The sequence below is a fragment of the Stenotrophomonas sp. SKA14 genome, from assembly GCF_000158575.1.
GTDB classification, from domain to species: domain Bacteria; phylum Pseudomonadota; class Gammaproteobacteria; order Xanthomonadales; family Xanthomonadaceae; genus Stenotrophomonas; species Stenotrophomonas forensis.
In genome coordinates, this window is the sequence record NZ_DS999412.1 from 3,185,683 (window position 1) to 3,301,025 (window position 115,343).

General features: G+C 65.4%; 90 protein-coding genes, 1 tRNA gene and 1 pseudogene (1 of these 92 running past the window's edge). 32 read left to right on the forward strand and 60 right to left on the reverse strand.

The genetic code is table 11. The features are described 5' to 3' along the window. Nucleotides 1–63: 63 nt before the first annotated feature. The 3 genes from thrC to thrA are packed head-to-tail and all read right to left on the reverse strand — an operon-like array spanning nucleotide 64 to nucleotide 4,795. Nucleotides 64–1,350 carry a threonine synthase gene (thrC, locus tag SSKA14_RS14335; protein ID WP_008265294.1) on the reverse strand — a complete coding sequence of 429 codons (1,287 nt, stop codon included), beginning with the start codon at nucleotides 1,348–1,350 and terminating at the stop codon, nucleotides 64–66. A 29-nt stretch (nucleotides 1,351–1,379) separates the two neighbouring features. Further along, nucleotides 1,380–2,294, reverse strand: coding sequence for a homoserine kinase (locus SSKA14_RS14340; protein WP_040007875.1), 915 nt, complete (start codon nucleotides 2,292–2,294; stop codon nucleotides 1,380–1,382). After that, entirely contained in the window at nucleotides 2,291–4,795 is a 2,505-nt protein-coding gene (gene thrA / locus SSKA14_RS14345) for a bifunctional aspartate kinase/homoserine dehydrogenase I (protein ID WP_008267386.1), read from the reverse strand. The genes SSKA14_RS14340 and thrA overlap by 4 nt, the downstream gene beginning before the upstream one ends. A gap of 27 nt (nucleotides 4,796–4,822) precedes the next feature. Here thrA and SSKA14_RS24005 point away from each other — a divergent pair, with 27 nt between their 5' ends. Next, a complete protein-coding gene (locus SSKA14_RS24005; protein WP_198283610.1) occupies nucleotides 4,823–5,143 on the forward strand; it encodes a hypothetical protein in 321 nt (106 codons plus the stop codon). A 9-nt stretch (nucleotides 5,144–5,152) separates the two neighbouring features. Here SSKA14_RS24005 and SSKA14_RS14350 read toward each other — a convergent pair whose 3' ends face one another. Next, nucleotides 5,153–6,103: a DMT family transporter gene (locus tag SSKA14_RS14350; RefSeq protein ID WP_008265270.1), complete on the reverse strand. Its 951-nt coding sequence runs from the start codon at nucleotides 6,101–6,103 to the stop codon at nucleotides 5,153–5,155. Between the two features lie 159 nt (nucleotides 6,104–6,262). Further along, a complete protein-coding gene (locus SSKA14_RS14355) occupies nucleotides 6,263–6,961 on the reverse strand; it encodes an AraC family transcriptional regulator (protein WP_008264644.1) in 699 nt (232 codons plus the stop codon). Nucleotides 6,962–7,042: 81 nt separating this feature from the next. Here SSKA14_RS14355 and SSKA14_RS14360 point away from each other — a divergent pair, with 81 nt between their 5' ends. Next, entirely contained in the window at nucleotides 7,043–7,822 is a 780-nt protein-coding gene (locus SSKA14_RS14360; protein ID WP_040007878.1) for a DUF6491 family protein, read from the forward strand. Here the strand turns inward: SSKA14_RS14360 and SSKA14_RS14365 are convergent. The 3 genes from SSKA14_RS14365 to SSKA14_RS14375 form a co-directional block, all read right to left on the reverse strand. Beyond that, nucleotides 7,819–8,871: a linear amide C-N hydrolase gene (locus tag SSKA14_RS14365; RefSeq protein WP_008265611.1), complete on the reverse strand. Its 1,053-nt coding sequence runs from the start codon at nucleotides 8,869–8,871 to the stop codon at nucleotides 7,819–7,821. The genes SSKA14_RS14360 and SSKA14_RS14365 overlap by 4 nt on opposite strands. Before the next feature lie 67 nt (nucleotides 8,872–8,938). Continuing rightward, complete coding sequence (locus SSKA14_RS14370; protein WP_040007881.1) at nucleotides 8,939–9,352, reverse strand: DUF6691 family protein; 414 nt, start codon at nucleotides 9,350–9,352, stop codon at nucleotides 8,939–8,941. Continuing rightward, the gene (locus SSKA14_RS14375) at nucleotides 9,349–9,786 is read right to left on the reverse strand and encodes a YeeE/YedE family protein (protein ID WP_008268704.1); all 438 of its coding nucleotides are present in this window, start codon (nucleotides 9,784–9,786) and stop codon (nucleotides 9,349–9,351) included. The genes SSKA14_RS14370 and SSKA14_RS14375 overlap by 4 nt, the downstream gene beginning before the upstream one ends. Nucleotides 9,787–9,872: 86 nt before the next feature. Between SSKA14_RS14375 and SSKA14_RS14380 the strand changes: the two genes are divergently transcribed. After that, on the forward strand, nucleotides 9,873–10,193 hold the full coding sequence (locus SSKA14_RS14380) for a metalloregulator ArsR/SmtB family transcription factor (protein ID WP_008264658.1): 321 nt from the start codon (nucleotides 9,873–9,875) through the stop codon (nucleotides 10,191–10,193). A 2-nt stretch (nucleotides 10,194–10,195) separates the two neighbouring features. Here SSKA14_RS14380 and SSKA14_RS14385 read toward each other — a convergent pair whose 3' ends face one another. From SSKA14_RS14385 to SSKA14_RS14405, 5 genes are all read right to left on the reverse strand, one after another. Then, on the reverse strand, nucleotides 10,196–10,624 hold the full coding sequence (locus tag SSKA14_RS14385; RefSeq protein ID WP_008268182.1) for a BLUF domain-containing protein: 429 nt from the start codon (nucleotides 10,622–10,624) through the stop codon (nucleotides 10,196–10,198). A gap of 83 nt (nucleotides 10,625–10,707) precedes the next feature. Then, nucleotides 10,708–11,841, reverse strand: coding sequence for a hybrid sensor histidine kinase/response regulator (locus tag SSKA14_RS14390; protein ID WP_008266895.1), 1,134 nt, complete (start codon nucleotides 11,839–11,841; stop codon nucleotides 10,708–10,710). Continuing rightward, nucleotides 11,838–12,413, reverse strand: coding sequence for a chemotaxis protein CheB (locus SSKA14_RS14395; protein ID WP_008266456.1), 576 nt, complete (start codon nucleotides 12,411–12,413; stop codon nucleotides 11,838–11,840). The genes SSKA14_RS14390 and SSKA14_RS14395 overlap by 4 nt, the downstream gene beginning before the upstream one ends. Beyond that, nucleotides 12,413–13,237 carry a CheR family methyltransferase gene (locus SSKA14_RS14400; RefSeq protein ID WP_006436197.1) on the reverse strand — a complete coding sequence of 275 codons (825 nt, stop codon included), beginning with the start codon at nucleotides 13,235–13,237 and terminating at the stop codon, nucleotides 12,413–12,415. The genes SSKA14_RS14395 and SSKA14_RS14400 overlap by 1 nt, the downstream gene beginning before the upstream one ends. Then, nucleotides 13,234–16,347, reverse strand: coding sequence for a response regulator (locus SSKA14_RS14405; RefSeq protein ID WP_040007887.1), 3,114 nt, complete (start codon nucleotides 16,345–16,347; stop codon nucleotides 13,234–13,236). The genes SSKA14_RS14400 and SSKA14_RS14405 overlap by 4 nt, the downstream gene beginning before the upstream one ends. Nucleotides 16,348–16,498: 151 nt before the next feature. Between SSKA14_RS14405 and SSKA14_RS14410 the strand changes: the two genes are divergently transcribed. Next, the gene (locus tag SSKA14_RS14410; RefSeq protein ID WP_008265284.1) at nucleotides 16,499–17,662 is read left to right on the forward strand and encodes a PAS domain-containing sensor histidine kinase; all 1,164 of its coding nucleotides are present in this window, start codon (nucleotides 16,499–16,501) and stop codon (nucleotides 17,660–17,662) included. Then, nucleotides 17,652–18,011 carry a response regulator gene (locus SSKA14_RS14415; RefSeq protein WP_006436191.1) on the forward strand — a complete coding sequence of 120 codons (360 nt, stop codon included), beginning with the start codon at nucleotides 17,652–17,654 and terminating at the stop codon, nucleotides 18,009–18,011. Before SSKA14_RS14410 ends, SSKA14_RS14415 begins: the two co-directional genes overlap by 11 nt. Before the next feature lie 66 nt (nucleotides 18,012–18,077). On the opposite strand, the gene SSKA14_RS14420 is transcribed toward SSKA14_RS14415, so the two are convergent. From SSKA14_RS14420 to SSKA14_RS14430, 3 genes are all read right to left on the reverse strand, one after another. Beyond that, nucleotides 18,078–21,767 (reverse strand): hypothetical protein, encoded by a 3,690-nt coding sequence (locus SSKA14_RS14420; RefSeq protein ID WP_008265606.1) that lies wholly within the window; start codon nucleotides 21,765–21,767, stop codon nucleotides 18,078–18,080. Then, nucleotides 21,764–27,823, reverse strand: a complete 6,060-nt coding sequence (locus tag SSKA14_RS14425; RefSeq protein ID WP_232281399.1) for a CshA/CshB family fibrillar adhesin-related protein — start codon at nucleotides 27,821–27,823, stop codon at nucleotides 21,764–21,766. Before SSKA14_RS14425 ends, SSKA14_RS14420 begins: the two co-directional genes overlap by 4 nt. A 453-nt stretch (nucleotides 27,824–28,276) precedes the next feature. After that, the gene (locus SSKA14_RS14430; protein ID WP_008268455.1) at nucleotides 28,277–28,840 is read right to left on the reverse strand and encodes a TetR/AcrR family transcriptional regulator; all 564 of its coding nucleotides are present in this window, start codon (nucleotides 28,838–28,840) and stop codon (nucleotides 28,277–28,279) included. A 168-nt stretch (nucleotides 28,841–29,008) separates the two neighbouring features. On the opposite strand from SSKA14_RS14430, the gene SSKA14_RS14435 reads away from it, so the two are divergent. Then, nucleotides 29,009–29,839 (forward strand): universal stress protein, encoded by an 831-nt coding sequence (locus tag SSKA14_RS14435; RefSeq protein ID WP_040007893.1) that lies wholly within the window; start codon nucleotides 29,009–29,011, stop codon nucleotides 29,837–29,839. Here SSKA14_RS14435 and SSKA14_RS14440 read toward each other — a convergent pair. Continuing rightward, nucleotides 29,787–30,680, reverse strand: coding sequence for a helix-turn-helix domain-containing protein (locus tag SSKA14_RS14440; RefSeq protein WP_040009703.1), 894 nt, complete (start codon nucleotides 30,678–30,680; stop codon nucleotides 29,787–29,789). The two genes, SSKA14_RS14435 and SSKA14_RS14440, sit on opposite strands and share 53 nt — an antisense overlap. A 97-nt stretch (nucleotides 30,681–30,777) precedes the next feature. After that, complete coding sequence (locus tag SSKA14_RS14445; RefSeq protein WP_198283632.1) at nucleotides 30,778–31,242, reverse strand: GNAT family N-acetyltransferase; 465 nt, start codon at nucleotides 31,240–31,242, stop codon at nucleotides 30,778–30,780. Between the two features lie 163 nt (nucleotides 31,243–31,405). Here SSKA14_RS14445 and SSKA14_RS14450 point away from each other — a divergent pair, with 163 nt between their 5' ends. Both SSKA14_RS14450 and SSKA14_RS24010 read left to right on the forward strand, forming a co-directional pair. Further along, the gene (locus tag SSKA14_RS14450) at nucleotides 31,406–32,296 is read left to right on the forward strand and encodes a dihydrodipicolinate synthase family protein (protein ID WP_008265172.1); all 891 of its coding nucleotides are present in this window, start codon (nucleotides 31,406–31,408) and stop codon (nucleotides 32,294–32,296) included. Between the two features lie 726 nt (nucleotides 32,297–33,022). Continuing rightward, complete coding sequence (locus SSKA14_RS24010) at nucleotides 33,023–34,693, forward strand: hypothetical protein (protein WP_198283611.1); 1,671 nt, start codon at nucleotides 33,023–33,025, stop codon at nucleotides 34,691–34,693. Between the two features lie 357 nt (nucleotides 34,694–35,050). Here SSKA14_RS24010 and SSKA14_RS14460 read toward each other — a convergent pair. Further along, nucleotides 35,051–35,296, reverse strand: a pseudogene (locus SSKA14_RS14460) (hypothetical protein); the annotation flags it as partial. A gap of 257 nt (nucleotides 35,297–35,553) precedes the next feature. Beyond that, on the reverse strand, nucleotides 35,554–35,796 hold the full coding sequence (locus SSKA14_RS14465) for a hypothetical protein (RefSeq protein ID WP_040007896.1): 243 nt from the start codon (nucleotides 35,794–35,796) through the stop codon (nucleotides 35,554–35,556). Between the two features lie 52 nt (nucleotides 35,797–35,848). Between SSKA14_RS14465 and SSKA14_RS23475 the strand changes: the two genes are divergently transcribed. Further along, nucleotides 35,849–36,445 (forward strand): DUF4145 domain-containing protein, encoded by a 597-nt coding sequence (locus SSKA14_RS23475; protein ID WP_157635954.1) that lies wholly within the window; start codon nucleotides 35,849–35,851, stop codon nucleotides 36,443–36,445. A 481-nt stretch (nucleotides 36,446–36,926) separates the two neighbouring features. Further along, nucleotides 36,927–37,916 (forward strand): tyrosine-type recombinase/integrase, encoded by a 990-nt coding sequence (locus SSKA14_RS14475; protein ID WP_008266547.1) that lies wholly within the window; start codon nucleotides 36,927–36,929, stop codon nucleotides 37,914–37,916. Nucleotides 37,917–38,009: 93 nt separating this feature from the next. On the opposite strand, the gene SSKA14_RS14480 is transcribed toward SSKA14_RS14475, so the two are convergent. After that, a tRNA-Arg gene (locus tag SSKA14_RS14480) sits at nucleotides 38,010–38,086 on the reverse strand. A gap of 185 nt (nucleotides 38,087–38,271) precedes the next feature. Here SSKA14_RS14480 and SSKA14_RS14485 point away from each other — a divergent pair. The 7 genes from SSKA14_RS14485 to SSKA14_RS14515 all read left to right on the forward strand — a co-directional run bounded on the left by SSKA14_RS14485 (nucleotide 38,272) and on the right by SSKA14_RS14515 (nucleotide 44,900). Next, the gene (locus tag SSKA14_RS14485) at nucleotides 38,272–39,804 is read left to right on the forward strand and encodes an aldehyde dehydrogenase family protein (protein ID WP_008268655.1); all 1,533 of its coding nucleotides are present in this window, start codon (nucleotides 38,272–38,274) and stop codon (nucleotides 39,802–39,804) included. After that, nucleotides 39,804–40,607, forward strand: a complete 804-nt coding sequence (locus SSKA14_RS14490; protein ID WP_008266842.1) for an SDR family oxidoreductase — start codon at nucleotides 39,804–39,806, stop codon at nucleotides 40,605–40,607. Before SSKA14_RS14485 ends, SSKA14_RS14490 begins: the two co-directional genes overlap by 1 nt. Before the next feature lie 178 nt (nucleotides 40,608–40,785). Next, nucleotides 40,786–41,070 carry a DUF4190 domain-containing protein gene (locus tag SSKA14_RS14495; protein ID WP_006435840.1) on the forward strand — a complete coding sequence of 95 codons (285 nt, stop codon included), beginning with the start codon at nucleotides 40,786–40,788 and terminating at the stop codon, nucleotides 41,068–41,070. A 5-nt stretch (nucleotides 41,071–41,075) separates the two neighbouring features. Beyond that, nucleotides 41,076–41,846, forward strand: coding sequence for a class I SAM-dependent methyltransferase (locus SSKA14_RS14500; protein WP_008268733.1), 771 nt, complete (start codon nucleotides 41,076–41,078; stop codon nucleotides 41,844–41,846). Between the two features lie 8 nt (nucleotides 41,847–41,854). Then, nucleotides 41,855–42,910, forward strand: a complete 1,056-nt coding sequence (locus SSKA14_RS14505) for a quinone-dependent dihydroorotate dehydrogenase (protein WP_008266670.1) — start codon at nucleotides 41,855–41,857, stop codon at nucleotides 42,908–42,910. Between the two features lie 8 nt (nucleotides 42,911–42,918). Next, the gene (murB, locus tag SSKA14_RS14510) at nucleotides 42,919–43,980 is read left to right on the forward strand and encodes a UDP-N-acetylmuramate dehydrogenase (RefSeq protein ID WP_008267034.1); all 1,062 of its coding nucleotides are present in this window, start codon (nucleotides 42,919–42,921) and stop codon (nucleotides 43,978–43,980) included. A 32-nt stretch (nucleotides 43,981–44,012) separates the two neighbouring features. Continuing rightward, complete coding sequence (locus tag SSKA14_RS14515; RefSeq protein WP_008267064.1) at nucleotides 44,013–44,900, forward strand: DMT family transporter; 888 nt, start codon at nucleotides 44,013–44,015, stop codon at nucleotides 44,898–44,900. Nucleotides 44,901–44,966: 66 nt separating this feature from the next. Here the strand turns inward: SSKA14_RS14515 and SSKA14_RS14520 are convergent, their stop codons facing one another. The 4 genes from SSKA14_RS14520 to SSKA14_RS14535 all read right to left on the reverse strand — a co-directional run bounded on the left by SSKA14_RS14520 (nucleotide 44,967) and on the right by SSKA14_RS14535 (nucleotide 48,576). Beyond that, entirely contained in the window at nucleotides 44,967–45,971 is a 1,005-nt protein-coding gene (locus SSKA14_RS14520; RefSeq protein ID WP_008268462.1) for an aminoglycoside phosphotransferase family protein, read from the reverse strand. Between the two features lie 98 nt (nucleotides 45,972–46,069). Then, complete coding sequence (locus SSKA14_RS14525; RefSeq protein ID WP_008266418.1) at nucleotides 46,070–47,104, reverse strand: heparan-alpha-glucosaminide N-acetyltransferase domain-containing protein; 1,035 nt, start codon at nucleotides 47,102–47,104, stop codon at nucleotides 46,070–46,072. Then, the gene (locus SSKA14_RS14530; protein ID WP_008267391.1) at nucleotides 47,101–47,691 is read right to left on the reverse strand and encodes a TetR/AcrR family transcriptional regulator; all 591 of its coding nucleotides are present in this window, start codon (nucleotides 47,689–47,691) and stop codon (nucleotides 47,101–47,103) included. The genes SSKA14_RS14525 and SSKA14_RS14530 overlap by 4 nt, the downstream gene beginning before the upstream one ends. 81 nt (nucleotides 47,692–47,772) lie before the next feature. Continuing rightward, a complete protein-coding gene (locus SSKA14_RS14535; protein ID WP_040009711.1) occupies nucleotides 47,773–48,576 on the reverse strand; it encodes an APH(3')-II family aminoglycoside O-phosphotransferase in 804 nt (267 codons plus the stop codon). A 184-nt stretch (nucleotides 48,577–48,760) separates the two neighbouring features. Between SSKA14_RS14535 and SSKA14_RS14540 the strand changes: the two genes are divergently transcribed. Together SSKA14_RS14540 and SSKA14_RS14545 are read left to right on the forward strand one after the other, a co-directional pair. Next, the gene (locus SSKA14_RS14540; protein WP_008266135.1) at nucleotides 48,761–49,477 is read left to right on the forward strand and encodes an SDR family NAD(P)-dependent oxidoreductase; all 717 of its coding nucleotides are present in this window, start codon (nucleotides 48,761–48,763) and stop codon (nucleotides 49,475–49,477) included. 95 nt (nucleotides 49,478–49,572) lie between these two features. Then, nucleotides 49,573–51,519: an EAL domain-containing protein gene (locus SSKA14_RS14545; RefSeq protein ID WP_008268270.1), complete on the forward strand. Its 1,947-nt coding sequence runs from the start codon at nucleotides 49,573–49,575 to the stop codon at nucleotides 51,517–51,519. Here the strand turns inward: SSKA14_RS14545 and SSKA14_RS14550 are convergent. Continuing rightward, nucleotides 51,516–52,127 carry a TetR/AcrR family transcriptional regulator gene (locus tag SSKA14_RS14550; RefSeq protein WP_008264847.1) on the reverse strand — a complete coding sequence of 204 codons (612 nt, stop codon included), beginning with the start codon at nucleotides 52,125–52,127 and terminating at the stop codon, nucleotides 51,516–51,518. The two genes, SSKA14_RS14545 and SSKA14_RS14550, sit on opposite strands and share 4 nt — an antisense overlap. Before the next feature lie 104 nt (nucleotides 52,128–52,231). Between SSKA14_RS14550 and SSKA14_RS14555 the strand changes: the two genes are divergently transcribed. The 4 genes from SSKA14_RS14555 to SSKA14_RS14570 all read left to right on the forward strand — a co-directional run bounded on the left by SSKA14_RS14555 (nucleotide 52,232) and on the right by SSKA14_RS14570 (nucleotide 55,706). Further along, entirely contained in the window at nucleotides 52,232–53,308 is a 1,077-nt protein-coding gene (locus tag SSKA14_RS14555; protein ID WP_008267543.1) for an MBL fold metallo-hydrolase, read from the forward strand. Nucleotides 53,309–53,531: 223 nt separating this feature from the next. Next, a complete protein-coding gene (locus SSKA14_RS14560; RefSeq protein WP_008265100.1) occupies nucleotides 53,532–54,275 on the forward strand; it encodes an SDR family oxidoreductase in 744 nt (247 codons plus the stop codon). Between the two features lie 16 nt (nucleotides 54,276–54,291). Further along, nucleotides 54,292–54,789 carry a DUF1097 domain-containing protein gene (locus SSKA14_RS14565; protein WP_040007904.1) on the forward strand — a complete coding sequence of 166 codons (498 nt, stop codon included), beginning with the start codon at nucleotides 54,292–54,294 and terminating at the stop codon, nucleotides 54,787–54,789. A gap of 23 nt (nucleotides 54,790–54,812) precedes the next feature. Further along, complete coding sequence (locus SSKA14_RS14570) at nucleotides 54,813–55,706, forward strand: SDR family oxidoreductase (RefSeq protein WP_040007906.1); 894 nt, start codon at nucleotides 54,813–54,815, stop codon at nucleotides 55,704–55,706. Between the two features lie 93 nt (nucleotides 55,707–55,799). Here SSKA14_RS14570 and SSKA14_RS14575 read toward each other — a convergent pair whose 3' ends face one another. Together SSKA14_RS14575 and SSKA14_RS24295 are read right to left on the reverse strand one after the other, a co-directional pair. Continuing rightward, nucleotides 55,800–56,297: a DNA-binding protein gene (locus tag SSKA14_RS14575; RefSeq protein ID WP_040009712.1), complete on the reverse strand. Its 498-nt coding sequence runs from the start codon at nucleotides 56,295–56,297 to the stop codon at nucleotides 55,800–55,802. Nucleotides 56,298–56,330: 33 nt separating this feature from the next. Beyond that, a complete protein-coding gene (locus tag SSKA14_RS24295; protein WP_083797380.1) occupies nucleotides 56,331–56,573 on the reverse strand; it encodes a hypothetical protein in 243 nt (80 codons plus the stop codon). A gap of 222 nt (nucleotides 56,574–56,795) precedes the next feature. On the opposite strand from SSKA14_RS24295, the gene SSKA14_RS14580 reads away from it, so the two are divergent. Further along, the gene (locus SSKA14_RS14580; protein WP_008268466.1) at nucleotides 56,796–59,912 is read left to right on the forward strand and encodes a discoidin domain-containing protein; all 3,117 of its coding nucleotides are present in this window, start codon (nucleotides 56,796–56,798) and stop codon (nucleotides 59,910–59,912) included. An 87-nt stretch (nucleotides 59,913–59,999) separates the two neighbouring features. Here the strand turns inward: SSKA14_RS14580 and SSKA14_RS14585 are convergent, their stop codons facing one another. The 9 genes from SSKA14_RS14585 to SSKA14_RS14630 all read right to left on the reverse strand — a co-directional run bounded on the left by SSKA14_RS14585 (nucleotide 60,000) and on the right by SSKA14_RS14630 (nucleotide 70,624). Continuing rightward, a complete protein-coding gene (locus SSKA14_RS14585; protein WP_008268438.1) occupies nucleotides 60,000–60,974 on the reverse strand; it encodes an ABC transporter substrate-binding protein in 975 nt (324 codons plus the stop codon). Between the two features lie 16 nt (nucleotides 60,975–60,990). Further along, entirely contained in the window at nucleotides 60,991–62,736 is a 1,746-nt protein-coding gene (locus tag SSKA14_RS24300) for an amino acid ABC transporter permease/ATP-binding protein (RefSeq protein ID WP_008267173.1), read from the reverse strand. Continuing rightward, nucleotides 62,733–63,284, reverse strand: a complete 552-nt coding sequence (locus SSKA14_RS14600) for a GNAT family N-acetyltransferase (protein WP_008265912.1) — start codon at nucleotides 63,282–63,284, stop codon at nucleotides 62,733–62,735. Before SSKA14_RS14600 ends, SSKA14_RS24300 begins: the two co-directional genes overlap by 4 nt. Next, on the reverse strand, nucleotides 63,281–64,501 hold the full coding sequence (locus SSKA14_RS14605) for a M20 aminoacylase family protein (protein WP_040007909.1): 1,221 nt from the start codon (nucleotides 64,499–64,501) through the stop codon (nucleotides 63,281–63,283). The genes SSKA14_RS14600 and SSKA14_RS14605 overlap by 4 nt, the downstream gene beginning before the upstream one ends. Before the next feature lie 4 nt (nucleotides 64,502–64,505). Next, entirely contained in the window at nucleotides 64,506–65,849 is a 1,344-nt protein-coding gene (locus tag SSKA14_RS14610) for an LLM class flavin-dependent oxidoreductase (protein ID WP_008267756.1), read from the reverse strand. Between the two features lie 18 nt (nucleotides 65,850–65,867). Then, nucleotides 65,868–66,845, reverse strand: a complete 978-nt coding sequence (locus SSKA14_RS14615) for an MsnO8 family LLM class oxidoreductase (protein WP_008268197.1) — start codon at nucleotides 66,843–66,845, stop codon at nucleotides 65,868–65,870. A gap of 14 nt (nucleotides 66,846–66,859) precedes the next feature. Next, complete coding sequence (locus SSKA14_RS14620) at nucleotides 66,860–67,222, reverse strand: DUF3088 family protein (RefSeq protein ID WP_008268044.1); 363 nt, start codon at nucleotides 67,220–67,222, stop codon at nucleotides 66,860–66,862. A 156-nt stretch (nucleotides 67,223–67,378) separates the two neighbouring features. Further along, nucleotides 67,379–67,960, reverse strand: coding sequence for an FMN reductase (msuE, locus tag SSKA14_RS14625; protein ID WP_008267273.1), 582 nt, complete (start codon nucleotides 67,958–67,960; stop codon nucleotides 67,379–67,381). A gap of 87 nt (nucleotides 67,961–68,047) precedes the next feature. Next, entirely contained in the window at nucleotides 68,048–70,624 is a 2,577-nt protein-coding gene (locus tag SSKA14_RS14630; protein ID WP_008267325.1) for a TonB-dependent receptor, read from the reverse strand. A gap of 223 nt (nucleotides 70,625–70,847) precedes the next feature. On the opposite strand from SSKA14_RS14630, the gene SSKA14_RS14635 reads away from it, so the two are divergent. Further along, on the forward strand, nucleotides 70,848–71,849 hold the full coding sequence (locus tag SSKA14_RS14635) for a helix-turn-helix domain-containing protein (protein WP_008265330.1): 1,002 nt from the start codon (nucleotides 70,848–70,850) through the stop codon (nucleotides 71,847–71,849). A 5-nt stretch (nucleotides 71,850–71,854) separates the two neighbouring features. On the opposite strand, the gene SSKA14_RS14640 is transcribed toward SSKA14_RS14635, so the two are convergent. The 4 genes from SSKA14_RS14640 to SSKA14_RS14655 form a co-directional block, all read right to left on the reverse strand. Further along, a complete protein-coding gene (locus tag SSKA14_RS14640) occupies nucleotides 71,855–74,755 on the reverse strand; it encodes a PAS domain S-box protein (protein ID WP_050413382.1) in 2,901 nt (966 codons plus the stop codon). Nucleotides 74,756–74,863: 108 nt separating this feature from the next. Further along, the gene (locus SSKA14_RS14645; protein WP_008267584.1) at nucleotides 74,864–75,367 is read right to left on the reverse strand and encodes a hypothetical protein; all 504 of its coding nucleotides are present in this window, start codon (nucleotides 75,365–75,367) and stop codon (nucleotides 74,864–74,866) included. A gap of 93 nt (nucleotides 75,368–75,460) precedes the next feature. Further along, nucleotides 75,461–76,048, reverse strand: a complete 588-nt coding sequence (locus SSKA14_RS14650) for a TetR/AcrR family transcriptional regulator (protein ID WP_008265334.1) — start codon at nucleotides 76,046–76,048, stop codon at nucleotides 75,461–75,463. Between the two features lie 104 nt (nucleotides 76,049–76,152). Beyond that, entirely contained in the window at nucleotides 76,153–77,103 is a 951-nt protein-coding gene (locus tag SSKA14_RS14655) for an AraC family transcriptional regulator (RefSeq protein ID WP_232281402.1), read from the reverse strand. Between the two features lie 102 nt (nucleotides 77,104–77,205). Between SSKA14_RS14655 and SSKA14_RS14660 the strand changes: the two genes are divergently transcribed. Continuing rightward, complete coding sequence (locus tag SSKA14_RS14660; RefSeq protein WP_008267604.1) at nucleotides 77,206–78,045, forward strand: oxidoreductase; 840 nt, start codon at nucleotides 77,206–77,208, stop codon at nucleotides 78,043–78,045. Between the two features lie 48 nt (nucleotides 78,046–78,093). On the opposite strand, the gene SSKA14_RS14665 is transcribed toward SSKA14_RS14660, so the two are convergent. Continuing rightward, on the reverse strand, nucleotides 78,094–79,863 hold the full coding sequence (locus tag SSKA14_RS14665) for an oleate hydratase (protein ID WP_008267431.1): 1,770 nt from the start codon (nucleotides 79,861–79,863) through the stop codon (nucleotides 78,094–78,096). Nucleotides 79,864–80,078: 215 nt separating this feature from the next. Here SSKA14_RS14665 and SSKA14_RS14670 point away from each other — a divergent pair, with 215 nt between their 5' ends. From SSKA14_RS14670 to SSKA14_RS14680, 3 genes are read left to right on the forward strand one after another with little or no spacing between them, the layout of a single operon-like run. After that, the gene (locus tag SSKA14_RS14670) at nucleotides 80,079–80,534 is read left to right on the forward strand and encodes an SRPBCC domain-containing protein (RefSeq protein ID WP_008267964.1); all 456 of its coding nucleotides are present in this window, start codon (nucleotides 80,079–80,081) and stop codon (nucleotides 80,532–80,534) included. A gap of 11 nt (nucleotides 80,535–80,545) precedes the next feature. Then, a complete protein-coding gene (locus SSKA14_RS14675; protein WP_008268743.1) occupies nucleotides 80,546–80,860 on the forward strand; it encodes a metalloregulator ArsR/SmtB family transcription factor in 315 nt (104 codons plus the stop codon). Between the two features lie 2 nt (nucleotides 80,861–80,862). Further along, nucleotides 80,863–81,321, forward strand: a complete 459-nt coding sequence (locus SSKA14_RS14680; RefSeq protein WP_040007913.1) for an SRPBCC family protein — start codon at nucleotides 80,863–80,865, stop codon at nucleotides 81,319–81,321. A 34-nt stretch (nucleotides 81,322–81,355) separates the two neighbouring features. Here SSKA14_RS14680 and SSKA14_RS14685 read toward each other — a convergent pair whose 3' ends face one another. Next, entirely contained in the window at nucleotides 81,356–81,775 is a 420-nt protein-coding gene (locus SSKA14_RS14685; protein ID WP_008267666.1) for a hypothetical protein, read from the reverse strand. A gap of 151 nt (nucleotides 81,776–81,926) precedes the next feature. On the opposite strand from SSKA14_RS14685, the gene SSKA14_RS14690 reads away from it, so the two are divergent. Next, nucleotides 81,927–82,691: a membrane protein gene (locus SSKA14_RS14690; protein ID WP_008265058.1), complete on the forward strand. Its 765-nt coding sequence runs from the start codon at nucleotides 81,927–81,929 to the stop codon at nucleotides 82,689–82,691. On the opposite strand, the gene SSKA14_RS14695 is transcribed toward SSKA14_RS14690, so the two are convergent. Together SSKA14_RS14695 and SSKA14_RS14700 are read right to left on the reverse strand one after the other, a co-directional pair. Beyond that, nucleotides 82,688–83,470, reverse strand: a complete 783-nt coding sequence (locus tag SSKA14_RS14695; protein ID WP_008265996.1) for a 3-hydroxybutyrate dehydrogenase — start codon at nucleotides 83,468–83,470, stop codon at nucleotides 82,688–82,690. The two genes, SSKA14_RS14690 and SSKA14_RS14695, sit on opposite strands and share 4 nt — an antisense overlap. A gap of 169 nt (nucleotides 83,471–83,639) precedes the next feature. Continuing rightward, nucleotides 83,640–84,479, reverse strand: coding sequence for a type 1 glutamine amidotransferase domain-containing protein (locus SSKA14_RS14700; protein ID WP_040007915.1), 840 nt, complete (start codon nucleotides 84,477–84,479; stop codon nucleotides 83,640–83,642). Nucleotides 84,480–84,575: 96 nt separating this feature from the next. Here SSKA14_RS14700 and SSKA14_RS14705 point away from each other — a divergent pair, with 96 nt between their 5' ends. Together SSKA14_RS14705 and SSKA14_RS14710 are read left to right on the forward strand one after the other, a co-directional pair. Further along, a complete protein-coding gene (locus SSKA14_RS14705; protein ID WP_008266787.1) occupies nucleotides 84,576–85,499 on the forward strand; it encodes a LysR family transcriptional regulator in 924 nt (307 codons plus the stop codon). Between the two features lie 554 nt (nucleotides 85,500–86,053). Then, nucleotides 86,054–86,410 (forward strand): hypothetical protein, encoded by a 357-nt coding sequence (locus SSKA14_RS14710; protein ID WP_008266254.1) that lies wholly within the window; start codon nucleotides 86,054–86,056, stop codon nucleotides 86,408–86,410. Between the two features lie 279 nt (nucleotides 86,411–86,689). Here SSKA14_RS14710 and SSKA14_RS24180 read toward each other — a convergent pair whose 3' ends face one another. The 15 genes from SSKA14_RS24180 to SSKA14_RS14785 all read right to left on the reverse strand — a co-directional run. After that, a complete protein-coding gene (locus SSKA14_RS24180; RefSeq protein WP_008266317.1) occupies nucleotides 86,690–86,962 on the reverse strand; it encodes a hypothetical protein in 273 nt (90 codons plus the stop codon). Nucleotides 86,963–86,968: 6 nt separating this feature from the next. Continuing rightward, the gene (locus SSKA14_RS14715; RefSeq protein WP_232281403.1) at nucleotides 86,969–88,339 is read right to left on the reverse strand and encodes a DUF262 domain-containing protein; all 1,371 of its coding nucleotides are present in this window, start codon (nucleotides 88,337–88,339) and stop codon (nucleotides 86,969–86,971) included. 52 nt (nucleotides 88,340–88,391) lie between these two features. Further along, nucleotides 88,392–89,159, reverse strand: a complete 768-nt coding sequence (locus tag SSKA14_RS14720; protein ID WP_008268386.1) for an HNH endonuclease — start codon at nucleotides 89,157–89,159, stop codon at nucleotides 88,392–88,394. A gap of 49 nt (nucleotides 89,160–89,208) precedes the next feature. Continuing rightward, nucleotides 89,209–91,140, reverse strand: coding sequence for a chromosome segregation protein SMC (locus SSKA14_RS14725; protein WP_198283612.1), 1,932 nt, complete (start codon nucleotides 91,138–91,140; stop codon nucleotides 89,209–89,211). Between the two features lies 1 nt (nucleotide 91,141). Next, entirely contained in the window at nucleotides 91,142–95,596 is a 4,455-nt protein-coding gene (locus tag SSKA14_RS14730) for an N-6 DNA methylase (RefSeq protein ID WP_008266286.1), read from the reverse strand. A gap of 24 nt (nucleotides 95,597–95,620) precedes the next feature. Next, a complete protein-coding gene (locus SSKA14_RS14735) occupies nucleotides 95,621–98,410 on the reverse strand; it encodes a helicase-related protein (protein ID WP_008267771.1) in 2,790 nt (929 codons plus the stop codon). A 6-nt stretch (nucleotides 98,411–98,416) separates the two neighbouring features. Next, entirely contained in the window at nucleotides 98,417–103,690 is a 5,274-nt protein-coding gene (locus tag SSKA14_RS14740) for a DEAD/DEAH box helicase (protein WP_008268372.1), read from the reverse strand. 405 nt (nucleotides 103,691–104,095) lie between these two features. Further along, nucleotides 104,096–105,661, reverse strand: a complete 1,566-nt coding sequence (gene guaA / locus SSKA14_RS14745; RefSeq protein ID WP_008265287.1) for a glutamine-hydrolyzing GMP synthase — start codon at nucleotides 105,659–105,661, stop codon at nucleotides 104,096–104,098. Nucleotides 105,662–105,765: 104 nt separating this feature from the next. Next, nucleotides 105,766–107,223 carry an IMP dehydrogenase gene (gene guaB / locus SSKA14_RS14750; RefSeq protein WP_005409308.1) on the reverse strand — a complete coding sequence of 486 codons (1,458 nt, stop codon included), beginning with the start codon at nucleotides 107,221–107,223 and terminating at the stop codon, nucleotides 105,766–105,768. A gap of 201 nt (nucleotides 107,224–107,424) precedes the next feature. Then, nucleotides 107,425–108,303 carry a bifunctional methylenetetrahydrofolate dehydrogenase/methenyltetrahydrofolate cyclohydrolase FolD gene (folD, locus tag SSKA14_RS14755; RefSeq protein ID WP_008267526.1) on the reverse strand — a complete coding sequence of 293 codons (879 nt, stop codon included), beginning with the start codon at nucleotides 108,301–108,303 and terminating at the stop codon, nucleotides 107,425–107,427. Nucleotides 108,304–108,525: 222 nt separating this feature from the next. Continuing rightward, nucleotides 108,526–110,358 (reverse strand): monovalent cation:proton antiporter-2 (CPA2) family protein, encoded by a 1,833-nt coding sequence (locus SSKA14_RS14760; RefSeq protein WP_008268587.1) that lies wholly within the window; start codon nucleotides 110,356–110,358, stop codon nucleotides 108,526–108,528. 470 nt (nucleotides 110,359–110,828) lie between these two features. Next, on the reverse strand, nucleotides 110,829–111,983 hold the full coding sequence (gene moeB, locus SSKA14_RS14770; protein ID WP_269724185.1) for a molybdopterin-synthase adenylyltransferase MoeB: 1,155 nt from the start codon (nucleotides 111,981–111,983) through the stop codon (nucleotides 110,829–110,831). A gap of 123 nt (nucleotides 111,984–112,106) precedes the next feature. Continuing rightward, on the reverse strand, nucleotides 112,107–113,504 hold the full coding sequence (gene der, locus SSKA14_RS14775; RefSeq protein WP_008264979.1) for a ribosome biogenesis GTPase Der: 1,398 nt from the start codon (nucleotides 113,502–113,504) through the stop codon (nucleotides 112,107–112,109). Nucleotides 113,505–113,521: 17 nt separating this feature from the next. Beyond that, on the reverse strand, nucleotides 113,522–114,730 hold the full coding sequence (gene bamB, locus SSKA14_RS14780; protein WP_040007922.1) for an outer membrane protein assembly factor BamB: 1,209 nt from the start codon (nucleotides 114,728–114,730) through the stop codon (nucleotides 113,522–113,524). Further along, nucleotides 114,730–115,343 carry the 3' portion of a tetratricopeptide repeat protein gene (locus SSKA14_RS14785; protein WP_008267058.1) on the reverse strand. 25 nt of this gene lie beyond the right edge of the window, so only the last 614 of its 639 coding nucleotides appear in the window; its start codon lies off the right edge, out of view — the gene reads right to left on this strand; the stop codon is at nucleotides 114,730–114,732. The genes bamB and SSKA14_RS14785 overlap by 1 nt, the downstream gene beginning before the upstream one ends.

Below are 115,343 nucleotides of genomic sequence, written 5' to 3' on the forward strand. Positions count from 1 at the left end.
CCAATCCGCGCCGCATCCCTCCGGTAGTGCCGGCCGCTGGCCGGCAACCGCGCCCCGCTTCGGTCAGCGCAACAGCACTTCGCGCAGTGCGGCATAGTCAGCCGCGAGCGGTTCAGCGTGCGCTGGCCGTTGCAACAGCGCCTCCAGTGCCGGCGGCATCGCCACCGCGGCGCCGATCAACGGCTCCACCACCGCCTCGAACTTGGCCGGATGCGCGGTGGCCACCACCGCCCAGTCGCCCTTGGCGCCGCGTGCACGCAGGTCCTGCAGGACCTTGACCGCCGTGGCCGTATGCGGGCAGAACAGCTCGCCGCTGCTGGCGCGCGCTGCAGCGATGGTGGCGCGGATGGTGACGTCGTCCACCGCGAACGCACGGAAGGCTGCGCGCAATTCGGCATCGTCGCCGTGGTAGAGCCAGCGCAGGCGCTCGAAGTTGCTGGGCGCGCCTACGTCCATCGCATTGGCTACCGTCGCCACGCTGGATTGCGGCTGGTAGTCACCGCCATTGAAGTACGCCGGCAGTACCGCATTTGCATTGGTGGCCAGCACGATCTGCCCGATCGGTACACCCAGCGCGCGCGCCAGCACCGCGGCCATCGCGTTGCCGAGATTGCCGGTCGGCACGACCAGGTTGAGCCTGCGACGCGTTTCAGCGTGATGGGTGAGTGCCGCATGCGCGTAGTAGCTCATCTGCGGCAGCAGGCGGCCCAGGCTGATGCTGTTGGCCGAGCTCAACGGTACCTTCGCCTGCAATTCGCGGTCGGCCAGCGCCTGCTTGACCATCGCCTGGCAATCGTCGAATGCGCCGGCCACCCGCAAGGCCTGGATGTTGTCGCCGAAACAGCCGAGCTGGTGCGCCTGCCGTGGCGACACGCGGCCATCCGGATACAGCACCACCACGCGCACGCCGGGCTGGCGATGGAACGCCGCCGCCACCGCGGCACCGGTATCGCCCGAAGTGGCAACGACAATCGTCAGGTCGCGGCCCTTGCCGGCCTGCAGCCGCGACAGCGTACCGGCGAGGAAGCGCGCACCGATGTCCTTGAACGCCGCCGTCGGCCCATGGAACAGCTCCAGCACATGGTCACCGCCGCCGAGCGGACGCAGCGGCACCGGGAAGTCGAAGGCCTCGCGGCAGATCGACGGCAGCGCGGATTCCAGCGCATCACCCGCGAAGAACGGCGCCAGCAGATCAGCAGCCGTCTCGGCCAGGCTGGCACCGGCCTGCAGTTCGCGCGTCGCCGGCAGGTTCTCTGGCACGTACAGCCCGCCATCGGGCGCCAATCCTGCGGCGATCGCCGCGCTGAGGCCAACGGCCGGGGACTGGCCGCGGGTCGAAACAAAGTGCATGGGTTCGATATCCAGTAGAGGGGAGGAATTCAGCACAGGCGGGCTCCCGGCGCATCCAGCGGCGACACCCAGGCATCACTGTCGAATCCGGCAGCGGCGAATGCGGCCTGCACGGGTGCCACGGCGGCGCGGGCCTGGTCAGCATCCTCGAACCAGGCGAACACGCTGGGGCCGGCACCGGAGATGCCCGCGCCCATTGCATTGGCCGACAGCGCTGCATCGCGGGCGGCCTCGAAACCGGCAATCAGGCCCGCCCGTCGCGGCTCCACCAGCACATCGCGCAGCCCGGCGCGGACCAGCCCGGCATCGCTGCGATGGCAACCACTGAGGACGAGTGCGAGGTTCGCGCTCTGCGCGACGAATTCGCCCAGTGCATAACTGCCCTGCAATGCCTGGCGCGCGCGCCGCGTTTCCAGCACTGCGTGCGGATGCACCAGCAGGCTGTGCCAGCTGGCAGGCACCGGGATCGGCAGCAGACGATCAGCCGTGCACAATGCCAGTCCCCCCAGCAGCAGCGGACCGACGTTGTCACCGTGGCGGCCACCACTGGCCACCGCCTCGCCATCCAGCGCATGCGGGTACAACGCTTCGCGTGGCAACGGCACATCCAGCAGCGCATTGGCCGCCACCAGCGCCGCAACACTCGACGCCGCCGAGCCGCCCATGCCGGAGCCGAACGGAATGCCCTTGTCGATCTCGACGGCGAAACCGAAGTCCAGGCCCTGCCCTTCGCGCATCGACATCAACGCAGCACCCGCAGTGTTTCCAGCCGCGTCCATCGGCAGTTCGACCGCGCTGCCACGGATCGCCTCGATGCGCACCACCGGTTCGTCGATCCGACGCACGCTTACGGTATCGCCGACCCCGGCAATGGCATGGCCGAGAATGTCGAAGCCCACTGCCACGTTGGCTACCGAGGCGGGCGCGTACGCACGTGCGATCACAGGCGCGCTCCTTCACCAGCGGCCACGCGCAGCAGATCGGCGAACACGCCGGCCGCGGTGACTTCCGGGCCAGCCCCCGGCCCCTGCACCACCAGCGGGTTGTCGCAGTAGCGGCGGGTGCGGAACTGCACCACGTTGTCGGTCAGCCGCAGATTGGCGAAGGCGTGGTCGGCCGGCAGCTCCTGCAGGCCCACCGAGGCACCGTCGGCGCCGAGCTTGGCGACATAGCGCAGCACGGCGCCACGCGCGCGCGCCTCCTGCAGCCGCTGCAGCAGACTGGCATCGGACTCGCCCAGCCTGGCCATGAACGCATCCACGCTGCCGTCGCGCAGCAGGGCCGGCACCAGGCTTTCCACCTGCACCTGCTCCAGGCTGAGCGCGTGGCCGGCCTCGCGGGCGAGGATCACCAGCTTGCGTGCCACGTCCACGCCGGACAGATCATCGCGCGGGTCCGGTTCGGTGTAACCCATCGACCGTGCCTGCGCGACCAGCGCCGAGAACGGCTGGCTGCCATCGAAGCGGTTGAACAACCAGGCCAGCGTGCCGGAGAAGATGCCCTCGATCGCCAGCACCTCGTCACCGGTATCCACCAGGTCGCGCAGCGTGGTGATGACTGGCAGTCCGGCGCCGACCGTGGCCTCGTAGCGGAAGCGTGCGCCGCTGGCAGCAGCGGCCGCACGGATGCGCTGGTAGCGCGGCAGCGGCCCGGCACCGGCCTGCTTGTTCGGCGTGACCACATGGATGCCGGCGGCCAGCCAGCCCTCGTAGCGCTCGGCCACCTCGGCACTGCCACTGCAGTCGATCACCACCGCATGCGGCAGGTGCGCAGCCAGCAGGTGCTCGGTGAAGCGATCCAGGTCGCTGGACTCGCCGGCTTCCTGCAATGCCTGGCGCCAATCGGCATGCAGGCCATCCACTTCCAGGCGCATGCGCGAACGCGAGGCCAGCGCACGCAGGCGCAGGTCGACATTGGCCTTGGCCAGCAACTGCGGGCGCGCGGCCAGCAGCTGATCCAGCAGCGCGGCACCGACATTGCCCGGCCCGATCATACCCACCGCGAAGGTCTGCGGCGACAGCCAGAAGCCCGCATGTGCGGCGCGCAGCGCGCGGGTGGCATCGGCACTGTCCACCGCCACCGAGATGTTGCGTTCGGACGAGCCCTGTGCGATCGCCAGGATGTTCACCTGTGCACGGCCCAGTGCCTCGAACAGGCGCGCCGCCACACCCGGCTGGCCGGCCATGCCGTCGCCGACCGCCGCCAGCACGCTGACGCCGTCGCTGACCTGTACGCGCTGCACCTGGCCCACCGAAAGCTCATGGGCGAACGCATGCAGCAGCGCCTCCCTACCGCGTGCGGCTTCGGCGGCACGCACCACGCAGCAGATCGAATGTTCCGACGAACCCTGCGAGATCATCACCACCGACACCTGCGCCTGGCGCAGGGCGGCGAACACGCGCTCGGCGGTACCCGGCACGCCGATCAGGCCGGTGCCTTCCAGGTTCAGCAGGGCCAGCCCGGGGCTGAGGGTCAGGCCCTTCACCGGCCCGCGCGGCGAGCGCTCGGCGCTGATGCGCGTGCCCGGATGCGCCGGCTGGAAGGTGTTGCGGATGAAGATCGGCAGCCCGAGGCGGATGGCCGGTGACATCGTCTGCGGGTGCACCACCTTGGCGCCGAAGTAGGCCAGTTCGCAGGCCTCGTCATAGCTCAGCGATTCCAGCTGCACCGCCTCGGGCACCAGCCGTGGATCTGCCGACAGCACGCCATCGACGTCGGTCCAGATGTGCAGTTCATCGGCGTTGAACAGCGCGGCGAAGATCGCGCCGGAATAGTCACTGCCGTTGCGGCCAAGCGTGGTGATGCGGTCATGGCGGTCACGCGCCACGAAACCGGTGGCGACCAGGCGCAGTTGTGGATGCTGCAGGCGCCACTTGGCCAGGCGGTCCGCGCTGGCCTCCCAGTCGACATCGACGCCCAGTTCGCCATGCCCGACCACCAGCACGTCGCGCGCGTCGAGCACCGCGCAGTCTTCGCCGCGTGCACGCAGGTGCGTGCCAAGCAGTTGCGCGGAAAACACTTCACCCAGGCCCTGCACGCGATCGAGCACTTCACGGGGCAGCTCGCCGATCACTGCCAGCGCGGCCAGCACCTCGGCCAGCTGCTCGAAGCGCGCGTCGATCCATTCCACGGTCTCGCCCACCTGCTCGCCCAACAGCGCCACCGCAGCGCCACGATGGCGCGCGCGCAGCGCATGCCAGGCCTCACGCCAGCCTTCGTCACCCTTGGCGGCCAGCTGGGCCAGCTCGATCAGCGCATCAGTGACACCCTTCATCGCTGAAACAACAGTGACCTGCAGCGATTCGGGACGGGCCAGCAGCAGGCCGGCAACATGGCGGTAGCGTTCGGCGTCGGCCACCGAGGTGCCACCGAACTTGTGCACGACAGTGGACGGCGCAGCCAGATCGGCCGGGGCAACGGGATGGGCGGGGGCGTGGGAAGACATGCAGACCTCGGTAGGAGGCCCCGTCGCATGCAGGTGTCGAGTTTCCCCGCCACCTGGATGGTGCGGGGCCGTGGTTTTCGGGAGTTACACGAAGACGACGGGCCGCACCAGGGCAGTGGTGACGGTGGTGGTGGTAATGGTGGTGGTGGCGACCGGCGCAGTCGAACGGCCCGCGGTGGCGGGGGCGTTCAGGTTGGCGTGGGCGGCATCAAGGACCATGGCGAACAGAAAACACCGCGCGCCCTGCCGCTGTCAAGTGCTGCGATGCAAAAACACGCTGCCGCGATCATCGGCCAACGTGCCGGCATTTGGTTGCATCTGAGACAAAGCAGCCATCAGCACGCTTGACGGTCGCATTCAGCCGGCATGTTCGGCGATCGCCCGCGGTGCACGGTGGGCATGCGCGCACAGCATCACCCCGGCCACCAGGAACACGATCGCCAGGGCTTCCAGAAGGGTGGGCCAACGCCCCTGCCAGGCAAACGCGTACAGCAGTGCGAACAAGGTCTCGAACACGATCATCTGCCCGGTGAGGGTCAGCGGCAGCAGGCGGCTGGCGCGGTTCCAGAACGCGTTGCCCAGAATCGAGGCGATCACCGCCACACCGGCACTGATCGCCCAGAACCCGCCCCACTGCGCTGGCGTGTGGCTGCCGGTGTGGCCGATGAAGGCCATCGGCACCAGCAGCAGGGCCAGGCCACCGGTGGTAACGCCCGTCAGCAGCGACCAGTCATGGCTGGACAGATCCGGCCGCCGCGCCAGCCAGCGACTGTTGCCGATCGAGTACAGCGCCCACGAAAACAGCGCACCAAACGCGCACAACAGTCCGATCAGGCGCTGCCGCCAGGGCGTCGCCAGGTGTTCGGACATCAGCGCCTCCCAACCGACCAGCGCTACACCGAGTACGCACAGGCCCAGTGCCGGCAACAGCTGCTTCAGCGGCACCGCGCCCTTCTCGCGCACGCCCACCAGGGTCACCACCACCGGGATCAGGCCGACGATGAGCGAGGCCGCCGCGCCGCCTGCCCACTGTACGGCGGTCGCCAGCAGCAGGAAGTAGACCAGGTTGCCGGCAAGGCTCAGCCACAGCAGACCGGTCCATTCAGCACGCCCCAACTGTGGCGCCAGCCGCTTCCAGCGCGGCAGCAACAGCGCAACCGCGATCAGGCCATAGACCAGGTAGCGACCGGCGGACAGTTGCAGGGCATTGAACGACTGCAGCACGGCGGGGGCGAGGAAGACCACGCCCCATAGCGCGCCAGCGGCAACGCCATTGGCGATGCCCAGGGCCATCGGGTTGTTGCGCATTGGGATTCTTCGGGGGGAGAAGAGGCCGCGCAGTGTAGTCGGTGGGCGGCGGAGCCCTCTTGACCCAGGCTACTGCCCTCCGGCCGTTGTAGCGTCGAGCCATGCTCGACTGCTTCTGCACCGGCTATCGCGCGAACGGCAGTCGCGCATGGCTCGACGCTACAGATCGGTGCCCCTGCGCCACGCGGCCGGGGTCTGCCCACACTCGCGGCGCAGCGCGCGGGTCAGTGCGCTCTGCTCGGAATAGCCTGCAGACAGCGCGATGTCACTGATCGGCGCGGCGCTGGTGCGCAGCTGGTGCTTGGCCCAGCGCAGCCGGCAGGCACTGAGCCAGGCCTGCGGGCTGAGGCCGAATTCCCGCTGGAACAGCGCGTGCAGCCGGCTCTCGCTGACCCCAACGAACGCCGCCATGCGCGCCACTGGCCATGCCTGGCCCGGGTCGGCCTGCACCGCCGCACAAAGCCCCTGCATGCGTGCACCGCTGCCGGCCGGTGCAAACGTCTGCAGCAACCGCGGAAGCAGGGCCGGCATCGGCTGGCCGGCCTGCACATCGGCCAGGCACCGGCGCAGCGCCAGCGGCAGGTGCAGCCAGCGCTGGCGGCACAGATGCTCCTGGGTGCCGTCATCGAGCACGCCCGGCGCACAGTCGACGATCACGAAACCGTTCGGACCGTCGGCCATCTGGTCATGAGCTTCGCCGGCAGCCACGAAAGCGCCCTGCAGCAGGTCCAGGCGGCCGCCACGCCCCTCCATCTCGAACTGCAGCTCGCCCTGTAATGGCAACACCCACTGCGCGTAGGCATGGCGGTCCAGGCCGGTGGCCTGGCCATAGTGCCGTAGATGGAAGATCGCGCCCATCCGGGCAGTGTGCGCGTGTAACACGGGCCGTGCAAACCGTTGCTATAGTCGAGGTGTCAACCCACGCAAGGAGTGCAGGTCATGACCCATCAGCACATGTATTTGCTGCTCGCCGCCAGCCTCGGCCTGGCGCTTGCTGTTCCGGCCCTGGCACAGGAACGTACCCCGCCCGCTCCGCACTGCATGGACGCCGTTGGCGTGCAGGAAGTGGAACAGGCCTCACCTCGCTCGATCGCACTGCGCGCGGCCTCCGGCCAGGCGTATCGCATCGATTTCAGCCAGGATTGCCCCGGCGTCCGCACTGCCACAACGCTGAAGCTGGAAGCACCCGCCGGATGGGCCTGCGGTCGTCCCAGCGAGCGCGTGGTGGTCGATGGCCGCAGCTGCGCCGTCAGTGCGGTCACCCCGGTTCAGAACCGGGACTTCGCCAGCGTCGCCCGCGACAGTGACCGCCTGCGCACGGCCACCCTGCCCGCGGTGACCATCCGCGAGCGCAAGGAAATCCGTCGCGGCTTCGGCGGCTCGCCGTCGTACTGTTTCGCCACCCGCAACGTCCGCGCGTGGTCTTCCGACCCGCAGGGCATGCTGGTGGAGACCAATCCGCGCCGCAATGGTGGCCATCGCTACTACCGTGTCGAGCTCGGCAGCCACTGCCGCCAGCTCGATCGTGCACCGCAGCTCAGCTTCCGCTCCGGCATGCAGAACGGGCTGATCTGCGGCAATCCCGGTGACCGCGTCCTCACCGCGGGATTCGAGAATGGTGACCTGCGCAGTGATTCGCTGGCTCCGCTGCCGCAGTACACCCGCGGCGCCTGCACCATCCAGGCGGTGTACCCGGCCTCCAGCCAGGCGTCGAACTAACCGTCGACGCCGAGGAAGGTGAACGGCGCGCTGGGCACGAAGTGGCCCAGCGCATCGCCGGCGAAGGTGTTGCGCTGGTCCTTGCCAAGGTCGAGCTTGAGCACCGGGCCACCGAAATCGACCTTGTTCAGATCGACCCAGAACGTGTTCGGGGTCAACGCCGACTCGAAGAAGTACAGCCGCCGTTTGTGGTCGGCCACGGTCCGCCAGCGCGTCGAGGAGATGTTCGGCTCGCCCGGCGTGGTGATGCCGTATGGCACCGAGGCGTTGCGGATCACACTGAACACACTGGCCAGTGCCTCCACCGGATCTTCAGCCTTGGGAATGGCGTTGATGTAGAACGAGGCGCGCGCGAAGCGATCGGAAGAGCGGTTGGTGCCCGGCAACATCACCGTGCCGCCGATCTGCTGCCAGTAGGTGTTGAGCGCCAGCTGCTGATCGAACACCGGCGAGTTGGTCATCACCTGGTAGCGCCGATCATGATGGATGACCTGGCGCCCACCGATGTACTCGACGATGGCACTGTCACCCGTGGCATCGGACAACGACAGATGCAGCGTCGCCTGGCGGTCCTCGCCGGGCACCTTGTCGGTGACGATCGAGAACGGCTCACGCTTCAGGGCGGCCACCGCCTCGTCCACCGTCGCAAAATTGTCGAGCACGTACTGCGCCCACAGCGAGATCGCCAGGCCCGGCTTGTTGCCGCGCTGCTGCGGGTATTCCGATTCGACCAGCCACAGCAGGTTCGCGACCAGGCCTTTTTCGTTCATGCCGTCGGTGGTCGACACGTCGTAGCCGGTGGCCACCACGCTGCCGTAGCGGGCAGTCCAGGCCAGCGACTTCGGGCCGGCCTGCCCGGTGCGTGCGATGCCACGTGGCAGCACGTAGAGATTGGTGGCGACATCCACCTTCCAGTCCATCGAACGCGCGGTGATCACATCACCGTTGTCGCCCAGGTACACCGCGCGCGTGCAGGCCAGCCCCGGTGCGATCGCCGACGCCAGCGCCATGGCCAGCATCGCCCTTCCCTTCCACTTCATCCGTGCCATGTCACTGCGCTCCGTTCCCCGTGGTCCATGGATCTGACCCGATCCATCGTGACACAGGGGTGAAACCTCAATGCACGAGGCGATCGTGCAGCCAGAAGCCCAGCACCATCGCCGGCACGAACCACAACGCTTCACGCGATGCCACCGCGAGTCCGGCGATGGCCGGCCCCGGGCAATAGCCGGCCCATCCCCAGCCGATGCCGAACAACGCCGCACCCAGCAGCAGGCGAGCGTCCACATCACGTGCGGTGGGCAGCTGGAAGCGGAGGGCAAACCAAGGCTGCGTCCGGCGTAGCACCCTGCGCTGTCCGATCGCACTGACCAGCAGCGCCGAGCCCAGCACCCAGATCAAGGTGGGATCGAACTCGCCACGGATGTCGAGGAAGCCGAGCACGCGCCGGGCATCGGTCATTCCGGAGAGCGCCAGCCCGGCGCCGAACAACGCGCCCGCCACAGCGGCAGCCCAGACGGCGCGGCTCACAACGGGGCTCCGCCGTGACGAACCACGAACGTGGTCAGCATCGCGCAGGCCATGAACACCAGCACCGCCAGCAGCGACCGTTTCGAACCGCGAGCCATGCCGCATACGCCGTGGCCACTGGTGCATCCGCTGCCCAGGCGGGTACCGAAACCGACCAGCAGGCCGGCGCCGATCAGCTGCCAGGCGGGCAAGGTATCGCGCAGCAGTACGCGCGGAGTGCTGCCGGGCACCGACTGCCACCACAGCACCAGCCCTGCAGCTGCCATCAGGCCCATGAGGAATGCCCAACGCCAGCCGCGCTCGCCTCTATCGGCGTGCAGGCTGCCCGCAGCGATGCCGCTGATGCCGGCAACGCGACCGGTGGCAGACAGCAGGCACACGGCAGCGATACCGATCAACGCGCCGCCCGCCAGCGCGCTCCATGGCGGGTTCATGCCCTACCCTCTCTGATGCCATGCATGGGATTGCCTGATTATTTAGATTTCTCTAAATTAGATCTTTCTAAACAAAAAGGTCAACCATGGCCCGCACGCCGCTCGACAGTGCCACGATGGCCGATCACGCCACGCAGGCGGCCGCGCTGCTCAAGAGCCTGGCCCACCCTGCCCGGCTGCAGGTGCTGTGCCGGCTGGTCGAGGGTGAGGCGCCGGTGCCGGAACTGCAGGCGCTGACCGGTTTGAGCGCGTCGGCGCTGTCCCAGCACCTGGCGGTGCTGCGCGGAATGCAGATCGTGGCGACCCGGCGCGAGGCGCAGGCAATCCACTACCGCATGCAGGAAGGCCCGGCGCTGGGGGTGCTGCAGGCGCTGCACGCCACCTATTGCGGCGGCGCTGCGCGCTGATCTCAACCCGCGTGCAGTGCCGGTTGCACTACCGCATCCAGCAGGTCGACCGGGGTCGGTGCCGAACGATCTCCTTCCAGGGTCCGGCTGAAACCGGACCAGTCGCTGCTCGAAAGCTGGCGCAGCAAGCCTGCCTCCACCGGCAAGGCACGCATCGACCAGTACGGAAACTGGCGCTGGCCAAGGCGGCCGCGCGCCAGCTCGATGATGTCGATGTGGCTGCCCGCCTGCAGGATGCGCTCATACACCGAATCGATGCCGTCCGGCGGTCCCTCGATGTACTGCAGGAAGCGATCGCCATCATGCAGCAGCACGCCGGTCACGCCCGCCATCTTGTTGAAACGTGCGGCATCTTCGACCAGCGCCTGCAGCCGCTCAACGGAAAGCTCCGGCAGCGCCCGGCTGACGTAGGCGATGGCGCGCAATGGCATGGTGCGTCCTTGGCAGGGTGTGAATGCACGGTAGCAGTTGCGGACGAGTCCGTCTCAATGCGGGTGCACCCAGCCTGAAGAGTTCAGCTTGCGGTGCCGCCGGCTGCGTCCCACCGCCGCGGGAGCTTCGCTTCGAATACGACCTGCCCTGCCTCGTTGCGCGCGCCGATACGCCCACCATGTGCGCGCACGAACTGATCGACGATATACAGGCCAAGGCCCAGGCCTTTGCTCTGGTGGAAGCTGGCCTTGAACGGCTCGAACAGGCGCGGCAACAGCGCGTCATCGATGTGGCCGGTGTTGCTGACCCGCATCACCACCGTGCGCGCATCGCGCCCATCCAGCTGCACCAGGGCCTCGCTGCCATGCGTCAACGCGTTGCCGACCAGGTTGGCGGCGATCTGCCCCAGCCGATCCATGTCACCCTGCAGGCGGGTATCTCCGATGGCATCGAAACGGATGCGCTCATGACCGTGCGCGCTGCCCGCTTCTGCAATCACTGCATGGGTGACCTCGGCCAGGTCGCAGGCACTGGTCTCAAGCCGCAGGCCACCACTGCGGATACGCGAGAAGTCCAGCAGCTGCTCCACCATCCGCGCCATGCGCAGCGTGCTGGCCTCCAGGTGCTGCAGCGTCTGCTGTGCCCCCGCGTTGTCCTCGGGAAGCTCCAGCGCCAGCTTGTCGGCACAGAGCAGGATCGCCGACAGCGGCGTGCGCAGGTCGTGGGTCAGCACCGCGGCCATCGTCTCATTGAGCTTGAGCGCACGCTCCAGCGCTTCATTGCGCGCCTTCAGCAGCTGCCGCTGCTGGTACAGCTCGATGAAGACGTTGACCTTGCTCAGGATCACCTGCGGTGCCACCGGCTTGTGCAGGAAGTCCACCGCACCGGTTTCGTAGCCCTTGAACGCGCGCACCGGATCGTCCGGCGAGGCGGTCAGGAAGATGATCGGCACCGTGCGGCTGCGGTGCGAACCACGCATCAGCTCGGCCAGGGTAAAGCCATCGATCTCCGGCATGTGCACGTCCAGCAGGGCCAGCGCGACCTCGTGCTCGAGCAGCAGCTCCAGGGCCTGCGCACCCGAGCCCGCCAGCAACAGGTTCACACCCTCGCGCTGCAGCAGGGCCTGCATGGCTACCAGGTTCTGCGGCACGTCATCGACGATCAGCAGGTTGACCGGGGTCTGCGACTGCGCAGGGTCCGGTGGCAGCAGGTTCATGCAAACAACTCCTTCAGGCGACGACACATCAATTCAAGGGGCAGCACGGCGTCGGCGCCGGCGTGCTGCAGAGCGGAGGCCGGCATCATCGATGCTTCGGCTTCCTCGGGGCATTGCAGCCAGGCACGGCCGCCCGCGGCGCGCACCGCGGCAACACCTTCGCTGCCGTCGCTGCTGGCACCGGTCAGCAAAAGCGCCAGTACCTGCGCACCGAACACCGCAGCCGCTGATTCAAACAGGGGATCGATGGCCGGACGCGAGAACAGCACCGGCGCATCGACCGACAACGCTACGGCTTCGGAATCTTCCACCAGCAGGTGGTAGTCCGGCGGTGCGAAGGTCACGGTGCCCGGCTGCAGCGGCTGCTTGTCCTCCGCTTCGCGCACCGGCAGTGCGCAGTACGGCGCCAGCACCTCGGCAATACGGCTGGAGCGATCGCGTGGCAGGTGCAGCACGGCCAGCACCGGCGCGGGCAGCCTTGGCGGCAGTGCGCCAAGCACGGCCTGCAGCGCGGCAACGCCTCCCGCCGACGCTCCCACCACCACCACCGCAGGGCGAGCCTGCACCACCATCAGGCCACCTTCCGGTACAGGCGGTGTTCGCGCGAGCAGACGTCGAAGGCATCGTGGTGATGCCCGAACTGCAGCGATTCCTTGCTGCCCAGGCCAAGGAAGCCGCGGTGCACCAGCGCCTCGCGGAACAGCCCGACCGCCCGGTCCTGCAGGTCGCGGTTGAAGTAGATCAGCACGTTCCGGCACGACACCAGATGCACTTCGGAAAACACGGTGTCGGTGGCCAGGCTGTGGTCTGCGAACACCACGTTGCGGCGCAACTGGCGGTCGAACACCGCGCCATCGTAGGCGGTGGCGTAATAGTCCGACAGTGATGCCGTGCCGCCCGCCGCCAGATAGTTGCGGCTGAACTGCGCCATGCGGTCGATGCCATACGCACCGGCTTCGGCGGTGGCCAGTGCCGCCGGATTGATGTCGGTGGCATAGACGATGCTGCGCTCGAGCAGGCCTTCCTCGTGCAGCAGGATCGCCAGCGACCACACTTCCTCGCCGGTACTGCACCCGGCCACCCACAGCTTCACCGAGGGATAGGTGCGCAGCACCGGCACCACCTGTTCGCGCAGCTCGCGGAAATAGGCCGGGTCACGGAACATTTCCGAGACCTGCACGGTGAAGAACTGCATGGCCTGGGCGAACAGCTCCGGCTCGTGCAACAGGCGGTGCTGCAGATCGACCAGGCGATCGCACTCGTAACGCTGCATGGCCTGGCGCATGCGACGCCGCAGCGACGACACCGCGTAGCTGCGGAAATCGTAGTGGTAGCGCTGGTACAGCGCCTCCAGCAGGATTTTCAGCTCCAGGTCGAACAGCGCCTGCTCGTTCATTGCCGCGAACACCAGACGCGGCACAGCGAGACCAGCTTGTCGACGTCAATGGGCTTGGCGATGTAATCGTTGGCGCCGGCCTGCAGGCAGCGCTCGCGGTCGTCCGGCATCGCCTTGGCGGTCAGCGCGATGATCGGCAGGTCCTGCAGGTGGCGCTGCGCACGGATCTCGCGCATCGCCGCCAGGCCGTCCTTCTCCGGCATCATGATGTCCATCAGCACCAGATCGACCTCGCGCTCGGCCAGGCGATCCACCGCCTCCTGGCCATTGCGCGCGATCTCCAGGGTCACGCCCAGCGGTTCAAGCACGCTGGACAGGGCAAAGATGTTGCGCACATCGTCCTCGGCCAGCAGCACGGTGCGACCATCGAGCACGGTATCGCGGCGCCGTGCTTCGCGCAGCAGGCGCTGCTGGTCGGTCGGCAGGCTGGCTTCGACGCTGTGCAGGAACAGGGTCACTTCGTCCAGCAGGCGTTCGGGCGAACGTGCGCCCTTGATGATGATGCTCTTCGAATAGCGGCGCAGGCGCTGCTCTTCCTCGCGGTTGAGCGCCCGGCCGGTGTAGACGATCACCGGCGGGAAGCCGACATCGTCATTGCCTGCCATGTGCTCCAGCAGGTCGTAGCCGCTGCCGTCGGGCAGCGACAGATCCATCACCATGCAATCGAAGGTGACGGTGCTGAGCTGCTCCAGCGCGCCGGCCAGGGTACCCACCGCGATGATCTGCAGCTGCTCGCGGCCGAGCAGCAGTTCCAGGTTGTGGCGCAGCTCGCTGTCGTCTTCGACGATCAGCAGGCGCCGAACATCACGCTGGCTGGTCTGCTCCAGCTGTTCGATGGCCGCCACCAGCCGCTCGCGCGTGGTCGGCTTGATCGCAAAACCAATCGCACCCAGCTCACGCGCCACCTGGCCGCGATCCATCGCCGAAACGACGTGCACCGGAATATGGCGTGTGTCCGGATTGCGCTTCAAGCGTTCCAGAACGCTCAGGCCAGACACATCGGGCAGCCCGATATCGAGCAGGATGCCGTTGGGGCGCAGTTCCGAGGCCAGCGACAGGGCTTCCTCGGCGGTGGTTGCGACCACGCAGTCGAAATCCAGCTCGTGGGCCAGCACCACCAGCGCCTCGGCGAAGGTGGCGTCGTCCTCGACCGCCAGGATCAAGCGTCCGGCGCGTTGGCGACGTCCGCGGTCATCGGCCACATTGGCGATGGCCGGCGCTGCCGCCGGGGTGACCGCAGGTGCGGCAGCCGTGCGTGCGGCAACCGCTGCAACAGGCTGCGGCGAAGCCGGGATGGACACCGGGTCCGACGCTTCACCCGATGCCGCTACCGGCGCGCCCTGCAGCGGCAGTTCCAGGATGAAGCAGCTGCCGCGGCCCGGCTCGCTGTCGACGTGGATGCTGCCGCCCATGCGCTCGGCAAGATCGCGCGAGATCGACAGGCCCAGGCCGGTGCCGCCGTAGCGGCGACGGGTGCTGCCATCGGCCTGGCGGAAGGCTTCGAAGATGACCTGCAGCTGCTCACGGGCAATGCCGATACCCGTATCGGCGACTTCGAAGCGGATGCGGCCGCTGCCAGCCGCACGAACGTGCAGGCTGACCTTGCCGTGCTCGGTGAACTTCAGGGCATTGGCCAGCAGGTTCTTCAGGATCTGCTGCAGGCGCTGGCTGTCGGCCACCAGCTGGCTTGGCGCCAGCGCATCGGCCTCGATCTGCAACGCCAGGCCCTTCTGCCGCGCCATCGGCTCGAAGGTCTCGCGCAGGCGCTGCACGACGCTGTCCACCACCACCACTTCGTCGGCCAGTTCGACGTGGCCGGCCTCGATGCGCGACAGGTCGAGGATGTCGTTGATCAGTGCCAGCAGGTCGTTGTTGGACGACAGGATGGCGCGGGCATATTTCACCTGCTCGTCGGTCAGGGTGCCGTCCTTGTTGTCGGCCAGCAGCTTGGCCAGGATCAGCGAGCTGTTCAGCGGTGTGCGAAGTTCGTGCGACATGTTGGCCAGGAACTCGGACTTGTAGCGCGAGGTGGCCGCCAGTTCGTTGCTGTTGCGCACCAGCTGGCCCTGCGCCACCAGCAGCGCCTGCTTCTGCGCCTCCAGCTCGTGGGTGCGCTCTTCCAGCTGGACGTTGCTCTGCTCCAACTCCGCCTGTTGTTCTTCCAGGTGGCTCTGCGACTGCTGCAGGCTGCGGCTCTGCTCTTCCAGTTCCTCGTTGGCCACCCGCAGTTCTTCCTGCTGCGCCTGCAGTTCCTCGCCCTGGCGCTGCGATTCCTCCAGCAGCACCACCAGCCGTGCGCGCAGCAGCGAGGCGCGCAAGGCCATGCCGATGGTCTCGCCACAGCGTTCCAGCAGCTCGCGATCCAGGTCGCGCTGCCCGCCCACCTGGGTGCGGCCCAGTTCGATGACACCGACGACGGCGCCATCGCTGCTGATCGGCGCCAGGATGCGCTCGCTGACCGGCAGTCGCCCCAGGCTTGTCTGCAGTTCAAGCACGGCGGCCTCACCGCCGTGCAGGTGCCGGATGCGCTCGTCACGGGCCACCTGCCCGGCCACGCCTTCCTGCAATGCCAGCGATGCCGGCATGCCCGACGGCAGTGCCATGCCACCGGTCAGCTGCAGGCGTCCGCCGTCCAGCCGGTATACCGCGCCAACGTCTGCCTGCAGCTGGCCGCCCAGCTGGCTGGCCGCCGCCTCGGCAATCTGCTCAGGCCCCAGGTCGCCACGCAGGCTCATCGCCACCGCGTTCTCTGCTTCCTGCAGCCACAGTGCCCGCATCGCCTGCCGCCGCGCTTCGATGGCGCGGGAGACGATCAACGCGATCATCAGGAACGCACAGCCACCAATACTGCGATTGACGAACGAGAACGATGAATTGTTGCTGGCCGGCGCCACGTTGAAGCCGATCACCAGCAGCACACAGGCGATCGCGGCAACGATGAACGGCGCGCGCACGCTGCGCTGGAACACCGTCACGCCTACCGCGAGGAAATAGGCCAGCCACACCGCGTAGCCCAGCGGCACCACCAGCTCCAGGGCAATGGTGGCCGCCAGCAATACGGCGGAGGTCATCCAGATCCAGCGGTCACGCGTGGTCGCACCAGGACGCATGCAGGTCGGTTCCAGAGGGCTAAGGGTGGGTGATGGTACTCCGTGTCGCATTCAGCCGCACAGGACATTTGGCACGTGCCGCACCTGCACGTATCCTTCACACTTCAATGCCTAGCTTCACGTCCCTCACAGGGGTAACACTTATTTCCACGTGGACGCTGCAGCCTCTACGACGTCCGTACTGACGGACCCTTCCCGACAACTGCGACTGCTGATCGACAGCGTGCGCGATCATGCGCTGTACCTGCTTGATCCCGAAGGCATCGTCTGCAGCTGGAACCCCGGCGCCGAGCGCATCAAGGGCTATTCAGCCAACGAAGTAGTGGGAACGCATTTCGGTCGTTTCTACCTGCCCGCCGAGCGCGATGCCGGTGAGCCGCAGCGCCTGCTTCGCCTCGCGGCGCAGCACGGCCATGTCGCCAGCGAGGGCTGGCGGGTTCGCCATGACGGCTCTTCGTTCCGCGCCAGCGTGGTCATCGAACCGGTCATCGAGGGCGGCGAACTGCTCGGGTTCGTCAAGATCACCCGCGACATCACCGAACACTGGCAGGCACAGCGCCTGCTGCGGGATGCCCAGCGTGCACTGCGCAACACCCAGCAGTTCGAGACGGTCGGCCGGCTCAGCCGCGGCCTGTCGCACGAGTTCAACAACCTGCTGACCACCATCGGCAACGCGCTGGACCTGCTGTCACTGCGCGTGAGCGGTGACGACGTGCGCGCCGCCGAACTGCTCGATGCCGCCCAGGCCGCGACCGACCGCGGCGCCCTGCTGACCCGCCAACTGCTGGCCTTCAGCACCGGCCAGACCCTGATCCGCGAGCCATTGGACATGAACGCGCTGGTGCGGCAGTGGTTGCCGGATCTGCAGCGTGCCTGCCCGCCCACGGTGACCCTGGATGCACGCCTCACACCGGGCCTGCCGCCGGTCAGCACCGATGCGCTGCAGCTGCAGACCGCGCTGGCCAACCTGGTCGCCAATGCGGTGGAAGCCACCGTGGATGGCGGCCGCATCCTGATCGGCACGGCACTGGAACATCGCCTCGACCCGGATGCGGACACCACGCTGCAACGCGGATATGTCACCCTCAGCGTCTGCGATGAAGGCCACGGCATGGCCGCCGACATCGCCGAGCGGGCGACCGAGCCGTTCTTCACCACCAAGGACATCGGCAAGGGCAGCGGCCTGGGCTTGAGCCAGGTGTTCGGATTCACTACCCAGAGCGGCGGCTTCGTCGACGTGTCCACCACCCCCGGTGTTGGCACCACGGTCAGCCTGCTGCTCCCCGCAACAGAGGAAGCACCCGATGACCGATGACCCGATCCGCGTACTGATGGTGGAGGACCAGACTGATCTTCGCGAGATGATCGGCCTGGCCCTGCGCGACTTCGGCATCGAGGTGGCCACCACCGCCGATGGCCACGAGGCCGCGGAGCTGCTCAAGGGCGAAGCGCGCTTCGATGTGGTGTTCAGCGATATCAGCATGCCCAACGGCATGTCCGGTATCGAGCTGAGCGAGCACGTGGCGCGCGAACAACCGCAGGCACGGATGATCCTCTCATCCGGCTACGCGCGCTCGCAGCTTCCGCCACTGCCGGAGAAGGTCGAGTTCCTGCCCAAGCCCTACCGCCTGCGCCAGCTGGTGCAGCTGCTGAAGCAGGATTGAGACTCCGCCGGGCTTGGCCCGGCGCATCCGTTCCTGTAGCGCCGAGCCCACGCTCGGCAGCGGTGCTCAGTAACGCCCCACCAGGTTCAGGTACCACCCGCGATGGGTGTAATCGAACTTGGTCAGGTCGTCGCTGAAATCGGTGAAGTTGTAACCCACGCCGACGCGGAAATTACGCCCGATATCGCGGTCGACACCGGCCAGCCAACCCTGTCGGCTACCTCCGTCGCGCACGTCCAGCAGGCGGTACTCCAGCAGCCCATGCCACTGGTAGTACAGGTCGTAGCGCAGCTGGCCGGAGGCGAAGTTGGTGGCCGAGTCGAACCACGGACCGGTACCACGCCCATAGCGCACCTCGCCTTCGCGGCGGGCGGCCTTCGCCGCTACTTCCCAGCGCTGGTCGATGCGGTACACACCCTCAAGTGACAGCACCTGGGTGCGCTGGTCGTAGTCGACACCATTGACCTGCCCCATCGTCGACAGGTCATACAGGTAGCTGTAACGGCCGAACAGCGCCCAGCGATCGTTGTCCCACGGGCGGTAGGCAAAGCCGAGGTTGCCCTCGATGAAACGCGCGCCCGCCACCGGATTGATCGCATCATCGGTGTCGGCGTAGTTGAAGCGCGCCGCGATCCGCCAGCTGTCATTGAGACGGTGGCTCAAACGGTTGGTGCTGACCCACTGCGTGCGTCGCTCCGCGCCGGTGTCGCGGCGCCATTCCAGCTTGCTCTGCCATTCGGTGCCCGGCGAGGTCCGCCCGCCGGACAGGCTCACCGCCTTGCGGTCGACCTGCCCGGTGCTGGCGTCGAGCTTGCCATTGCTCAGCGTGAAGCCGGCATTCCAACCCACCGCCGGATAGAAATCCATGCCGAAGGTGTGCGCCAACCCGGACTCCTGCCCGGATTTGAGGAACTGGCTTTCGTTGAACACATTGACCTGGTCGGACAACCGCCAGCGTTGGCCCAGCGTCCAGCCATCCTGCGCGTTGGGGCTGAACAGCGGGTCGTATTCACTGCGGTCGGTCGACTGGGTGAACGCACCATAGAAGCTGTGCTGCGGGGTCAGCCGGTATTCGGCATTGACCTGCGCGGCCGTGCCACGGTCACCATCACTGACTTCGGCACCGACGGTGGACAGATTGGCGAAGGTCCAGGTGCCGCCGGCCACCACGGCATCATTGTCGGCATAGCGGCCATGGTCGTCGTCCACGGTCAGCTGGCCACCACCGTAGACATCCAGCGACGTGCCGATGCGGTGGGTGTAGCGTGCTGCAGCCAGCACGCCAGCCACGTTGCTGCCACTGCCGCGGTCTTCCTGCACCCGGCGCAGCTCGGCCGACAGGCGATCGTTCTCGCCGATCCGCCATTCGGCGGTGGCCTGTGCCTGGATCAGCGACTGCGCACCACGACGTGCCTCGCTGTAGCGAGCGTACAGGCTGAAGTCGTCGGTCACATAACCGAGCAGCTCGGCGCCCTGTTCGCGCACCCGCTGGCCGGTATCGAAGCGCCCGACCGAATAGCCACCGTCCACCTGCCGCCACCAGGCACCCGCGCTCCAGTCGCGCTGGGTCCAGCCCAGCTCACGCAGGTTGACGCGTGCCTCGACGGCAGTCGCCTCGCCTTCGCGCGGCCCTTCCGGATTCAGGCGGCTGAAGCTGAGGCCGCCATTGTCGGAGAAGAACACCGGTGCACTGGTCGCCTCGCTGCGGCTGTGTTCGACCTTCAGATAGGTGCCACGGCCGGCCTGCAGGGTCAGGTCCGCGCCCTTCAGCGAATAGTCCTGGCCGGCGCGCTGCTCGTCCACATAGGTGGCACCCACCGCGACATGATCGCCAAACCAGTGCTTGCCACGCACACCCGCAGTGATGTCATCGCTGTCGAAGCCGGTCGGCACCCATTCGTAATCCACGATCAGGCGCTGCTCGTAACCATCCAGCGGCACATCACGGCTGATCCGGCGCAGGTTCTCGCGGCTGACCTGCGCCAATGGGCGGGTCAGCAGGATGCGGCCCTGCAGGGCGTCGATCTCGTAGTCGGCACCGCGCACCATCGGCACACGCTGCTCCACGCGTCCGGTGGTGCGGTCACGGATTTCCAGCACCACCTGGTCCGAACCACTGAGGATGCTGGCGTGGCGCAGGTAGTACAGGCTGCCGCCGGTACCGATGAACTCGCTGTGACCCGGCGCGGTCTCGGCCTGCGAGCCGAACAGGCGCAGCTCGCTGCGCGCGTCGCCCCAGGCATTGGCGCCACGCGAGCGCCACGACAACGCCGCACCGTACAGCGAACGCACGTACTGCGCATACTCGGTGCCGGTCAGCCCAGTGTTGTAGTTGCCCCACAACGCCTGGTTCTTGTCCCAGTCCATGCGCAGGTAGAAGCGCCCCATGCTGTCGACATCGCGCTGGGTCAGCGAATCATCGCCGTAGGTCGGGTAATACAGGTCCGGATCGAGGCTGCGGAACAGGTCGCGCGGATCGGCGGTGGTAAAGCCGGTGAACAGCTCGTCCAGCGGGCGATTCTGGGTATCGGCCTGCGCGGTGAGCAGGTAGCGGCCACGGGTCTTGGCTTTCAGGTAGAAGGCCAGGCGCCCGTCACTGAGCACATCATCGCTGCGCTCGCCACGTGCCAGGTCCTGCCCTGCCCCGCTGGCCTTGTTCTGGTACACGGTGATGTCGGCCAGGCCCACACCGAACAGGTACTGGCCACTGACATCGACCTGCAGCGTGCGCGCGATGGCCGGTGCATCCGGCCGCTCGACACGCACATCGAAGGCGTGGTGGCCGATCGGCATCAGGTACTCGGCAGCGAACTTCCGATCCTGATCCAGTGGATAGCTGTCGCCGTTGATCTTCAACGAGGCACCCAGCGGCAGGTCGCGGCCACGCAGGCGGACCCGCGAGCCGTACACCGGAATGTTCTGCTGGCGCAGGCCATTGCTGTCGAACACCTGCTGCAGCAGCGACAGCGACGCTGCCTGGTTGGCATCGACGGCGGTGCCGCGACGATCTTCCAGCGCATCGCGCAGCTGCTGGTTGCCCCGCTCGAACTCCGCCGGAGTGACCAGCTGCATCGACTGCGCGGTGGTTTCATCGACATTGCCCTCGGCGTCGAAGGCACGCAGCACATAGACCAGGCGGTCGCCGCGACGCAGCGGTGTCGATGCCGGCAGGGTGCCATCCCAGGTGCCCTGTGCAACGGCGGCCACCGGCAGTTCGAACGTTGCCAGCGGCGCCACCCGGTCGGAGTCGCTGCCGCGGTAGACACTGACTTCCAGGCGCTGGATGAAGGCGGTGTAGTTGCCCCGCACGTAGAACTCGACCGGACGCACGATGCGTCCCTCATCGAAGGCCACCATGCCCGGCGCAGACACCGACAGTTCCGGCTGGCCCATCGCGGGGTCTTCGGTGGCCCAGATCGCGCCGCCTTCCGGCAGGCGGATCATGAACTCGCCACGCACGGTCGCCTTGCCCGGCTCATCGATGGCCACGCTGACCCGGCGATCCGGCTGCAACGCCTGCGAGCTGGAACGCGTGGACGTTCCTTCGGTCACCGGCTCGTCGTAGCTGCGCGAGCGCAGGCTGAACAACAGTTCGCCCTCGGCATTGCACTGGGTGCCGTCACACCGGATCGGCGCTGGCTCGGCGGTCGACGGGGCGGCCTGGGCGGTAGCGGCCAGGCCCAGCAGCAGCGCCTGGTACAGCGCGGCACGCGGCAGGCGGGCCGCACGACGGGCGGCAGAGTGATGCGCGCTCATCGGCGGGCCTCCTGTTGGCGGGCGGCCGCACGGGTAGCGGCGCTCTCCTCGTTGCGGACGCGCAGGCGCTGCTGCACGGCGGGGCTGAGCTGGCTGCGCAGCGCCTCGAACACAGCGCTGGCACGGCGCAGGCCCAGTGCCTGGTTGTAGGCATGGCTGCCGCGCACATCGGTGTGCCCGACCAGGCTGACCTGGCCACCACCCATCTTCTCCAGGCGCGCGGCGATCGCCGCCAACAACGGCTTGAACTCCTCGCGCACGGCGGCCTTGTCAGTGTCGAACAGGACGTTGCCCAACAACGCGCCATTCGCATCGACACCGGCCAGCAGCGAATGCGGGTCCTGCACATCGGTGCGCAGCTGAACGGTCAGGCCAGCGCGCGCGCTTTCGGCCACTTCGGCCTGCAGCGCATCGCGCACCACCGCGGCACGGGCGAAGGCCAGCGCCTGGCTTTCGCCATTGGCCGCGATCACCACATCACCGCCCTGGTAGCGGTTCACCACCTCGGCCATCTTCAGCAGCACCGGGCGGTAGTCGGCACGCAGCTCACTGCTGCCCGGGGCAAACAGCACTTCGCCCAAGGCCAGCTCCATGCGCTCGGCCGACGCCTGTGGCGACGGCGGCAGGCGCACGCCGAAGCTGAAGCGTGTCGGCACGCCCTGGGTCACGCGTCGCAGCAGCGGATTTTCGGTCGTCAGCTCCGCACCGGCCGGCACCGTGGCCGGGTCCAGCTTGATGATGAAATTGCGGCCCAGGCGCGCATCACCGCCGTGGACGTCGGCAAGGTGGTAGCGGCCGAACGGATCGGTCTCCACCAGCAGGCCCTCTACGGTGGCCAGGCGCACGCCCGGAATGCCCTGCTCCTGGATGCCCTCGTTGCCGATCACATAGGCCACTTCATAGCCCTCAGCGACGCGGGCAATTTCGCGGCGAACGGTCGGCTCGGCGGCGGTCAGGCCCTTGCTGGCCTCGCCACTGCGCTGCACGTCCGTGCCGCCCTGTGCGTCCATCCGCAGGCGGTGACCCTGCGTGCTTTCCAGCACGAAGTCATCGGTGAAAGCCAGTTCGCGCAAGCGCTGCCGCAACACCACCTGGTGCGCCTCGGCGGTGTCCGAAGTCGAGGCACGGCCATGCACCGTGCCGATCTGCACACCGTGCAGCAGCGGTGCGCTGGCATCGGCCAGCGGCTGCGGGCCATCGCCGCGATCCAGCGTGGTCGAGCCGGCCACATAGGCCGCCGCTGCGAAACCACCCTGCACGCGCACGCCGGTCAGCTCGGCACTGTCCTGCCAGCCGTCGCCATCGCGGTCATCGAACACGGTACCGAACACCAGGCTGTCTTCCAGCAGAGGATCGGCATCCATCGCCACTTCGGCGGTGGCGATGTTCGACAGCGGGCTGCCATCGTCGGCCGTCGCCACGGCCTGGTTCACGTGATTGCCACTGCGTACGCCAGCGCCGACACGCAGCAGGTAGGTGATGGTGGCACTGCGGCCGACCGCGATATCCACCGCGCCGATGCGCAGCGGCGACTGGCTGCTGGCCAGCGAGAACGCACCGTCATCGTCGGCCACGCGCATCGAACCATCCACGTAGCTGAAACCCGGCGGCGGCGTATCGACCACCACGCCATCGCGCCAGTGGCTGCTGCCGACGTTCTCGACCACCAGCTGGTAGCGCACCAGATCGCCCACCTTCACCCGGCGCGGACTTGCGGTCTTGGTGATGCGCAGCGCGAAGTCGGACACCACCTTGTGGCGCGTCTCGCAGGTCGTGCACTCGGGTGGCGGCGAGCCATCCGGGTACTGCCCGCGCAGGCGGTTCAGCACTTCGGTACGCGCTTCCTGATTGACGATCGCCTGGTAGACCCATTCGTGGCGGCCAACCGCGGTTCCCGCCGGCAGCGTGCACACGATGTCCGTTGCCTGCTGCACGCATCCGGCGGGCAGGCTTTCGATGCTCAGCCCGGCATCGGGCGTGTCCACCAGCTGCAGCGGCTTGCGCAGGGATGCGCGCTCGACCGTGGCGACCAGGGTATAGCGCAGCCTGTCGCCAGGACGCACCTCGGTGCCACTGGCCGGGCCGGCCTGCTTCTCCAGAACCACGCGCGGCTCTGCAAGCGCGTGCTCGGTGCTGCAGTCGCCGCTGCAGGTGGGCGTATCACCGCCGCTGCCCAATACTGCATTGCGCACACTGCCACTGGCCTGTGCATTGACCAGCGCGCGATAGCCCAGCGTGTAGGTGCCCGGCGCGGTGCCGGCCGGCAGCGAGCAGACCAGCGGATTGCTGGCGTTGCAGGTGAACGGCCCGGGCTGGGTGACCGACTGCAGGTCCAGGCCCACGCCCAGCGTGTCGGTCAGCACCAGCGTATCGGTGGTCTGCGAGTTCGCGATGGTCACTTCAACGCTGTAGTCGACCGCATCGCCGACGCCAACCGGCGCAACGGTGGAGGACTGCTTGCGGTAGGTCACCACCGCTGCCAGCACCGGCGTGGTGGTGCTGCAGTTGCTGGTGCACGTATTGGTACCGGTACCACCACCCAGCACCGCGTTGCTTACGCTGCCCTTGGCCTGCGCGTTCACCTTCGCGGTGTAGTTCACGCTATACGTGCCCGGCGCGGTGCCGGCCGGCAGCGTGCACACCAGCGGATTGGCGGCATTGCAGCTGAAACCCTGGCTGGCAGTCACCGTGCCGAAATCCAGGCCGGGACCCATCGTATCGGTCAGGGTGAACACCGCCGTGGTGCGCGAGTGGCTGACCACGGCGGTCAGGGTATAGGCGATGCTGTCACCGACCTTGACCGGACCTACCGCTGCCGAGGTCTTGCGATAGTCGATCTCACTGCCGGTGACCGGCGTGGTGGTATCGCAGTTGGCGGTACAGGAGGGCTTGTCACCGCCGCTACCCAGCACGGCATTGGTGACCTGGCCGCTGGCCTGCGCATTCACCACTGCGGTGTAGGTCAGGCTGTAGCTGCCCGGCACGGTCCCCGCAGGCAGGGTGCAGACCAGCGGATTGGCCGCGTTGCAGTTGTAGGCGCCCGCACTGGTCACCGCGCCGAAGTCCAGGCCGGTACCCAGGGTATCGGTCAGGGTCACCACATCGGTGGTGCGCGAGTTGGTCACCACCGTGGTCAGCGTATAGGTCAGGCGATCGCCCACCGAGACCGGGCCGGTGCCGCTCACCGACTTGGCATAGCTCACGCCGGGCGCCGCCACCGGGGTGGTGGTGTCACAGTTGGCACTGCACGACGGATTATCGGTGCCGCTGCCAAGCACGGCGTTGCGGACACTGACGCTGGCCTGCGCATTGACGGTGGCGCGGTAAGTCAGGCTGTAGGTGCCCGGCACGGTGCCGGCCGGCAACGTGCACACCAGTGGATTGGCGCCACTGCAGGTGAAGATGCCGGCACTGCTGACGCCGCCGAAGTCCAGGCCACTGCCCAGGGTATCGGTCAGGGTGACCACGCCGGAGGTACGCGCACGCGTCACGGTCGCACTCAGCGTGTAGTCGATGACGTCGCCGATCTGCACCGGACCACCGGTGGACGCCTGCTTGGCATACACCACCAGCGCGCTGGCCATTGGCGTGGTGGTATCGCAGCTGCCCACGCAGGAGGGATTGTCGGTGCCGCTGGGCACCACCGCGTTGCGCACCTGGCCGCTGGCCTGTGCATTGACGATGCCGGTATAGGAGAACGCGTAGCTGCCCGGAACGGTACCCGCCGGCAGCGTGCAGACCAGGGGATTGCCCGGCGCGCAGCTGAAAGCGCCTGCGTTGGTGATGCCACCGAAATCCAAACCGGTACCCAGCGTGTCGGTCAGCGTGGTCACCGCGCGGGTGCGCGCGTCAGCCACCACGACCGTCACGGTATAGGCCACCGCGTCACCGATCGCGACCGGGCCGGCGGTACTGCTGGCCTTGGACACCGAGATCCTCGGCGCGGCCACTGGCGTGGTGGTGGTGCAGTTGCTGCTGCAGGTGGGGTTATCGGTGCCAGTGCCGACCACGGTGTTGACCACCTGGCCGCTGGCCTGCGCATTGACGGTGGCCGTGTAGCTCAGGCTGTAAGTGCCGGGCACGGTACCGGCCGGCAACGTGCACACCATAGGATTGGCTGCGTTGCAGGTAAATGCACCGGCGTTGCTGACACTGGCGAAATCCAGGCCGGTGCCCAGGGTATCGGTCAGCGTCAGCACGTCACGGGTGTTGCCATCGGCCACGGTGACATCGACGGTATAGCTGACCGTCGTGCCCACCGCGACCGGGCCGGCCGTATTGGAGCGCTTGGCATAGCCCACGCGGGTTACCGGAACGGTCACGTCGCTGCGCGTGCAGTGGTCGGCGTCGGTGCAGCTGGCGCCCGGTGCGGGCGCATTGCCGCTGTTGAAGGGGTCGTAGCCACCGCCGACGCTGGCGTGATTGGTCAGCACGCCGGTCGCCGCTGCAGTGACGGTCACCGGCAGGGTGAACACCGAACTGGACCCGGCGCTGCCTGCCGCTGCAAGGACCTGGGTGCTGGTGCAGGTGACGTCCTGGCCGCTGGCGGTGCAGCTCCAGTTGCCACTGACATGCGTGCCGCTCCAGTTCGGCGCGATGCCGGCCGGCAGCTGGTCACGCACAGTGATCGTGCCCGCCGCCACATTCGGCGGATTGCCGGTCGGCACATCGCTGGTGTTGCTCACCGTCAGCGTGTATTCGGTGCCGGCCTGGCCATAGTTCCAGACGCCGCCAGTGGCATTGTTGCTCTTCACCACCTTCAGCGACGGCGCGGTGATGGTGATCCGGTGGTCCTCAACCTCGCCGTCGTCGGCCACGCCGGTCGGGTTCTGGATCTGGGCCGCGTTCGTGGAGTAACGCAGGCGCACGTAGCTGGTACCCGCCAGCACCTGGGCCGGCACGGTCCAGGTCAGGTTCGCCTGGCCACCACTACAGGCCGCGATAGCGCTGCGCTCGTTGGCATCAAACACGCCGTTGCGGTTGAAGTCGATCCAGCCGGCCACGCTGCCGTTGCCCACGCAGGCGACCGGTTGGTTGATCTGGGTACCGGCCTGCATCACCGTCAGGCGGTAGCTGGTCGGCCAGGCATCTTCTTCGCGGCTTCCCACCTGCGGGAAGTTGTCATCGCCCAGCGCATCCAGGCTGTAGCTGCTGCGCTGCTCGGTATCCGGGCCGAGGCTGCCGAGGAAATCGGTCAACGGCGGCGCCAGGCCACCGGGCGTATAGCCTGCGCTGTTGATGTTGAAGTTGCTGGCTCCCTGCGGGATGCCGTCGGAACGGAACTGCAGATCGTCCACCACGTGCATGGCATCGCCATAGCTCTGCGGCGCGTCGCCGAAGTCGGCGTAGGGCACCAGCAGACCGATCGCGATCGCGGTGGTGCCGCCGCCGCGCATCGAGAAGCCCATGTTCACTGCCAGGTTGCCCGGCGCGTGTGCGGCATTGTCGAAACTGAGGAAGGTGACCGCCGCGGTGTTGTCGTCGTTGCCGGGGCCGAAGCGGATGACCTGGTTGGCACCGCTGGTCGACTTGTTGACCAGGTACGGCGTGGCGTTGGACAGGTTCTTGCGGACCTCGACCACGTTCCAGGTGCCCTGCGCACTGGCCTGGACGAACTCGCCGCTGTTGTTGATCGACTCGGCGTCGGCCATCACCACGCCGCGCAGGCGGTACGGGGCACCACCCAGGGTCGACGTACAGGTGATGCTGAAGCTTGAGGTGCCGCTGGCACGTGCGATACCGGCGATCAGCTGGTTGGCGGTGCCGGTGCCGCCGATGTTGTACAGGTCGTCAAGGCTGTCACCACCGAAGTTGCCGGGGCGATAGCTGCGCAGCACATTGGTCTCGGCCGTGTTCAAACGGCAATCAACGCGCAGGTTCACCCCGGCCGCGACCGGCATGTCGATGGACGACATCGCACCATCGTTGAGTGCGACGTTGTTCACGCCATTGGCACCGCCACCCCAGGTCAACCACAGCACGGTGTTGCGGTACGGGCTGCTGCCGCCGGTGGCGTAGGCGGCGGCCCAGGCCAGCGACGGCATCGTCAGCGACAACAGGGCCAGTAGGCCGGCCCTCAGCCAGCCGCTGGATCGCCCTGTCCGGGCACGTTTTTTGGGATGAACGCATCCACCGCCCGCGCTTTCGCGCGACGTCGTCGACTGCCACATGGTTGATTTCCCCGTCGTCGACCCTTGGCGGGCCGAAGGTCAGTGGGTGACCAGCAACGAATTCCCCGGTACGGCGGTACACATGACTGCGTGTTCCGCCGGGTCCGTGGCGATCTGCTTCGTCCCTTGTCCCCGGTTGGTCAGGCACATATAACTGTGACGACCATAACATATTGCAAACAATTACGTGATGAAGATCACATTCACATTTGCAGAGTCTGGCGTCAGCTGCACGCGTCCAGTTATAGCCGGCACATAGGTTCGGGCCGGGCACGATTCCGGCAGCCGCCGCCTACTTTCCGGCAAAACACCACGCAGATTCGGCAGCGGTGTGGGGCGTCAGGGCTGCTTCGCGCCCTGCAGGAAGGACGCCAGCAGCGTCGATGCCGCCATCGCCGGCGCCAACCGGCCCCGTGCCAGCGACCAGGTGATGCCGTAGAAGCAGGTCCAGTAGAAATCGGCCAGCCACACGGTGGTAAATCCGAGATTGAACACGCCGGCTTTCTGGCCGCGCAGGAAAAAAGCCTCGAAACGCTCGCCAATCGGCGCCCAGCGCCCCGGCAGCAGATGCAGATCGCCCTGACGCTGCTGCTCTTCCATCATGCGCGCAAACAGCAGCGTGACCAGCTCCCAATCGGCCAGCAGTACTTCGGTCACCCGCTCCAACACCTGCATCGCGTCGGCATCCGCGTCGAACCAGGTGGCCGCCGCCTCCAGCCGTTCAAACCCCGCCACAAACAACGCCTCGTCGATCGCTTCGCGGGTGGGCGCGAACCGGTACAGCGTCGCCCGGCTGATACCAGCACCGCTGGCCAGTTCGCTGAGCGTGCAGCGCGGATGGCTGACCAGCGTGGCTGCGAGGGCATGGTGCAGGTCGCGGCGGGAACGTGCTGCAGGACGCATGGAAGTACCGGATTCGAGACCCCCTCACGCTAGCATGAATCATCAATTAATGAACTGAATCACAAATGATTCATCAGAATCATGATTGCGCTACAACTACAGTGCGTCCGGTGCACCCGGGTCGGTGCACGCAGGGATCGCGTCACAGGCATCGAAGGAGACAACGCCATGCTGCATCCGCTACGCGACATTGCCGTGCTGTTCGATGCCGGCGACACCGGGCACCGGGTCCTGAACATCGCCGCCCGCCTGGCGCAGGTCCAGCAGGCCCACCTGATCGCGGTCTCCACCGCCCAGCATCCCAGCGACATCGCCAGCGGCTTCGCCCGGGGTGCCGGCATTGCCGCGGCGCTCGACCACGAAGCACGAGCCGATGCCGCCTGCACCGCACAGCTGATGCAGAACCTGCGCGCGGCCGCCGAGCCGCTGCGGATCAGCACCGAGCTGCGCATCGTTTCAGACTATCTGGGCGGCGCTGATCTGTCCCTGCACTCGCTGTACTGCGACCTGATCGTCGCCGGCTATCCACATACGCCGGGTGCACCCAGTGGCTGGCACCCTCTCGGCACGCTGCGCCAGACCGGCGTGCCGATGCTGCTGGTGCCGCCGCACTGGCGCGGCGAACAGGTTGGCCAGCGCATCGTGGTCGCCTGGAATGCCAGCAAGCAGGCACGCCGCGCGGTGGCCGATGCGCTTCCCCTGCTGGCCCGCGCACAGGCCGTGCACCTGCTGATGGTCGACACCCCCAAGGCGGAGGCCGCACCGGGTGCCGAGATGGCCCAGCATCTGGCCCGGCATGGTGTCGAGGTCGAGATCCAGGCGATCAATTCCACACAGGGCGGCGTTGCCGCAACCATCCGCCAGCATGTCCTCGATGCCGAAGCAGACCTGCTGGTACTGGGCCCGTACAGCCGCAGCCGCGTGGTGGAGCGCGTGCTCGGTGGAGTCACCGAGAACCTGCTGGCCGAAGTTCCGGCACCGTTGTTCGTATCCCACTAGGGATGCCCTGCCCCGCGCGGCGGTAGGCGGTCAACGATTGCCCGGTATGCCGCCGGAAATAGCGGCACAGGTAGGACGCATCCTCGAAGCACAGGCGCTCGGCGATGCGTCCGATCGGCAGCTCGCTGTAGCTCAGCCATGCCTTGATCTCCAGCACCACCTGGCGGTCGATCAGCGCCTTCGGCGTTTGGCCGAAGCACTCGCGGGTCAGCTGTGACAGATAGAACGGGGTGATGCACAGCGCCTCGGCGTAGGACTGCACGTCACGCTGGCGCGTGCTGCGCTGGCCGACCAGTTCCCAGAAGTTCCAGGCCAGGCGCTCACGCCGGCTGATCTGCGCTGTGGGCGCGCCCTTCGCCGGCAGCAGCGTGGCGAATTTGAGAAAGAAGATCTGCAGCAGAGAGCGCAGCATCACATGCCGATACCGGCCGCCGGTGTGGTGTGCGTCCATCAACTGCTGCAGCCAGCCCTGCAGCAACGGCACCTCCAACGGTGACGGCATGCAATGGGGCTGCTCGTGCAGAAACTTGAACAATGCGTTGGGCAGTACGTAGGCTACTTCAGACGCCAGCGCCTTCGGCATCAGGCAGACCACCGCAAGGAAGCCGCGCGAGCGCTGCCGCAACAGCGCCAGCGTGTCCTCGGCCAGCACCAGCACGTCGTGCCGCTGCACTGCCACCTCACGGAAGTTAAGGGCGAAGCGCGCACGCCCCGACACGCAGACCAACACCGCCAGGCGGGCGTGCCCGAACGACAGCGGGACGCCCTGGCCCTCGGCCAGCGTGCTGACCTCCAGGCGCATGGATTCGTCCTGATCCAGAAGCTGGGGTATGCGGTCCATGAACCGATCCGGCTGGATTCCGGCACCCAGCATACCGGGCAAGGTCAGCCTGTTGTGAAAAGTGCCGAAGGCATCAAGGCCTGGCACGCTGCGCCCATCATCCGCCACCGCGCTGCATGAACAGCAGATCCGGCGTCGAGGCACCGTCCACGGGCTGGAAACCGAGATCGCGATACAGCGCCACCGCCGCGGCATTGTCCCGATAGACCCGCAGGGTCAGGCGCTGTACGCCCGGTGATTGCAGCGCTTCGGCGATCATCAGCTGCATCAGCACGCGCCCCAGTCCGCGCCCCCGTGCCTGTGGCGAAACGATGATCCGGCCCAGATGGGCGGTGCCAGGTTCGCTCAACCAGTATTGGCCGAAGCCTACGCAGTCGCCCTGCTCGTCCAGCAGCACCCGACCCGGACGAACGTCCAGCCCAAGCACCTGTGCAAACGCTCCGGCCAGTATAGGGAACGCCACACCCGGGCCGGCCCAGCGCTGCGTCGCTGCGGCCGAATCGAGCCAATGGGCGATGCGCGCGTAGTGCGAAGGCTGGACCGGCTGCAGCTGCATGGGCAGGACGATGCGGACGTGACGTGGGCATCCATTGTGGGCGTCCTGGAGCGCGCAGTCACGCCACGCCGCAGCGCTTGAATTTTGTCCTAGGACAATAAACAATTCCGGGCGTCCACACGCCTGCCGCCCAACGGCAGCCTGTCTCTTTCTCGTTCCCGGGTATCCCATGTTCAGAGGCCTTAGCGCGTTTCCGCTTACTCCGCTTAGTGAAGATGACATCGACACGCGCGCTTTTGCCGCACTGGTCGAGCGCCTGGCCGCATCCGGCGTGGACTCGATGGGCATTCTCGGCTCCACCGGCAGCTATGCGTATCTGGAGAAAGCCGAGCGCAAGCGCGTGCTGCGCCAGGCCCTCGCCCATGCCGGCGGCATACCGGTGATCGTCGGCATCGGCGCCCTGCGCACCCGCGACGTGCTGGAACTGGCCAGGCATGCCGAAGATGCCGGCGCTGCCGGCCTGCTGCTGGCGCCGGTGTCCTACCAGCCGCTGAAGGAGCACGAGGTCTACACGCTCTTCGAATCGGTGTGCATGGCAGTGCGCACCCCGATCTGCGTCTACGACAATCCCGGCACCACCCGCTTCCAGTTCTCCGATGAACTGCATGGGCGGATCTCCGCGCTGCCCAACATCGGCTCGATCAAGATCCCCCGCCTCTCCGACAATCCGGTGGAAGCCTTGGCACGCGTCGCCGCGCTGCGCACCCATATTCCGGCGCACGTCACGCTGGGGATCAGTGGTGACGCCGCCGCCGTGCGCGGACTGGCCGCAGGCTGTGATGGCTGGTACTCGGTGATCGCTGGCCTGTTCCCCGAAGTGGCGCTGCGCATCACCCACGCAGCGCGCAGCGGTGACATGGCCTCGGCCGAAGCGGCCTCTGCGCAATTGGAACCGCTCTGGGCGCTGTACGATCGCTTCGGCGGCATCCGCGTGATGGCATGCGCTGCCGCACTGATGGGCCTGTGTAGTAACGACTGCCTGCCGCGGCCGCTGCTTGGGCTGCAGGGCAATGACCGGGCGCAGGTGGCCGAAGTGCTGGAAGCCCTGGGGCTGCGCTAAACGCTGGGAACGGGCGCGAAAACAGCCGCGCAGGTGGTCACGCCGGCCCGATTCGAATGGCGACCTCGCTCTTGAGAAGAGGCTTCCACTGCTCGTTAAATCAATGACTTGCAAGATTGCAGGGACCGGTTTGAGTCCAGCTTCGCTCAAACACCACGCCGCAGCTGCTGTAACCCTGCCCTAGCCTCGCCTAGGCCTTGAGGGCGTCCCTCGGTTAGCTCTGATCCCACCCTCCGGTGATTAGCATGGATCGGTCCAACTCTCCCTGCCGCAGAGGCTCGAGCGTAAGCCTGAAGCCGTTCGGACCAGGCTTACACAGAGTTCCGTCTGCTGTTGCCCAACGACGTCAGCAATGAGCAGCTGGCGAGAACGCAATGCTAGCCCTGTTCAGACCTATCGGCTTTGGCCATGTGACTATTCACGGGTTCAGGTCGACCTTCAAAGACTTGGTCACCGAGACAACCGAATTTGCTGATTATCCTTCTGAAATGGCTTTGGCTCATCGAATTCGGGACAAAGCTCAAGCTGCCTATAAGCGCGGAAGGATGCTTGAGAAGCGACGAGCGCTCATGGGCGCTTGGCAACGCTTCTGCTATCCGTCGCACAACGACGAATAGACCAGCAAATTGCCGGTCACAATGCGGTGTGGCGCATGGCTGGCTAGTCAGCTAGAGTTCGCAAAGAGGTGCCAGCAGGCTGCAGGCGCTACAGGGGAGCATGGAGCAAATGAAAGAAATTAAAGACTTAGAGCGTCCTCACAACGATGCACTCAACTATAAGCATCGGAAGGAGAAAGATCTTTTCAACAAGATCTTTCTCCGAACGGTTGAGCTGGACGAGATTATTCGCCCATCAACCTACTTTTTGATGGGCGAAAAGGGCAGCGGCAAGACCGCGTATGCGGTCTACATGGAGAACAATAAATACAAGGACCATATCTGCCATGTCACGACGATGACAGAGACGCAGTACCATCAGTTCATCCAACTCAAGCGCGCCGGAAAGCTCAACTATAGCGACTATGCAAACATATGGCGCTCGATGCTGCTATTCATTGTTGCGCGAACGATCGTAAGCCAGAACAAAGACTTACTGTCTTCCATAACCGGAAAATTCAAGAAAGTTGAGGCCAGCATCAGGAAATGGGCCCAAAACTCAATGAGTCCGGAAGTCGAAACTGCATTTAACGCAATAATTAAGGACTTTGACGAGGTAAACCTACAGGCACCGGAAGTCGCGAGCATCAAGGGCGGGCGACACATTGAAACCAGCACGTCCTCTGTAAAACTAAAGAGCCACCTACTCGATCGAGAGAATGACTTTAAGGAATCCATCAGCTCGCTAAAGCTAGGAAAAAACCACATTCTTTTTTTCGACGGCATCGACTATCGCCCGGAGCAGATTCCGTACCAAGAGTATGTTCAATGCATCAAAGGACTCGGTGAAGCAGTCTGGCAACTCAACAGCGAATTTTTCCCATCCATCAGGGACTCCAAGGGGCGTCTGAAGATAGTTCTGCTTGTCAGACCAGACGTGTTTCACGCACTTAACCTCTACAATTCAAACTCCCGCTTTCAAGACAACACTGTATTTCTTGAGTGGAGCACGCCTGAGAAGGAGTATCAATCGTCAAACCTGTTCGAAATGGCGGGGAAATTCTTCGCATCGCAGCAACCGATCGCCCCCGCTCCTGCAGACGCATGGAGACACTATTACGAAAACGGCCAACGCGACGCTGCAAGCTTTAGAAGATTTTTGCGCATCAGCTTCCAAAAGCCCAGGGACGCACTTACCTTTATAAGAATAACAATTAATCACACTGTAAAGTCAGGCAGAGGCTCAGATTCCCGCTTCCCGCCTGACGCAGCATCCTCTCACGCATTCTCTCGCGATTACGCCGACTATTTGCTGGGCGAAGCCAAGAACTATGCCGCGTTCTACATGACGCAAGAGGACTTTTACAAGTACGTGAAGTTCTTCCAGTTCCTTAATGGTCAACACACCTTTGATTTCGAAGTATTTGAGAGGGCTTATGTCCGATTTAAGGCATGGGCTCAAGGGGAGAACTTCAACGCCACAGCGTACCTTCGCGACTCCACATCTCTCCTCCAGCTTTTCTATGACATGAACATCATAGGATTCTATGAGGAGGCAGAGGATAAGTCAGAGCGCTTTGTACACTGGTCTTTCCGAGACCGTAGCCTAAATAATATTGCCCCGAAGGTGAAATCAGAGGCGATGCTCACCTTGAATGCAGGTATTTCAAAGGCTCTTGAAATAGGAAAGCAACTGAAGAGCAACGCATCCGACAGTGCAAAGCCCAGGGAAATGCGAACGGATCGGCGACGCCGAGCTCCCCGCCGGCGAAAGCCCAAAGCCCCTGCTCCAACCCCTTAAGGCTAGGAGCTCGGGCTCTCCATTCTTGACCAAAACACGTGGCTACTGCCCAGTAGCCACGTCCCCGTTGCGCCAGGCCAATCGAGCCCCTTCTTCCAAATCCTTTGCCTCATGCAAGAGACCGAAGCGTCACAAGCGATTCCTTGACCCGCTCCAGCTCCTTCGTCCTCTACTCAGCCAAGCTGCCACTCATAATCTGCAGCAGCTTGGAGTAAAAGCGACAGGCACCGTTCAGATTCGAGAGCGGAACAACTGGCCTCTCCCCGCCCCGACCCACACCTTCATGGGATCCCTGGCCCTGGGCTTGGTCTCCTTCGGCGGTCGGCGCGGCTCCAGCCGCCTTGATCCGCTCGACCGCCGCTGCTGGCGCTGCAGCTCCGGCGTCACCAGCGCAATGACGGCGTCCCGTAGTTTGTGCCGGCGCAGCGCGGCGCCATCCGGCCACCAGCATGCCTCCAGCAGCTCCCGGCCAAGGCCGGCCGGCACCATGCCCAGTGCCGCGGCAATGTCCTGGTTCGTCAGGTCAGGCTTTCCCCCACCCATTCCGATGTCAAACTTCACCGTGCTGGGCCCCAGCCGCGCCCACTTCTCTCGTGGATTCATGCCTTTTCCCCTGTCGTCGATTGGCCAGCCGCTGCAGGGCCGCCCGTAATCCGCACCACCACCTGGCCGCCCGGCCGGCGCTCGCCATGCACGAACAGATGCCCTTGGAATCGCCCATCGTTGATGCCAAGCAGCTGGGCGATCCCATCCCGGTACGACTTGCACAATCCGCACGGCAGCAGTGAGCGTCAGGTTCTTCCGGACCCAGTCCGGCCAGCCGGGCTTTCGGTTGTGGTGGTGCTCGTCGGGTTGCTCGCTCATGGGAAGTCCTGGCCAGCAAACTCGGCCTCGCCCTTCTCGGCCAAGTCATACCCCGGACCTACGCCCCTACGGCGACGCTGCTCACTGATACACAAGGCCATGGCAAGCGCCACAACATAGTCCTTTCGTTGACTTTCCGAGCAGCGTTCATAATGCTCGAGAAGTCGGCTAGGGGTTTTACAGTCGACCAATAGCATCTCGCCCAGGACCTTCTTTGACTGAAGAGCGATTTCATTCATGGCAAACACCTTCGTTGATACATGTCCTCACTGCAGAACCGAGTCTGTGGGAATGAGCTACGTCGTGACATCTGCACCCCGCGGAAAAGATCCCACCGTCGTATTTCGTTGCAACGCCTGCAATAACTTGGTCTGCGTGGCAACGCAATATGCAGCGTTCGACCACAGCTGGATCACTCAGAGCCACGGAGAGTTTCGTACTGAATGCAAGGCACGGGGAGCGGTGATAAAAAACATTTACCCGACGCCAAAGCGCATGGAAGTACCAGGACACGTTTCTCCAGCCGTTCAAAGGGCATACACGCAAGGCTCGGACAACGCTACCCGAGGCCACGCCGATGCTGCAGCAGCCATGTATAGAAAGGCTCTTGACGTAGCCACTAGAGAGCTTGACAGCAGCCTCGCAGGAAAGAACCTCGCGCCACGGATTGATGCCCTTTATAAGGCCGGGAAGCTGACCGATGATCTGAAGGAGTGGGCCCACCTGATCCGGCTTGACGGGAATCAGGGAGCACATGACGACGATGAACTGAGTCCGGAAGAAATCTCCCAACTCGCAAGCTTTACTGAGCTTTTCCTCACCTACACTTTCACACTTCCGGCTCAGGTCGCTGCTAGAAAGGCAGCTGCAGCTTCCAGTTCGGAGTAGCAAAATTCCAGCACAAGGAGCGGTCATGCTGACTGCTCCCACCTAGCCGTTAGACGCTGCACCTGACCTGCACCGCCTTAAGCACACAGGCGGCTACAGGAGCGCGCTAACCGCCGACGCGTGGGCAGCATGGCAAGCCGCCCTCACGCCGCCCGAGGGTTATGTGCTGGCGCCGGAAACACCCTCCTATGAAATGGTAAAGACACTTGCCGACACTGCTGGATGCGATCTAGCACACGCGGCTTTGGCATACAGAGATTCGCTCGCCGCGCGCCCGGAGGTGCCGGATGGGCGCGACTGAGGATTTCAACCTGGCCGGGAAAGATTGGCTGACGGTCGAGGAATCAGCCCACTACTGCGGCGTTTCCGTCGGGCAGTTTTACGCGAAGGTCGATCAATACAACTTGGAACCGCGCAAGTTCATGGGCAAGAAGCTCTATGAGAAAGCGGCCCTCTATCAGGCAATCTACAGCGCACGGAAATGGTCAAGGTCACAATCTACTGGCGTGAAGGGGTCGCCTACCTCAACTGGCGCGATGGCGGCAAGAGATTCCGCCCGTCCATCGGTCGTGTCAGCCCTCGTGAAGCTGAGGAAATACGATCAGCGCGCGAAGCGGAGCTGAGGCACGGCGTCCGGATCATCTCCCGGGCGCCACTGCTGCGAGACTTCCTCGACGTTTGGCTGGAATGGTACAAGGCCGAGCATCCGACCACGCACGGGAAGGCCAAGAGCGAGCTGAGGATCATCCTGCAGAATCTCGGGCATCGCCCCATCGACACTCTGCGGCCCATCGAGCTTGAGGCGTACAAGACCCAGCGCCTGGTCAAAGACAAGATGGCGCCGGAGACGGTCGGGAAAGAGGTTCGGCGCTTGCAGGCGGCGCTCAGGTGCGGCGTGCAGTGGAAGGAACTGGATGCGAACCCATTTGAGGGTATCCAGGCGCCGCGAGGGGTGCGGAGCGTTGCAGTCCGGTTCTATACGAAGACTGCCATGCAGCAGCTCTACGCAGCCAATGCAGCCCGAGCCAACCTGTGGCGGTTCATGGCCCATACCGGGATCCGGCGCTGCGAGCTGATGCACCTACGGCATGAAAACGTGGTTGCTGGGCGCCTGCTGGTCGAAAGCGACCCGGACGAGGACGGCGATGGTCGAACGAAGTCAGGGAAGTGGCGAGAGGTGCCGTTGAACACCCATGCCGCCGCTGCTCTGGTCGAACTGCCCGACCCGCTGGTGAGCGTTCACAAGGACACCGTGAGCGACTGGTTCAAGGACGACGCCACTGCTGCTGGAGTCGGCGGGAGTCTTCACCGCCTTAGGCACACGTTCTGCGCCCACATGGTCATGGCGGGGGTGCCATTGCGGCGGGTGCAGATTCTGGCTGGACATGCGGATTACGCCACTACAGAGAAGTACTACGCGCACCTGACCCCGGAGGGAGATGACGGTGCGGTGGCGAATCTAACCAATTGATCCGTCGTTGTGACCACTGTGACCAAAGCGCATAGAAATGCAGAGGAATACAGAAAACGGACAGTGCCGATGCGCACGTAAGTTGCTGATTTATGGTGACCCCGGCCCGATTCGAACGGGCGACCTTCCCCTTAGGAGGGGGACGCTCTATCCAGCTGAGCTACGGGGCCATGCAGCCGGGAAGTTTACAGGCAACACACCCTGCCCTCCAAGCATTCATGTTCCAGCCCGGCTTCGCTGGCGCGTTGCACCATGGCCGCGCGGGCCGCTCTGCTACCATCGGCGATTCAGTTCATCGCGCCCCCCCACCTGCCCGCGATGGCACCAAACAACGTAACGAAACACAGGAGTCTGCATGTCTTCCGAGCTGCTCAAGTCCCTTGGCCTGGACGCGATCAACGCTGGCACGTACCTGGGCAACGGGGAGTGGTCGAGCGCGACCAGCGGTGAGCTGATCACCCCGGTCAACCCGACCACCGGCGAGCCGATCGCGCAGGTCCGCGCCACCACCGAGGCCGAGTACGAGACCGTCGTCGCCCGCGCGCAGGAAGCCTTCAAGGTCTGGCGCACCACGCCGGCCCCACGCCGTGGCGAAGCCGTTCGCCTGTGCGGTGAAGCGCTGCGCAAGCACAAGGACGCCCTCGGTTCGCTGGTGGCCCTGGAAATGGGCAAGAGCAAGCCGGAAGGCGACGGCGAAGTGCAGGAGATGATCGACATCGCCGATTTTGCCGTCGGCCAGAGCCGCATGCTGTACGGCTACACCATGCATTCCGAGCGCCCGGGCCACCGCATGTACGAGCAGTACCACCCGCTGGGCCTGGTCGGCATCATCTCGGCCTTCAACTTCCCGGTTGCGGTGTGGAGCTGGAATTCGTTCCTGGCCGCCATCTGCGGCGACGTGTGCATCTGGAAGCCGTCCAACAAGACGCCGCTGACCGCCATCGCCTCGCTGAAGATCTGCAACGACGCGCTGCGCGAAGCCGGCTTCCCGGACATCTTCTTCCTGATCAACGACGCCGGTACCGCGCTGTCGGAAAAGATGGTCGATGACCGTCGCGTGCCGCTGATCAGCTTCACCGGCTCGACCCAGGTCGGCCGCACGGTCAACGAGAAGGTGGCGCGCCGCCTTGGCCGCTGCCTGCTGGAACTGGGCGGCAACAACGCCATCATCCTTGACGAAACCGCCGACCTGAAGCTGGCCGTGCCGGGCATCGTGTTCGGTGCGGTCGGTACCGCCGGCCAGCGCTGCACCACCACCCGCCGCCTGATCGTGCACCGCTCGATCTACGCCGACGTGCTGGCCACGCTGGTGAAGGCCTACAAGCAGGTGGAAGGCAAGATCGGCGACCCGACCGACGCCGCCAACCTGATGGGCCCGCTGAACAGCGACGGCGCCGTGCAGCAGTTCCTCGATGCCATCGCCCAGGCCAAGGCCGCCGGCGGCACCATCGAAACCGGTGGCACCCGCATCGACCGCGCCGGCAACTTCGTCCTTCCGGCGATTGTCTCGGGCCTGAAGAATAGCGACGCCGTGGTCCAGCATGAGACCTTCGCTCCGATCCTGTACGTGATGCCGTACGACAGCCTCGACGAAGCCATCGACATGCAGAACGGCGTGCCGCAGGGCCTGTCGTCCTCGATCTTCACCACCAACCTGAAGACCGCCGAGAAGTTCCTGTCGGCCGCGGGCAGTGACTGCGGCATCGCCAACATCAACATCGGCACGTCCGGTGCGGAAATCGGTGGCGCCTTCGGTGGCGAGAAGGACACCGGCGGTGGCCGCGAGTCCGGCTCGGATGCGTGGAAGGTCTACATGCGCCGGCAGACCAACACCATCAACTATTCGGATTCGCTGCCGCTGGCCCAGGGCATCAAGTTCGACCTGTGATGGACAACGCCGCACCCACGGCACCGGATCGGAACCCCGCAGGGGCTCCGATCCTTGATTACAGCGGCCGCCGCGTGCTGATCGCCGGTGGCAGCAAGGGCATCGGCCGTGAAATGGCGCTGGCGTTTGCCGGCGCCGGTGCGCAGGTTTCGGTCTGCGCCCGCGGCCAGTCAGGCCTGGACGCGCTGCGCGCCGATGCAACCGCACGGGGCGTCGCGCTGCACACGTTCGCCGCCGACCTGGCCGACACCGGTCAGATCCAGGGCTGGCTGCAGGCCGCCGCCGACGCACTCGGTGGCATTGACGTGCTGGTCAACAATGCCACCGGCTACGGCATGGCCGACGACGAGGACGGATGGGCGGCCAGCCTGCAGGTGGACCTGATGGCGGCGGTGCGGGCCTCGCGGCTGGCCCTGCCGTGGCTGCGCATGTCAGACGACGCCTGCATCCTCAATCTGTCTTCGATTGCCGCGCAGCAGCCCCGCCCCGGCGGCGCGCCCTATGCCGCGGCCAAGGCCGCGCTTTCGCACTACACCACCTCGCAGGCGTTGGCGCTGGCCAAGGACCGGATCCGGGTCAACGCGATTGCACCCGGCTCGATCGAGTTCGACGACGGCCTGTGGGACCGCCGCCGCACCGAAGATCCGGCGCTGTACCACGGCACCCTGGCGAAGATTCCGTTCGGCCGCTTCGGCCATCCGCGCGAGATCGCCGATGCCGCGCTGTTCCTGTGCTCGCCGCTGGCGCGCTGGATCACCGGCAGCGTGCTCAACGTGGATGGCGGCCAGGTGCTGATGGGCTGACACCGGCATCCCGGCAGCTGCCAACCTTGGTTGGCATGCCTTTCGTCGACCAAGGTCGACGCCTACCTGGCTGAAATGCCGTTCGTCGACCAAGGCCGACGCCTGCCATCCCATCCACCGGGCATGGGATTGCCCGGGCAGAGGCACTATCATGTGCACACTGCCAAGGAGGACCCCGATGAGCGTGGCACCCCGACAGACAAGCGCCCTGGCCGTGGTCAGCCTGGTCATGGGCATCGCCAGCTGGACCGTCCTGCCCTTCGTGGCCAGCATCGTCGCCATCGTCACCGGCCACATGGCCCGCGCCGAAATCCGCCGCCGCCCGCTTGAACTTGAAGGTGACGGCCTGGCCGTCACCGGCCTGGTGCTGGGCTGGGTGATGGTCGGCGCGGTGATCGCCGCGATCCTGGTCTTCATCCTGTTCTTCGGCGGCCTGGCCTGGCTCGCCGCCGTATCGAACTGACCGCCATGACCGTCTCCGACAGCACTGAACGCTTCAGCAGCCGCGTCGCCGACTACGTCCGCTACCGGCCCGATTACCCGCCCGCGCTGCTGCAATGGCTGCACGGCCTGATGGGCGTCAGCCATCAGGCGCAGGTGGCCGACATCGGTGCCGGCACCGGCATTTCCAGCCGCCTGTTCCTGGCCACCGGCCATCCGGTGGTGGCCGTTGAGCCGAATGCGGCCATGCGCGGCGCCGCCGAAGCATGGCTGGCACCGCAGTATCCGCAGTTCCGTGCGGTCGACGGCCGCGCCGAAGCAACCGGCCTGGATGATGCCAGCATCGATCTGGTGAGCGTCGCGCAGGCCTTCCACTGGTTCGACACCGTGGCGGTGCGCGCCGAGTGGCAGCGCATCCTGCGTCCCGGCGGCCAGGTATTGATCTACTGGAATTCGCGCCTGCTCGATGCCAGTCCGTTCCTGATCGGCTACGAACAGCTGCTGCTGGACTACGGCACCGACTACTCCGCCGTGGCCGAGCGCTACCAGGACGACGCCACCATGCAGGCCTGGTTCGGCACTGGGCTGCGCGGCATGGTGCAGCTGCCGAACGTGCAGTACCTGGACCTGGACGCCCTGCGCGGTCGCCTGCTGTCTTCTTCCTACGCACCGCAACCCGGTCATCCGCGCCACGCGCCGATGATCGCTGCCCTGCAGGACCTGTTCGCCGCCCACGCGGTCGACGGCCAGGTCGCTTTTGAATATCAAACCCGAGCCTTCCTCGGCACGCTGGACTGAACCGACGCATGTATTCGCTTGCCCGCCCCTTCCTGTTCTCGCTCGACGCCGAGCGCGCCCACGGCCTCGGCCTGTCCGCACTGGACCTGGCTTATCGCACCGGCACCACGCCGCTGCTGGCCGCCCGCATCGCGCCGCTGCCGAGCACCGTGTTCGGGCTGACCTTCCCCAATCCGGTCGGCCTGGCCGCCGGCCTGGACAAGAACGGCGAGCACATCGATGCGTTGTTCGCGCTCGGCTTCGGCTTCGTCGAGATCGGCACCATCACCCCGCGCCCGCAGGCCGGCAATCCACAGCCGCGCCTGTTCCGCCTGCCGGAACACAACGCGATCATCAACCGCATGGGCTTCAACAATGCGGGCGTGGATGCGCTGGTGCGCAACGTCGAGCGCGCGCGCAACCGCCGTGGCCTGCTCGGCATCAACATCGGCAAGAACAAGGACACCCCCAACGAACAGGCCGTGGATGACTACATCGCCTGCCTGGACAAGGTGTACCCGCTGGCCGACTACATCACCGTCAACATCTCCTCGCCCAACACCGCCGGCCTGCGTGAACTGCAGGAGGAAACCGCGCTGCGCCAGCTGGTCAGCCAGCTGCGCGACCGCCAGGAGGCACTCGCCGCCCGGCACGGCCGCCGCGTGCCGATGCTGGTGAAGGTGGCGCCGGACCTGAGCGAGCGTGACATCGATGCCGCTGCGCGCGTGCTGGGCGAATTGAAAGTGGACGGCGTGATCGCCACCAACACGACCGTCGACCACAGCAAGGTGGCCGGCGCCCCGTTGGCCAATGAAGCCGGCGGCCTGTCCGGCGCCCCGGTGCTGGAGCAGTCCACGCTGGTGCTGCGCCGTCTGCGCGCGCGCCTGCCCGAATCGGTGCCGTTGGTCGGTGTCGGCGGCATCCTGTCCGGTGCCGATGCGGTGGCCAAGATGGCCGCCGGCGCCGCGCTGGTGCAGTGCTACAGTGGCCTGATCTTCCGTGGCCCGGCGCTGGTTTCCGAGTGCGTGGAGGCGATCCGTCGCCGCCGCGAAGCGCCCAGCCGTGGCGCGGTGGCGCCGCTGTGAGCGCGCCCATGGACACCACCGACGGCACCGCACCGCTGCGCTGGACGCTCACCCGCAATGCACCGCTGCAGGCGCTGAACACCTTCCACGTGCAGGCCAGCGCCGCACAGCTGCTGGAACTGCACGACCCCACACTGTTGCCGGACGTGCTGGCGCTGGCCGAGGTGGCCAACGGCCCGCTGCTGGTGCTGGGCAGCGGCAGCAACGTGCTGATCGCCGAAGACCTGCCCGGCACCGTGCTGGTGTTCGGCAACCGTGACATCAGCTTCCTCGAACACCGCGCCGACCACGCGGTGATACGTGCCGGTGCCGGCGTACCCTGGCACGGCCTGGTGATGTGGTCGCTGCAGGAAGGCTTGTCCGGGCTGGAGAACCTGGCGCTGATTCCCGGCACCGCCGGTGCCGCGCCGATCCAGAACATCGGCGCCTATGGCGCACAGGCCGGCGAATTCATCCAGGCCGTCGAAGCCTGGGACTGCCATGAGCAGGCCTGGGTGCGGCTGGACAACGAACAGTGCGGCTTCGCGTACCGCGACAGCGTGTTCAAGCAGCAGATGGACCGCTACCTGATCACCGCCATCGAACTGAAGCTGCCGCTGCTGCATGACCTGCGCATGGACTACGCCGGCATCCGCGAGGAACTGCAGGCGCAGGGCGTGGAACTGCCCGGTGCGGTGGACGTGGCCAATGCGGTGATCGCGATCCGCCGCCGCAAGCTGCCGGACCCCGACGTGCTCGGCAACGCCGGCAGCTTCTTCAAGAACCCGGTGCTGCCGCTGGAGCAGGTCGATGTACTGCTGCAGCACTTCCCCGAGCTGCCGGTGTTCCCGTCCGACCAGGAAGGCAAGCGCAAGGTCTCGGCGGCCTGGATGATCGAATCCTGTGGCTGGAAGGGCTTCCGCGAAGGCGATGCCGGGGTGGCGCCCAGCCATGCACTGGTACTGGTCAACCACGGCAACGCCACTGGCGCTGAACTGCTGGCATTGGCGCGCCGCATCTCGGCCTCGGTGCTGGAAAAATTCGGCGTGCCGATCGAACCGGAGCCCCGCCTGCTCGGCGCGCAGTGGTGAACACCCCCACCCTCTCCCCAGGCGCCGCCCCGATGCGGGCGGCGCTGCTGATGCTCGGCAGCACGATGGCGTTCGGCCTGATGGCGGTGGCGATCCGCTATGCCACCCGCTACGTGCCGACCCAGGAAGTGGCGTTCTTCCGCAACGCCTTCGGCCTGCTCGCGCTGTTGCCGATGCTGCTGCGCCCGGGCCACGCGCCGCTGAAGACCCAGCAGTTGCCGCGCTATTTCCTGCGCAGCGCGATCGGCCTGGGCTCGATGCTGTGTGCGTTCTGGGCGCTGGGCCACCTGCCGCTGGCGCAGGCGGTTTCCCTGTCCTACTCCACCCCGCTGTTCGTCACGATTGCGGCGGTACTGTGGTTGGGCGAAACCGTGCGCGTGCGTCGCTGGGCAGCGGTTGTGATCGGCTTCATCGGCGTGCTGGTGATCGTGCGCCCGGGTACCGCCGGCTTCACCGCCGGCAGCCTGGTGGCCGTGGCCGCCGCCCTGCTCAGTTCGCTGGTGGCGATCCAGATCAAGCAGCTGACCCGCGTCGACAGCGCCGACACCGTGGTGCTCTACACCTACGTGTTCTGGGTGCCGCTGTCGCTGGTCCCGGCCCTGTTCGTCTGGGTCTGGCCAACCGGCACCGCCTGGCTGTGGCTGCTGGCCACCGGCGTGCTCGGCACCATCGGCCAGCTGTTGTGGACACGCGCGTTGCGCCTGGGCGAAGTCTCTGCACTGACCCCGATCAGCTTCCTGCAACTTCCGCTGGTGACGCTGTTCGGCTGGCTGCTGTTCAACGAAAGCGTGGACCGCTGGACGATCACCGGTGCCGGCATCATACTTGCCGCCAACGCCTACATCGCCCACCGCGAAGCCGTGCTGTCACGCCGCGCCGCCAGTGCCGCCGCCTCCGCCGCAGCCAAACCGGCCGAGTAGATCCCCCTGTAGAGTTGAGCCATGCTCGACGCATCGCGCGCAGCGCCAGCGGTTCGTCGGGCAAATTTACAGCGCCCGATACGCCCGCTCCGCCGCATCGAACACATTACCCGGAGCAAACTGCTCACCCAGGTAATGCAGCGACTGCCGGCGCAACTGCGGCGAACGCTCTTCTCCGTCGCTGCCCAGCAGGACTTGCTGGAACTCGATCAGGTCCTGCAGGATGCGCCAGTGACGGTACCAGGCGATCCAGCGCGGATCTCCCAGGTCGTTGCCATAGCCTGCTGCAAAATCAAGCGGATTCTCGCGCCCCCAACGCCCGCCCACGGCGCCACCGATGAACATCAGGTCGCGCTCGCGTGGCGCCAGCGACAGGCCATCCCAATCGATCAGATGCAGGCCGCCATCGCTGCCCATCAGTAGATTGCCGGCATGCAGGTCGGTGTGGCAAAGGTGCAGATCGACCGGTGCATCCTTCAATGCAGCGTGCAACTCCAGCGCGCTCGCATGCAGCGCCGCGATGCGCGCATGCTGCTGATCCCAGACCGAAGCGAATGCGCGGCCCAGTCCATCCTGCGCCACTGCCAGCCCTTCCCCCACCAGCCACTGCCCCACCGTTTCCAGTGCGGCGGTTTCCAGCCGCACGGTGGGCAATGCCTGCTGCAGCGCCGGCGGAAGCTGCGCCGCGTGCAAGCGCTGCAGCACGTCGCCCAGCCGCTGCCACTGCGCGCGGCTCAGCGCCGCCTCGAAGCCGGACTGCCCTTCGATGTAGGGGAACAAGGTGAACTGCAAGCCCCAGCGCTGCACCGACGCGCCCCCCGTCAACGCCGGCCAGGGCGCGACGATTTCATCGATACCCAACGTGCCGCGCAACCAGTGCAGGCTGTCCCACACCGCTGGATCGACCTGGTAGGTGCGGCACTTCAACCACCATTGCCCGCGCCGCGCATCCACGCGATACACGCTGGCGCTGGCATCGGCGCCCACCGGGCGTGGCACCACTGCGGTAGCGGTGATGCCATAGGATTGCTGCAGGACTTCGCCGAGATGCTGCGCCGAAGCGAATGACATGGATGCAAACGGAAAGTATTACCTGCCGCTACTATCGCAGATGCGCTGGCTGCGACACAGACATGTCCGTCACACCCTTGTGCGTCGCGGGCAATGGACTAGCCGGCGACGCGCCGCATCAGCGCTTCCAGAGGGCCGCGCGCGAACTGCCATGACCACAGCCACGCCGCGCTGGTTGCCAGCAACAGGAACAGCAGCGCCCATAGCAGCACCGAGGCGAGCGAGGCACGGCCATCCAGCAGGCCCAGGCTTTCCAGCGTGCCCATGCCCAGCAGGATGTGCCCAACGTACAGGGTCAGGGTCATTCGCCCGGCCGCGGTGAACGGTGCCAACCACTCGCCCGGGCGTAGATGCGCCAGCCACAGGCAGGCTGCGATGACACTGCAGGCCGCTCCCGCGCCCGTCAGCACATAGGCCGGTCCCGGCGGCATCGGCTGCGTTCCCAGCCACGGCTGCCAAGGCGTTCCCTGCGCCAGCTGCTGCACGCCATGCCCGGCCCCGATCAGCAGCAGGCCCAGCACCAGCAGCGCGCGCTGCACCCGAGGCTGCGACAACGGCAGGCGCGCCAGCAGCATGCCCAGCAGGAAGAAGCACAGCCACGGCAGCAACGGATGGAAGCCGTTGAACAACAGGTTGCGCGCCATGCCGGGCCACTGCCACAGGCCGGCATACTCCAGCGTCTGCCAATTCCAGCCTTCGCCGTAGTCCCACTGCAGCAGCGCCCAGAACGAACCGGCGGCGAGGCCGACGATGCTGGCCAGCAACAGCCGTGGCGACGCACGCAGCCACAGCACCGACAGTGCGAAGTACACCGCGTAGTAATGCAGGATATCGGCCGGGAACAGCGTCAGATTGAGCAGGCCCAGCACCAGCAGGAACAGTGCGCGCCGCCAGGTCTGCACGCTGGCCGACCACCATCCCTGCCGCTGCGTGGCCAGCACCAGTCCCAGTCCGGCCAGCGTAACGAACGTGGCCGAGGCCTTGCCTTCCAGCAGGTGGAAGAGGCCTGGCAACCCACCGGTGCCGCCTGCGGGTACGGCCATCGCCAGGCGGAAGTTGACCAGCACCATGCCGGCCAGCGCGAGGTAGCGTGCCAGGTCCAGGCCGTGCAGGCGCCGGTCATCGGCGCTCATGCGCGCGCACCCAGCAGCAGCGCCAGCAGCCCGATATCCAGCGGCTCACCATCCGCCTCATCGGCCTCGCCCAGCCCCCGGCGCAATGCATCGCTTTCAATGGCATCCAGCAGCACCTGCGCCTGCAGTGGCGGGGCCAGCGCCGGGCGCCGCCGCTCGCGCTGTGCCACGCGCTGCAGGGCATCGGCCAGAGCCTGTTGCAGCTGCCTGCGATTGGCCGCGAAAGCCGCGGCCACGGCGGGGGTGCGTGCGCTCTCGGCCAGCACCTCGACCGCAAGCGTCGCCCACTGCGGCTGCCGGCACAGCGCATGCAGATCCAGCAGGAACGCCATCACCTGCGCGCGCTCGCCGTCGGCGGCCGCCAGCCGCTGAAGCATCGGTGCCAGTTCTTCGCTCTCGGCCACCGCAACCGCAAGGATGATCGCCTCCTTGCCCGGAAAATGGTTGTAGAGGTTGCCCAGGCTGACGCCGGCCACCTGCGCGATGTCGCGCATGCTGGTCTGGTGGAAGCCCTTGGCCAGGAAGCACTGCAGCGCCGCCTGCAGGATCAGGGCCACGCGCTGCTCATTGCGGTCGATTCGGCTCATGCGCGAATAGTGAACGAACGTTCGTCCATTTTAAAGTGCGCGCGAAGCCGCTGGCAGGCCAGCGTTCAGCCCTTGCCGGCCTCAGAAGAACTCGTCGAGCAACCGATAGAACGCCAGCCGCCGCTCATCGGCGATCACGCCGTAGCGCTGGAACAGCGGCGCCACCCAGCGCGTGTCACCAAAATTGTGCACGAGGCTGCGCGCGGCCAATGCCAGGTCCTGGTAGCGGTCGGCCACGCCCAAGCGTCCGCAATCGATGAAACCGCTGAAGCGGCCGTCGGCCACCATCAGGTTGGGCAGACAGGCATCGCCATGGCATACCACCCGGTCTTCGTGCGCCGGCCGGCTCGCGCAAAGCTCGACAAAGACCTGTTGCGCGCTCTGGCCCAGGCGTTCATCATCGAAGTCGTCGGCGTCAACCACACCGGCTTCGACGCGTGCCTGCGCGGCATGGAGGCGCGACGCCAACCGCTGGTCGAACGGACAGGCTGCCACGGGCAAGGCATGCAGCCCACGCAATGCGTCGGCCAACACGGCCAACACCTGCTGCGGTGGCAGATCCACTGACGTGGCCAGGTCACGGCCGGGCAGCGCACTCATCAGCAACCAGCGCCGACCCGCTTCTTCGGCAGTGGCCATCACCGTCGGTGCGGGCTGCCCCTGTGCCTGCAACCAGCGCAGGCGCGCGATCTCATCACCCAGTTCGCTGAAGGCATCGATCACTTCCGATTTCAGGAACGCATCAGCCTGTCCGGGCCGGTGCACGCGGGCAACATCCGCGCGTGAGACACCGATCGACTGCCGCTCAAAACGCGCGTCGGCCAGGTCCTGCTGCCACGCCTGCGGCAGCAGCATGTCGCCAGGAGTGGATTCGGTTTCGTCCATGCACATGCGCAGGTCCAGCGTCGGTCGGTGACGATGGCGATTGTCGCGCACTTCCGGCAGGCGCGTCGCCGCGCTGAACCAGGACCGTACGCCAGCGCGCGGGTCGATGGACGAATCACTGCAAGCCGTCCACAGTGGCCGGCGCCGCGACGGTCGCTGCAACTCCCGCATACAAGGAAGCAACATGAAGTTGATGGTCATCGGCGCCAGCAGGGGCCTCGGCCGGGCATTCGTCGAAGGCCTGTGCGGCCCGGGCGACACCGTCATCGGCGTCTCGCGCAGTCACCCGCGCGACCTTGCCTGTCCCGAAGGCGTCGAGCTGCAATGGATCGAAGCGGACCTGTCGCGGCCAACCGACGCTGCCGACCATATCGCAGCGCAGGCACCGGTCGATATCGATGTGCTGATCCACAACCTGGGCATCTGGGAAGACAAGGCCTTCAGCGACGAGTACGCCTTTCTCGATGAAAGCGATACCGCGCTCGCGCAGCTGGTCGACGTCAACATCACCGCCACCCTGATGCTGCTGCAGCGCCTGTTGCCCCGTGTGTTGAATGCAGCACGGCCACAGCTGGTGCTGACTGGCTCTACCTCGGCACTGCCGCGCAGCGGCCGCCCGGAAGTGGCCTTCGGCGCTTCCAAGTTTGCCCTCAACGGTATCGCCGATGCGCTGCGCGAAGGCTTCCGCGAGCGCCGCCTGGCGGTCACCAGCCTGCAGCTGGGTTATCTCAATACCGACGATGCACTGTCGGTGCCGGTAGCTGACGCCGCAGCGCGCGGCGAAGGCGGGCTGGTACCCGTACACGACGTGGTGGCCATGGTGCGTGCACTGCTGCAGCTGTCGCCCTCAGGCTTCGTGCGCGAACTGGTGCTGCCGGCCATCGCCGACCCTCGCTACTGACCACGGCGGCCAGCGCCAAGGGGCATCAGTGGCCGCGCACGCGGCCGTGGTTTACCCTGCTCCTCACTGGCCGTCGGTCACAGGCGGGAACTGCTATGGATGCGCTTTCACGGGTTACGGCCCAGGTCCTGGACAGTGCCCTGCCCAGCCTGCCGCTGTACCTGCTGCAGGCCACCGCCGTCATCGGCATGATCGGCGTGCTGCTGATCGCCACCCGACGTGCCGGCCATGCCACCGAAGGGCGCCGCCTGTATGTGGGCGTGGCGCTCGGCCTGATCTACCTGTTCAATTCCTGGTTCGTGGCCCGCTATACCCAGGGCGTGGTCAAGCTCCACCTCGGCTTCGACATCCTGCTGGTCAGCGGCCTGCTCGGTGGCTGGCGCGGCGGCCTGGCCTGCCTGGCCGCCAGCCTGCTGGCCCGCTACCAGTTCTCCGGCACCCAGTTCTTCCTGCCCGCGGCCCTTGAATCCCTGCTGCAGATGCTGGCCGGCATCTGGCTGCGCAGGCGCCTGCACCCGCGCATGCTCAACGAACTCTCGCTGCACATGATCCTGCAGGCCTGGGGCGTGCGCATCGGCGTGACCGCGCTGGGCCTGGCCCTGGGCGTGGCGATCATCGGTGCCGATCAGCTGCCGGTGGCAGAACTGGCGATCCAGCGACTGCTGGCACTGCCCGTGTCGCTGTTGGTGCTGGGCGCCGTGTTCGCACTGGTCTACAACGATGCGCAGATCGATGCCCAGCGCCAGCGCGAGCAGGCCTGGCTGCGCATCGACCCGATCAGCGGCCTGCCCAACATGCGCGCGCTCGGCGAACGCCTGCAGCACTATTGGCGCGACAACGACGGCATCGGTCATGCGTGCCTGATCGTCGCCGAGATGGGCAACCTGCGTGACCTGCGGCTGCGCTATGGGCCGCTGCAGGATAACGGACTGTGGCGGCGCGACAGCGGCGACGACGTGCACCGCCTGCTGCCATCACTGCCGGCGGACAGGCTGGAGATCTACCAGTTCGGCGACGCGGCGCTGGCGATCCTGGTCCAGGGCCTGTCGTTGCCGGAACTGCGCACGCAGCCCCGCATCACCGAACTGGCGTCCGGGCTGGCCGAGCGCATCGGCGAGGAGTGGCCAGGCTTCCGGCCGCTGGTCCGCTGCGCGGTGGTCGAACTGAAGCCGCCCGGTGACGCCGACGACGGGCACCTGCCCTTCCGCGCGATCACCCTGGCGTTGAGCGCGATCGAGTCGGGCGTCGTGTTCTTCGACGATCCGATCCAGCGTGACAGCGAGATCGACGTGCTGATCGAAGGTGCACTGGAACGCTGGCTTCGCCACGGCGACGCGCCGTTGTGCTACCAGCCCAAGCATCGCCTGCAGGACCGGCGCCTGGTCGGTGCCGAAGCACTGCTGCGCATGCGCGACGGCGAGGGCCGGATGATCACGCCGATGCGGGTGATCTCGCTGCTGCGCCGGCAGGGCCGCCTGGCCGACCTGGAATGGGCCACGCTGCAGTCGGCCATCCACTTCCTGCAGCAGTGCCGGGGTGAGGGCCTGCAGCTGACCGTGGCGGTCAATGTCTCCGCCGAGTCGCTGCGCCTGCCCGGTTTCGGCCTGCGCCTGCAGGAGCTGCTGCAGCTGCATGGTGTGCCCGGGACGATGCTGCGCCTGGAAATCGTCGAGTGGACCGAGATCGTCGAACGCGACGTGGTCGATGCCAACATCGCGCAGCTGCTGGCCGCCAAAGTGACCTTGTCCCTGGATGATTTCGGCGCCGGCTACTCGACCCTGATCCTGCTCTCGCAGCTGGCCATCGCCGAGGTCAAGATCGAGCAGGCGTTGATCGCCACGCTGTCCGATGCCAAGTCACAGTCGATCGTGCGTTTCATCGTCGAAGTCGCGCATCGCTGCGGCGCGATCGTGGTGGCCGAGGGCACCGAGACCCTGGCGCAGGAACAGCAACTGCGCGCACTGGGCGTGGATGTCGGCCAGGGCTATCTGTACTCGGCAGCGCTACCGGCAGACGAATTCCGTCGTTTCGCTGCCAGCTAGATCGCGTAGTAGCCCAGGAACATCGCCACCGCCGACTCGGCCACGCGCGCGCGTTCCTCCGCGCTCAACGGTGCCTGCCCCATCGTCACCTGCGGCCAGAACGCAAAGCTCTTCACCAGGCCGTGCAGCTGGTGCCCGGCAAATTCCGGATCGACCGCACGCAGGCGCCCATCGGCAATCGCCGCACGGATCCACGCACTCTCGCCGCTTTCCTTCTCGCCCATGCGGCAGACGATCGCCTGCGCGCGTTCCGGCGAATGGATGATCTCGGCCATCGCCACCCGCGCCAGATCGATGAAGTTGGCGTCGCTGAGCAGCTCCAGCTTCTGCCCCACAAGCTGCAGCAGCTGTGCCGGCAGCGGCTGGTCGGCGCGGTACGGCAGCGTGTCGCTGGCCACGCTGCGCTCCCACAGCTCCTCCAGGATCATCGAGAACAACGCTTCCTTGCTTGGGAAATGGTTGTAGACGGTGCGCTTGGAGACCCCGGCCGCTTCGGCGATGCGGTCCATGCTGGTGGCCTCGTAACCCGACGCGCGGAACTCCTCCACCGCCGCGCGCACGATGGCGTCGCGTTTGCGGTCGGTCAGGCGTTGCGGGGCACGGGGCATGGCAGGAACCAGTCAGCTGAACGGATGCGCACATTTTACACCGGGCAGTGTACTTTTGAAAAACACGAAACTACACTGTGCAGTGTACTCAGCGGACGTCACCCATGAAGCGCCTGCTCCTTGTCCTTTTGCTTGGAATCCTCGCCGTGACCGCCTACACCTTCTGCAAGTCCTGGTCCCTTCCCGACTTCCCCGATTCGCCGCAGTACCGCGACGGCAAGTTCCGCAACGCCCTGCCGCGGCCGGCAATGGGCCTGCGCGACGGCGCGGAGATCTGGTGGACGTTCCTGTTCAACAAGCCCAAGGGCACGGTGCCGGCGCACCCGATTCCAGTGCTGCCGCTGGACCGCGTCCGCCTGGACGCCGCGCCCGACCGCAGCCTGTTCCGGCTCGGGCACTCGACGATCCTGCTGAAGCTGCGCGGCCAATACTGGCTGACCGACCCGGTGTTTTCCGAACGCGCCTCCCCGGTGCAGTGGATGGGCCCGGCGCGCTTCCACGCGCCGCCGATCAGCATCGACGAACTGCCGCCGATCGCGGGCGTGATCCTGTCGCACAACCACTACGACCATCTCGACCACGCCGCGGTGATGCAACTGGCCGGCAAGACCGCACGATTCATTGCGCCGCTGGGGGTGGGCGACCAGCTCATCGCCTGGGGCGTGGATGCGGCCAAGGTGGAACAACTGGACTGGTGGCAGTCGACCGAAGCCAGCGGCCTGCGCCTGACCGCCACCCCGGGCCAGCATTTTTCCGGCCGTGGGCTGGGCGACAGTGATCGCAGCCTGTGGGCGTCGTGGGTCATCCAGGATGGCGACTTCCGCATCTTCTTCAGTGGCGACACCGGCTACTTCGATGGCTTCAAGGCCATCGGCGAGAAGTACGGCCCGTTCGACCTCACCATGATCGAAACCGGTGCCTATGACCCGCGCTGGGCGTTCGTGCACATGCAACCGGAACAGACCCTGCAGGCCCACCTGGACCTGCGCGGCAAGTGGCTGCTGCCGATCCACAACGGAACCTTCGACCTCGCCCTGCATGCCTGGCAGCAACCGTTCGAGCGCATCACCGCCCTGGCGAAGGCAAACAGCGTGCCGGTCGCCACGCCGATGATGGGCGAAGCGCTGGACATGCAGGCGCCGAGCGCCGGCACGCGCTGGTGGGAGCAGGTGCAGTTGTAACCGGCGACCGCGCCCTGCGTGGAACGTGCTGCCGCACCCGCCTCGCGCGGGTGTTGCAGCAGGCACTGCCGCCTCTGGCGGCCCGGACGGGGACGTACAGCGGGCCGTCGACCTGATTGTTCGGTTGCCCGGATGATGTTGCCGGATCAAGGGGGATTATCCGTCCCGCAATCACGTCCAGGATGACCGTGCGCCATGTGGGTGCGCCTTCCTGGATCTGAACATGAACATCGCTTCCTCAACCCCCGTTGCCCTTGTCACCGGCGGCTCGCGCGGCATTGGCGCCGCCATCTCCCGCCGCCTGGCCGCCGACGGCTTTGCGGTTGCCATCAACTATGCCGGCCGTCACGAAGAAGCCGAGGCGCTGGCCACCGAGCTGATGGCCAAGGGGGGCCAGGCCATCGCGCTTCAAGCCGATGTCGCCAACCCGCAGTCCGTGCAGTCCCTGTTCGATGCGATCGAGGCACGTTTCGGCGGTGTCGATGTGGTCGTGAACAGTGCCGGGGTACTGGAACTCGCTTCGCTGGCCGAGAGCGAAGACACCCTGTTCGACCGCCTCATCGCCATCAACCTGAAGGGCGCGTTCAATGTGCTGCGCGAGAGCGCACGCCGTGTTCGCGACGGTGGCCGCATCGTCACCCTGTCCACCAGCGTGGTCGGATTCAAGCTCGAGCGCTATGGCGTCTATGCCGCAAGCAAGGCGGCGGTGGAAACCATGAGCGCCATCCTCAGCAAGGAACTGCGCGGTCGCGGCATCACCGTGAATGCCGTGGCACCGGGCCCGACTGCCACGAGCCTGTTCCTGGAAGGCAAATCAGCCGAACTGATCGACCGGCTGGCAAAGATGAGTCCGCTTGAACGCCTGGGCACCCCGGATGACATCGCCGCTGCTGTGGCCTTCCTGGCCGGCACCGACGGCGGGTGGATCAACGGTCAGGTTCTGCGTGCCAACGGCGGCGCGGTCTGAACCACGGAGAGACGCCATGAATCCGATCCCCGTTTCCCGTAGCGCTTACGCCCTCGTCACCGTGACCGCGGCGCTCACTGCGGCCTTCGCCGCTGCCGGTGCGCTGCATGCCGGCTGGCCGGTGTGGACGATGTTCATCGGTTGGATTGCCTTTTTCACGCGGCTGCAGGGCACCCGCTCCACGATCGAAAACCTGGCCTGCGTCTGGTTCGGGCTGGGCATCGGCGCATTGGCAACACTTGCAGTGGGCCTGCTCGCTCCCTCATTGGGTCCTTCGTTGGCCGTGCCCGTCGTTGTACTGGTCGTAGCGCTGTGCGTGGTCGCCCTGCGTGGCCTGCCGGTATTGAACAACCTGCTGGGGTACTTCCTCGGACTGGTCAGCTGGTTCGCGGCCCACCTTGAGCCCTCGCTGGCCCATCTCTCCGAACTGGCCGCGGCCAGCGCCCTCGGCTCACTGGCCGCCTGGACCGCGCACACCGTGCCGCAGCGCCTGTTGGCCCGCGCCCGGCCATGACCCTTTCTTCTTCTGGAGTTTCCATGTCACACACCATCCTGATCACCGGCGCATCCTCCGGCTTCGGCCTGATGACCGCCAAGGCACTGGCCCTTGCCGGCCACGTCGTCTACGCCTCGATGCGCGAAACACGCGGGCGCAATGCAACCCGCGTGGCCGACATCGCACAGTGGGCAGACGCACATCACGCCGACCTTCGTAGCGTAGAATTGGACGTACAGTCGGACGCGTCCAGCCAGGCGGCGGTCGAACACGTGCTGGCCGACGCAGGCGCGCTCGACGTCATCGTGCACAACGCCGGGCACATGGTGTTCGGGCCGGCTGAAGCGTTCACCCCGGAACAGCTGATGCAGCAGTACGACGTCAATGTGCTGGGCACACAGCGGGTGAACCGCGCCGCGCTTCCACACCTGCGCCGTCGTGGCAGCGGCCTGCTCGTCTGGATCGGCTCATCCTCCACACGCGGTGGCACTCCACCGTTCCTTGCGCCCTACTTCGCCGCCAAGGCAGCAATGGATGCACTGGCAGTGTCCTATTCAACCGAACTGTCGCGGTGGGGCATCGAGACCACCATCATGGTGCCGGGTGCATTCACAAAGGGCACCAACCACTTCCTGCATTCGGGCACACCCGCCGATAGCGCCATCACGGCCGACTATGAGAATGGCCCCTATGCAGGTGTCGCCGACCAGGCACTGAAGGGCCTCGCAGGGCTGGAGCCTGCAGATGCCGATCCCGAGGAGGTCGCGCGGCAGATCGTACGGGTGGTGGGCCTGCCACACGGACATCGGCCATTCCGGGTACATGTAGACCCGTCACAGGACGGCGCCGAAGTGGTCAATGCCGTTGCCGATCGCATGCGACGCGAGATGTACACCGCAATCGGTCTTGCAGACCTGCTCTCGCCACGAGGTTGAGCCCGGAAAACCAGTGCACCTGCGGGGCGCCTTCGGGCGCCCTTTCGCAGGACGCCAGCGCGCGGGTGACGACGCTGATGCCGTAGCCGGGCACTACGCCTTCGGCTGCAACCTGCGCCCTTCCCGGGCCAGATTCAACTGCAATGCGGCCGCGGCCAGTTCGGCCAGTTCCATGGTGACCTTTTCGCTGCCACGCGCACGCAACCAACCCAGAATGTCGGCCAGATGCCAGATCGAGGTTGAGCCCTCATGCACCGGAGACGGAAACGACTGCGGGTTGGCCAGCATGAGCTTCCGCATGTTCTGTCGCGACATCCCTAGCAGATCGGCTACATCCGTAAGCCCCACCAGATCCGGACTCACCTCCACCAGTTCGGCACCCGGCACGGCCCGCTGCACATCATCCACTGCCGAGCACAGCGCGACCACCGCGCTGTCGGCGTCACGGCAGAAGGCCAGCGCCATCCTTCCCGGCAAGCCGCTGCCCAGAAGCGCGTCGTCACACCCCGCCTCTACCAGCCGCCGCTCAAGCACTCCGACGTCATCGTAGAGTGCGGGCAAGCGGTACTTCAGGGTGAAATTGAACTCCATCATCTGCCACCTCGCTTCCATCGAAGCCTGATTTCATTGCTCACGACTGCAGTTCTCGACCACGCGGCGCAAGGCGCGCGCGTGGTTGCCAGGACTGCGCGGCGTGCTCCAGATGCTCACGACACAGAATTCGCCACATCGGCAGTCGGTGTCGTTGTAAGGGCAATACATCCGGCCCCACGCATGGCTGCCACCTACACGGAGGGTCCAACCTCGAGCTTCCGCGAACCGCAGTACCGATTCGATGTCCTTGTCGGGATGACGAGCACGAGACATTCCTTGTTCTCCCTAGTCTGCACATGACACACCAAGGTTGTCAACTGACAACCTTGGCACTTCAACCTTGAGCAATGACCCTAGGCGATCCTGGCCATGCGTCCAGAGCCACATCCGTCAGCGCTCGTTGCATCGCCTACCGCAGTGCGTCATGTAAACGGTTACAGCCCTTGCTAGCGTAGCGCTCGCCCGATCCCGGCCGAACCTGCGAGGCTGTCTGTAATGGCATTGCGCGTTGAACGCTCCACGGTCCTGAAGCTGCCCTCCTCTTTCCGTCCTACCGCAGCCCTGCTGTTTGTCGGGCTGGCGTTTTCCGTGCAGGCCCAGAGCCTGCCGGCCCGCGACCAGTGGCGGGCAAGTGCTTCATCGCAGCAGGTTCCGGCCATGGCCATCAGCCACCTGATCGACAACGATCCGAGCACGGTGACCGGCGGCGCGTTCAGTCCCGGCCACTGGTTCCAGATCGACTTCGGCGCGCCGGCCACGCTCGCTGGCGTGCGCCTGACCTGGGATGTCTCCAATCCCGAAGGCTACACGTTGCAGACCTCGCTGGACGGGACGCAGTGGCAGACCGCCTACACCATGGGCGATTCACTCGGCGGCGTCGAAACGCTGTACTTCGCGCCACGCCAGGCCCGCTACCTGCGCCTGGCCAGTCCGCAGCGCACCTCCGACTGGGGCGTGTCGATCTTCGAAATGGAACCGCTCGATACGTCGCTCAGTGCGCGCGTGGTGGGACTCGACGCCACGCAGTCAGCGGCGCTGTGGCAAGGCGGCAGTGCAGTAGCCATTCCCGCTGGCAAGGGCGGTGTCCATACACTCGACATCACGTTGCCGCGCCCGCAGCCGAGCACCGGGCTGGCGGTGGACTGGGCCAACGTGCATGGCGCCGCAGCGCTGCAGGCCCAGGATGCAAAAGGCCGCTGGCATGCGCTGGCGATGGATGCGCAGGCCGCAACCCGGCAGCAGAGTTGGCTCGCCGCCAGCGCGCCGCTCGCCATCCAGGCACTTCGGTTGACGGTGCACGGCGGCGCTGCGCAGATCGCCCGCATCCGCCTGCTGGGCCCGAAGGCGGTGATGACGCCGATGAAGCGTTACCAGATTGCCGCCAGCGGCGCGCAACGTGCCTTGTTTCCTGCCTCACTGCAGATGCAGCAGACCTACTGGACTGCCGTGGGTGTGCACGCAGGCCGGCAGAAATCGATCTTCGACGAGTACGGCAATCTCGAAGCCTTCAAGGGCGCACCGCTGGTGCAGCCGATCTGGCGCAATGCCGACGGGCACGCTGCAGGTGCCGCGGGGCAGACGGTGCAGCATGCACTGCGCGATGGCTGGAAGCCGATGCCGTCGGCCACCTGGGCGCCGCAGCCCGGACTGGAGCTGCGCAGCGAGGCCTTCGCCATCGAGCGCGACGGGCAGCCGGTCACCCTGCTTCGCCACCGGCTGCACAACAGCGGCACGACCACGATCAACGGCACGCTGACCCTGGTTGTACGCCCGATGCAGATGAACCCGCCGTGGCAGAACGGTGGCCTGTCACCCATTCGCGACGTGTCCGTCGAAGATCAGGCGGTGCGCATCAATGGCCGTACCCTGCTGCATTCACTCACCCCGGTGACGGCGTCCGCCGCTGCGCCCTTTGGCAAGGAGGGTGCAACGGAAATCACCAGCGCCATCGCCGCCGGCACACTGCCCGACACGCAACAGGCGCAGGATGACCAGGGCCTTGCCGCAGCGGCCCTGAGCTATCGCGTTTCGCTGGCGCCCGGTGCCAGCGATGCCGTTGTGGTCGCCTTCCCGTTGGGTACCGCCGCCGTGGATGCCAACGCTGCATTGCCGGAAGCGCCGCCGCTCGACCTGTCCTCGCTGCCGCACGACGCCGATGCAGCGTTCGACACGCTGGCCACGCAGGCCTCGGCGGATTGGCAGGCACGGTTGGGCCAGGTGGGGCTGCGCCTACCCGATCCTTCGCTGGTGGACATGCTGCGCGCACAGGCGGCGTACATGTTGATCAACCAGACCGGCCCCGCCATGCAGCCGGGGCCACGCAACTACAATCGTTCCTTCATCCGCGACGGCATGGCCACGTCGGCGGTGCTGCTGCGCATGGGCGAAGCCAAGGTCGCGCGCGACTACCTGGCGTGGTACAGCGAGCACGGCGTGCACGCCAACGGACTGGTCTCGCCGATCCTCAACGACGATGGCAGCGTCAACACCGGTTTCGGTTCGGACATCGAGTACGACAGCCAGGGCCAGTACGTGGCGCTGGTTGCCGATGTCGCCCGGCTCGATGGCGGGCCAGAGTCGGTGCGAGCGTACCTGCCGAAAGTGAAAGCGGCGCTGCGCTTCCTGCAGGAACTGCGCGAGCGCACGCTGGTAGCGGGTTACATGGCCGGCCAGCCGGCGCCGGAACGCTTCGCGGGCATCCTTGCACCATCGATCAGTCATGAGGGCTACCCCTCGCCCACCCACAGCTACTGGGATGACTACTGGGGCCTGAAGGGCTGGCACGATGGCGCGTGGCTGGCCGACGCACTGGGCGATCACGAAACCGCGGTGTGGGCGCGCCAGCAGTACAAAGCCCTCTACGACGCGCTGCACGCCTCGATCCGCGCGACGATGGCGTGGAAGGGCATCGACTTCATCCCGTCCTCGGCCGATCTGGGTGATGGCGATCCCACGGGCGTATCGATCGCACTGGACCCGACCGGTGCTCAGAGCGTGCTGCCCGCTGAAGCGCTGCGCACGACCTTCGCCCGCTATCTGGAAGACGTGCGCAAGCGCAACCAGCCCGCTGCGCTGTATGCCTACACGCCCTATGAGATCCGCAACGTACTGAGCTACGTGCACCTGGGCCAGCCCGAGGCCGCCGATGAACTGCTGCAGGGCCTGCTGCATGACCGGCGCCCGCTGGAGTGGCAGGTGCTGGCCGAAGTCGTGCATTCGCGGCTGCGCTTCCCGCGCTACCTGGGTGACATGCCGCACACCTGGATTGGTGCCGAGTACGGCCGCACGCTGTTCGGCATGCTGATGCGCGAAGACGATGATGCGCTGTCATTGCTGCCGGGCACTCCGCCGTCCTGGGTGGCCGGTGATGGGCTGGCGGTGGAGCGACTGCCCACCGCGTATGGCACCTTGCAGATGCAGGCGCGGCAGCGTGACGGCGCGCTGACGGTCACCCTGGGCAATGGGCTGCGCAACGACACGGCGGTGAAGGTCTGGTGGCCGGAGCGCACGATACCGAAATCGGTGCGTGTGGATGGGCGGCCAGTTGCCGACTTCGACGCCGAGGGCGTGCGCTTGGCGAAACCGTTCCGGAGGCTGGAAGCGCGCTGGTAGAGTCGAGCTTGCTCGACTGCACTTCGCCGCCCCCACCCCAGTCGAGCAAGCTCGACGCTACAGGGCCGCGCCGGGCCACGCCCGGCGTCAGAGTGAAGGCAACCCCGGCGGATTGGTCTGCGACTGCGGCACTGCTTCCTCGGCCACGTTCCAGCGCGCCAGCGCCTGCGCATAGGTGCCGCTGCCGATCTGGGTATTCAGCGCCTGCGTCACTGCGTCGGCCAGGCCGCTGCCCTTGCGGGTGGTCACCGAGATCGCCGCAGCGTTCGGCCAGCCCCCGGGGAACAGGCCGACGCGCCGTACCTTGCCGTCGCGCGCCGAGTAGGCGCCGCTGGCATTGGGCTCGAACGAGACGTCGGCACGGCCGGTGATCACCGCAAGCCGCCCCACCACCGCATCATCGAAGTACTGGTATTCCACCGGCTTCAGCCCGGCGGCGATGTTCTGCTGGTCCCACTGCCGCAGGATCTGGTCCTGGTTGGTGGCAGCACCGACCACCACCTTCAGTCCGGCCACGTCGGCGGGTTTGTCGATCTTCCGGATCGGCCCGTCGCTGCGCGTATAGATGCCCAGCAGGTCGTAGCGATAACTGGAGAAATCGAACTTCTTCTTGCGCTCCTCGGTCACCGTCACGTTCGACAGCACCGCATCGTACTTGCCCGATTCCAGCCCCAGAGGCCAGTCGGCCCAGGCCACCGGCACGATCACCAGCTTCAGGCCCAGCGCATCGGCAATCAGCCGCGCGATGTCCGGCTCGATGCCGACCACCTCCTTGCTGTCGGAACCATAGTCGGCCAATGGCAGCTGCCCCGGGTGGGTGGCCACGGTGAACGTACCGGGCGTGACGAAGCGGTAGCCAGCGGGAATCAACGCCTGCGCCTTCGGATCGAGCGTGCCTTTCAGCACGGCGGTGTTCGCACCGGCCAGGCTGGCCACTGCCACGGTGCCGGCATCCGGTGCCTGGCGTACGCGCGAATAGACGATGCCAGCGATGCCGATGACCAGCACGCCCACGATCAACAGGGTGCTGCGCGACGGTCCACGCGATGCTGCAGGGCTCATGGCGTTCCTTTCAGGGTTACGGAGTCTTGGCCAGGAAATCGGCGGTGCGTTGCTGGCGCGGGCGCTGGAACAGGGCCTCGGGCGTGCCCTGCTCGATCACCCGCCCCTGGTCCATCATCACCACGTGGTCGGCCACGCGACGGGCGAAGCTCAACTCATGGGTGACGATCACCAGCGTGGTGCCGGAGCGGGCCAGTTCCTCGATCACGCTGAGTACTTCGGCCACCAGTTCCGGGTCCAGCGCCGAGGTCGGCTCGTCGAACAGCAGCACCTTCGGTTGCAGGGCCAGCGCGCGGGCAATCGCCACGCGTTGCTGCTGACCGCCCGACAGTTGGCGCGGGAAGGCATCGGCCTTGTCGGCCAGGCCCACCCGCTCCAGCAGCGTGCGCGCCTGCTGTTCGGCCTCGGCACGCGATACGCCGCGTACGGCAATGGGCGCCTCGATGATGTTCTCCAGCGCGGTCAGGTGCGGGAACAGATTGAAGCCCTGGAACACCATGCCCACCTCGGCGCGGCGGCGGCGGATCTCGCGCTCCGGCAGCTCGTACAGGGTGTCACCGTCACGGCGGTAGCCGATCAGCTGGCCGCCGACGGTCACGTAGCCGCTGTCGGCGCGTTCCAGGTGGTTGATCAGCCGCAGCAGCGTGGACTTGCCGGCGCCGGACGGCCCAATCAGCACGGTCACGCTGCCGGCGCGCAGGTCCAGGTGCACATCCTCCAGCACCGGCTGGCCGCCGAATACCTTGCCGACGCCATGCAGCGACACCGCCGCGCCCTCGCCCACCTCGACCTGCGCGGCGATGCGCGGGCGGTTGACCACACGCGGTGCAGCCTCACCTGTGGCGCGCCTCGGCGACGATACCCGCGATACCGAGCGCTCGCGCTGCAGCTGGCCGCGCGCGAAACGCTGCTCCACCCGTCGCTGCAGCAGCGACAGCACGGTCAGGATCACCAGGTACCAGACCGTGGCCACCATCAGCAGCGGCACCACCTCCAGGTTGCGGCGGTAGATCACCTGCACGGTGTAGAACAGCTCTGGCAGCGCCAGTACGTAGACCACCGAGGTGCTCTTGGCCAGGCCGATCACATCGTTGAATGCTGCCGGCAGGATCGAGCGCATTGCCTGCGGCAGGATGATGCGGCGCACCTGGCGGCCACGCGGCAGGCCAAGCGCGGCTGCCGCCTCGTACTGGCCATGGTCGACCGACAGGATGCCACCGCGGATCACTTCGGCTGAGAAGGCGGCCTGGTTCAATGTGAGGCCCAGCACCGCCGCCGTGAACACACCAATCAGCTGGGTGGTCGGGTACGAGAACAGGCTGATGCCGGTGAACGGCACGCCCAGTTCGATGGTGCTGTACAGGTAGCCCAGGTTGTTCAACAGCAGCAACAGAACCAGCAGCGGAATCGAGCGGAACAGCCACACATAGCCCCACGACACCGCCGACAGCAGCGGCGAACCGGAGACGCGGGCCAACGCCAGCAAGGTACCCAGCGCGAAACCAAGGCCAGTACCCAATGCGGTCAGCAGCAGCGTGCGGCCCAGGCCTTCCAGCACCGGGCGCGCGAAGAACCACTCGGCGAACGCGCCCCAGCCCCAGCGTGGATTGCCCAGCACCGATTGCAGCCCGATCAGGATCAGCGCCAACGCCAGAAGGGTTCCGACCACCTGCAGTGGATGCCGGGCCGGCACGATCTTCAACGCGGGTGCTGGCGCCGGGTGTGCGGCAATGCCATCCAGCGCGGTCGAAGGCGTGCTCATGCGTGGGCTCCATGCAGCTGGGCTTGCGCAGGCGCGATGACGGGCGCCGATACGATCAAGTACTTCTCGAACGGCAGATGCGCGATGGTTTCCGGGTCGGCCTGCTGATCGAACAGCGCGGTGTAGCCATGGCTGAGGTACAGGCCGACCGCTTCGGGCTGGCGGAAGCCGGTGGTCAGAAACACCCGCCGATAGCCCTGACGCGCGGCCTGCCCTTCGAGTTCCTGCAACACGCGCCGCGCGATCCCCTGCCGACGCAGCCCCGGCAGCGTCCAGATCCGCTTGAATTCGGCGGTCTCCGGATCGCGGTGCGGCATGAAGGCGCCGCCGGAGATCGCCACACCATCGCGCAGCAACAGCACGAACGCGCCTACCGGTGCGGCGAATGCCTGCGCGGGGTAGCGCTGCAGCTCCTCGCGGGCACTGCCGCCGATGCGTCGGCGCACATCCGCATAGCGGCTGTCGTACTCCTGCTCCAGGCCATCGAACAGCGGCCGCGCCAGCGGATCATCCACCGAGGTATAGAAGAAGCGTTCGTTGCTGCTCATGCCACGTCCTTCACCAGATAGTCTTCGGCCAACCGCGCCCACAGGCTGGCGGCCGGCGCGATGGCGGCGTCGTTGAACACATAGCGCGGGCTGTGCAGCGGTGCGCTGTCGCCGTTGCCGACGAACACGAAACTGCCGGGTCGTGCCTGCAGCAGGAAGGCGAAGTCCTCGCTGGCCGTGCGCGGTGCGAAGCCAGTAACCACCTGTTCGGCGCCGAAGCCCGCTTCCGCCACGCCACGGATATAGGCGGTCTGCTGCGGATGGTTGATCACGCTGGGGAAACCACGCGGGAACGCAATCTCGGCCCGCGCACCGAAGGCGGCGGCGGTCTGCTCGGCAATCGCGATGGTCCGACGGCGCAGGGTGTCGCGCACCTCGGGCAGATAGGCGCGTACGGTCAAGGTCAGTTCGACCACGTCCGGAATCACATTGGCGGCCTGCCCGCCATGGATCGAGCCGACCGTGACCACGCCCATCTGCCGCGGATCGACATTGCGCGACACCACGCTCTGCAGCGCGGTGATGATGTGCGCCGCTACCAGGATCGGATCGACGCTGCCCTGCGGCTCGGCACCATGGCCGCCCTTGCCGATCACCTTCAGTCGCGCCCAGTCCACCGACGCCATCGCCGGACCATCGACGAAGCCGAAGTGGCCCACGGGTACGCCCGGCCAATTGTGCAGCCCATAGATTGCATCCACCGGGAAACGCTCGAACAGGCCGTCGGCAATCATCTTCGACGCGCCCGAGCCGGTTTCCTCGGCCGGCTGGAACACCAGCTGCAGGGTGCCGTCGATACGGCCATGGTGAGCCAGGTAATGCGCGGCCGACAGCAGGATGGCGGTGTGGCCATCGTGGCCACAGGCATGCATCAGGCCGTCGGTCTGGCTGGCATAGGCCAGTCCGGAATCCTCGTGGATCGGTAGTGCATCGATGTCGGCGCGCAGGCCGAGGCGGCGGCTGCCCTGCCCGCGCTGCAGCGTGCCGACCACGCCGGTGCCGCCCAGACCGGTGGTGACTTCGTAGCCCCACTGCTGCAGCAGCTCGGCTACGCGGGCACTGGTGCGGTGTTCCTCGAAGGCCAGCTCCGGGTGCCGGTGCAGGTCGTGGCGGATCGCGATGGCTGCGTCGGCGCGTGCCGCGATTTCAGGCAGCACACCGCTCGACGTGGGTGTCCGCCGGACCTGGTCCGGCACTGCCGCGGTTTCTCCGCTCATCGCCCTACCCCGCCTTCCGCGCCGGTTCGGCGTCGGTCGCATGGCGGCTGGTCTTGTATGGCAGGCCCAGATGTTCACGCAGGGTCTGCCCCTCCAACTCGCGCTGGTGATAGCCGCGCGCCTGCAGGATCGGCAGCACCTGGGTCACGAAATCGTCCAGGCCTTCGCGCTGTGCAGCGAAGCCAAGGATGAAGCCATCGCTGGCACCGGCATCGAACCAGCGGATCAGTTCATCAGCCACATGCTCCGGCGTGCCGATGAAGTTTGGCCGCGGGCTCACGGCTTCCAAGGCCACCTGGCGCAGGCTCAGGCCCTTCTCGCGCGCATCCTGCTTGATGCGATCAGTAGTGGAACGGAACGAATTGCTGCCGATCCCGCCCAGCTCCGGGAACGGCGCGTCCGGGTCGTACTGGCTGAAATCATGGTGATCGAAGAAGCGGCCGAGATAGGCCAGCGCGTCCTCAAGCGTGGCCAGCGCGGCAATCGCCTGGTACTTGGCTTCGGCCTCCTCGGCAGTACGGCCGACGATTGGGCCGATGCCCGGGAAGATCTTCACGTCATTGCCGCTGCGGCCGTGCGCGATCGCCGAATTCTTCACCTTCTGGGTGAATGCACGGGTTTCTTCCAGCGACGGCGAATGAGTGAACACCGCATCGGCATACTTGCCGGCCAGCGCGATGCCGTCATCGGACGAACCGGCCTGGAAAATCACCGGCTGGCCCTGCGGCGAACGCTGGATGTTGAGCGGCCCCTCCACCTGGAAGAAGCGCCCCTTGTGGTCGAGGCGGCGGAATGTCTCCGGCGCGAAGAACGTGCCAGTGTCGCGCTCTCGCACGAAGGCACCGTCATCCCACGAATCCCACAGCCCCTGCACCACCTCGAGGTACTCGTCGGCAATCTGGTAGCGCAGTGCATGTTCGGGGTGCGGGCGGCCGTAGTTGCGCCCCGAACCTTCCAGCGGCGAGGTCACCACGTTCCAGCCGGCGCGACCGCCGCTGAGGAGGTCCAGCGAAGCGAACTGGCGCGCCACGGTGAACGGATCGCTGTACGAGGTCGACAGCGTGCCCGCCAGACCTATCTTCTTCGTTGCCGTGGCCAGCGCCGACAGCAGCGAGATCGGCTCGAAGCGGTTGAGGAAGTGCGGAATCGACTTCTCGTTGATGTACAGGCCATCGGCGACGAAGCCGAAGGCGATGCCGTTGTTCTCGGCGGTACGTGCGATGTCGATGTAGAACTGCAGGTTGACGCTGGCATCGGCCGGGTTGGACGGATGCTTCCAGGCATGCATGTGGCTGCCGGGGCCCTGCAGCATGATGCCGAACGGAATGTGGCGCGGGGTCGTGCTCATGGGAATCGCTCCTGCAGGTCAGGCCACCGCCGCGCGTGGCGCGGGCGACAGCAGTTCAAGGGATGTCAGGCGTGCGTCGAGGTCGGCCACCGGCGCGTCGAGGATGAACTCGCCCACGCCGAATCGCCGATGCAGCGCATCCAGTTCGTCTCGCACGTGCTGCGCATCGCCGGACAGCACGCTCGGGCGTGTTTCTTCGATGCGGAAGTCGGCCACGCCTACCTGGCGTGCATACTCGGCAGCGGCCTCGGCGCTGGGCAGGTTCACCGTCTGCCCGGGGCCAAGGTGCAGCTTGTAGACACGCAGCGCACCGATATGGCGCGCCGCGGCTTCGGCAGACGGCGCGGCAAAGGCCACCGTGGCCAGCAGTGGAGGCTGCGTCGACACGCTGCGGTAGGCGTCGAACGCGGCCTCGATATGCCTGGGATCACCATCGAAGTGCGCGGCGTAGACAAAGCGCCAACCGAGCTCGGCCGCCTGCTTCGCGCTCTGCGGGCTGGCCCCCAGCAGGAAGCGTTCCGGTGCCTGCTGCGGAAGGGGCCGGGCCAGTGCCTCACCCTCGGCGCCAGACAGATAACCTTCCAGATCGCGCAGCTGCTGGTCGAAATCGGCGAAGGCCGGTCGCCCTGCGGCCAGTGCGGCAGTCGAGGCCGGCAACCCACCGGGCGCCTTGCCCACACCCAGATCCACACGCCCCGGCGCCAGCGCCGCCAACAGGTTGAAGTTCTCAGCTACTTTGTAGGGCGCGTAGTGGCGCAGCATTACGCCGCCACTGCCGATGCGGATGCGCCGGGTCTGCGCCAGTACCCACGCCGCCAACACCTCCGGCGCAGGGCTGGCCAGCGTCGGTGCGGCATGGTGCTCTGCAAACCAGTAGCGGTGGTACCCCAGCTGCTCGGCGCGCTGCGCCAGCTGCAGGCTGTGGCGCAGCGCCTGCTCGGGCGGCGCACCTTCGGCCACCGGACTCTTGTCCAACACGCTGATCAGGTAGCTCATCGTCGCGTCCTCGCTCAGGGGTGGGCCACGGGAATGCCAAGCAACCCGTTCAGCGCGGCCAGGATCGGTTCGGCACCGGAGATGTACTGGCGATCCTGGTGCGCACCGCTGGCAAGCTCACTGCGTACGCCCTGCGGCAGTACCAGCTTCGGCAACGACTGATCCTGTTCACCGATCTCGGCGATCACCTCGCGGCGCGGCCGCGCAAAGCCGATACGGCGCACATCCAATTGCGCGTCCAGGCCGTCGATGCTCGACAGCGCACCTTCCAGCAACAGGCTGTGCCGGCAGAAGAAGCGCTGCCCGGGAAGCTGGCCGTCCTCGAACTCACGGTCGAGCAGGAACAGGATGGGTTTGTCGGTTGCGTGCAGACTCACGGAGTCGTCCTCATCAGGGCCGGCAATGCAATGCCGATTCGATTTCGATGCTAGAGAAGCCAGCGCCGGCAACAGCGATGCCAGGCGACAATCGGCGGTCAGATCCGGCCATGCAGATGCGCCTTGGCCATAAGCAAAGCGCCGCCGGTTATGGCGTCAGGCAATGCGCCGAAGCGGCACCGGCAGCACCCGAGCCTGCGCGGCCAGATGCCCGACCGCACGCTCGGCCGCCAGCGCGATCCGGGCCTGCAGGGCAGCGCTGTGGATGCGCTCGCCGTCGAAGTCGGCCGGCGTGGCATACACCCCGATCGGCAGCGTGTGCGCCTGCAGGAAACTGAACAACGGCCGCAGCTGGTGATCGATCACCAGCGCATGGCGCTCGCTGCCCCCGGTCGCCGCCAGCAGCACCGGCGTATCCACCAATGCCTCCAGTTCGATGAAATCCACCAGGTGCTTGAACAAGCCGGGATACGAGCCGCGATACACCGGCGCGGCCACCACCAGCAGTTCGGCGCCCTCGATCGCCTGCAGTGCCTGTTCCACTTCCGGCTGCGCCTCGGCGCGCGACAGCGCCTGGCCCAGCGAACGCGCGATCGGCGCCAGCTCCACCAGGTCCACGTTGGCGTGCACCCGCTGCTGCAGCGATTCCAGCAGGTGCCGCACCAGCAGCAACGTACGCGACGTCGCGGAACTGGTCGGCGACCCGACCAATGCAACCACCTTCAATGCAGAAGACATGAAACGCTCCCATGTAGAGCCGAGCCATGCCCGGCTGCTTTCGCCTGTGTAGAGTCGAGCCATGCTCGACTGCCGTTGGCCTGAACCTCAGAACCGGTAATTGACCCGCCCGTACCAATACGCGCCAACATTACCCAGCACATCGCCGCTATCCCATGTGGTCTCGATGCTGGCCACATCGGTGGCACTGCGCGCGTACTCGGGCACCTTGCGGGTGCGCTTGTCGAACACATTGTTGATGCCCAGTGCCGCACTCCAGCCCGCACCCAGCTCCACGCCACCGGACAGGCTGGTCACCAGCACGGGCGGCTGCTTGTACTCCACGCCGTTGTTCAGGCGCTTGATCGGGCCGTAGTAGGTAAAGTCCACGTTCGAGCGCCAACGCCCGTTCTGCCAGCCCAGCCCTGCCACCTGCGTGTAGCTGGGCGTGCGGAAGCGCAGTGCGTACTCGCTGGTCCTGGTCAGCAGGTTGATGTTCGGCAGGCCCTGCAGCGCCGCCGGAATGTCGCTCACTTTCTGGATGGTGGTACGGCCGATGTTGGCTGCGTAGCTCCAGCGCAGCTTGCCCCAGGCGGTTTCCTGGTTGGCTTCCAGGGTCAGCTCGACGCCGCGTGTACGGGTATTGCCCACGTTGGTGAAGTAGCTGGCGTAGAACGCATCACCGGGCAGGATGCTGATGCCGGCCGAACCCAGCAGCGCATCGATGGTGTTCTTCTGCGCCGCGCTCAGCACCGTGCCGCTGTTGTCGGTCACCCGCGCCGGGTCCTGCGCGTTGTAGCCGATCTGGCTGGACTGGCCCAGCTGCCCGCGGATGTCGATCTGGTACGCATCCACCGCAAGGTGGAAGGCCGGGCTCGGGTCCCAGGTCACGCCCAGGCTGTAGTTGGTGGCCTTCTCCGGCTTCAGCGGCGTTGCGCCCAGCGCGATAGCCGCCGGCGAGGACACCTGCGCCACCAGCGTGGTCCCGCACGGGCAGCTGCCGGTGGCCTGGTAGAACTGCGCGCCCAGGCTGGGGGCATGGAAGCCGTTGCTGACCGTCGCGCGCAGGCCCAGTGCCTCGGTGAAATCAAAGCGCGTGGTCAGGCGCCCGGTCGAGACACTGCCGAAATCCGAATGGTCTTCCCAGCGCGCGGCCGCATCCAGGTACCAGCGCGAAGTGATGTTGGTCGCCGCGCCCACATACACCGCCTTGCTGTTGCGCGTGGCCTTCACCGCATCCGCAGTGGAGTAGCCGACGAACGCGGCGGCACCGAAGCCGGTATACGACTCCCACTGCCCAGCCCCACGCTCGTACTGCTCGTGCTGGTACTCGGCGCCCGCGCTCACTTCCAGCGGCGATGCGAACGCCGCCACTTCGAAGCCGCGGCGCAGATCCAGGTTGGCGATGCCTTGCTGGTAGTCCAGCTTGCCGTCATAGAAATCGGTGGGCGAGCCCGGGTACGGCAGTGAGTAGTTCACCGAGTTGCGCGTGTAGGTGCGCACGGTGCTGCGGTTGCCGGTCAGGCTGGCGTCGTAGTCCCAGCCCGCGAGCTGGCCTTTCACGCCGGCCGTACCGGTGTACTGCTTCTCCTTGGTTTCCAGCACCGGCAGGAAGCCGTCCGGAAACACGCTCAGCACGCCCGGTGCCTTGTACGTGGTGAAGATGGTCGCGGGCAGGCGGAAATTCTGGATCGCCTGCGCGGTGCGGTCGCTGGCGGTCGCGTTGGCATAGAACTGCGCGTGCTCGCCCAGGCCATGGCCCACATTAACCGCGAACGCCTTCAACGCATACGACGGCGAACTGAGGATGGTGTTGGCCTCGGCATTGCGGCCCGCCTCGGCCGGGTTCGGCGAGGCTCCCGCCGGCAGCCGGTTGTTGGGGCGCAACGCCACCAGGTTGCCGTTCGCGTCTACCGCCGGGTAGCTCAGGTAGCCATCGATGTAACGGCGGGTACGGATTGCATGATGCTGGCGCGTGCTCTCGCCGGACAGGTTGACGAAGCCATCGGCGCCCCACGGCAGGCCGACATTGGCACGCACGCTGGTACGCGAGCCATCACCATCGATACTCTGCCCGCTTTCCACCGACAGATCGCCACCGTGTGCCTGCGATTTCAGGATCACGTTGACCACACCGGTGATCGCATCCGAGCCATAGATCGCCGAGGCGCCATCGCGCAGCACTTCGACATGGTCGATGGCCGATACCGGAATCAACGCCAGATCGGCCCAGGCATGCCCGGGAAAGCCACCGCCGTTGGCCCCGCTCACATAGGCGCTGGCATTGCGGCGCTTGCCGTTCACCAGCACCAGCGTGTAGCCCGGCGACAGATTGCGCAGCTGGTAGCCGCGGATCAGGCTCTCCTGATCGCTCTGGTAGCCACCGATCTGGCTCAGCGACGGCAGCGCCCGCTGCAACGCTTCCAGCAGGTTGCCCTGGCCGGTGGCGGTGAGGTCTTCGGCGGAGATCACATCGATCGGCGTGGAGCTGTTTTTCACCGTGCGCGTGCTGGTACGCGAACCGGTCACCACCACTGCGTCCAGCGTGGACGCGGCCACGTTGGCGGCCGCTGCGGTGGTGGCGGGTTCGGCATCGGCTTCAGCGGCATGGCTGGGCGAGACCGCCAGGGCCGCGGCGATCAGGACAGCAAGCGTGCTCAGTACGGGGGTGTGGGCGGCAGGCATGGGGGCTCGTGGGGTGGGCCGGAAACACACTTCCATTCAAGAGCGTGTTCACCCGCCACGACAGGCGTGATCGCGTCACCCAGCCGTAACATCCGGCCACCCACATGACCGCTGGTCATGACGTTAGGCGGCAACGCGGTCTTCAGCGCTACATGCCCCACAGGCATCACCTCATGCCCGCACACCACGCATCGCCACGCATCTGCACCCGTAGCATCAAGCCATGCCCACCCTGCCCGCCGATCCCAACGCGCCACTGGTCGCCATCGTCGCCTGCCACGGCCAGGGGCTGTTCGAGTTCGGCTGCGCGGTCGGCCTGCTCGCACCGGTACGGCCGGAACTGGGCGTGGCCTGGTACCGCACCCAACTGTGCGCGGGCGAACCCGGCGCACTGCGCATGCTCGGCAACTCCCAGGTGCAGCTGCCCTACGATCTCGACAGCGTCGATGACGCCGACATCATCGTCATTCCCGGCTGGCGCGAACCCAGCGAGCGCCCGCCACAGGCACTGCTCGATGCGCTGATCCGCGCCCACGCACGCGGCGCGCGCATCGCCTCGATCTGCTCCGGTGCGTTCGTGCTGGCCTGGGCCGGGCTGCTCGATGGCCGCCAGGCCACCACCCACTGGCGCCTCACCGAAGCGCTTGCACGCGACTTCCCCCGCATCGACGTGCGCGAGGATGTGCTGTACGTGGATGCCGGCAGCATCATTACGTCGGCCGGCTCGGCCACCGGCATGGACATGATGCTGCACATGGTGCGCAAGGATTACGGCGCGCGCGTGGCCAACCTGGTGGCCGAACGGCTGGTGCTGGCGCCGTGGCGCGATGCCGGGCGTAGCCAGCGCGTCAGCCGCGCCATTCCCAATGGCGAGCCCAGCCGCCTGGCGAAGCTGATGGAATGGATGCGCCGCAACCTGCGCGAGCCGCACTCGCTCGGCAGCCTCGCCGAGCAGGCCGCGCTCAGCCAGCGCACGCTGCAACGCCAGTTCCTGGACGCCACCGGCCTGTCACCCATCGACTGGTTGATCCGCGAGCGCGTGGCCTTCGCCCGCGAGCTGCTGGAGACCACCGACCGGCCATTGCAGTGGATCGCCGAGCACGCCGGGTTCGGTTCGCAGGAATCCTTCCGGCGCCACTTCCGCAGCCAGGTCGATGCCAGCCCCACCGAGTACCGCAGCCAGCATCGCAGCGGCATCGCTGCGGATCGCCTGGTGGGCTGCTGACCCCGTTACGCGGCGGGCAGATCCTGCGCGGCAACATTCCATTCCGTGGCCGACCGGGACAACAGCTGATCGACCCGTCGTTCCAGCTCCACGGCCTTGAACGGTTTGGTCAGGATCTCCATGCCCGGCTCCAGATGCTCGCCGCCCACCGCAGCACTCGCGGCATAGCCGGTGATGAACAGCACGGGCAGGTCGCGGCGTCGCTGTCGTCCGGCATCGGCAACCTGCCGGCCATTCAACGTGCCGGTCAGGCCCACATCCGTCACCAGCAGATCAAAGTGCTGCCCACTGTCCAACAACGCCAGCGCCTCACTGCCATTGGCCGCCTCGGTTACCGCGTGGCCCAGTCCGGAAAGCACATCGCGCACCAGCCCACGAACTGCATCCTCGTCTTCCACCAGCAGCACCGATCGGCTGGCCGAGGCCGGTTTCAGTGGCATGGCAGTCGGCAGGGCGACATCGACCGCCTGCGCCGGATCGGATTTCGGCAGGTACAGATGCATGGTCGTGCCCGCCCCCGGTGCCGATTCCACGTCCACCTGGCCGCCGGACTGGCGGGTGAAACCGTAGATCATCGACAGGCCCAGCCCGGTTCCCTGCCCGATCGGCTTGGTGGTGAAGAACGGCTCGAAGACTTTTTCCAGCACGCTGGCATCCATGCCCGTACCGGTATCGCGCACGGACAGGCGCACGTAGTCACCGGCCGGCAGTCCCAACCGTTCGCTGCGCGTTCCTGCCAGCGCTTCGGTGCTGCTGGAAATGATGATCGTGCCGCCGCCCGGCATGGCATCACGCGCGTTGATGCACAGGTTCAGCAACGCGTTTTCCAGCTGCGGTGCATCGACCCGTACCGCGTCCTCGAAATCCTCGAAACGGGTTTCGATGTTGATCGAAGGGCCGATGGAACGGTTCAGGATATCCAGCATGCCGCTCACCAATGCGGCAACGCGCACCGATGACGGCGCCAGCGTCTGCCGCCGGGAAAACGCCAGCAGGCGCTGGGTCAGCGCAGCGGCACGGTCGGCACCGGAGCGCGCCATCTCCAGATAGCGCTCAAGCCCATCCACACGGCCCTGCTCCACGCGCATTTCCAGCAGTTCCAACCCCATCGATACCGCGGTCAGCATGTTGTTGAAGTCGTGCGCGATGCCGCCGGTCAGCTGCCCCAGCGACTCCATCTTCTGGCCCTGCCGAAGCCGCTCTTCCATCGCCATCAGTTCGGCCGTCCTGGACTGCACCCGTTCTTCCAGCGTCAACGTCAACTGCTGCAGGCGCTGCTGGGCAATGCGCCGGTCGGTGATGTCCGAGGCCGCGCCGAACCACTCCTTCACCCGCCCATGGTCATCCAGCAGGGGCACCGCGCGTAGCTGCACCCAGCGCACCGAGGCGTCCGGCAGCAGCGTGCGGTGTTCCACTTCCAGTGCGGACGTGGCCTGCAGCGCCTCGTCGATGGCCGCATCCACGGCCAGGCGGTCGCCCGGGTGAATCAGCTGCTCTCGCCAGGAACCTTGCGCATCGCGCAGCTCTGCCGCATCGCCTTGCCGGTAGATCAGGCTCATCTGCTGCCAATCGGCAGAGATGGAATACAGCGACTGGGTTGCCGCCGAGACCAGCGCCGCCAGGCGCCGCTCGCTCTGTGCCAATGCATCGGCGGCAGTGCGTTCGGAGGTGCGATCGCGGAACACCACCACGAATCCCACCGCCTCGCCTTCCCCACCGCGCAGCAGCGTCATCGAGCCCTGTGCCCAGAAACGCCCGCCATCGCGGCGGCGCAGCCAGCGTTCGCCACTCAGCCCGCCGTGCAACCGCGCATGCTGCATGTTCTGCTGGAAACGGTTCGCCTGCAGATCGTCCTGCAGATACAGCAGCCCGGCGTGCTGGCCCAACACCTCGCTTTCGTGCCAGCCCAGCGTCTCTTCCGCGCCGCGGTTCCACAGCGTGATCAGACCGTCCATGTCGGTGGCGATCATGGCGTAGTCGCGGGCGCTGTCCATGATCTGCCGGTGGCGTGCCTCGGTCAGCGAAAGATGCTGTTCCAGCGCAACCTGCGGCGTCAGATCCAGGCCCTGCACGAAGATGCCGTTGACCTGCCCGGCTTCGTCCTTGCACGGCTGGAACACCACATCGACGATGTGCCGTGGGCCAAACCCGGGCTGCGGCACCCCGCTGTCGTAGGCCACCTTGCGCCCGATATACGGCTCGCCGGTGCGGTACACCTCATCCAGCAGATCCACGTAGCCCTGGTCCACCGCTTCGGGCAGGGCTTCGACCAACGGCCGGCCGAGCACTTGGCGGTGGCCGATCAGTTGCTCATAGCCCGGGTTGACCAGCGCAATGCGGTGCTCGGGGCCGGTCAGGAAGGCCATGAACATCGGCGACTTCTCGAACAGCGCGATCAACCGCTCATTCTCGCGGGCCAGCTTCTGCTGGGCCACGATCATGCCGGTCACTTCCTTGGTCACGCAGAAGGCACCCGCCACCTGCTCGTCGTCGCCGTGCAGGGCCGAGAACGAGAACGTCCACCATGTGTCTTCCGGTTGCCCGTAGCGGTTCATCGCCACCGGCACGTTCTCGAAACGCGACCCCTGCCCGGCGAACGCGCGCTCGATCGGCTCGCGCACGGCAGGCCAGGCATCCGCCCACAGGCTGCGAAGCGGTGCACCCATCGCCTGCGGCAGGCGCGGCCCCAGGATCGGCGCATAGGCATCATTGAACAGGAACACCAGCTCCGGGCCCCAGACCAGGTACATGCTCTCGGGCGAGTTGAGCATCAGTTCAACCGCGCACCGCAGCGACGCCGGCCAGCGGTCCGATGGGCCGAGCGCAGTCGCCGACCAGTCATGGTTACGGACGCGCTCGGCAGCAGCCCCCGTCGCACGGGGGAAAACAGATCGACTCGGTTGCACTTCAGATCCTGACGGGGGGCGGGGGTCGCAGCGCCCCAGCGGCATTCAAGCCGCTGCAGGAAGTGAGACTGGCCTCATCAATCTACGCGATCCACCCACCCGAAAGCGTCAAGACATCGCAACACGCGCCCGTTGCCGCCAGATCCGAACGCATTGCGCGGCAAACCCCAGCACGAACACCACGGCACACCCCAGCAGCGTCTGCAGGATCACCGGCGCCAGCGGTGCGGCGGCGATCGGGTGCGACAGCGGTACCCGGGTCAGCGTTTCGTTCACGCCCGGCACCAGCGACAGCAGGAAGCTGAAAGACAGCCCGAAGGTCGACAGGTACGGCCGCGCGCGGCCGAGGAACTGCAGCCGCCCGGCCAGCACACCGCCGAACGCGGCCAGCAGCACGATCACGCCGAAGGCGTGGCCCGGATTCAGCCCGCCGGTGCTGGACACGGTGAACGAGGTCGCCACCGACAGCACCAGGCCCACCAGATAGGCCTTGCCCGAGCGCGTGGCCGGGTCGATGGCGCGGTGTCGGATGAAGCCGTACAGACCGGCAAGCACCGGAACCAGGCTCACGGCGGTGTGGATCAGCCCGAGGGTGGAGAGCGCGTGCGTCATGGGGAACTCCTCTGAGTTGAATAAACCTACTAGTAGGTAGGTCTAGAGATCAAAACAAAGGCCTGCGAACCTCGCAGGCCTCAACAATCGGGTTCAGCGGGCGGTGCTCACCCGCGCAATGGCCAGCCGCGCCAGCGTGGCAAACGTGCCGGCATCACCGAAACCGCGCGCGGCCAGCATCGCGCCATGCACCGCCGACATGAATGCCTTGGCCTCATCGGCCGCGGAGCCCTGCAGGTGCAGCTGCCCCGTTGCCGCGCCCTTCTGCAGGGTCAGCGCCAGCCAGCCGCTCAGGTCCTCGAAATGGCCGCGCACTTCCTCGGCAATCTCCGCAGGAATCATCGGCGACTCGGCCGCCAGCATCGCGCAGATGCAGAACGAGGACGTGCCGCCGGCGATGCAGGCCGACCAGTAGTCCACATAGGCATTGAGCTCCTGCAGCGGGTCATCCAGCTGCCGGTCCAGCAGCGCCAGGCCCTCACGGGCTTCGGCCCGGTACAGCTCGACCACCGTGCGCACCAGGTCCGCCTTGCTGGGGAAATGGTGGTGGATGCTGGCCTTGCTGATGTTGACCCGCGCCGACACGTCGGCATAGCTGAAACCGTTGTAGCCGCCGGCCTCCAGCAGCGAACGGGCGTGGGCCAGGATCTCCAGGGCCTTGGGCGAGAGCGACTCTTTCATAGGGATAAACCTACTAGTAGGTAGACCGGCAGTCAATACCCTACCGGTAGTGCCGGCCGCCGGCCGGCATCCCAGGAAACCAGGCCGGTCCTGTTCCGAGCCCCTCAATGCGAAGACACATACAACGCCTCTGCCGGCCCCGGCGGCACGGCAAAACTGCGGCGCATGCGTGCCACTTCGGCTGCCGGCGGCAGCGCGAACAGGCGCTTGAACTCGCGGTTGAACTGCGACGGGCTGGCGTAGCCCACCGCCAGCGACGCGGCCTCGGCCGTCATGCGCTGCCGAAGCATCAGCAAACGGGCCTGATGCAGCCGGGTCGACTTTACGTACTGCATCGGCGACGTACCGGTAACCGCGCGGAAGTGGTCATGGAAGGTCGCCACGCTCATGCCCGCCTCGGCCGCCAGCTGGCCCACATCCAGCGCCGTGGCATACGCCGCATGAATGGTGCGCAGCGCCTTGCCGATGCTGCCGAAGCGCCCGCGCATGGCCAACGCCTCGCGCATTGCAGCGCCCTGTGCGCCGGTCAGCACACGGAAGTACAGCTCACGCACCAGCGCCGGCCCGAGCACCGAGGCCTCCAGCGGATCGGCCAACGCTTCCAGCAGGCGCAGCACCGTGGCCTGCATCGGCGCCTGCATCGGGCTGGACATCATGCTCTGCGCAGGTACGTGCCCTGCACCGGCCTGCTCGCCCAGTTCGATCAGCAGGTTCGCCGCCAGCTGCAGGTCCAGGTGCAGATAGATCGCCAGCAGCGGCGCCTGTTCCGAAGCCTCGGTTTCCATCGTGAACGGCACCGGCACCGACACCGCCAGGTAGTGCTGCGCGTCGTACTGGTACACCTGCCCGCCCAGATAGCCGCGCTTCACGCCCTGGCAGACGATCACGATGCCCGGGTCATACAGCACCGGCGTGCGCGCCAGCGGCCGGTTCGAGCGCAGCAGGCGGACCCCGGGCAGCGGCGTGAGCGTATAGCCCTCTTCCACCGCCAGGGTCTGCAGCAGGCCGACCATGCGTGCCTGCATCTGCCCTTGCTGGGAATCGACGACAGGCACGAGTACTCCAGAGGAATAGGCAAGAATGGACGAATCCTAGGCCTGGGTAGCCGCAGGTTCAAGCACTAACGTGCAAGCCCTCCCCCAACGAGCCTGATCGCCATGACCTCCTCCCGCCTCATCCTCATCACCGGCGTCAGCAGTGGTTTCGGCCGCGCCCTGGCCCAGCAGGCCCTGCAGGCCGGTCACCGCGTGGTCGGTACCGTGCGCAACGACGAAGCGCGCGTGGCATTCGAAGCGCTGGCTCCCGGCCGCGCCTTCGGCCGCCTGCTGGACGTGACCAATGCCGAAGCCATCGATAGCCTTGTGGCCAACATCGAAGCATACGTCGGCGCCATCGACGTGCTGGTCAACAATGCCGGTTATGGCCACGAAGGCATCCTCGAAGAATCCACGCTGGCCGAGCTGCGCCATCAGTTCGAAGTGAACGTGTTCGGCCCGGCCGCGTTGATCAAGGCGGTGCTGCCGCATATGCGCGCGCGCCGCCGTGGCCACATCCTCAACATCACCTCCATGGGCGGCTTCATCACCCTGCCCGGCATCGCCTGGTATTGCGGCAGCAAGTTCGCGCTGGAAGGCATCAGCGAAGTGCTGGGCAAGGAAGTGGCAGCGTTCGGCATCCACGTCACCGCCGTTGCACCGGGCTCCTTCCGCACCGATTGGGCCGGGCGCTCGATGGCACGGGCACCGCGCAGCATTGAAGACTACGACGCACTGTTCGATCCCATCCGCAGCGCGCGCGAGGCGAAGAGTGGCCATCAGCTGGGCGACCCGGTGAAGGCCGCGCAGGCCATGCTGCAGATCATCAACAGCGACGCGCCGCCCAGCCACCTGCTGCTGGGCAGCGACGCGTTGCAGCTGGTGCGCGCGAAGCTGGCATCGATGGCCAGCACCCTCGATGCCTGGGAACAGCTGAGCCGCTCCACCGACGGCATCGCGTGAGGTGCGGAGGCAGCCGATGCGCTCACCGGCTGCCTCCCTCCCGCCGGCTCAGTCCTCCTGCACCAGCTTGAACTCGCGCAGCAGGCCACCAATCTGCGTCTTGTCCAGCTTGTTCATCAGCAGGTTGCGCAGGAAGGCCGGCCCGGGAATGTCCAGCTCCTTGCCATCGCGCAGGCGGCCGGTTGCGGCCAGCAGCGAACGCACGTCATAGGTGGAATTGAACACCTCCGGCACGCCGCGCTCGATGCCCAGCAGCGTGTACACCGCTTCCATCGGCGTGCGCACCGAATACTCGGTGGTGAAGATGCAGTCGCGCTGCCTCGACTCGGCGAACTGACCGATGAAGGCGAAGTTCACTGCCCCCTCCGGCACCACGTCCGGACGGTCACCGGCCTGGCGTGGCATGAAGAACGCGGTGACGTACGGCATCATCACCGGCACCGTCTTCGCACCGGTCGCAGCAAGTTCGTCGATCTCGTCCAGCGGCACGCCCAGGTGGTACAGCCACTCGCGGGTGATCTCCTCGCCGGTGCAGTCCTGCATCGGCTTCTTCACGTAGTCACCGGGCGTATCCACGAACAGCGAATACACCCACACCACGATCTGGTCCTTGGGCTGGTTCTTGAAGTGCGGCTGCCGGTTCACCGTCCAGCTCATCAACCAGCGCGAGTCGCGCACGCTCACGATGCCGCCAGTCACCACCCTGCCACTGAACGGGTCGCGCTTGGCGATCTTCTGGATGTAGGCGGGAATGCGCGCATCCAGCGTGGTCACCGTTGCCGATTCCCACTTGGTCTCGGGAATATGCGCACCGAACACATCCGGGCGCCCGAACGCCGCATCCTTCGCGGCGATGCGCCGCCACAGGTCCCACGCCGGTGCCGGGCCTTCATTCAAGCGCGCCGCCGTGTGGTGATCGCCGTTGTCCGAATTCTCGGTCAGCGAACCAATGGTCATGAACACCAGGTCATCCGCGCCCAGATCGACACCACCGGCTACACCGTCGCGGGTCCAATGGATGCGCGTGGCCTGCTTGCGGCCGGCCTGCAGATCGAAATCGACGTCGGTCACTTCGGTGCCGTACTGGAACACCACGCCACGCTCCTGCAGCCACTTCACCAGCGGCAGCACCAGCGATTCGTACTGGTTGTACTTGGTGAACTTCAGCGCCGAGAAATCCGGCAGGCCGCCGATGTGGTGGATGAAACGATGCAGGTACAGCTTCATCTCCAGCGCCGAGTGCCACTCCTCGAACGCAAACATGGTGCGCCAGTACAGCCAGAAGTTGCTGTCCAGGAAATCGCGGCCCAGCACCTCGTCGATGCGCTTGTTCTCCATCTCCTGCCGGGTGGCCAGGAACAGCGCGATGACGTCCTTCTGCGCCTGCTCACTCAGGGTGAACAGGCCATCGGTATGTGCATCCTCGCCTCGATTGATCGTGGCCCGCTGCAGCGAATAGTTCGGGTCATCCTTGTTCAACCAGTAGAACTCGTCCAGCACGCTGGCATCGTCGATCTCCAGCGACGGAATCGAGCGGAACAGGTCCCACAGGCACTCGAAGTGGTCTTCCATCTCGCGGCCGCCGCGGATCACGAAACCCTTCTCCGGCACCTTCAGGCCGTCCAGCGCGCCGCCGGCAATCTGCTGCTGCTCAAGAATGGTGATGCGCTCACCGGCCATGCGTCCGTCGCGTATCAGGAACGCCGCACCGGCCAGCGACGCCAGCCCCGAACCGACGAACCACGCGCGCTTGCCATCAACACCCGCCGGCTTGCGCGGGCGCGCGAAGGCTTCGTAGTTGCCACTGCTGTAGTACATGCACTGCTCCTTCCTGGAGGGGGTAACCCCACTGTAAACGCCCCATGCGTCAGCACCGCTTAGGAATAGTTGCGAGCGCTTGCGACCAAATGCCGCAGCAGTGCCAGGCCATGCCTGGCAAACCCTGTCTGCAACCGCGGTTGACATGCAGGCATTTGCCTGCCTATAGTCCACCCCAAGGACGGCACCTACCCGCCCATCGCGAGGAACCTGCCATGGTGGATATCGCACACAGGGTCGGCATCAAGGCCCCCGCAAGCCAGGTGTACCAAGCCCTGGCCACCCCCGAAGGTGTCGCCGCCTGGTGGGCCGAAGACACCCACGGCGACCGCGACGTCGGCGGCACGGTCAAGGTGCGCTTCACCAACAACGGCCAGGAAATCGGCGCCATGGAAATGAAGCTGGAACAGCTCATTCCCGGTCAGCTGGTGCTTTGGGAATTCCTCGCCGGCCCCGCCGAATGGATCGGCACCCACGCACGCTTCACGCTGAAACAGGAAGGCGACTACTGCATCGTCCTGTTCACCCACGAAGGCTGGAAGGAACGCGTCGAATTCACCTCCCACTGCAGCACCAAGTGGGCGGTGTTCCTGCTCAGCCTCAAGGCCCTGCTGGAAGCCGGCAAAGGCCACCCCAACCCGCACGACCTCAGGATCGACAACTGGAATTGAAGACGCCCCGCATGAATGCAGACAAGGTATTCAAGGCACTGGCCGACCCCACGCGCAGGACGCTGCTGGACCTGCTCTGCGAAGACAACGGCCAGACCCTGGGCCAGCTCTGCGAACACCTGGACATGGCCCGGCAATCGGTCACCCAGCACCTGGGCCTGCTGGAAGACGCCAACCTCATCAGCACCGTGCGGCGAGGCCGCGAGAAGCTGCACTTCATCAACCCGGTGCCGCTGCATGAGGTGTACGAGCGCTGGGTCCGCAAATTCGAGCAGCAGCGCCTGAACCTGCTGCATGACCTGAAACGAGAACTGGAAGGAGAATGACGATGTCCGCAGCGTCCACCCGCTTCATCCACGTGATCTACATCGCCTCCACCCCGCAGAAGGTGTTCGAGGCCATCACCCGCCCCGAGATCGCCAGCCGCTACTGGGGCCACGAAAACGTCTCGGACTGGAAGCCCGGCTCGCGCTGGCAGCATGTGCGTGCCAACGAAACGCGCTCGGTCGAGCTGGTCGGCGAAGTGGTGGAAAGCACCCCACCCTCGCGGCTGGTGATCACCTGGGCCGCCGCCTCGCAGGCCGACAACCCCGATGCCTACAGCCGCGTCACCTTCGACATCGTGCCCTACCAGGACATGGTGCGGCTGACCGTCACCCACGACGAGCTGGAACCGGGCAGCGGCATGGATACCGGCATCCGCCAGGGCTGGCCGATCGTGCTGTCGAGCCTGAAGTCGTGGCTGGAGACGGGCAAGGGATTGGATGTGTTTGCCAAGCCGAGTTGAACATCCCAGCCCAGGCTGAAGGAGCGTCGCCGCGCTAACGGCAAGCGGCGACGCTCTTTCCCTGCCACACCGCCAACGATGGGATCAGGGTTTCCGAAGAGCTGCCCGCAGCGCTCAGCTGGCCATCAAGGTAGGTCAACCGCAGGGTCTTCCCGTCCTGGCGCAGCGCAATGGAATCCGTAGCGCCGCTTACCAGCACAAGATCACGCCCGCGTTGCTTGACCTGCATCAGCACCGGCGCGATGGCCGCGCCCTCGTAACGCTGGACCAATGCGTAGCCGCCATCGGCCTCACTGACAAACGACACCTCCAGGCCCAGCAGATCGCCCGAGTCGGCCTGCCTGCAGACGCTGGAATACGTGGCGTCCCGCGGCTGCGCGTTGGCACTGCCTGCCGACGCGGACAACACCAGCAGACCCACTGCCAAAGCAAACGATGGAATCGAACCGGCCATTCCCTGTCTCCCCGTCCCAAGTGCTGGCGGCAGCGTAGCGCGTTCCCCTGCTGAACGCTTCCCCCACGCTCACCCTCACCAAACCCGGTTCCGACCGCACTCCGACGCCGCCCGCCACAGCATCACCCGCAGGCTCCCCAGGCGACGTTCGATGAGTGCTTCAGACGCAGATTCCCTGCACAGCAAAGTGGCGGCGGTCACCCTTGGCTTCTGGGTGATGAAGATCGCCGCCACCACCCTCGGCGAGACCGCGGGCGACCTGCTGTCGATGACACTCAACCTGGGCTACGTGGCCAGCTCGGCCATCCTGCTCACCATCTTCGCCGGCCTGCTGGCCGTGCAGCTGTCGGCGCGGCGCTTCCACCCGGTGCTGTTCTGGTCGGTGGTGCTCGCCACCAGCACCGCCGGTACCACCATGTCCGACCTGCTCGACCGCACGCTTGGCCTCGGTTACGCCACCGGCGCCAGCCTGCTGGCCGGCTGCCTGGCGCTGGTGCTACTGGCCTGGCGGGTATCGGAGAAGTCCATCTCGGTCAGCAACATCGCATCGCGTCGCGCCGAAGGCTTCTACTGGACCGCCGTGCTGTTCTCCAACACGCTCGGCACCGCGCTGGGCGACTTCCTTGCCGACGATTCCGGGCTGGGCTTCACCGGCGGCGCGCTGCTGATCGGCAGCCTCATCGCGCTCACCGCGCTGGCCACCCGCATCAAGGGCATCAACCGGGTCATCCTGTTCTGGATCGCCTTCGTACTCACCCGCCCGTTCGGCGCCACCTTCGGCGACCTGCTCACCAAGCCGCTGGAAAAAGGTGGCCTGGGCTTCGGCACGGTGGGGTCGTCGCTGGTGCTGTTCACCATCCTGGCCACGCTGGTGGCGCTGCCGATGCTGCAGCGGCGCGCGCAGCCCGCCAGTTAGCGGGCCGTCCAGCCCCCATCCACCGGCAGCGCCGTGCCGGTGATCTGCGCCGCAGCGTCCGACGCCAGGAACACCACCATCTCGCCCAGTTGCTCGGGCGTCACGAACTGCAACGAGGGCTGCTTTTCGGCCAGCAGCGCACGGGCGGCGGCTTCCTGATCCGTGCCCTCCTTCTGCGCCAACGCGGTGATCTGCTGCTCGACCAGCGCCGTCCGCACCCACCCCGGGCAGATGGCATTGGCGGTGATGCCGGTGCCTGCATTCTCCAGCGCGGTCACCTTGGTGAATCCCACCACGCCATGCTTGGCCGCCACATAGGCCGACTTGTTCACCGAGCCCACCAACCCATGCACCGAGGCGATATTGATGATGCGTCCGGCGCCCTGCTGCTTCATGTGAGGCAGGGCCGCCGCCGTTGCATGGAACACCGCCGAGAGATTCAGCGCCAAGATCACATCCCACTTTTCAGCGGGAAATTCCTCGATCGGCGCGGTGTGCTGAATGCCCGCGTTGTTCACCAGGATGTCGATGCGGCCCATCGTCGCAACGGCGTGCTCGATCATTCCTCGCACCGCCTCGCCACGGGAAAGATCGGCACCATCGTGCGCCACCCGCACGCCGAACTCGGTTTCCAACTGGGAACGGATACGTTCGATCTCCGCCGTATCGCCGAAGCCATTCAGCACGATGTCGGCGCCTTGCCGCGCCAGCGCCGTGGCGATGCCAAGACCGATACCGCTGGTGGAGCCGGTGACCACCGCAACTTTTCCACTGAACATGGGCGAGCTTCCACCGGGCACAGGCCGCCAGTGTAGCGCCGTAGATCCACGCCCTGCGTGGATGCGCTCCGTGCCAAGCCACGGCGCCAACCAAGGTTGGCACCTACCGATGGCAGGCTTATCAGCAGTAGTTCCACGCCACGCGTGGATGCTCTTCCTCAACGCCCCATCACTGCAACCGCTCCAGCAACCGCTGCCCCACCTCCAGCGCCGAAGCCGGGTTCTGCCCGGTAATCAGCTCACGATCCACCACCACATGCCCGGTCCACGGCGTGGCATTGCTGCTGAACCGCGCACCCGCCCGCTGCAACGCAGTCTGCGGGTAGAACTTCATCTCACCGCCGCCCAGCAGCGGCTTGGCCTGCTCTTCTTCCTGGTTGCTGATCACCGTCATCTGGTAGCCGCTGTAGATCCACTTCGGCGTGGCCGGCATCGCACCCGCGTCCAGCTTTGCCACGAAGCCACCCGCATCCGGCAGCGTGGACAGCAGCGCGATCGGCCCGTGGCAGACCAGCGCGGTAGTCTTGTTGCGCTGGTGGAAGTCGGCCAGCAACCGGCCCAGCGCCGGGCTCTTCAGCAGGTCCTGCATTGGCGCGTGGCCACCGGGAATGTAGACCGCATCGAACCGCGCGTAGCCCTGCTGCTCGACGCGCGCCAGGCTGACCACCGGCGAGGCCGTCGGCGAGGTCAGCGCCAGCTTCTCCAGCAGGTCCTTGTGCAGCGTCAGCTGCGCGGCATCGTTGCCGAAGTACGCCGGCGTCACCGAGGACGCATCCACCGTCGGCGCCCGCCCCTGCGGCGTGGCGAAGGTCACCGCGTGGCCCGCGTCCAGCAGCAGCTTGACCGGCTGCATCAGCTCGTTGAGATAGAAGCCGGTGGACAGCACCTTGCCGTCCTTCAGGTCCAGGTGGTTTTCGTCGGACAGCACCACCAGCACGTTGGCGGCCTGCGCGCCGGTCGCGGCCAGGGTCAGGGCCAGCGCTGCGGCCAGCCGGGTCATCAGGTTCATGGGGAGCTCCAATCGGGGAATGGCGGCCACTTTATTCATCGCTCCAGCGGCGATAAATTGGCCCCGTCGCAAAACATCTGTTCCCCGGAGAGCCAAATGAGCCGCAAGTTCGACTACCTGGGCGATGTGGAGGTGTTCCTGGCGGTGGTCGAGCACGGCTCGTTCACGGCCGGCGCGGTGGCGCTGTCCACCACGCCCTCAGTGCTGAGCCGCGCGGTCACCCGCCTGGAAGCGCGGCTGGGCCGGCAGCTGCTGCAACGAACCACCCGCCGCGTGGGCCTGACCGACGCCGGGCGGCTGTATCTGGAACAGGTGCGCACCGCCTTCGGCCTGCTGGACGACGCCGAGCGCGACGTACTCGCCCAGGACGGTGCGCTGGCCGGCCGCGTGCGCCTGAGCGTGCCCACCACCTATGGCCACTACCGGCTGCCGCCCGTGCTGGCGCGCTTTGCGCAGCAGTACCCGCAGGTGCAGGTGGAACTGAACATCACCAACCGCAACGTGGACCTGGTGGCCGAAGGCTTCGACCTGGCCATCCGCCTGGGCCAGCTGCCGGACAGTGGGCTGGTGGGGCGAAAGTTGGAAGATGCGCCTTTGATGCTGGTGGCTTCGCCGGAGTACCTGCAGCGCCGGGGTGCGCCGCAGACGCTGGACGACTTGCAGCAGCACCTGTGCCTGCCCTTCGTGATGCCGCGCACCGGACGGCTGGCGCCGTGGATCTTCCGCGACGACGGGCGCGACGTGGACTGGCTGCCACGTTCGTCCATCGAGACATCCGACGATGTGCTGGGCGTGGTGTCGCTGGCCGAACAGGGCATCGGCATCTGCCAGAGCTATGCGTTCATCGTGCGCGAGCGGTTGCAGCGTGGGGAGCTGGTGGAGGTGCTGCCGCAGCTGCGGGGGAGATCGCGCCCGTTCTCGGTGATCTATGCGCCGCATCGGCGGCAGTCGGCGGCGGCGCGGGCGATGATTGAGTTGCTGGTGGGGAACGCGACGGTGGTTGAGGACGGCGTGGGTTGAGGTTTCTGCTGCCTTCCCGCGGTGTCGGCTTTGGACCGCTTTTCGGCCTGTCTGACTGATCGCGCGGTGCTGCGGCCCGGTTCGGAATACGAATTGTTGTAAAGGCGGCTGTCTCGCTATCCCCTGAAGGCACGGGCGATTGCGACGCTCTTGTTCGCGATCAGCAGCGCGTCTGCGCGAATGCGTCGGATCGTGAGGCCTACGGCACGAATAGTGCGTGCCACAATAGATTCCCGCTCTCGAATTCTGCGATCTCTTCGCGAATTTCAATTGGTATTCGGAGCGACCGCGTAAACACCATGGCGCGCCACCGACAACGGGTGGCCGGGTCTGCAAACCCGCGTTTGATGTATGCGTCTGTAGTTTGCGCTTGCCCGTCGGCACCGTCCCCAAGCGGTGCCGGCGGGCAATCCGTCGGCCTGTATGGCGGGCGGTGCGTGGGGGTCTTCGGATCCACCGGCCATATGACGCTACTTCATCCCGGTTTGCAGCCACGCATCGTCCGCCACCTTTTCACGGTGGCACTGTTAAGTACAGCCACGGAAGCCGACGCCATGAAAAAGTCCGACACCTTTTCCTCGTACACCGTTGTTGAGCCCATCAACGACGACACGCCCCTGCCCGACCTGAACTCCCTGCTTGGCATCCTCACCCGCATTCGTGCAGGTGAAGGAGCCGACGGGCTGCCCTGGCCGGAGAACGATGTGTCACCCGGCCGCCGCGTGAGCCTGGCGAAGAGCGAACGCGCGATGGTGGGGGCGCTGACAGTGCTGGAGGTGCTGCACGCAGCAGACCGCTGCCGGGTGGCAGCGGAGCCGGAGCGGCATCTGGATGAGGGGGTTGTGGATGGACTGTTTCTGGCTTGCCGGGGGTTGGTTGAGTGGGCTTGCCGGGAGGTTAGGCCGGAGTGAGTGCGCTCACATTTGGCAAGGTCAACGCTATTCGTTGGATCAACGTCCGCTTTTCGTCGGAAGCGGACTTCCAAGAAGCGACCGTCGCCGTCGCCGAATGCGAGTTGCATGCATGGATCCTCAACGTGTGCCGCCACTGTTTACCAGGCCGCCGGTCAGCGGCCGGTGCTACCTACGGAATTGATCAGAGCATCCCTAGGTCAGGCGGTATGAGACACTTGCCATACACACAGCCGTCCCCCCGCTCACTCTGCAGGCCCAACAAACGTATTCACGTATTCAGCGCCGTTGCAATCCTCTTGCGTCGCTCAAGCAAGAAAGCCTTGTACTTTCCACTTCCAGCAGCGATGCCTCAACCGGGACGCACTGTGCTGCGAGCGCTGGCTCGCCAAGCTGGTCCACCAGCGGGGGCAGGTAAACCGCCGGGGCCTTGTCGCTGATCGCGCGATTCGTCTTGCCGCCGATGAAGACCAGATTGGCGATGTCATCCACCTCGCGGGCAGTGAAGCTGGTCTTCAGTACGGCTTTGGGAAAGATGTGATGGAACTGCAAGCGATGCTAGGCGCCCGAATGATCCAGAGCAATGGTCAGATGGCTGCGACAATCTTTCGCACCGGCAGCGCGGAAAGCCAGGAACATGGTCTTGAACAGTGCGCTGCGCTGGTTGCGGCCTTCCAGCTCCTCCGCAGTAATGTCCAGGCGGCCGAACTGCAGGCGCAGCCGGTCGATCAGCTCGCTCACCGCTCCGCCCTGACGAATATTTGCCAAATCCTGATCCAGAATGGTTTCGCTGGAGCCTCGGGAGAAGCGGCCTTTGGCATTGGCCATCAGCGCCCAGTAGCGCAGTTGGCGGGCCTCATCGTTGCTCAGCGCATAGTTGCGGCTATGCCCTAAATGCGCCAGCACCACCAGCAGGAAAGGCGACGACAACAGTGCCGGGTTATCGATGCCAAGATTGCTGCGCAGGAAGTTGAGCGCGAATTCCATGCCACTGCAGGCTTCTTTCCATGCCTTCTGCAGCTTCTCCACATTCAGGCTACCCACGATCTGAAAACTTGATTGACCGGTGGCAAACGCCATCAAATTCTTCAAGTGCAAACCGAGATCAAGGTCAAAGCCCGTCTTGGCGCATGCCTTCTGGAAATCCTGGAACGTCTGTAGCGAGTGCCGCCACTTGGCGGTGATCTGCGCCAGAGCCAGGTCGGAACTGCGCAGCTTGGCTCCCAGTGAATTGACCCGGACGAAGATTTCCGTGACCTCATCATAGGAAAGCCTGCGTTCCAGCACATCCATCCGATAAACGTACTTACGGATGCCACGTAGCCGGGCCAGGCGCTGGCTGTACTTCTCGTACCGCGGATCGTCAAAACCACTAATGCCAGCACGTTTGAGGAAAGGCGCATCGTTGTCGGTCTTGAACACTTCTGACACTTTCACCCAATGCGGCAACTGCTCCAGCTTCCTCGTGGCCACCACGAACGTCATCGTGTTGAAGCGCTTGAGCAGTTCGTCCTTAGTCGAGTCCGTCTCATCGCCAATCAGTTCGCTATCGTCGCCACCATCATCCTCGTCGTCGCCGTTCTCTTCCACTTCGGTCACCACCGCCAACTGGTCGGAATGTTCCAAGTTGAACAGCAAGTCGATAGGCCGGCGGCGACCGCGCACCGATACTGGCTCGCCGCGAATGACGGCAGAGAGCGATGTCAGACGCTGCTGACCATCCAGCAGAAGCCGCGTGCTCTGGTAAGAATTCGTGCTCTGGCTGGCCGCGATATCCTGCAGCGGCACAGCTTCATCCGTTTCCCAAAGCAGGATTGCGCCCGATGGGTAGCCGCGACACAGCCAATCCAGAAGATCGCGCACTCGCGTGGAGCGCCACACATACTGGCGCTGCATCTCTGGCAAGCGCAGTTCGCCCCGCTCGATCATTGATACCAGTTCTTCAACGATTGCTTCGGCCTTGGCTATGTTTTTCCTTCGATCATGCACCGAGCAGGAAGCGCTCGCGGTGCCACTTTAAATAGTGCCGGTGCTCCGTGGCCAGCCAGCGCAACGTCATTCCCGAATGAATGCCAAGCACAGGCAGATCGCTTTGGGACAGGCGGGGGCTGCTCAGCAGATGCCCGGTATCGTCGAAGCTGATCAGAAAGCGATCGAACAGCGCATCGAGATTGGCCACCAACAGAAAGCCGTTGAAGGCATCCAGCCGCTCGGCATCGTCGGCACATTCAGCCCAGGGTTTGGCATGGCTGGCACGCAGCGCTTCAGTCACAGCGACGCCGGTCACTGCGCAGGAACCACCCCAGTAGGTCAGCAAGGCATCGCGATAACGCGCCTGCCCCACGCGCTGACGCACCAGGCGTTCGACTTCTGTGCCTCGGGCTTCGGCAGGCATCGTTTCGACTGCTTGGGCCACGATCGCGTGGTAATCGCGCACTGCCTGATTCGGCAAGGCCTGCGACAGGCTGGCCGTGCGGCGCAGGAGAGCCGCCAAATCAGGCAGAGTCGGCACACAAAACACATCATCGGCTCCGGCCCAAGCTTGGAAGCTGCGCAGCAGTTCCGGCAGCAGCACGGGTGTAGCCGGTTGAAGACGCAAGCTGAAGCCATCGGCCGATGCCGTCACTACCGTCTGGCTGCGATGGCGGGCCGAAGCCAGTATCACCGCATCGCCAGCCGACGAAAACACGTGCTCGAAGCCGTTGTCGTGGCCGGCTTTTTCGATGAGGGCGCGTTGCAGCGGGTTCATTCAACCAACTCTCGACCCAGTCTTCGGAAACTCATTACTGTCTCACCTTTTACAAATCTCTTTTTAAGAGACGATCAGCAGCTGGCGAACCGCGAAGCTGCAGAGCAAGCCAAGGTGCTTGTGCATACTCATTCGGAGGCGGGGTAGTAGTTGTCACGATGTACTGAAACAAGGGGGCCGGTCCAAATCCTTCCAGTTCATGCACAAGATGAAATAGACCGTGGTACAAAGCGAGCCCAAGGTCGGCTTCACGTGGGCTGTCATGGATCAGGAAAGCCGGAAGCCTCGTCTCACCATCGATACTCATGCACAGGATCGCGAGATCGAAAGCCACGACTTTCAGCGAATCGATCGCAGATGTCGAACGATCACCACCCATCTGGACAACCAGGCTCAGCCCGTTTCCGGTCAGTCGGATTTCGCCACTGGCTTCAGGTCCGACCAAGCGTCGGATGATCGGGTCGAACTTCTGGGCAAGCTTCGAGAAAACAGTCGCGTTCTGGTTTTGCAGCGCCGCGATCCGCTCCCGCACTTGCTCTATCTCGTTTTGATGCCTATCCAGGCGGGCTTCGGTAGTTTGCTGCTGTTCGAACAGCGAGGCCAGGCGCTCGACATCGTCCACGGCCTTGCGTGCGGCATACCACGCCCCATCGCGCTGTTCGCGAAGCTTCAGCAGGTTCTGGTAATGCTCTCCCCTGCGCGTTGCATCCTGTTTCGCCAACGCCAGCTCAGGTCGCAACTGCTTCAGTAGCGACTTGGCTGACTTCAGACGCTCCTGTTCATCCTTGAGCGCTTTTCTGCCGTTCTCCAACCTAGCCTTGCAAGCCTCCAGATCTGGAACCTTGTGTGACAACCCGCATTGACTCGCCAGCACGCGGTCAATGGGCACCTCGCAGATGGGACAAGGATAGTTTTCTGCTTCCTTGAGCGAGTAGGCCAGTGTTGGATATTCGCCCTTGATCGCGGATATCGCCCGCTCGATGACTGGTATCACAGCCTCTTGTCTTCCTATATTGGCCTGGACTCTTGCCACTTCCGATTGGGCGCTTTCGTGCGCCTGCCGGACGGAATCAAGGTCCGAGGTTGCGCTCGCACCGTCGGACTTGGTTTCTGCTGCCAAGCGCTTCTGCGCCGCCCGACGCAGGATTTCGACACCCAGAGTGCCTTGCGAAAGCTCATCGTCCGTAACGCCAAGCACTTCCAGAAGCTGCTTTCTAAGCTTTCGAATTTCCCAGGCGCGATGGCCAATTTCCTGCTCCCGGCTACGGCTCGACTCGCTCATGGCAGCGATGTCTATACGAAGCGTCTGCTCGGATGGGTCGATAGCATTCAATAGGGCTCGCAGTGTCTCCAGTCTCTCGGTTCGGTTCAGCCCCCGCGCCGGCGACTCCGAGTCGGATAGTGAGGATCGCCATTCAAGAACATGGTCGAATCTGCATTCCTGGTCCCTGCTCAACAGCGCCAAGGCAATCTGCCAGGCCTGATGCTCTTGTTTCTTGTCAGCGATCAGATCTCTGACGCCTGGTGTCAACAGATTCTCTTCGATGACGTTGAGCAACGGGGACAGGCCAGTGGCCGGCATTTCGCTGAGAACAAGTTCATTGAGATTGCCATCCAGTACCGCAAAATGCCGCCGCCGGATGCCCAAGGGTCGAAGGACGGCCCAACAGGCGCCATCCAGCACGACTTCCATGCCAACCCATCCGTTGGGAAACGCCGAACCGATTCCGTCGCGCTGATCCTCGGGAGCAAACTTGTCCTCGCCCAGGCAATAGCGCAGCAACCTGCAGAACAAGGTCTTGCCTCCGCCATGACCGATGCCATTGTCGTCCGGCGTCCAGACGATGTTCAGGCCTGGACGTAATGGAACATCTTGCAAGGGCGGCTCTCCAGGTTTCTCCCATATCACCAGCCGCCTCACCCATAAACGTGGCTCATGCATCTGTGCCGGCGGAGTGAGGCATAGCGGTTGCTGGAACATGTCAGGCTGCGGTTTCAATCCATCCCCCTATCTCATCAGGCAACTCGCGAATGACACGATCAAAGCTCTGCCCTTGTGCATGCAGGAAAGCAAGAATCATCTGGGCGCGCCCTTCGGCCCATTCTGCAGCAGGCATATCCAGTTCGGCATCTTTTGCCCAAGTTCCTGCCGCCAGATCTTCAACCAGGTAGCCACTGCTTCGCAGGAAGCGCACAGCCCTGCCCCAAGCCTGATTTGCACGCGGTATGAAACTCAACACCGCCCCGGACAGCGGTGTGACTTCTTCGCCTATCAGGCGTTGCCAATCCAGAGCATCCTGCGCGTCTAGCAAAGGCGTCATCAGCCTGGGCTCCAGCGCCAAGACAGCGGCGAGGCGTACATGGCGCACCGGCCATGGAGCATCCGCAGCCTTCAGCAAGGCGGCCAGGACAAGCCCCGTCTCCGCAGCTTCATCCTGTTGCGGCCGTGCCCAGATTCCATCAGTCAAGGACGCTCGATCCGCGGTCTGACGAACCAATGCGTGCTCTGCTTGGACATCTCGCTTAAAGGCGCCCAGCACCAGCTTCTGGGTGCGGTATTCGCCGAATTCCCGCAGTTCCTTGTTCTTGAGCACGCGGAAGGTTTCGCTGGGGTAGTCTTCGCCCAGCACGTCGGCGGGGTCGAGTATGTAGCGCAGTTCTTCCTCGGTGAGGCCATAGAGTTTGGCGTAGTAGGCGTCGAGTTCGGCGCGCAGAATGGCGCGACGGTCGGGGTCGAAGGCGAAGGGTGGGCCGTCGTAGCCCAAGTCCTGCGCCCAGCCGGCTAGATCGTGGGCGGTGTAGGTGAGTTCCAGTACTCGCGGAACGATAAAGACGAGATCGGCTTTGGTATAGCGCTCAGGAGGCAGGAAAGGAAACTGCTTCAAGTAAAAGTAGGTGAGCGATGTCCCACCAATTTTTTGGCGAGCGACATAATCCAAGGCCAGTGAATTAAAGTTACCCAGTAGTGCCGCCGAATGCTCAACAGATGGTGATGATTTGGCGAACCAGAGTGGAGTTTTGTGATTGACTCCTACCCTCGGCATCACCGATGCAATTACTGTTCGTTCTACAGAGCGTAATGCGATATCTCGCCATCCCATCAGCCAATCTTGCTCCCATTGCCAAGTCACGCTGCCATCGCGGTCGCGTTTGCACAGGCGCTCTTCTACCTCGGTACGATTGACCCAGTAGCGCGGGGTGACAGTGAAATCAGAGCAAGTCTTTTCGGCAAGTGTTACATCGCGGCTGCTGCCGTCTTTGTCATAGGTGGCCCAGCGGTGGTCGAACTGATGGATGAGCTTGGCCTCGTACAGGGGGAGGCAATCTGAGGCTGGCTCGTACGTGAACAAGTGGCTCGCACTGGTCATGTTGAACAGACCCTGCGAGAAAGTAATTCCCCATGGATTGCCGTTAGGCTTACCCTCCTCAATCAGCACCGGCGTAGAGCGATAGAGCTTCTTGGTCAGTTCAGCATCGCGCTCGCTGCGGAACACTGGGCAGGTGAGTGTGTTGGGGTTGATGAGGGAGAATTCGTCGGGTGTTAGCGTGAACCACTTTGCTGACTCGCGAAGATCCTCAATCGTCTTTGCATCAAAAAGAAATTCTGCGGCGGCGGCATTCCCTAAAGTCAGCAAGCAGAACGACTTTCTGTCATCTGTCGCCTTGAACCACGCACGCACCTCATAAAAGCTAATTAGCTTTACCAATCGTCGCGCGCTTGTTAAATGGTCAAAATAAGCCTTGGTACTGTCGTCAGTGGCAATACCAGTGGGCACGATAAAGCCTGCTCGTCCGCTGGTGGCGTGAATTTGTAGAATGGTTTCGGCAAACAGCGGATAGGTATTGAGCTTACCCACAGCCGTCAGGGGATAGCGTCCAGACTCACGATAGAAGTTATTAGCAGCCGCAATCTGTTGGCTTTCTTTTAGAAATTCTGCCCAGAGGGGCGGATCGCTCATTGGCAGAGTGGCGATGGCCTGTTTGCGTTTGTCGCCAGCTAGCTCCGCGACGTGAGACGCTCGGGTGGCAAAAAATTCTTCTTCACTCAATTGCGACACTTCCCACGGCGGATTGCCCAGCACGCAATCGAAACCGCCTTGTGCAAACACCTGAGGAAAGGCCAGTGGCCAGTGGAACACGCGAGCTTCTTCGCAGGCTTGCCGCGCGGCCGCCAGCGTGGGCTGCTGGTCGGGAGGCAATTCGCAGCCCAGCAGGGTCAGGTAGAGCGTGGCCGTGGTAGGGATAGTCTGGGCGTTGCTTTCGATTTTGGGCAGCAGGTAGGCCCCCATCAGCAGGTCGGCGGCCTGGGCCAGCCTGCCGGTGCGGGCGCTGTGCAGGTAGTGTTCGTAGGCTTGCGCCTTGGCGGCGATCTGTTCTGTGCTGTCTTCGGGCAGGGCCTCCAGCGCGCGCAATGCGGCGAGGCCGTTGTCGTGTCGCTGCACCAATTCGGTCTGGCCAAAAGCTTGCGCGGTGCGCTTTTTCTCCAGGTTTTTGAGCGCTGCGGCATTGGTTTTGGCCAGTGCCTTGCACACGCCCCTGTCGTCGCCGCTGAGGGGCTTGAAGGCATCTTTGGCGATGCCTTGTTCCAGCACGTGCAGGTCGGTCAGGCCGAGCAGGGCGTCGCCGACTTGTAGGTGGTGGTCGAGAAAGCCGAGCGGGCGTCCTTCCTCGTAGCCCTCCAGCCACAGGGCCATACGCGCCAGTTCGATGGCCATGGGGTTGCGGTCCACGCCGTAGATGCAGTGGGTCACGACCTCGCGCAGGGCATGGCGGTAGTCCTGCGGCTGGATGGCGCCTTCCTGCCCGCCTTCGAGGCTGCGCAACTGGGCCAGTTTTTCCGCTAGACGGCGGGCTGCGGCGAGCAGGAAGTGGCCGCTGCCGCAGGCGGGGTCGATGACGCGGATGGCCAGCAGCGCTGCGGTGGGGTTTCCCGGGTTGGCGGCCAGGCGCTGTTCGATGACTGGCTCCAGTGCGCTCTTGATCAGCTCCTGCACCAGGCTGTCGGGGGTGTAGTAGCTGCCGGTGAGCTTGCGGGCGTTGCCAGCGGTGCTTCCTTCCTCAGTGCGGCCGACAAAGCCAAAGGTGCGGGCTGGCAGATCGATGGTGGGCACCAGTTCCAGCAGGCTTTCATAGACGCTGCCCAGCTCTTCCGGCCCCATGTTGCGGTAGTCCACCGGGGTCAGGCTGCTGCCTTTTCCCTGGGCCACCACCGCCCAGCGCAGGTGTTGCAAGGCCGTGAGCAGGTGGGTGTTGTCCAGGCTGGCGGTATCCAGATCGGGGCATTGTTCGGGGGCAAACAGCCCGCCCAGCGCGGGCAGCGCCAGGCGAGGCTCGCCCCGCGCCAGACCACGGATCACGATTCGAATGGCCTGCCACTGGTCGTCATGGCGGGTGCGGGCGCGACGCTTGAGGCAGAGTTCGCGCAGGTGAGCCAGGGCGTAGCCTTCGGCATAGGCGCGGCGGGCGGCTTGTTCTTCGGCGCTGTCTCCCTGCGGATGCAGCACGCCACGCTCTTCCACGGTGAATACGAAAATGAGCCGGTAGATCAGGCGCAGCAGTTGTTGGAAATATTCATCCTTGCTAAGCGTGCCGTCGTTCAGGGCGGCACGCAGGGCGTGGTTGGCGGGATGTTGCAGGAAGCCTGCACCGAAGGTCAGCAGGGCCCGCTCGACGCCATTGCGCAGGCCGTCGCGCACGCGAGTGCCCTCCTGTTGACCTTCGCTGCGCCATTGCTCCCAGATGCACGCCGTAACGCTCTGGCCGAGGCGGGCTGCGCGGCTCGCGTGCAGCAAGCGCCAGACATTGGCGAATTCGGCGTAGCGCTGGCCGCCGAGCAGGTCAGCCAGATCGACTTCGAGAAAACTGGGGCGGGTGAGGCTAGCCGCGTCGCGCAGCAGGCGCAGTTGTTTGCCATTGCTGACGATGCCCCATTGCAGCGGTTCGCTGGCGTTGAGCAATTCCTGCATGGCCTGGAATGGGGCCTTCTTGCGGTTGCCGCCTCCCTGCACGGCAAAGCACGCGTCGGCCTCGTCCAGCCCCAAGGTGTGCGGGGCCACCAGCACGGGCAGGCTGCCAGCCATCAGGCTGACCGGGTAACGCAGTTCACCCACTTGCTGTGCTGCCGTGGCTTGCAAGGTCGCGTAGCCAAACGCATCGCGCAGCAGTTCGTGGATGAAGGACGTAGTGAGCTGCGCAGCATCGATGTCGGCGCGCCCAATCTGCGCGGCGAAGTGCTGCCATTGAGCGCAGGCAATCTGGAAAGCGCGGCTGTATTCATCCTTGAGCTTGACGCCCTTGGGGGTTCCGTAGTCGGCCTCTAGCTGTGCGTTAGCGCGGCCATGAGCGGCCTTTTCCAGTTGATCAGGCAGGAATAACCCCCCTTCGAGCTTAAGGGTGGGCAGGTTCAACGCGGCCTGGGCCTTGCGGATGCGTTTCATGATTATTCTTCTCCAGGCCCAAGCTTATAGCGAGTCAGGCAGCAGCACGTACACGCCCATCACATCGACCGGCAGACAGGGGCTGACGCTGTACTGCCCAACGTCACGGGTGGCTTCGCGCACGCGCTGGTGGTCGGCCAGCAGGGCATTAGCCCGCTCTTGGGCCACCGCTCGCAGTTGCTGCGGATGCGCGGCGAGGAAGTCGAGCGCGGTTCGGATTTCGCGCTGTGCCGCCTCCGGCTGCAGGTTACCGCTAGGCGTGCATTCGAGCAGGCGACTCACGCCATCGTCGGCCAGCCATTGGGGAGCGTTGCGGCCTTGCACAGCCAGAGCAACGGTTTCTTCCGCCATCATCTGGAAGGGTTCGCGACGGCGTACGTAGCTGAGCTGGTGGCGCAGGCGCAGAAGATAGAGGGTGGTGACGACCTCCACGTCATTGGTAAGAGTGGCAGCACAACGGCCGGCCATTGGACGTTCGCCTCCAAGTGCGTCTTCCAGCAGGTGCTGAGCCAGCAGGCCAACCAGCGGATGACTGCGATGCAGTTCACTGAAGTCGATGAGCTGGGGTTTGTCGATGCCCTCGTCGGCTAAGCGTTGGCGCAGGGCATCGGGGAGGTGCTGCGGCGAGAAGCGTGCAGTCTGCTTGCGACTGACTTCCAAAGGTGATCCCAAACGCACGCAAGCGCTTTGCAGGAAACGCTGAACGTCATCCTGGGTACCCAAGGCCTGCTGCTGTTTGTACCATTCGGGCAGCACCTCGTCTGGCTTGATGCGGCGCTGGGCGAACACAGTGCGATTGGCCTTGGCTTTCTCCAGCGCGTCGCGCCATTGGGCTTGCAGAGGAGCGAGCAATTGCTCCGGCTCACCGAAGTCGAATGCGACCTGCGGCGATGCGGTGCGACTTTCGCTGCGCTGCATCAATGCCGCCTTGACCAAGGCGGCATTGATGCGAGCTTCATCCTCGGGCATGGGAACGAGCACACCGAGCTCCTTCTGAATGGCCTCGCCCTTCTTGAGGATGACGTTGAGCACGAAGCCATCCACCGGGTTGTCTTGCCCGTAGAGCATGGTGCAGCGCACTTCATCGGCCTGCTGACCGAAACGATCGACGCGGCCTTCGCGCTGTTCGTGGCGAGTGGGGTTCCAGGCCAGATCGTAGTGGACGACAGCGGTGAACAAATGTTGCAGGTTGATGCCCTCGGAGAGGCAGTCGGTTGCGACCAGAATGCGCTGCTCGGCATCCTCCAGCCCATCCACACGCTCTCGACGCTCTTCGGGGGTGAGTTCACCAGTGACGGCATCGACCGTGGCCCTCGGAAAAGTAGCCTTGAGGTGTTCGGCCACGTAATGAGCGGTGCCGATGTAGCGGCAGAACACCACCGGGTAGTAGCCATCCTTCACAAGAAGGTCAACATGCCGGAGGAGCGCAGCCAGCTTTGGATCACCGGCCTTGCCGGAAAGACGTTGCGCGTCGGCAATCAGGGCTTGCAGGCGCGGCGCAGCATCTTGTACCTGGGCAGGCGGCTCCAGATCACTACCGGAGAGGTCATCGGCCTTACCATCGTGCAGGCGCTCATCGCCGAGAAGCGCCTCATCCAGCACAGTACCTTCTAGCCGCGTAGTCAGCGCCTTAACGGCGGCCGCGGGCGACGATGCCACGCACCGCAACAATGCCAGGGTGGCGTACCAAATGAGGCGCCCGCCGCCTTGCTGTTCTTGCTGCTCAACGGTTTCAGCCAGTTCGCGGCAGTAGTCCTGCACGGCGTCGAAGAACGCGCCCCATTCGCCGCTGAGCTGGTAGGTAAGCTCGGTTTTCATGCGGCGAGGAAAACCTTGTCCGTCATGGGCTTCGGTCTGCCATTCAACGATGTCCTTGCGACGGCGCTGGACGAAGTGGCGGGCCAATTCCTGACGCAGCGGGTCGGAGGCCGTCATTCGGCCTTGCAAGGCCGCAAAGCGCGGATCGAGCAGCGACAGCAAGTTGTAGAAGGCGGTTTCGTCACCAGAGTGAGGGGTGGCGGTCAGCAGAATCAGGTGTCGCTGCGCGTCACGGGCAAGGCGTTGCAGCAACTCGAAGCGCAATTGCTTGCCTGCGCCGCTGCTGGCGCAGGTGTGGGCCTCGTCAACGATGATGCATTCGGGGGCGGTAGCGAGAAACTGTTCGCGGTGGCGTTCGCTCTTGATGTAGTCCAGGCTGACGACCACCACGGGATGATGGTCGAACAGGCGCACTCCATGCGGTAGATCACGTTCGATGCGGGAGGCCGAAGACGAAGTCAACGCCACGGCCTGAAGGTTGAAGCGGGTTTCCAACTCACTTTGCCACTGCTCGACAAGGTGTGGCGGGCAGAGAATGGCCACGCGGGTGATTTCGCCACGGTCCATGAGCTCGCGTGCGATCAGGCCGGCTTCGATGGTCTTGCCGATGCCAACGTCATCAGCGATCAGCAGGCGCACAGTGGACAGTCGCAGTGCCATCAGCAACGGCACAAGTTGGTAGCCGCGAGGCTCCACCGCGATATTGCCAAAGGAGCGGAACGGGCCGGCGCCTGCGCGCAGGGTCAGGCGCAAGGCATCGCGTAGCAACAGCGCGGCGGCATGGTTGCCGGCGCGTGCAGGATCGGGCCAGTCGAACGTGGCAGGTTCGACGGGATGCAGTTCCAACTCGGGGATCAGGGCGATGCTTTCGTCATCGGCGCCGCTCAATGGGCGCAGGCGCAGCCAGTCGCGGCGGGAGTCGCTCTGCACCACCCATTCGCGGCCTCGGGCTCGCACAAGGTTGCCGGGTAGAAAGTCGTGTTCGAGGATCGTCATGCGCCTTTATTCCTTGGAACCGAACACATCGGCGTGCGCGGCGAATTGTTGTGGCCAGCGTAAAGCGTCCGAGAAATCGAGCACCTGCCAGCCTTTGTCCTGCAGTACGCCGGTGGTCTGCTCATCCACAGCGGACAGAAACACCAAAGCACGAGATGCCTTGTACTGGGCCGCCGCAGTGGCTACGCCATTGTTGACGGACACGTTGACCGCATCAGGTTGCACGGCTCCTGCCTGGCTGAGCGCGGACAGCCAGGCGTCGAGTGGCTCGTCTGCCAAGATCGTCGCTGCAACAGGGGCCGCGCTGCATTCCACAGGCTGTACCTGAGCATTGGCCAGCGCGACCAGCAGCTTGAGCGCATCCGCATTGCGGCGGTTGATGTGTTCGTGATCCGGCTGGTTGAAGTAGGACAGCAGGCACTGATAGCAGCCGGCTTCGCACTGATGATTGCCAAGTGCATCGGTCCGCTCCAGCGACGGCAAATCGTCCAGCGTCCAAATGCCGCTCTGCGGTTTGCGATAGTGAATCAGTTGCAGGGCATTGCTGGCTACGAGTGCAAGGTCGTCGCGATTGTTTGCCAGGCGAGTGAGCACACCCGCACCGCCTTCCGCCGCTTCGTAGAACAGCAAGGCGCGGCGCTCGTCGGACTTCGGCAGTGGCTCGACCACCAGTTCGGACTCCTCGATCTGGAAAGTCATTTCGATGCCGCGCTTGAGCGCGGCCTGCAAAGTGGCCATGGCCTCCAGCGACAGGGCATGTACGGGAGCGAAGATCAGCAGATTGCGATGATCTTCCACAAAAGGAACGATGCGCTGGTTGGGTACCTTCTCCAGCAAAGCATCGTCGCCGCCCTGGTCGTCTTCCGCATCCGGTGCGTCCTTCTTGCTCCAGGTGCCCGTGACGGGATTGATATAGAAGCCCAGTTGCTCCTTGTCTTTACGCCTGCGCCAGCCGCGATTGATGCGCCAAATTTGCGCAGCGGGCGCGTAGGTGAGCTCGCCTAGCACGTCCTCGCCTTGTTGGATCGTGGCCTTCTGCTGCTGGATACGGCCATCGGGGCCGGGTAGAAAGCGGTAGGTGGTTTGCAGCTCGAAGCCCTGACGCTGGCGCTCTTCGTCGTTGATGGAAATGCGCTCGGTGGCCACGGTCTCCACGGTTTCGATGCGGTAGAGCTCGCGCACCCAATCGTGCTCGGTGAGCAAGGCGTCGCAGTTCTCGCAGCGATTGACCAGCGGCTGTTCGCCGCCCGACTCGCCGAGATGACCGTAGCCGCATTGGCTGCACACCAACGAGGCAATGGTGGCCAACTGGCTGTTGCCGGAAATGTGGTCTGTATTGCCTACGTTGAGCTTGGCACGCACCACGCGGTACATGCGGCCCTGGTGATAAATGAGGCTGCGGGGGCCAAATTCGGACAAGGCCAGGAAGCGCGGCCGGCTGACCATGCTGCCTTCGTCATCCTTGCCATTGACGGCCTGGCCGCCACGGGCCGGAATCCAGGCCATCAGTGGCAGGCGCGGGAAGTTGTAGCCAGGCAAAAAGCCTTGGCTGGCCAAGTAGCGATACGTATAGAAGTCATTGTTCTGGCCGTTGCCGGACTTGAGCAATACGGCGTACTGGCGCGCGGCGTCGCCATAGCGGCGCTGGGCATTCTGGCGCTCAGTGTGCGAGGCGGTATGGCTCTTGACGATGCGATCAGCCATATCCATCTGTTGGCGGGTGGCATCGAACAGCACGCGCCAGCGCTCCAGCGCCCCAGAGAACGCTTGCGCCGCGTTGTCGATCACCTGGCGCACATAGTCAGGCGTGAACCAGGCGCTGCCTTCAAGCTCGCCCTCAAGCTGGTTGATGACCCGGTCGGCACTGGCCGAGGCCCGGTGCTGGACAGCCTGCGCCCGCAGTGCTTCGTGCAAGGGCTGTTTCAGTGGCTTTCCGGGTTGGTCGAGATCCAGCATGGGCGCAATGCTGTCGTCCAGCGGCACCTGGGTGCTGGCCAGCCAGACCGCTTGCAGATGGCTGTCGATGAGATCGCGATTGCTCAGATCGAGGGTTGGTGCGCGCACGACGCCATGCACCATTTGCTCGGCATTGCGGAAGAACCACTGGTCATGCGGGCTGAGTGCCGCACAGTAGGTGATGACCAGAGCCTGCTGTCCCGAACGGCCCGCGCGACCGCTGCGCTGGGCATAGTTGGCGGGGGTCGGCGGCACATTGCGCAGGTACACAGTGTTGAGCGCGGAGATATCCACGCCAAGCTCCATCGTGGGGGAGCAGAACATCACCGGTAGACGTTCCAACGGCGCTTCGTGGGCCGGGTTCTGCGCCCAATCCTGCCTGTCTTTCTCGGTGTAGCGAAAACGCTGCTCCAGCAGTTGCCGGCGCGGCGCATCCACCTGGGCGGTGTGTTCCTGGGCCTCGAAGTCGAACAGCGGATGCGAGGGCTGACGCAGCAGGTCGGCAATGCCGACGTACAGCGTGCGGAAGTACTGGTTGATTCGATTGCTATCAGTTTGCGGCTGATCGGCAATCAGGCACCAGTCCAGAGCAGCCGCGTTCAGGCGCCAGCCTGCGAGCTGGGCGTCGATAGGTTGGCGCTGCACATAGCCATAGTCCTTGGCGGCCTCCAGCAGCGCTTCGATCAGCTTAGCCCACTCGACATCTTTCCACTGCGCGACCTCGCTGGCGCATGCGCTAATGCACCAGAAGGCGGCCGTCTTTATTTGCCGCAGCAGACGGGAGCGCGGACCACCTGTCACCAAGTCGGTACGCGGCCTGCCCTTGTATTCCGGGCGCTTGCCGAGGATGAGATAGCGGCCGGTATCGAGTTTCTCGTCGGGAGCGAAGGCCCAACGCTCATTCAAGTAGGTATGGGCACTGGTGCGTGCCTTATCCTGCTCGACCGGGTCGAGGTAACGACTTTCCAGGCACAGATGGCGGCGCAAGGCGTCGAACAGCAGTTCGAACAGAACTGTCCGCTGCACTGCCGTCAATTTGGTCAAGGTACTGTTTGCGGCAAAGATGCTGGCGTCAGCGCAAAAGGCATCTAGGTCTCGATACCGAATCTGCAATAGGCCGAGTTGATCCAGATTCGGATTATTGAAGCGCCAGCCACGCCGTAGATCACGCAGTAGCCGGTAAGCGATGATGAAGCGCAATGTGCGTTGCGCTTCTTGTCGGGCCAGTCCCATAAGCTTGGGGGTGCGCAGATACTCCACCAAGGTCGCTTCATCGACCCCTTGAAAGCCGAGGGCCTTGAATACGCTTTCGGACAAGTGTTCTTCATCGAGTTGGCCGCCGCTGCCTTGCAGTGCGCCGATCAAGCCGGCACGCAGCGTCAGCAGAAAAATGAAGTCGTTGAAATGTCCCGCCTGCAGAGCAGCATCCTGGCGGTTGTCGGTAAACCCAAGCAACTTGCGTGGGTCAGGCTGCCCTGGCACAGGTTCGGAAAGCGCAAACAATTGCTGCAAGGCCGCCAGGGCAATCATGGTCGTGGCCGAAGAGCGGCCTTCGCCGGACAGGCTGGAGAGGCGGTTAACATCCTTGCCGTGGGCTTCGTGTGTCGTGCCGCAGTTCAGGCAGAAGCGGAACTTTCCCGGAATGAACCAGAACTCCGTCCCCGAGCCCGGTTGCCCTTTGGCATCGACCGTGACCATATAGGGAACGGCATTCTTGTAGGTTGGCTTGATTTTGGGTTCGTTACGGCTGAGGTCGATCCAGGTCTCAGGCAGGTCTTCGAGCTGGCCGCCGTATTGCTGCCCAGGCACCATAGGACACAGGAAACCATAGCTGGCGTCGTCTTCTGCCGCGATATCGTCGATTTCACGTGAGCTGAAGCTCACCGGTTGCTGTGCGTGCCAGACAGGTAGGTACTCCTGTCCACAATCGCGGCAGAAGTGCGTCGGGTAAAGCAGTACATTCTCTTGCTGTCGCCCCGGTGCGAAACGCTGAGCATCGAGTGTGACATGGCGCTTACCTCGCGCCTCCAGCGTGGTGAGTACTTTCCCTGGACCGCTGATAAACTGATGCAGCTTGAACGCGAAAGGCGGCCTGCCCTGGGGCGTACGCACATTATGTGCAGCCACAAGGAAGCGCTGCAGGGCGGTGCGAGCGGCTTCAGGCTGGCAACCCGCGTCTTCGGCGAGACGGCGGCTGGCCACTTCCAACATCATGGGTCTTGCCCGCCTAGGAGGCTCGTCGGCAGGTAGTTCGATACCCAGGTTCAATTCCACCCAGATGGATAACGGATCATTGCGAAAGGCGTCGAAGTCAGCCCAGACATTCTGCTTTCGCGTAATGGCCGCCGGTAGTTCTGTACGGATGGCGTTGACGTCCTTGAGCGGGTTGGTAACGCGCTCCAAGGTCTCGCCGATGACGTCATGCTCGCTGATCTGGGTGCCAAAAAGTTTGCTAGCCACATCAGCCACCACGCGGTTGCGATCGGCTTGGCTACCCTTGCTGGACATAGTGGCTGACGTGCCGATGCAGACTAGTTGTTCGGCTTTCAAGCGCTCTCGCAGGCGCCGAACTAGCAACGCAACGTCCGCCCCTTGACGGCCACGATAGGTATGCAATTCATCCAGCACCAGGAACTCAAGTCCCTCGCAGTGTTCCACCACACGCCGATCCACTTCGTCGAAGCGCGTGAGGATGTACTCCAGCATCATGAAATTAGTGAGTAGGATATCGGGCGGGTCATCCGCGATGGCGCTGCGTTCCGCCCTGCTCTCCTGGCCGGTGTAGCGCTTGACGGTGAAGGGACGAAGCTCTGGCTCATAGCCATGCAGAAACTTGTCGATTTCTTCCAGCTGGCTGTTGGCCAGAGCATTCATCGGATAGATGACAATGGCCCTGGTACGTGCTTTGCCATCGGATTGCTTGGCCTTGAGTATGCGGTCGATGATCGGGATGAAAAAGGACAGGGACTTTCCCGACCCCGTTCCGGTAGTGACCACATAGCTTTGGCGTTCCTGGCCTTTGGCCAAGGCTTCCATCTGGTGCTTGTAAAGATGCAGGGGTTCTGGCGAACCTTCAGACTTTCCGACCTGGAAGATCTCTGCGCAGGCAGCATGCAAGACCCCCTGAGCAGCGAGGTTCTGCACCGTACCTTGGCGTTGGTAATTCGGGTTGATCTGCACCAGCGGCTCAGGCCAGTAGCGACCTTGCGCATATTGGTGTTCGACTTCAGCTTGGATATCAGACGCAGCAATGCGAACGAAACTGCGAGAGAAGCTGCCGTATCGTTCGATGAGCTGGTCGCGGAATTGGAAAACGTTATCCATGGATATTCCTCACTGATCCATCTTGTGGCCAATCACCAGGACCACTGCACTGACGGTGGTGCCTGCTGCGATGCGCTTCCGCTTCGTACGCCGCACCCCGTCCCTACCCTTCAGCCGGCCAGATGACTCTATGCATACCAATGCCGCGCTATGGCACGGACCTACGAGGGCTTCGGCTGACCGCGCGGCGTAAATGCGGTAATCATAGCCATTAAATGCGGAATTTCCCACGCAAATGCCCTATTAGCGGCGTCTGATCACCCCACTCTGAACCTTGGCCCGGTCGCAGGTGGCCAGCATGAATGACTGGGGATGATCAGCGGCAATCAGCTCACAAGCGTGCGCCATTTGCAGGAGCACTAGACATACAAAAAGGGCGCCTCTCGGCGCCCTCGTTCTTTCAACTCACTCCCACTCAATAGTCGCCGGCGGCTTCCCCGAGATGTCATAAACAACCCTCGACACCCCCCGCAACTCATTGATGATCCGGTTGCTCACCGTCCCCAGGAATTCATACGGCAGGTGCGCCCAATGCGCCGTCATGAAGTCGATCGTCTCCACCGCCCTTAGCGCAATCACCCACTCATACGCCCGCGCATCGCCCACCACGCCCACCGACTTCACCGGCAGGAACACGGCAAACGCCTGGCTGGTCTTGTCGTACAGGTCGGCCTTGCGCAGCTCATCAATGAAGATGGCATCGGCCTTGGCCAGCAGTTCGGCGTATTCGCGCTTCACTTCGCCCAGGATACGCACGCCCAGGCCCGGGCCCGGGAACGGATGGCGGTAGACCATGGTGCGCGGCAGGCCCAGCTCAACGCCCAGGCGGCGCACTTCGTCCTTGAACAACTCGCGCAGCGGCTCCACCAGGCCCAGCTTCATGTGCTCCGGCAGGCCGCCCACGTTGTGGTGGCTCTTGATCACATGCGCCTTGCCGGTTTTGCTGCCGGCCGACTCGATCACGTCCGGGTAGATGGTGCCCTGCGCCAGCCACTTGGCGTTCTTCAGCTTGTTCGACTCTTCATCGAAGATCTCAACGAACAGGTTGCCGATGATCTTGCGCTTGGCTTCCGGGTCGCTCACGCCTTCCAGCGCGGCAAAGTAACGGTCGGCGGCATTCACGCGAACGACCTTGACGCCCATGTGCTCGGCAAACATCGCCATCACCTGGTCGCCTTCCTGCCAGCGCAGCAGGCCGGTATCCACGAACACGCAGGTCAGCTTCTCGCCGATGGCCTTGTGCAGCAGCGCGGCCACAACCGACGAGTCAACGCCGCCGGACAGGCCCAGGATCACTTCGTCATCGCCCACCTGCTCGCGCACGCGGGCAATCTGGTCGCCGATGATGTTGGCGGCGGTCCAAAGGGTCTGGCAGCCGCACACATCCACCACGAAGCGGCGCAGCAGCGCCTGGCCCTGCAGGGTGTGGGTCACTTCCGGGTGGAACTGCACGCCGTACCAGCGCTTTTCTTCGTTGGCCATGGCGGCCACCGGAATGCGGTCGGTGGTGGCGGTGATGGTGAAGCCCGGCGGCGCAACGGAGACGTGGTCGCCGTGGCTCATCCAGACATTCAGCTTCGGCTCGCCGCCGTGGTCGCTCAGGCCCTTGAACAGCGCATCGGGGTTGATCACGTTCACTTCGGCGTGGCCGAACTCGCGCTGGTCAGCGGCTTCGGTGGCACCGCCCAGCTGCGCGGCCAGGGTCTGCATGCCGTAGCAGATGCCGAAGATCGGCAGGCCGCTGTCGAACACTTCCTGCGGCGCAGCCGGGGCGCCCGGCAGCGTGGTCGATTCCGGGCCACCGGACAGGATGATGCCCTTGGCGCCGAACGCCGCGATCTCGGCCGGGTTGTGGTCCCACGCCCAGATTTCGCAGTAGACGCCCAGCTCGCGGATGCGGCGGGCGATCAGCTGCGTGTACTGCGCGCCGAAATCGAGGATGAGGATCTTGTCGTTATGGATGTTGGTCATGGCGCCCTGGCAATGCAGTAGGGAAAACGAAATCAGATTTGCAGCAGCAGATGGAAAAAGAGGAACGGGAATCAGCTTCCTCGTTCCTCTTTGCCCGGCCCGCGTCAGGCGCGGTAGTTCGGCGGCTCTTTGGTGATCGTCACGTCGTGGACGTGGCTCTCACGCTGGCCGGCGCCGCTGATCTTGACGAACTTGGGCTTGCTGCGCATGTCTTCGATGGTGGCGCAGCCCACGTAGCCCATGGTGGCGCGCAGGCCGCCCATCAGCTGGTGGATGATGCCGCCCACCGGGCCGCGGTACGGCACGCGACCTTCGATGCCTTCCGGCACCAGCTTGTCGGCGGTGGCGGCGTCCTGGAAGTAGCGGTCCTTCGACCCCTTCTCCATGGCAGCCAGCGAACCCATGCCGCGGTAGCTCTTGTACGAACGGCCCTGGTACAGCTCGGTCTCGCCCGGCGATTCCTCGGTACCGGCCAGCAGGCCGCCGACCATGATGGTCGAGGCACCGGCGGCCAGCGCCTTGCCGATGTCGCCCGAGTAGCGGATGCCACCGTCGGCGATCAGCGGGATACGGTCCTGCAGCGCTTCGGCCACCAGGTCGATCGCGGTGACCTGCGGCACGCCAACGCCGGCGACGACGCGCGTGGTGCAGATCGAGCCCGGGCCGATGCCGACCTTCACTGCATCCGCGCCGCTGTCCAGCAGCGCCAGTGCGGCTTCGCCGGTGCAGATGTTGCCACCGATGACCTGCACGTTCGGGAAGTTCTTCTTGACCCAGCTGACGCGGTCCAGCACGCCCTGCGAGTGGCCGTGCGCGGTATCGACCACGATCACGTCCACGCCGGCGGCGACCAGCGCTTCCACGCGGCGATCGGTATCGCCACCCACGCCGACGGCAGCGCCGACCAGCAGGCGGGTCGACAGATCCTTGGCAGCATTCGGGAAGTCGGTGTTCTTCTGGATGTCCTTGACGGTGATCAGGCCACGCAGTTCGAACGAATCATTGACCACCAGCACCTTTTCGATGCGGTTGCGGTGCAGCAGCTGCAGCACTTCGTCGGAGGCGGCGCCTTCCTTGACCGTGATCAGGCGATCCTTCTTGGTCATGATGTGGCGGACCGGATCGTCCAGCTCGGTCTCGAAGCGCATATCGCGGTGGGTCACGATGCCGGCCAGCAGGCCGTCGCTGCCCACCACCGGCACGCCGGAGATGTTGTGCGCCTGGGTCAGGGCCAGCACGTCGCGGATGGTGGTTTCCGGGCCGACGGTGATCGGGTCGCGGATGACACCGGCCTCGAACTTCTTGACCTTGGCCACTTCCGCGGCCTGCTGTTCCAGACTGAGATTCTTGTGGATGATGCCCATGCCGCCGAGCTGTGCCATGGCGATGGCCAGGCGGGCTTCGGTGACGGTATCCATGGCTGCGGACAGGATCGGAAGCTTCAGCTTCAGGTCGCGAGTCAACCGCGTTTCGAGGTTGACGTCCTTGGGCAGGATGGTCGAGTGGGCGGGGACGAGCGAGACGTCGTCGTAAGTGAGTGCTTCAGCCTGGATGCGCAGCATCGGCATACCCGAGATGTGGGGAAGCGCGACATTTTACCCTGTTTTCGCGCCCTGTGGCAGGGGGTAGATGCGACGCAGTGTCGCGCAGGCGGCGATCCATTCAGGGGCCGCACCAAAGCAGGTAGTGCCGGCCGCTGGCCGGCAACCTCATGAACCTTCGGACGGCTAACCGGGTTGCCGGCCAGCGGCCGGCACTACCAGTCAGCTCAGCGCTTCGGCCGCTTCCAACGTGTTCTGCATCAACGTGGCCACGGTCATCGGGCCCACGCCACCCGGCACCGGGGTGATCCAGCTGGCCCGCTGGGCCGCCGCTTCAAACCCAACATCGCCCACCAACCGGCCGTCGTCCAACCGGTTGATGCCCACATCGATCACCACCGCGCCCGGCTTCACCCACTCGCCCGGCACGATGCCCGGGCGGCCCACCGCCACCACCAGGACGTCGGCGTTGCGCACGGCCTGTTCCAGCACGTCCTTGGGGGTGAACTTGTGGCAGCTGGTGACGGTGCAGCCGGCAATCAGCAGCTCCAGGCCCATCGGGCGGCCGACGTGGTTGCTCACGCCCACAATGGTGGCGTTGCGGCCGCGCACCGGCTGGTCGGTGTGGCCCAGCAGCGTGGTGATGCCGCGCGGGGTGCAGGGGCGCAGGCCGAACTCGCGCAGGGCCAGGTGGCCGACGTTTTCCGGATGGAAGCCGTCCACATCCTTGCGCGGGTCGATGCGCTGGATCAGCCGGCGCGCGTCGGGGATGCCCGGCAGCGGCAGCTGGATCAGGATGCCGTTGATCTTCGGGTCGGCGTTGAGCTGGTCGATCAGGTCGAGCAGCTCGGCTTCGGTGGTGCCGGCCGGCAGATCGTAGTCATGCGCTTCGATGCCGACCTTCTCGGCGGCACGGCGCTTGTTGCGCACGTACACGGTCGAGGCCGGGTCGCCACCGACCAGCACCACGGCCAGGCCCGGACGGCTGCCACCGGCGGCCACGCGGGCGTCGACGCGCACCTTCAGGCTGTCGAGCAGGTCCTCGGCGATACGGCGGCCATCGAGGATGCGGGCAGGAAGCTGGGGGGCGGAATCGGTCATCGGGAGCGGGCGTGGGGCGGCGGGGACGCTATTGTCCCCGATTCAGGCCCCCTCGCCCACCGCCGCACGTCGACACCGCGCCTCGGTAGTGCCGGCCGCTGGCCGGCAACCTCATGACGTCGGAACGTTTCCGTATCTGCCGGTAGTGCCGGCCGCTGGCCGGCAACCTCATGGCGTCGGAACGTTTCCGTATCTGCCGGCCAGCGGCCGGCACGACCGGGGCTACTCTTCCTCTTCCGGCACGTCCTGCGGGTTCAGCGTCTTGCTCGCGCGCTTCGGTGCGGTAAACGGGGTCGGCGTCGGTACGCCCTGCGGGCTGTTGCCGTAGATCATCCGTGCGCCGGCATTCAAACCGCCACCAGCAATCTCCAGCTCGAAGCGCTCGGCATCGCGGCGGCGGATCTGCTCTGCAATCTCGATCGCGTCATCCTCGTCCGCACCCAGTTCCACCAGTGCGGCCTGGCCGAACAGCACCGCCGACTCAAACGTCTCGCGGATCTGGAAATCGACACCGGCATGGATCAGCCGCAGCGAATGCTCGCGGTCGAACGAGCGCACCATCAGCTTGGCCTGCGGGAATTCATGCGCCACCAGTTCAACGATGCGGTCGGCGGCCTCGGCCTTGTCCACGCACACCGCGATCGCACGTGCGGTCGCGGCACCCGAGGCATGCAGCACGTCCAGACGCGTGCCATCGCCGTAGTAGATCTTGAAACCGAACCGCGCCGCGCTCTGGATCATCTCCACATCGTTGTCGATGATGGTTACGTCCACGTCGCGCGCCAGCAGCGACTGGCTGGCAACCTGGCCGAAGCGACCGAAGCCGATCAGCAGCACGCTGCCGGACAGGCCATCGGCCTCGTCCACGCCGTCCATGTTCACCGTCGGCTTCGGTGCCACGCGCTTGTAGACCAGCACCACCAGCGGAGTCAGCGCCATCGACAGCACCACCACGGCGGTGAAGTTGGCATTGATCTCCAGGTCGATCACGCCGGCCGATGCAGCGGCGGAGAACAGCACGAAGGCGAACTCGCCGCCCTGCGCCATCAGCACGCCACGGTCCAGCGCCTGCGCGTGATCGCTGCCCATGATGCGCGCCACCACGTAGATGCACAGCGCCTTGGCCGCCATCAACGCCAGCACCAGGCCGAGGATCAGCTGCCAGTGCGCGGCCACCACGCTCAGGTCCAGCGCCATGCCCACGCTGAGGAAGAACAGGCCGAGCAGGATGCCGCGGAACGGTTCGATGTCCGCTTCGATCTGGTGGCGGAAGGTCGACTCGCTCAGCAGCACGCCGGCCAGGAACGCGCCCATCGCCATCGACAGGCCGGACAGCTGCATCAGCAGCGCCGCACCCAGCACCACCAGCAGCGCGGCGGCGGTCATCACCTCGCGCGCCTTCGATTCGGCCAGCACCCGGAACAAGGGATTGAGCAGGAAGCGGCCGACCAGCACCAGACCGACGATGGCGCCGACACCGATTGCCACGGACAGCCAGCGCGACCCCTCGCCATCGGCGCTGCCCGCACTCGGCGCCATCCACGCCACCAGCGCCAGCAACGGCACGATCAGCAGGTCTTCGAACAGCAGGATCGAAACGATCTTCTGGCCAGAGGGCAGCGCGATGTCACCGCGCTCGGCCAGCAGCTGCATCACCACCGCGGTGGAGGTGAGCACGAAGCCGGTGGCGCCGATGAAGGCGACCTGCCAGGGGAAGCCGAACAGCTTGGCGATGCTGGTCAGCACCAGCGCACAGGTGGCGATCTGCAGCGTGCCCAGCCCGAAGATTTCCTTGCGCAGGCTCCACAGGTGCGAGGGCCGCATTTCCAGGCCGATCACGAACAGAAACATCACCACGCCGAGCTCGGCGGTATGCAGGATCGCCTGCGGGTCGGAGAACCAGCCCAGCCCGAACGGTCCGATCGCCAGGCCAGCGGCGAAGTAGCCCAGCACCGAGCCCAGGCCGGCCCGGCGGAACAAAGGCACCATCACCACCGCCGCACCCAACAGGGCCACGACCTTGACCAGCTCGCTGGTCGCTGCTTCTACCGCCATGCGGTGCTTTCCCCAAGATCCAGAATCGGGTTCAACAATAGAGCAATGCCGATGACGGCAATAGCACGCATGTTGCGCCGGATTGTCTTGGAGGTGGAACGATGTGGGGACTGACCCCGAGCATCATCCCGAAACCATGCACACGCCTCGACAGGTGCCAACCACGCCCCCGCCTCGGCGGGTGCCAACCTTGCACCCGCTTCGGTAGGTGCCAACCTTGGTTGGCACGAGAGTGCCGACCAAGGTCGGCATCCACGGGTGCATTCCCCGGCCGGGTTCACCCACCCCGACAGAACGCGGCGTAATCGATGTACCCCGGGAACAGCACCCCCGGCGCGCACACCGGGCACTGCGGGTCCGGCCGGATGCCGGATCCCGAAACCATGCATCCGCTTCGGTAGGTGCCAACCTTGGTTGGCACGAGAGCGCCGACCAAGGTCGGCATCCACCGGTGCATTCCCCGGCCGGGTTCACCCACCCCGGCAAAACGCTGTGTAATCGATATACCCCGGGAACGGCACCCCCGGCGCACACACCGGGCACTGCGGGTCCGGCCGGATGCCGGTCTCGCGGAAGCGCATGCCCAGCGCATCGAAGCGCAGCAGGCGCCCCACCAGCGGTTCACCGATACCCAGCTGCAGCTTCAGCACCTCGGTGGCCTGCAGCACCCCGGCCAGCCCAGGCAGTACGCCCAGCACGCCGGCCTCGGAACAGTTCGGCGCGAACTCCGGCGGCGGCGGCTCGGGGAACAGGCAGCGGTAGCACGGCGCCACGCCACGCTGGCGGCCGGCGTCAAACACGCTGACCTGGCCGTCAAAGCGCTCGATGGCGGCGTACACCAGCGGCTTGGCGTGCTTGATGCAGGCGTCGTTGAGCAGGTAGCGCAGCGGGAAGTTGTCCGAGCCGTCCAGCACCACGTCCACGCCGTCCAGCAGCGCGTCCACGTTCTCGGAGGTGACGCGCTCGGGCACCGCTTCGACCTCGATCGACGGGTTCAGCGCCAGCAACCGCTCACGTGCGGAATCGACCTTGAGCTGGCCGACACTGGCCTCGGTATGCACGATCTGCCGGTGCAGGTTGCTGCGCTCCACACGGTCATGGTCGGCAAAGCGCAGGTGCCCTACCCCGGCCGCAGCCAGATAGAAGCCGGCCGGTGCGCCCAACCCGCCCGCGCCCAGCACCAGCACGCGCGACTGCTGCAGGCGGCGTTGACCCACCTCGCCCACCTGCGGCAGCAGCAGATGGCGCGAATAGCGGTCGTAGAAGTCGCGGTCGGCCGCGCTGGTCAGCGGCTGCACCAGTGGCAGCACCTGCTCGCGCCAGGCCACGGTACCGCCCGTCACGGAAGCGACGTTGGCATACCCGGCCTCCTGCAGGAACTGCGCGGCATCGGCCGAGCGCTTGCCGCTCTGGCAGATCAGCAGGATTTCCTGGTCGTGACGCGGCAGGTACGCGGCCGGATCGGCCTGCAGCTCGCCCCTGGCCACGCCACGCGCGCCCTCGGCCATGCCCCCGGCCCGTTCGTGCGCCTCGCGCACATCGATCAGCACGGCGCCGTGGGCCAGGCGCTCGCGCGCCTGCGCGGGGGAAAGCTCTCGGATGCTCATGGCCGCATTATCGCGCAGGTGCCGCCAGGCCGCCTTGACCGATATCCGCAAACGCGGGGGTAGTGCCGGCCGCTGGCCGACCACGCCATGAACGCGTCAGACTCCGCGAGGTTGCCGGCCAGCGGCCGGCACTACCGCAGATCACTTGCCCTTGACGTGCTTCATCAAGCGCCGCTTGGCCTTGACCTGCCGCTCGGTGAGGACGTTCTTCTTGCCCTCGTACGGGTTGGTACCCTCGCGGAAGATGAAGCTCACCGGGGTGCCGATCAGCTTGAAGCGCTTGCGGAAGAAGTTCTCCAGGTAGCGCTTGTACGATTCCTGCAGCTCCTTCAGGCGCGTGCCGTGCACGATGAAGGTCGGCGGGTTTGCGCCGGCCGGGTGCACGTAACGCAGCTTGGAGACGTGGCCGCGGATGGTCGGCGGCGGGTTGGTCTCGTACGCCACTTCCAGCGCCTTGTTCACTTCGCTGGTAGTGAAGGTCTTGTTGGCCGACTCGTGCGCGCGGTGCACGGCACGGAACAGCTCTCGCAGGCCCGAGCCATGCTTGGCCGAGATGCGCACCGATTCGGCCCACGGCACGAAGCCCAGCTTCAACGACAGCAGCGTCTCGGCCTGCTCGCGCTGGTACTCGGTCAGGCCATCCCACTTGTTGATGGCGATCACCAGCGCGCGGCCGGCGTCGAGCACGGCACCGAGCACGGTGGCGTCCTGGTCGGTCACGCCTTCGGTGGCATCCAGCATCAGCACGGCCACCTGGCACTGCTCGATCGACTGCATGGTCTTGACCACCGAGAACTTCTCGACGACCTCGTCCACGCGCGAGCGGCGGCGCAGGCCGGCGGTATCGATCAGGCGGTACTCGCGGCCGTCACGCTCCAGGTCCACCGCGATCGAGTCGCGGGTGGTGCCCGGCACGTCGGAAGCGATCATGCGCTCCTCGCCGAGGATGCGGTTGACCAGGGTCGACTTGCCCACGTTCGGGCGGCCGACGAAGGCGATGCGGATGCGGTTCGGATCGTTGTCCAGCTCTTCGCCGCTGCCTTCTTCGGGCAGGCGCTGGATCACTTCGTCCAGCAGGTCGTCCAAGCCCTGGCGATGCGCCGCCGAGACGGTCAGCATCTCGCCGAAGCCGTAACGGGCGAATTCCGAACGCACGCTGTCCTCGTCGGTGCCGTCGATCTTGTTGATCAGCAGCAGCGTCGGGCGCGACAGCTTGCGCAGCCAGGCCAGGATCTCGTCGTCCATCGCCGACGTACCCTCACGGGCGTCGACCACGAACAGGATCAGGTCCGCTTCCGCCGCAGCGGCGCGGGCCTGGCGGGTGGTGGCACCGGCCAGACCCTCTTCCTCTTCCGCGATACCGCCGGTGTCGACGACGAGGAAATGATTGTCCTCGTCCAGACGGCAGACACCGTAGTTGCGGTCGCGGGTGACGCCGGGCTGGTCATGGACCAGCGCGTCACGGGTGCGCGTCAGCGCATTGAAAATAGTCGACTTGCCGACATTCGGCCGTCCAACCAGGGCGACCAAAGGCAGCATCGCGATTACTCCAATTTTTAATTTGCCAACCGGAAGGCGGTCAGCTTGCCATCAACGTTCTGCACCAGCAGCACCCCGTCTGCGACGACCGGCTGGGCCAGCAGGGCGTCACCGCCGCTCTTCGCCCGTGCCGCCATCGCACCATCGGAGGTCTTCAACCAGTGCACGTATCCCTTGTAGTCACCGACGACCACGTAATCACCCTGCAGCACCGGGCCGGTCAGCGAACGACGCGCCAGCTCGGTCTGCGACCACATCGCCGCGCCGGTCGCCTTGTCCAGGCCGAACACGCCGCCCTTGTTGTCGGTGACGAACACATTGCCCGACGACACCGCCACGCCACCGGCACCGCCATGGTCGCGCGCCCACAGCGGGCGACCGGTCGGGCCTTCGATGGCCATGGTCTGGTTCTTGAAGCTGCTCACGTAGAGGGTGTTGCCCTCCAGTACCGGAGCACCGTCAACGTCGGCCATGCGCTCAAGCTCGGTACGGCCTTCGCCGTTGCCGATGTTCTGTTCCCACAGGGTGCGGCCATCCTGCTGGGCCAGGGCCGCAACCGCGCCCTCGTCCTTGCCGATGAACAGCACGCCCGGGCCGGTGACCACCGGCGCGTTGCCGCGCACGGTCAGCGCCGGCAGTTCGCTCGGGTTGAACCACTTCTGGGTGCCGTTGCCGGCATCGAAGGCGGTCACGCGGCCATCGTTGCTGCGCACGAACACCAGGCCCTGGGCCACGGCCGGAGCAGCAATCACTTCACCCGGAACACGGGCGCGCCACTTCTCGCTGCCGTCGTTGATGTCCAGGGCAATGACCTGGCCATCCAGCGTGCCGATCACGACCAGGTTCTCACCGACACCCGGGCCGCCGGACAGGCGCAGCTTCGGCTTCTTCTTTTCTTTCTTCGGCTCCCAGGTCCAGACCTTCTTGCCGGTCTGCAGGTCGATGGCGTGCACGCCACCGGTGATTGCCGCAGCGAACACGTGGCCGTTGGCCACCGCCGGGCCCTGGCGCACGCCGATGCGGCGCTCGCCCTTGCCGAGGTTGACCGACCAGGCCTTGTTGACCTTGACGCTCGGTTCGAACTTGACCAGTTCAGCCGGCTCCTGGGCCTTCTTCGCTGCTGCGTCCTTGCCGGCGAACCAGCCCTTCACGGTGCTGCAGCCGGTCAGGGCCATGCCCATCAGGAGCACGGTGGCGACGCGGGTGATCATGACCTTCTGACTCATCAAACCGACTCCGCAGGGGCGGCGACCGTGCCGCCAGCATCCATAACCTTGGTTTCCAGCAGGCGCCGCTGCGGCGCTGCCACGTCCAGCGATTTCAGCGCCTTCTCGTACTGTGCACGGGCGTCGTCACGCTTGCCCTGCGCCATCAGCGCATCGCCATGGATTTCCAGGCTGCTGCTGTCGGCGGCGCTGCCCAGCAGCTTGATCGCCTCGTCGCTCTTGCCGGTGGCCACCAGCAGGCGGGCCACGCGCTGGTCGACCACGCGCTGCAGGTCACCTTCGACCTTCACGCCGCGCAGGGTGGCCAGCGCCTCTTCATTCTTGCCGGCGTCAACCTGGGCCTTGGCCAGCTGCAGCGCCGCGAGGTCGCCGTAGATGCTGGACGGGCCGGCTTCAAGCGCCTTCACGGCCTTGGAGGCATCGTCGAGCTTGTTCTGCTGCAGGCCGAGGAGCGCCTTCTGGTACTCGACATTGGCCGAGGCCAGCTTGCCGCCCTGATCCTTCTGGTACCACTGCCAGCCGGCGATGGCACCGATGGCGATGACCACGCCACCAAGGATGCTGGCGCCATTCTTCCGCAGCCAGCTGCGGACGCGTTCACTTTGTTCGTGCT

Excerpts from the sequence above, each read along its gene's own strand:
- SSKA14_RS24005 (WP_198283610.1), top strand. The coding sequence starts at position 4,823 with ATGCAGGTGTCGAGTTTCCCCGCCACCTGGATGGTGCGGGGCCGTGGT.
- SSKA14_RS14535 (WP_040009711.1), bottom strand. The coding sequence starts at position 48,576 with ATGGACGAAACCGAATCCACTCCTGGCGACATGCTGCTGCCGCAGGCG.
- SSKA14_RS14615 (WP_008268197.1), bottom strand. The coding sequence starts at position 66,845 with ATGAGCTACCTGATCAGCGTGTTGGACAAGAGTCCGGTGGCCGAAGGT.
- SSKA14_RS14760 (WP_008268587.1), bottom strand. The coding sequence starts at position 110,358 with ATGGCGGTAGAAGCAGCGACCAGCGAGCTGGTCAAGGTCGTGGCCCTG.
- SSKA14_RS14680 (WP_040007913.1), top strand. The coding sequence starts at position 80,863 with ATGTCCGCAGCGTCCACCCGCTTCATCCACGTGATCTACATCGCCTCC.
- SSKA14_RS14350 (WP_008265270.1), bottom strand. The coding sequence starts at position 6,103 with ATGCGCAACAACCCGATGGCCCTGGGCATCGCCAATGGCGTTGCCGCT.
- SSKA14_RS14435 (WP_040007893.1), top strand. The coding sequence starts at position 29,009 with ATGCTGCATCCGCTACGCGACATTGCCGTGCTGTTCGATGCCGGCGAC.
- SSKA14_RS14570 (WP_040007906.1), top strand. The coding sequence starts at position 54,813 with ATGTCACACACCATCCTGATCACCGGCGCATCCTCCGGCTTCGGCCTG.
- SSKA14_RS14375 (WP_008268704.1), bottom strand. The coding sequence starts at position 9,786 with ATGAACCCGCCATGGAGCGCGCTGGCGGGCGGCGCGTTGATCGGTATC.
- SSKA14_RS14630 (WP_008267325.1), bottom strand. The coding sequence starts at position 70,624 with ATGCCTGCCGCCCACACCCCCGTACTGAGCACGCTTGCTGTCCTGATC.
- SSKA14_RS14385 (WP_008268182.1), bottom strand. The coding sequence starts at position 10,624 with ATGCCATTGCGCGCCATCGCCTACGTCAGCCGGGCGCTGCCGGAGCTT.
- SSKA14_RS14505 (WP_008266670.1), top strand. The coding sequence starts at position 41,855 with ATGTATTCGCTTGCCCGCCCCTTCCTGTTCTCGCTCGACGCCGAGCGC.
- SSKA14_RS14710 (WP_008266254.1), top strand. The coding sequence starts at position 86,054 with ATGAAAAAGTCCGACACCTTTTCCTCGTACACCGTTGTTGAGCCCATC.
- SSKA14_RS14485 (WP_008268655.1), top strand. The coding sequence starts at position 38,272 with ATGTCTTCCGAGCTGCTCAAGTCCCTTGGCCTGGACGCGATCAACGCT.
- SSKA14_RS14380 (WP_008264658.1), top strand. The coding sequence starts at position 9,873 with ATGGCCCGCACGCCGCTCGACAGTGCCACGATGGCCGATCACGCCACG.
- SSKA14_RS14575 (WP_040009712.1), bottom strand. The coding sequence starts at position 56,297 with ATGGAGTTCAATTTCACCCTGAAGTACCGCTTGCCCGCACTCTACGAT.
- SSKA14_RS14585 (WP_008268438.1), bottom strand. The coding sequence starts at position 60,974 with ATGAGCCCTGCAGCATCGCGTGGACCGTCGCGCAGCACCCTGTTGATC.
- SSKA14_RS24010 (WP_198283611.1), top strand. The coding sequence starts at position 33,023 with ATGAAAGAAATTAAAGACTTAGAGCGTCCTCACAACGATGCACTCAAC.
- SSKA14_RS14400 (WP_006436197.1), bottom strand. The coding sequence starts at position 13,237 with ATGAACGAGCAGGCGCTGTTCGACCTGGAGCTGAAAATCCTGCTGGAG.
- SSKA14_RS14420 (WP_008265606.1), bottom strand. The coding sequence starts at position 21,767 with ATGAGCGCGCATCACTCTGCCGCCCGTCGTGCGGCCCGCCTGCCGCGT.
- SSKA14_RS14360 (WP_040007878.1), top strand. The coding sequence starts at position 7,043 with ATGACCCATCAGCACATGTATTTGCTGCTCGCCGCCAGCCTCGGCCTG.
- SSKA14_RS14530 (WP_008267391.1), bottom strand. The coding sequence starts at position 47,691 with ATGAGCCGAATCGACCGCAATGAGCAGCGCGTGGCCCTGATCCTGCAG.
- SSKA14_RS14605 (WP_040007909.1), bottom strand. The coding sequence starts at position 64,501 with ATGAGCGGAGAAACCGCGGCAGTGCCGGACCAGGTCCGGCGGACACCC.
- SSKA14_RS14685 (WP_008267666.1), bottom strand. The coding sequence starts at position 81,775 with ATGGCCGGTTCGATTCCATCGTTTGCTTTGGCAGTGGGTCTGCTGGTG.
- SSKA14_RS14725 (WP_198283612.1), bottom strand. The coding sequence starts at position 91,140 with ATGTTCCAGCAACCGCTATGCCTCACTCCGCCGGCACAGATGCATGAG.
- bamB (WP_040007922.1), bottom strand. The coding sequence starts at position 114,730 with ATGAGTCAGAAGGTCATGATCACCCGCGTCGCCACCGTGCTCCTGATG.
- der (WP_008264979.1), bottom strand. The coding sequence starts at position 113,504 with ATGCTGCCTTTGGTCGCCCTGGTTGGACGGCCGAATGTCGGCAAGTCG.
- SSKA14_RS14740 (WP_008268372.1), bottom strand. The coding sequence starts at position 103,690 with ATGGATAACGTTTTCCAATTCCGCGACCAGCTCATCGAACGATACGGC.
- folD (WP_008267526.1), bottom strand. The coding sequence starts at position 108,303 with ATGACCGATTCCGCCCCCCAGCTTCCTGCCCGCATCCTCGATGGCCGC.
- SSKA14_RS14545 (WP_008268270.1), top strand. The coding sequence starts at position 49,573 with ATGGATGCGCTTTCACGGGTTACGGCCCAGGTCCTGGACAGTGCCCTG.
- SSKA14_RS14395 (WP_008266456.1), bottom strand. The coding sequence starts at position 12,413 with ATGGTGGTGCAGGCTCGCCCTGCGGTGGTGGTGGTGGGAGCGTCGGCG.
- SSKA14_RS14540 (WP_008266135.1), top strand. The coding sequence starts at position 48,761 with ATGAAGTTGATGGTCATCGGCGCCAGCAGGGGCCTCGGCCGGGCATTC.
- thrC (WP_008265294.1), bottom strand. The coding sequence starts at position 1,350 with ATGCACTTTGTTTCGACCCGCGGCCAGTCCCCGGCCGTTGGCCTCAGC.
- SSKA14_RS14700 (WP_040007915.1), bottom strand. The coding sequence starts at position 84,479 with ATGAACCTGATGACCCGGCTGGCCGCAGCGCTGGCCCTGACCCTGGCC.
- SSKA14_RS14355 (WP_008264644.1), bottom strand. The coding sequence starts at position 6,961 with ATGGGCGCGATCTTCCATCTACGGCACTATGGCCAGGCCACCGGCCTG.
- SSKA14_RS14415 (WP_006436191.1), top strand. The coding sequence starts at position 17,652 with ATGACCGATGACCCGATCCGCGTACTGATGGTGGAGGACCAGACTGAT.
- SSKA14_RS14635 (WP_008265330.1), top strand. The coding sequence starts at position 70,848 with ATGCCCACCCTGCCCGCCGATCCCAACGCGCCACTGGTCGCCATCGTC.
- SSKA14_RS14555 (WP_008267543.1), top strand. The coding sequence starts at position 52,232 with ATGAAGCGCCTGCTCCTTGTCCTTTTGCTTGGAATCCTCGCCGTGACC.
- SSKA14_RS14565 (WP_040007904.1), top strand. The coding sequence starts at position 54,292 with ATGAATCCGATCCCCGTTTCCCGTAGCGCTTACGCCCTCGTCACCGTG.
- SSKA14_RS14660 (WP_008267604.1), top strand. The coding sequence starts at position 77,206 with ATGACCTCCTCCCGCCTCATCCTCATCACCGGCGTCAGCAGTGGTTTC.
- SSKA14_RS14705 (WP_008266787.1), top strand. The coding sequence starts at position 84,576 with ATGAGCCGCAAGTTCGACTACCTGGGCGATGTGGAGGTGTTCCTGGCG.
- SSKA14_RS14475 (WP_008266547.1), top strand. The coding sequence starts at position 36,927 with ATGGTCAAGGTCACAATCTACTGGCGTGAAGGGGTCGCCTACCTCAAC.
- SSKA14_RS14665 (WP_008267431.1), bottom strand. The coding sequence starts at position 79,863 with ATGTACTACAGCAGTGGCAACTACGAAGCCTTCGCGCGCCCGCGCAAG.
- guaA (WP_008265287.1), bottom strand. The coding sequence starts at position 105,661 with ATGACCAACATCCATAACGACAAGATCCTCATCCTCGATTTCGGCGCG.
- SSKA14_RS14365 (WP_008265611.1), bottom strand. The coding sequence starts at position 8,871 with ATGGCACGGATGAAGTGGAAGGGAAGGGCGATGCTGGCCATGGCGCTG.
- SSKA14_RS14465 (WP_040007896.1), bottom strand. The coding sequence starts at position 35,796 with ATGAATGAAATCGCTCTTCAGTCAAAGAAGGTCCTGGGCGAGATGCTA.
- SSKA14_RS14695 (WP_008265996.1), bottom strand. The coding sequence starts at position 83,470 with ATGTTCAGTGGAAAAGTTGCGGTGGTCACCGGCTCCACCAGCGGTATC.
- SSKA14_RS14580 (WP_008268466.1), top strand. The coding sequence starts at position 56,796 with ATGGCATTGCGCGTTGAACGCTCCACGGTCCTGAAGCTGCCCTCCTCT.
- SSKA14_RS14650 (WP_008265334.1), bottom strand. The coding sequence starts at position 76,048 with ATGAAAGAGTCGCTCTCGCCCAAGGCCCTGGAGATCCTGGCCCACGCC.
- SSKA14_RS14430 (WP_008268455.1), bottom strand. The coding sequence starts at position 28,840 with ATGCGTCCTGCAGCACGTTCCCGCCGCGACCTGCACCATGCCCTCGCA.
- SSKA14_RS14440 (WP_040009703.1), bottom strand. The coding sequence starts at position 30,680 with ATGGACCGCATACCCCAGCTTCTGGATCAGGACGAATCCATGCGCCTG.
- SSKA14_RS14490 (WP_008266842.1), top strand. The coding sequence starts at position 39,804 with ATGGACAACGCCGCACCCACGGCACCGGATCGGAACCCCGCAGGGGCT.
- SSKA14_RS14690 (WP_008265058.1), top strand. The coding sequence starts at position 81,927 with ATGAGTGCTTCAGACGCAGATTCCCTGCACAGCAAAGTGGCGGCGGTC.
- SSKA14_RS14515 (WP_008267064.1), top strand. The coding sequence starts at position 44,013 with ATGCGGGCGGCGCTGCTGATGCTCGGCAGCACGATGGCGTTCGGCCTG.
- SSKA14_RS14610 (WP_008267756.1), bottom strand. The coding sequence starts at position 65,849 with ATGAGCACGACCCCGCGCCACATTCCGTTCGGCATCATGCTGCAGGGC.
- SSKA14_RS14720 (WP_008268386.1), bottom strand. The coding sequence starts at position 89,159 with ATGAACCCGCTGCAACGCGCCCTCATCGAAAAAGCCGGCCACGACAAC.
- SSKA14_RS14390 (WP_008266895.1), bottom strand. The coding sequence starts at position 11,841 with ATGAACCTGCTGCCACCGGACCCTGCGCAGTCGCAGACCCCGGTCAAC.
- SSKA14_RS23475 (WP_157635954.1), top strand. The coding sequence starts at position 35,849 with ATGAGCTACGTCGTGACATCTGCACCCCGCGGAAAAGATCCCACCGTC.
- SSKA14_RS14560 (WP_008265100.1), top strand. The coding sequence starts at position 53,532 with ATGAACATCGCTTCCTCAACCCCCGTTGCCCTTGTCACCGGCGGCTCG.
- SSKA14_RS14600 (WP_008265912.1), bottom strand. The coding sequence starts at position 63,284 with ATGAGCAGCAACGAACGCTTCTTCTATACCTCGGTGGATGATCCGCTG.
- SSKA14_RS14500 (WP_008268733.1), top strand. The coding sequence starts at position 41,076 with ATGACCGTCTCCGACAGCACTGAACGCTTCAGCAGCCGCGTCGCCGAC.
- SSKA14_RS14450 (WP_008265172.1), top strand. The coding sequence starts at position 31,406 with ATGTTCAGAGGCCTTAGCGCGTTTCCGCTTACTCCGCTTAGTGAAGAT.
- guaB (WP_005409308.1), bottom strand. The coding sequence starts at position 107,223 with ATGCTGCGCATCCAGGCTGAAGCACTCACTTACGACGACGTCTCGCTC.
- msuE (WP_008267273.1), bottom strand. The coding sequence starts at position 67,960 with ATGTCTTCTGCATTGAAGGTGGTTGCATTGGTCGGGTCGCCGACCAGT.
- SSKA14_RS14550 (WP_008264847.1), bottom strand. The coding sequence starts at position 52,127 with ATGCCCCGTGCCCCGCAACGCCTGACCGACCGCAAACGCGACGCCATC.
- SSKA14_RS14520 (WP_008268462.1), bottom strand. The coding sequence starts at position 45,971 with ATGTCATTCGCTTCGGCGCAGCATCTCGGCGAAGTCCTGCAGCAATCC.
- SSKA14_RS14715 (WP_232281403.1), bottom strand. The coding sequence starts at position 88,339 with ATGATCGAGCGGGGCGAACTGCGCTTGCCAGAGATGCAGCGCCAGTAT.
- murB (WP_008267034.1), top strand. The coding sequence starts at position 42,919 with ATGGACACCACCGACGGCACCGCACCGCTGCGCTGGACGCTCACCCGC.
- SSKA14_RS14525 (WP_008266418.1), bottom strand. The coding sequence starts at position 47,104 with ATGAGCGCCGATGACCGGCGCCTGCACGGCCTGGACCTGGCACGCTAC.
- SSKA14_RS14735 (WP_008267771.1), bottom strand. The coding sequence starts at position 98,410 with ATGACGATCCTCGAACACGACTTTCTACCCGGCAACCTTGTGCGAGCC.
- SSKA14_RS14675 (WP_008268743.1), top strand. The coding sequence starts at position 80,546 with ATGAATGCAGACAAGGTATTCAAGGCACTGGCCGACCCCACGCGCAGG.
- SSKA14_RS14730 (WP_008266286.1), bottom strand. The coding sequence starts at position 95,596 with ATGAAACGCATCCGCAAGGCCCAGGCCGCGTTGAACCTGCCCACCCTT.
- SSKA14_RS14495 (WP_006435840.1), top strand. The coding sequence starts at position 40,786 with ATGAGCGTGGCACCCCGACAGACAAGCGCCCTGGCCGTGGTCAGCCTG.
- SSKA14_RS24295 (WP_083797380.1), bottom strand. The coding sequence starts at position 56,573 with ATGTCTCGTGCTCGTCATCCCGACAAGGACATCGAATCGGTACTGCGG.
- thrA (WP_008267386.1), bottom strand. The coding sequence starts at position 4,795 with ATGTCTTCCCACGCCCCCGCCCATCCCGTTGCCCCGGCCGATCTGGCT.
- SSKA14_RS14670 (WP_008267964.1), top strand. The coding sequence starts at position 80,079 with ATGGTGGATATCGCACACAGGGTCGGCATCAAGGCCCCCGCAAGCCAG.
- SSKA14_RS14645 (WP_008267584.1), bottom strand. The coding sequence starts at position 75,367 with ATGACGCACGCGCTCTCCACCCTCGGGCTGATCCACACCGCCGTGAGC.
- SSKA14_RS14405 (WP_040007887.1), bottom strand. The coding sequence starts at position 16,347 with ATGCGTCCTGGTGCGACCACGCGTGACCGCTGGATCTGGATGACCTCC.
- SSKA14_RS24300 (WP_008267173.1), bottom strand. The coding sequence starts at position 62,736 with ATGAGCACGCCTTCGACCGCGCTGGATGGCATTGCCGCACACCCGGCG.